The following is a 112478-nucleotide window of genomic DNA, read 5'->3' on the forward strand; positions in this document are numbered from 1 at the left end:
AACTGTACCCCACGCATCTTCATATTTTAAAGACCATAATTCTTCTATATCTCGTATTTTTACTTTCTCTATTTCCGCTTTCAGTTTTTTCTTACTTACAACAGATCCGTCCTTTCTCTGGATCGTCCAATTATCAAAGTCGTAATAAATTTTATTCAATTCAAGATTATCAGAAACAACTACCTCTCCATAATGAACTTCTAAATCTTCGAGGCACGCAAAAATTTTATCTGCATCTTCTTTGGTTACGATGGGCATCCCAGCTACAATCGAATGATAGTTTGTTATTCCTGCTATTTTATCTTTATTTCGCTCAACTACACTTTCCTTGTTCTCAAGAAAACGTATATATAAAGTACCATTCCCGTGTTCCCATGCAGATAGGTATGTTCTTGGAATCAAATGATGATACTTTGCTTTTGTCTCACCCATTTAATCTCCTCTATTTTAAGTGTTTATTGAATAATTCTAATTTCTCAATCAATTCCATATCGGCTGGCAACCAGTCAACGCTGTATAATTCATCTTTACTAAGCCAGCGCGCGTCCTCTGCTTCTTTGAGTTTTATTTCACCCTCGGTAACATTACACCAGAAGCAATCCATACTTAAATGAAATGATGAGTAATCATATTCAATAGTGTCTATCAAATCGCCAACTTCGGTTTTTACATCAAGCTCCTCTTGAATTTCCCTTACTAAGGCTTCTTGTGGTGTTTCCCCAGGTTCGATCTTTCCTCCAGGAAACTCCCATTGGCCCTTAAATTCACCGTATCCTCTCGCTGTGGCAAAAATCTTATCTTCGCTACGAATCACTGCAGCGACAACTCTAATCGTTTTCATATCTTCCTTATATAAACTCCAGCAACTTCTTTTCCATGCAGAATTCATACCCCATCTTTTTTAATCCAACCTTATCAAACTGAACGACTATCGTTGTTCCTTCAATCGCTGTAATCTTGCCAAGGCCAAATGCTTTATGTTTCACCTGTCTTCCGACAATATCGATTGGTATTTCCATCTGCGGTTTTGGCTCTGGTTTCGGAACAATCGGTGCAACAAATACAGGCTTCTTTGTTCCTTTTTTCTTGGCAGCAGCCATCATTTTTGTATACTCAGCATCAACATTCTTACCACGATTTTCGTAGTCATCCATATCCTTAAACACGAACATTTGCGGCTTCTTTACATCATTATCTGGTACAGGCCTTATCGGGAACATCCATACTTTTCGATCATTACCATCTTCACCGGGCTGCACATCTGTGTATGGCTTGCTCACAAGTTCTATTCTTCCGCAGTAAATATATTCTCCAGCATCTATAACTTCAAACAGATGAACATCAACTCCATTATAATTAGACTCAGCCAATGTGGCATTCTGCGCCCAATGAATGTCTTGGTCGCCTGATTTGCCCATGCCCGTATAATGTAAAACCCCGCCAATCCACTTATCATGATAAAGACCTTTTGTATAATCCGATACAATAACAAGTGTATTTGTTGTTCTTGACCGGCGCATACCTCCCATATTTCCACATTTGAATATTCCAACAATATCTGCGTTCTTAATAATTTGTCCTATTTTTAGTCCAGGATTAAACATAGATACGCCTCCAATTCTTAATATCTATTCCACTGTCAAGTCTGTCTCTTAGTATCGAGTGGCTTGAACTGCGGTCAGCCTTGTTATCCATATCACTGCCACAACCCCTGACATCTAATCCACAGCCTAAACCTACCACTCAATTTCCGCTGCCTGGAAAATTCGCTTAGTAGATATGTTTCCATATAAGAAAACCGATCTTTTCGCAAGGACGCTCTGATGGCACTCACCTCGCAAAAAGCCCGGAAATACGCCGCTTTCTGGCACTTGATTTTATTTTCTTGACATCAAAACAACCGTCTCTACATGATTTGTATGAGGGAACTGGTCTACAGGCTGCACCTCGCGTGTATGGTAGCCGCCAGCCGCAAGCACAGCCAAATCCCGTGCGAGTGTCGCAGGGTTACAGGAAACATACACGACCTTTTCGGGTGCAATTTGGAGAATCGTTTCCAGCAGGCGTGCATCACAGCCCTTTCTGGGCGGGTCAACCACAACCACATCTGCCGCAATGCCCTCCTCCCGATACAGCTCTGGGATGACCTCCTCCGCCGCGCCGACGGCAAAGGCTGCGTTCGTGATACCGTTTCGCTCCGCGTTTTTCCTCGCGTCCGCAATGGCTTCGGGCACAATCTCCACGCCGAATACCTGCCTTGCCTTCCTTGCGAAGAAAAGAGAAATCGTCCCGATGCCGCAGTATAAATCCAGCACCGTTTCGTCCCCCTTTAAATCCGCCAGCTCCACAGCCTTTTTATACAGCACCTCTGTCTGCACGGGGTTCACCTGATAGAACGAAAGCGGCGAAATCTCAAATTCGATGCCGTCAAGCGAATCGGTAATCGTATCCTTCCCCCAAAGGGTGATGATTTTTCTGCCGAGGATGACGTTTGTTTTCTCCCGATTCACGTTCAGCACAATGGAGACCATGCCCTCTATCCTTTGCAGGCGTTCCACCAGCACCTCGCTGTGCGGCAGTCTTTTCCCGTTGAGTACGATGCAGACCATCACCTCACCGCTGCTTCTGCCGATGCGTGTCAGAATATGGCGGACAAGCCCTGTGTGTGTTTCCTCATCATACAGAGGAATCTGAAATTCATTCAGAAAATCGCGCACAAGGGCAACAATGGCATCGTTCCGTTCATTTTGCAGGAAGCACTGCTTGGTATCCACAATGCGGTGGCTGCGTTTGGCATAAAAGCCGACAGAGCAGCCGTCCTTGCCCTGCCCCACGGGGAACTGTGCCTTATTGCGGTAGCGCCAAGGCGCATCCATGCCGATGGCAGGTCTTACGGTCACGCCCGTAATGCCGCCGATGCGTTCGAGGTCGTCCTGCACCTCCTTTGTTTTATACGCAAGCTGCGCCGCATAGGAAAGGTGCTGCAGCTGGCATCCGCCGCACTGCTTCGCAACAGGACAGCAGGGCTCTCTGCGGTCGGGCGAGGGGGTCAGGATTTCCAGCAGCTTGCCATAGCCGAAATGCTTTCTTGTCTTTACAATCAGCACAAGGCAGGTCTCTCTGGGCAATGCCCCCTCTACAAAGACGGTATAGCCCTCTATCCGCCCGATGCCCTCGCCATTACTGCCCAGTGCAGCTATTTTGATTTCATACGTTTTATTCTTCTCTACAGGAATCATCATTTACTCCTTCTATTTCTGTTTCCGAAAACTGACAGACCGTTCCGTTGCAGACGCAGGGGCGGCAATGGGCAAAGCTCGGCTTCGGCTCTGCAATTCCATCCCGAAGCATCTGCCGCATTTCCTGCACTGCTTTCAGCACCTCCCTGCGGACGCGCGCCGTATTCTTGATTTCAAACATATAATCCCGATACACCAGCCGCCCGTATGCAGGTCTTTTGCCATAGACATCCTCCAAGATCAGGAAATACGCCGCAAGCTGCAAAAAATCGCCGTGGTGTGGCTCCTCCGCCTCACCGATGCAGCCGCTTTTCAGCTCCACGGGAACGATACGCCCCAGAAGCCGACTGCAAAAGACATAATCGGGTCTGCCCTGCAAATCGTATTTCGCGGAATACAGCAGTCTGCCGAAATCCTTGTTTTTATCCTGCTTTCGGTCGGCATACAGAAGCGCATAGCCGGGGATATCATCCCTTGCGGTCAGCTTTTTTAACGCAGGTCTGCCATGCCTGATGCACAAAAGCACCACCAGCAGCACTGCCACGCAGAGCAGCACCAAATCCGCCGTGCCGAAGCCATTTCCGATTGTTTTAACCCATTCCACTGTATTTCACCCATACATATCCGCCGAAGGCCGCCGCCGCAAACAGCAGAACGGCAATCTTCCAAGCCATCCGCCGCAGACGCAGCAGAAAATAGCTCCTCTGATGATAGCCCTCACCCTTACGGAAGTTGGCACTCATGCTATCCTCTAAATGCAGGCGTGCGTTTCTCTGTGCATAAAGCCGCCGCAGCTCCGCCCTGCCGTAGAGCCGTTCATAATACCACTGATACGGGCAGTAGTCATATTTATTGATTTCGTGCGCGGATATGGTTTCTCTTTCTATCATTTGTAATCACTCTTACGAATATTTCTGGCAAGCATACGGTGATACCCTGCCCAGCTGCCCTGTGTGTTGTCTGCGGCAAGCATTTCCTCAAACATCTTCGTTTTTGCGTCCATGTTGTCGGCGCAGTGCAAAATAAAGGCCTCGATGGTTTCGGGCACCTTGGGAGAGCCATATTCCAGCTCGCCGTGGTGGGAAAGGATGCAGTGCATCAGCAGCGTCACCAGCTTCTGCGGAAAGCCCTCGATTTTCGCCGCGGTATCCCGAATCAGCTCTGCCCCGATGAAGATATGTCCCAAAAGCTGCCCCTCATCGGTATAATCGTTTTCGGGGAAATCGGAAAGCTCCATAATCTTCCCGACATCATGCAGCATGGCGCAGGCAACGAGAATATCTCTATCCACAAATTCATAGCGTGGTGCCATAAAATCGCAGATTTGCGTGACGGAAAGCGTATGCTCCACCAGACCGCCGCGGAAGCTGTGGTGCATGGTTTTTGCCGCGGAATGATATTTGAAATCCTTGCTGATGACAGGGTGTCTGAGGAAAATTTCCTCCAGCAGCTTCTTGATATAGGGGCTTTGAATGGTCTTGATATACGCCAGCAGCTGTGTATACATTTCGTCAATATTTTTATCCGTACTGGGGATAAAATCCGCAGGGTCATATTCGCCCTCGCGGCTGCGGCGAATCCGCTTGACGTTTAACTGCAATTCGTTATTAAATGTCGTTACAAACGCATCCACCTTGATAAAATCATTCTCCTGAAAGCTCTGGATATCCTTATTCATATCCCAGACCTTCGCATCCACAATGCCTGTTTTATCCTGCAATTTTAAGGAAAGATAGGTCTTTCCGTTGCGGGATTTCATGCTTGCTCTGGATTTGCAAAGGTAATGCTCAATGACATTTTCGCCCTCTCTCAGTTCCTTGATATATTTCATGCCAATCCTCCGTTTCTATCCTTGCGGCACGCAAATTTACATAAATCACCCATTTTAGATTACCCTTCATTATACTATACTTTTACCGAATGTACCATTTGTTTTTTTCAACTTTTCCGACAAAGCAGCATTTTTTGTCCCCCTGCGGAACAAATAAAACCGTTTGCGCGTCAAACATTTAGACAAATTTAAGCCTTGCCGTCTTGGTTTTTCCCGTCAGTCATGGTAAACTAGAAGAAATTAAGCAAAAAAAGGAGGAATCTCTATGACGAAGAAATATCTTTGCGGTGTGGTTTCCGCCGCAGTTCTGATGGGCGCATGCCCTACCGCCGTTTTCGCGGCAGATTTGGAAAAGCCCCTTGATTTCCGCAGCATGACAGAGGATGCAGCGGATACGGACGCAGGCTGGGCTTGGGATGCAAGCAGCCAGACGTTGACCGTTGAAAACCTTTCCCTCACCGTTCCGCAGGGGAAGCTGGAGGAGCGCGCGGCAATTTATCTGCCCGATGAAAGCACGGTGCGTGTCAATGGCAGCAATAACAGCCTGAACACCCTTTCCTATCATTGCGACGGGATTTACTGCGAGGGTGAGCTGACCTTCGAGGGCAAGGGAAAGCTGAAAATCATGACGGACAGCTATTCCGCCAGTGCGATTTATGCAAAGCAGGGTCCTGTTACCTTCTATGACAGCGTAGAAATTGCGGCAGACCCCGATGGGCATGTCATTTATATCGAAAAGGCGAAGGGCAAAAACCCCATCATCAGCGTACAGGATGATGCAAAGGTGACCTTCCCGAAGGACAACGCCAATAAAAACAGCATTCTCGTAACGAAAAGCCCCTCCACCAAGCAGGGGGAAAACTGGTTCGATTATGCCGAAGCCTATGACGAATTTGACGATACCATTGAGCTGGTCGCAAAAAATAAGGTAAAGAAGGACGATAAAACGGACGAGAAGAAGGACGAAACCAAGACAGACGAAACCAAAACCACAAATACCTATCAGCTGACCATCGGCAAGGCGGATATTCTGAAAAACGGCGCAGTATCCCATACCGCAGACGTTGCTCCCTATATCAAAAACGGCTACACCATGCTGCCCCTGCGCGCACTGCTTGCGGTTTCCAATCCTGCACAGGAGGTAAAATGGAGCGCAACGGAAAACGCAGCCTACACCTTCGTGAATGATAAGCTGACGATGCTTACCCCCAATGCAGCAACCTATAAAAAGGGCACCGAAACCATCAAGCTTTCCACCCCCGCGGAGCTGAAGGACGGCAGATTGTTCGTTTCCCTCAGAGATTGGATGAGCCTTATGGAAATCGAAGGCACACAGCTTGACTGGAACAGCGCAACAAAAACCGTTACATTAAAATATTAAGGAGATATCATGAAACAGGCAACCTTTACCCCCTTCCCTGCCGATTGGGCAAGGAGCAGTCATTTTCAATATTACACCAAGGGCTTTGTCAAATCCGTCAACAGTATGACGGTGCGGATAGATGTGACGCATTTTCTGGCAGAGGTGAAGCGGCGCAATCTGAAATTTTTCCCTGCCTTTGCCGCCCTGACGGGACAGGTCGTTGCGTCCATCCCCGAAATGTGTACCGCCGTGGACGAGAACGGCACCCCCGGCTATTATTCCTACCTCAACCCGAATTTCACCATCTTCCACGAGGATGACAAGACCTTTTCGGATGTTTGGAGCGAATATGATGCGGATTTTGACACCTTTTATCGAAATCTGGTCGCAGACGCGGAGCAGTATCATGATAAAAAGGGCATCAAGGTGAAGGAGGGACAGCCTGCGAATTTCTTCTGCATCTCCTGCGTGCCATGGCTCGATTATACGGCGTATTGCCCCGTTAATTACGGCGGCGCGCCCAATCTTTTCCCGCTTCTCACCTTCGGGAAATATACCGAGGCGGACGGCGCATTTACCCTCCCCCTCACGCTTACCATCAGCCACGCCTGCATGGACGGCTACCATCTTTCCCTATTCTTCCACACATTGCAGCAGCAGCTGAATTGCTTTTAAGAGGGGGGAATATTTATGAAAATCGCAGTCAGTGCCTGTCTTTTGGGGCGAAATTGCAAATATAACGGCGGCAACAACCGCAGTCAGGCGGTTCTGGATTTCCTCAAGGGGCATGTGGTTATCCCCGTCTGTCCGGAGGTGACGGGCGGTCTGCCTGTGCCCCGTGTGCCTGTGGAGCTTAAGGGCGGACGTGCCATCAACAAAAACGGCGAGGATGTGACCGCATATTTCCGCCGCGGCGTAGAGCAGACCATGGCGCGCCTTTCGGCAGAGGAAATCGACCTTGCCATCTTGCAGCCGCGCAGTCCCTCCTGCGGATGCAGAGAGATTTACGACGGCTCCTTTTCCGGAAAAAAGATTTCCGGCAAGGGGCTGTTTGCCCAAGCCCTTGCGGATGCAGGGATTCCGCTGCAATCCGCAGAGGAACTCGAAAACATATAAAAAGAAGCGAAGGAAGCTCCCTTTTTGGGGAATACTCCTTCGCTTTTTTGTTTCTTTTTTATGCTTACAGCACCTTTGCCAAGAACTGCTGCAGTCGCTCACTTTTGGGATTTTCAAAAATATCCTTGGGGCTGCCCTCCTCGACCTGCTTGCCGTCCGCCATGAACATCACACGGGTTGCAACTTCTTTTGCAAAGCCCATTTCATGCGTTACCACAACCATCGTCATGCTATCATTCGCCAGCTGCTTCATAACATCCAGCACCTCGCCGACCATTTCAGGGTCAAGCGCGGAGGTGGGCTCGTCAAACAGCATCACCTCAGGCTCCATGCAAAGCGCACGCACAATGGCGATACGCTGCTTCTGTCCGCCCGAAAGCTGAGAGGGGTACGCATTCGCTCTGTCCTCCAGGCCGACACGCTTGAGCAGCTCCATAGCCTTTTCCGTTGCCTCGGCTTCGCTCTTTTTCAGAAGCTTCATGGGTGCAATCGTCATGTTTTTCAAAATCGTCATGTGGGGGAAAAGGTTAAAATGCTGGAACACCATCCCCATTTTCTGCCTGTGGACATTGATGTTTGTTTTTTCATCCGTAATATCCGTCCCCTCAAAGAGGATATGTCCGCCTGTCGGCACCTCCAGAAGGTTCAGACAGCGCAGGAAGGTGGATTTGCCGGAGCCGGAAGGTCCGATGACAACAACAACCTCGCCCTTTTTGATTTCCGTATTGATGCCGTCCAGTGCCTTAATCGCACCGCCCTTATAATATTTCTGTAAATTTTCAACCTTAATCAGTGTTTCCTTAGCGCTCACTGTCTCTCAGCCTCCTTTCCAGAATCCCAACCAGCCATGTGAAGAACATTACCATCACCAGATAAATCACCGCAACGCCAATCAGCGGCATGAATGCCTGGAAGGTACGGCTGCGGATGATATCGCCGCCCTTTGTCAGGTCTGCCAGACCAACGTAGCCGGCAACAGAGGTTTCCTTCAGCAGCACAATAAATTCATTTGCCAGTGCAGGCAGTACGTTTTTGAACGCCTGCGGAATGATGATATAGCGCATGGTCTGCACATAGTTAAAGCCAAGACTGCGCCCTGCCTCAAACTGCCCCTCATCAATGGACATAATGCCGCTGCGGAAGATTTCCGCAACATACGCCGCGGAGTTGAAGCCGAACGCCAGCACCGCAACCAGCACCTTATTCGTGGAGGATACCAGAACGATGAAGTACATAATCATCAGCTGTACCACCACAGGTGTCCCACGGATGACGGTCAGATAAATCTTACAGATAAAATTCAGCAGAACCACAATAAATTTACTGAAGCCGCGCATCGAGCTTTTGTTTTTATCGTATGTAGAGCGAATGATTGCGATAATCACGCCAAGCGCAATGCCCAGAAGCACCGCAAAAAAGGTTACCTCAAGCGTAACCTTGAGCCCGTCCACAATGTAGTGCCAACGCCCGTCATCAATAAAGTTGAATATGAATTTCTCTTTCAGGCTCATTCCAAAAATTCCTCCCTTGCTTTTCCTGTAACCATAAAACAGGGGTGACGTTTTTTGTCACCCCTGAAAGCATTTCGCCTTGAAATTATTCAGCGCTGATGTATTTATCAATAATTTTCTGAATCGTGCCGTCTGCTGTCAGCTCAGCCAGTGCTGTGTTGATTTTTTCTGTCAGAGGGCTGTTCTTCGGCAGGCAGATTGCATAATCCTCTACTGCATATTCTGTATCCAGAATTTTCAGACCTTCATTTGCCGCAACGAAGGATTTTGCAGGGTTGTTATCGATAACAACGCAGTCGATTTTGCCCTGTGTCAGCGCAAGAACTGCGTCTGCGCCCTTCTGGAAGCGTTCTACCGTACCCAGACCTGCGCCTTCGATGTCATCTGTTGTATACAGGTCACCGGTAGTACCTGTCTGTACGCCGATTTTATGATTTGCGCCTTCTGCGAACAAATCATCCACAGATTTGATATCGGAGCCTTCCTTTACGATGATTGCCTGCACGCCTGTTGCGTAGGTATCGGAGAAGTCTACGCTTTTCAGACGATCCGGTGTTACTGTCATGCCTGCCATACCCATGCTTGCCTTACCGCTTGTTACCGCAGGAATGATGGAATCAAATTCCATATCCTCGATTTTGAAATCCATGCCCAGCTTATCTGCCAGTGCCTGACCGATTTCCGCATCAATACCGACAATATCCTGACCTTCGTAATATTCATACGGAGGGAATGTTGCGTTTGTTGCCATAGTGAGTGTTTCCTTTTTTGCATCTGCGCTGTCATCTGTTGCCGCATCGCCGCCGCAGCCTGCCAGAGAAGTCATCATTGCAAATACCATTGTTGTAGCCAGAAGGCCCTTCATAAATTTCTTCATTGTCCTCTTCCTCCTAAAAATGATTTTCTTCTGTAATATTTGATATTGGAATTATACTATTTAAGTGCATAAAATACAATAATCATTTTTCACAATAAATTATTTTTTTCTCTTCCCTTTTTATAAAATATATACAGAACCGCAATATTTTCAAGGGAAACAACCGTTTCTGTCTGCGGCTTTTGCAGGATGCAGCACAAAATGCAATATAAAAAAATGTATAAAATACTGCATAAAATTATTTTATTCATTTTTATTCAATGCACCCTTTTAATGCACATTCTTATTGATAAACTCCGGCTCTACCTTGGAATACATAATCTTCTGCTCGGTATACAGCCCGTAATAGCCGGAAAGCATGTAGCTGACCGCACAGCAGAGTGCATAATATGCCATTCCATGAAAGCCGAACACCTCAATGCAGAGCATGATGGACGCAAGCGGGCAATTCGTTACGCCGCAAAATACCGCCGCCATGCCGAGCGAAGCCGCAAACGGCGCGGAAAGCCCAAGCAATGGCCCTGCCACACAGCCGAAGGTTGCCCCGATGAAGAAGGAGGGCACAATTTCGCCGCCCTTAAAGCCTGCGCCTAAGGTCAGCGCGGTAAAAAGAATCTTGAGCAGGAATGCCTCCGCCTTCGCATCCCCCTGCAATGCCTGCGTGATGATATTCATGCCTGCGCCGTTGTAATCCCTGCACCCGACAAGATAGGTTGCCGCAATGACGATGCAGCCGCCGCAAAACACACGCACAAAGGGATTTTTGAATATCCTGCGATATGCACCCCCGATATGCTCCATCACAATGCAGAACAGCACACTCAGTATCGCGCAGAGCACGCCAAGCACCGCCGCCCGAAAGCAGTTTTCCAAGCCGACCGCTGCCGGAATATGTGCGATGGAAAAGGTAGTCGGCGCAATCCCGACAGCCTGCGAAAGCCCTGCCGCAACGAGTGCCGAAATGATGCACGGCACAATGGCGGAATAGTGCATGACCCCAACGGTGATAACCTCCATCGCGAAGATGACAGAGGTCAGCGGTGTGCCGAAAAGCGCCGCAAAGCCTGCCGCCATGCCGCACATCGTCATGATGCGCCCCTCCCGCTCATTCAGCTGAAACATTCGCCCGAAGCTGGAGGCAATGCTGCCGCCCAGCTGGAGTGCCGCGCCCTCTCTGCCTGCCGAGCCGCCTAAAAGATGCGTCACAACGGTGCTGAAAAAAATCAGCGGTGCAGTTCTTAGCGTCACAGCTTCATTTGCACGCACCGCAACCAGAATAAAATTCGTTCCTCTGTCCTTCTCCTGTCCTGCCAGACGGTAGGCAAGCACAATCGCCAGACCGCCGAAGGGCAGCAGCCAGAGCAGCATTGGGTGCGCAGTGCGAAATTCCGTTGCCCATTCCAGTGCAAGGTGGAACGCAATCCCCACCAGCCCAATCACAAAGCCGATGCAGATGCCGCCGCAGCTCCACATCACGAAATGCGCAAAATTGTTTTCGCTCACATCAAAATGCTTCTGGTATTTTTTATAAAACGCGTTAATCACAGCGTATCCACCTCATTTTCCTCCTCCTCATCCTCCTCCCACAGAGGAATACTTACGATTGCCTTGAATAAATCGCCATCCACCTGAATCCCGAAGGTGCCGCCCTGTATTTCCGCAAGGCTCTGCGTGATGGAAAGCCCCAGACCGCTCCCCTCCGTGGTGCGGGAGGCATCGCCGCGCACAAAGCGCTCCGTCAGTCTGGTTTCGTCAAAATCAATCGGCGTTGCGGAAATGTTTTTCATAACCAGCACGCCGTAGCCGTCCATTTTGAAAATATCCACATAGATACGGGAATTGCGCATGGCGTATTTTATCACATTGGACAGCAGATTTTCCAGTATCCGCCACATGTGTCCGCCGTCCGCATCAATAAAGACAGGCTCGTCACAGCTGAGCTTAAACGTCAGCCCTGCCGCATTTGTTTTATCCTCCAGCTCGCCCATCGCCTGTAGGGTCAGCTGCTTATAATCCACGCGCATTTTTGCAACGGTCAGATTGCCACTGGAAGCCTTGCTCGCCTCAATCAAATCCTCAATCAGGTGCTTTAATCGGTAGGATTTTTCATACAGCACGGCAATAAAGCCCTTCGCGCGCTCGTTTTTCAGGTCTTCGTGCTTCAAAAGCTCCACATAGGAAATGATGGAGGTCAGCGGCGTTTTCAAATCATGCGAAACATTCGTAATCAGCTCCGCCTTCATCCGCTCGCCCTTCACGGCATCATCCACGGCATTTTTGAAGCCCTCCTGAATATTCGCCACATCCTCCGCAAAATTCAGGAACGAGGGCGAAATCCTATTCAAATCTAATTGATAAGAAAAGTTCCCCTTTGCGCTTTCCTTTACGGAAATCATAATCTCCTTCAAGGAACGCAGCGCGCGCACAAACCAGTACATGCAAAGCCCATTGAAGCACACAAGCCCCACGCCTGCCAGAACCGCCAGCTCCGCGTAGCCGTAATACGGTGCCATCACCATTACGCCCATGATGACGCAGTTGCCCAGCGCATAGCAGAGCATGACAATCACCATCCAGCCGCGGAAGGTGCTGCCTGTGAAAAGCTCGCTCATCCTGCGGATGGAAACGGAAATCCATGTATTGCGGAAAAAGCTTTTATTTTTCAGCTGCCTTGCAACAGAAAGCAGATAATTCAGCAGAATTGCCGCCGTCACCAGATAGAGCACGCCCAGAATGGTCGCGAAAACGTAATTCCAGAACAGCACCGCTCCCTGCCTTATGGTATCCACAAGGGTATGCGCCGTAAAGCCCGCAATGCAGCCAAAAAGTGCCACCAGCAGGAAATGCACCTCGTTATACAGCCGGTCTACTATGCCAAGCTGAATTTTGCCGTGCCGCTCCGTCTGCCCTGTCACCCGCACCAGATAGATGACGGAAAGCAGCATCCCCAGAAGGGAAACCGCCGAAACACAGGAAAGAATCGGGATGCTCTTTTTTGCGAAGCCGAAGCCCTGCCACAGGTCGTAAAATTCATCCCCCGGCAGCAGAGGGTCGCGAATCGCGCCGTAAAATTTGAAATTGCTCTTTTCCAGAACAGGATTCTCGTAGGTATCAAAATAATACGGATTTTCGCCCAGATGGTCGCTGCTAAAGCCTGAGGAAAGCACAAGCGTGCGCGCCTCCTGACTGATTTCGCCCTTCGTGGCATTGCCGCCGACAACATTGCCGTTTTCATCCTCTACATAATATAGGAAGTTTCTGACCCCCTCCAGATAGCGGATGCAGTTTTTATATTCATCCAGCTGTCTTTGGATATACATTTTATAATAGGCAGGCAGACGGCTTTCCACCAGATTCCGATATTCCTCCAGATTTCTTTGCAGGCTTGCGGGAATCTCTCCATGCAGAATCAGCCCGTCATAGGCGGCATTGATTTCCGTATTGGCTGTAATCATGCCGTCGATAATGCCGTAATAGCGCTTGAAGCTGTTCAGCAGGTCATTGCGGTCAACCGCTGCGCCCTTGGAAACGCGGTCTTCATTCTGATAATAAATATCCGCCTGCACCGCTCGGTCAAGCGTGCGGCTGAAAGCCTCGCGGAATTCCTCCGTATCATAGACCGTATCCGCATTGATGACATTCCAGCTCCAGTTTCTGGAAATATTCACGCCCACAATGCCGCAGAAGAAAATCGACACCGCAAAGGTGAAAAACAGAACCACCGCAACTCCCTTATATCTCAGTCGATACAGCTTAGATTTTTTCGATTTTGTAGCCAATCCCCCACACCACCTTCAGATATCTCGGTTCCTTCGGGTTAATTTCGATTTTCTCCCGAATCCGCCGAATATGTACGGAAACGGTATTTTCCGGCGAAAAGGAGGATTCATTCCAGACCCTTTCGTAAATCTCATCAATCGAAAATACCTTCCCTGCGTTTTCCATCAGCAGCTGCAAAATGCCATATTCCGTCGCCGTCATCTTCACCAGCTTGCCATTTACGCGCACCTCCTTCGCGTCCTTATCCAGCTCCACATCCCCGATACGAATCACGTTATTCTTCTCGGCAATGCTGCCCAAGGAGGTATAGCGGCGCATCATGCTTTTCACGCGCGCCAGAAGCTCCAACGGGTTGAACGGCTTGGTAATATAATCATCCGCGCCGAAATTCAGCCCCAGCACCTTATCCGTATCCTCGGATTTCGCGGAAAGCATCAAAATGGGAATATTGCAGATTTCCCTGATTTTCACCGTTGCTTGCAGCCCATCCAGCTGCGGCATCATAATATCCAGTATAATCAGATGAATTTCGTTTTCCTCCAACGCCTTCAGTGCCTCCAAGCCGTTATACGCCTTAATGACACGATAGCCGTCCTGCTTCAGATATATTTCTATCGCATCCACAATGCTGTGGTCATCATCACAAACCAGAATGTTAAATTCTTCCATTTCCTATGCCTCCTTTACACATTTTTTATAGCATATCATGTTTTTCCGACAAAAAAAACTGCTTTCTCTTACGATTTCTTTAAGGTTCGGAAAAAATACGCCCCAAAGCCGCGCAGAATTTGCACAAATAAAAAAACTTCCGCTTTTCCCAAAAAAGCTGTTGACAAAACCCGTCTCCTGCGATATACTAATTTCTGTTGCGGGTCATTAGCTCAGTTGGTAGAGCACTGGACTTTTAATCCAGGTGTCCCGGGTTCGAGTCCCGGATGACTCATTTCAGACCGAGGTTTTCGCTTCGGTCTTTTTTATTTTCCTTTTATGCAAAAAATCCCCGAACCCAAGCGTTCTGCTTGAAATTCGGGGTTATTTTTATGCTGTATACAAAGGGGTTATTCCATCTCGCCCTTCGCAATCGCTTCCTTTTTCGCTTTTGCGGTCGCCTGCTTCTTGGCTTTTTTCTCGCCTGCGGTAACCTCCTTCATTTTTTCCAACTCAGGAAATTCACGTTCCATATTCACGCCTGCCATATCATAGCCGCGAATCCCTTCCATTGGGTTATCCGTCAGCGCAAGGCGGCTGAAATCATTCACTCGCTGAATCCCTCTCTGGTCATGAAAGATGGACGCTGCGCCGTTTGTGCAGCCACCCTTGCACGCCATGCCTTCAATGAGGTTTTCCTCCAATCTGCCGAAGGATGCCAGCTTCATGGTTTTGATACATTCCTCAATGCCGCTGCAGCGGATGGGGTTGATTTCCGTTTCAATGCCCTCCAGCTTTGCCACACGGCGCACGCTTTCCGCCACGCCGCCCGTTCTTGCAAAAATCCGTCCGTAGGAGGAGGGCTCCCCTGCGGTAATCTCCGGCATTTCCGCCAGCTCCAATCCTCTTGCGTCAAGGATGGCACGCAGCTCCTCAAACGTCAGCACATAATCCACTGCGCCCTTTACGTCATCCTGCTTGATTTCGACCTTTTTCGCCGTGCAGGGCCCGATAAAGACGATACGCGCCTTTCTATCCTTCGCGCGGATGGCTCTTGCCATGGCAATCATGGGAGAAACCACGGTGGACACATGATCCATATATTCGGGGTGATTTTTTCTCACATATTCCACAAAGGCAGGACAGCAGGAGGTTGTTTTCCATTTCTTTTCCTCAATGGTTTCCACAAATTCCTTTGCTTCCTCAACGGAAACCATATCACCGGCAATCGCCGCCTCAACCACATCATAGAAGCCAAGCTCCTTAATGCCGGCAAACACCTGCCCAACCTTGATGCCTGTATACTGGCTGGCAACCGCAGGCGCAACCACCGCATAAACGTGATAGCTTGTGTTGTTCCAGGAATCGCGCAGAAGATTCAGCACGTTCATAACAAAGGATTTATCCACAATCGCACCGAAGGGGCACTGCTGCACGCAGGCACCGCAGGAAATACATTTATCATGGTCAATCATCGCTTTTCTGTTTTCATCCATCTTGACCGCATTGACGGAGCAGGCACGCATGCACGGACGCATGACCTCACTGATGGCACCAAAGGGACAGACCTGCTTGCAGCGTCCACATTCGATACACATTTCCTGATTGATGTATGCTCTGTGGTTTACAATGGAAATGGCGTGCCTCGGACAATTCTCCTGACATTTATGCCCCAGACAGCCGCGGCAGGAATCGCTGACCACGAAACGGTCAATCGGACATTCATCACAGGCGGAATCCAGCACGTTGATTACACGGTCGCCCTCTGTCGGCTCCAGAACCAGACGCACACGGTCCTCAATAATATGGCGCTCCTTATAAATACAGCAGCGGAAGGATGCCTTTGGCCCCGGAATGATCGCTTCCGCAATCTCCTTTTCCATATTGATTTCCTTATCCAGCTCCCCATTGAAGAAGCGGCTCGCGCATTCCCTGTTTACCAGATATTTGATGTACTGTACATTACTTTCAAACTTGCTCATAACCTTCACCTTTTTTTCTAATATACTACCCAACAAAAGCGCACGTCCAAAAGGTGTACCCTGATATGCGGAACCATACGCTCATTTCCCCTAAAATTGCTCCTCATATTCTCACTCTCGCTATCATTCTAGCACAACCTTATTTCGCATGCAAGATAATGTATACAGAAAACCAACCAAAGATTTCCACCTCCTTTCCCCTGTTTTTTATGCTTTTCCGATGGGTCGGCACGCCGGTTACTTTGTCTAATTCGCCCATTTTTTCACCGGAGACAGAACCCCCTCCCCATGCGTTTTCACTCCACGAAAAAAACCCCTCTCCTGAGGAAAACAGAGAAGGGGTTTTCAGTATGTTTTTCGTATATTCAATTTATTGAATATGGCAGGGAAATCTCAATGCTTGTCCCATTTCCGATTTCACTCTCGATAAAAATTTTTCCGTTATGCAGTGCCGCACCATGTTTGACAATAGAAAGCCCTAAGCCTGTGCCGCCGTTTTCCGCAGAGCGGCTTGCGTCCACACGGTAGAATCTCTCGAAAATCCGCCCCTGCTCCTCCTTCGCAATGCCGATGCCCGTATCCCTTACGGTAAGGGAAATCCTGTCCGCCTTCTGCTTCAGGGTGACAAAAACCGCGCCGCCCTCCTTGTTATAGCGAATGGCATTATCGCAGAGATTGTATATCATTTCGGAAAGCACCTGTTTCACGCCGCGAAACAGAATCGGTTCGGTCTCCGCCGAAAGGGTTACGCGCTTCCTTTCCGCCGCAGGCTGTAAGCGTTCGCATGCCTCCTGCACCAGTGCATCCAGTTCGACCTCCTCCTCGCAGAGGCTCGTGTCCTTTTCGTCCAGCTTGGAAAGCTTGATGATATCCTGCACAAGCGCAATCAGCCGCTGCGCCTCGTCATAAATCTTTTCTGCGAATTTTCCCATATCCGCAGGCGGCACCATGCCGTTTTTCATAATCTCCGCAAAGCCGGAAATCGAGGTCAGCGGTGTTTTCAGCTCATGGGAAACATTGGCGGTAAATTCGCGCCGCAGCTGCTCGCGCTCCTCCTTTTCCGTTGCATCCAGAAGCACCAGAATCATGCCGGCAACCTCCTCCTCCCGAAAAACGGGGTTTGCGAAAATCTGGCAGATTCTGCCGTTTGCCTCCAGCCGCTCCTCTCGATGCGCCCCTGCCAGCGCGCCCTCCACACTGCGGCGCACAGCAGCACTGCGGTTCAGAGAAAAAATATTTTCGCCCTCCGTTACGGCATCCACGCCCAAAAGCGTTTTCGCCGCGGCGTTATAGGAAAGAATATCCCCCTCGCCATCCATCACAAGCAGACCCTCCTGCATATTCGAGGTAATCGTATCGAATTCCTCTTTTCTGCGCTTCAGCTCTGCCATCTGGCGGTGAATTTCCCGATTCTGCACGGCAATTCGCCGCAAAAGCGGGGTCAGCTCCTCATAAACCTCCGCCTGCTCGGGATGCTCCAAATCAATCTCATTGATGGGGCTTGTGATATTTTTTGCCGTGCGGAAGGCAAGAAAAACGGAAACCGCCATCATCATTGCCAGAATCAGCACCAACGGAAATGCCATCGTCAGAAATACCGCAACCACGCTCATCGTTTCCACGGAAAGCCGCAGAATCGTCCCATCTGTCAGCCGTTCCGCATGGTAAAGCGTCTGTCCGGAAAGCGTTGCGGAAATGCGCTTGCTGTTGCCCTCGCCGCTTTGCATGGCCTCCTTTATTTCCTCACGGTCGCCGTGATTCTCCATTTCGGATGCATCCGCGGAGGAATCATACAGCACTGTCCCATCTGCATCAACCCAAGTGATTCTCGTTTCTGCGTCCTTGATTTTCTCCAGATACCGCACGCCGTCCGTTTCAATGCCACAGGCAATATATTCTGTCTCTCTTTGCAGCTTTTCCGTCGTTTCCTCCGCGGAAAACTGATACATCATCCCCATAGTCAGCAGGGAAACGGCAAGCATAACTGCCGCCGCCACCAGAAAAATTGCCCGAAAAATGCGATTCGTCATATATTTCCACCTACTTTATAGCCTACACCGCGCACCGTTTCGATATATTCGCCGCATTCCCCCAGCTTCTGCCGCAGAGTACGAATATGCACATCCACAGTACGGCTTTCTCCATCAAAGCCATAGCCCCAGATGCGGTTTAAGAGCTGGTCTCTCGTCAGCACGCGTCCCTTGTTTTCCAGAAGCAGACAAAGCAAATCGAATTCCTTGAGCGTCAGCGTGACCTCCTGCCCTGCCGCATATACCTCGTGCCTTGTTTTATTCACAGAAAGCGTGCCAAGGCGGTAGACCTCCTCGCTCTCTGCCTGCTCCGTGCGGCGCAGCAGTGCCTTCACCCTTGCCAGAAGCTCCATCATGCCGAAGGGCTTCGCCACATAATCATCCGCGCCGCTGTCCAGTCCCAGCACCTTATCATATTCACTGCTTTTTGCCGTCAGAAGCAAAATCGGCAGCCTTGCGGTCTGCGGTGCCTGTCTCAATTTCTTCAAGATACTGATGCCGTCCTCCTCCGGCAGCATCAGGTCAAGCAAAACCAAATCCGGTCGTCTTTCGGCACAGGCGCGCCAAAAAGCAGAAGGTCTCTCAAAGCCTTCCGCCTCAAATCCCGCGCTGTGCAGCGTATACGCCACCAACTCGCGGATACTGTTGTCATCTTCTACCAAATAAATCAGCATGGGATCTCCTCCACCTCAAATCAAAGATTGTTCGTTAATCATCAGCTTAAATTGCAGTCCCAGCTTTTCCGCCGCCTTACGGCACAGCACCATTCGTTCCAGAAAGATTTCAAAATAATCCATCACAGAGCCATAATGCGTATCAACCGATAATTTCAGCTTAATCAGGCTATGCTCACGGTTGATTTTCAAAAGGGACTTTTCTACAGAGTAATTGACTCTGTCATGGATGTCAAAGGTTTTTTTCTCAGGATTGCGCACACGGCTGCGGCGCACGTCGCTTTTATCCGCCAGAATCAGCGCTGCCGCAATGGCATTGACGGGTACGCCCGTCCCTTCATCATGGTTGCCGATGGCGGCTACAATCGTCGCAATATCCGCCGCAGGCATATCCATCCTGTCCAGAATACGGAACGCCATCACTGCGCCGCTCTGCGAATGCTCCGCGCGGTTGACCAGATTGCCGATATCGTGCAGATATGCCGCAATCATGCCCAGCTCCACCGCATGTGCGGAAAACCCAAGCGTTTCCAGAATATATTTCACCGATTCCGCTACCTTCGTCACATGCGCAAAGGAATGTTCCGTAAAGCCAAGCGCCGCAAGGGCTTCATCCGCACTTTGGATATAGGTGCGGATGTCCTCATTTTTTCGTATTTCCTCATAGGTAATCATGCACGTTCCTCCTCCGCGATAACATGCTGCCCCGTGATGGAGAATTCTACCCACTCTGCAATATTTGTTGCATGGTCACCGATTCTTTCCAGATATTTTGCAATCATCAGAAGGTCAATGCAGAATTCGCCGTTTTCCCGATTTTCGAGAATCAGCCGAATCAGCTCCTCCTTCACCTTATCAAACAGACCATCCACCACATCATCATACTGCATAACAGAACGCGCCAGTGTCAAGTCCTTTTTCACAAAGGATTCCACTGCATCCGTTACCATCTTTACCGTTGCGCGTGCCATTTCCTGAATATGCAGCTTGCTCTGCGTATCCTGTGCGCCGAGCGTTAGCATGATTTCCGCAATATCCCCTGCCTGATCACCGATACGCTCCATATCGGAAATCATTTTCAAGGCGGAGGAAATCGTCCGCAAATCCCTTGCTACCGGCTGCTGCTGCAAAAGCAGACGCATGCAGAAGGTTTCAATATCACGCTCCATGTGGTCAATCTCGTTATCCTTTTCAAAGACCATCTGCACCACCGTGCGGTCATATTTCATCAGGGCAGAAACAGAAGCCGTAATTGCTTCCTCGCATAATGCCCCCATTTTAATCAGCTCTACATTTAATTGCTCCAGCTGAGCATCAAAACGACTGCGTACCATAGCTTAACCAAACCTCCCCGTAATGTAATCCTCTGTTCTCTTGTCTCTCGGGATGGAGAACAGCTGCTCCGTATTGTCATACTCCACAACCTCGCCCAGCAGGAAGAAAGCGGTGTTATCCGAAATACGGGTTGCCTGCTGCATATTATGCGTTACCATAATAATGGTATAATCCTCCTTCAGCTTCAATGCCAGCTCCTCAATACGAGAGGTGGAAATAGGGTCAAGGGCGGAGGTCGGCTCATCCATCAGAAGCACCTCCGGCTGCACCGCCAAGGCTCTGGCAATGCAAAGCCGCTGCTGCTGCCCGCCGCTCATGCCGAGGGCGTTCTTTTTCAGTCTGTCCTTCACTTCATCCCAGATGGCGGCATCGCGCAGTGCCTTTTCCACAATCTCATCCAGCTTTACCTTGGAACGGATGCCATGCGTTCTCGGCCCATAGGCAATGTTATCATAAATGCTCATCGGAAACGGGTTCGGCTTCTGGAACACCATGCCGACTCTGCGCCGCAGCAAATTCACATCCATGCCCTTATAGATATCCTCGCCGTCCAGAAGCACCTGCCCTGTGATGCGGCAGCCCTCAATCAAATCATTCATACGGTTCAGGCTCTTGAGCAGAGTGGATTTGCCGCAGCCGGAGGGCCCGATGAATGCCGTAATTTCCTTTTCCGGCAGCTCCAGATTGATGTTTTTCAGCGCATGAAAATTACCATAATATAAATCCAGATTGGATACAGATAGCTTTGTCTGATTCATACTTTTTTCCTTTTCTTTCATTTCTCTTTTCACTTCCGTCATTTCTCTTTCACACCGGCTTTCTTTGCAACAAAGGAGGACAATGCGTTGATGCAGACCACCAGAACCAGCAGCACAACTGCTGTGGCATACGCCTGCTCCGTATAAAGCCCTTCATTCAGGAGGGCATACATGTGTACCGCCAGCGTGCGCCCCGAGGAAAACAGCCCATCTGCCACCTGCGGTGCTGTGCCTGCGGGATAGAGCAAGGCCGCCGTTTCTCCGACGATACGCCCGATGGCAAGAATGACCCCTGCCAGAATCCCCGGCACTGCGGAGGGCAGCACAATACGAAATACGGTTCTCAGCTTTCCTGCGCCAAGCCCGAAGCTGCCCTCGCGGTAGGTATCCGAAACGGAACGGAGTGCCTCCTCCGTTGTTCTTAAAATCAGCGGCAGCACCATGATGGAAAGCGTCAGCGCGCCGCCCAGAATGGAGTAGCCCCATTTCAGATAAATATTAAAAAACAGATACCCGAACAGACCAAACACGATAGAGGGAATCCCTGCAAGCGTTTCTGTTGTCATGCGGACAACGGAAACAAATTTATTGCCGCGCTTTGCATATTCCACCAGATAAATCGCGGCGAAGATACCGGCAGGCACCGAGAACAGCAGCGTCATTGCCGTAATGCTCAGGGTATTGATAATCGCGGGCATCATGGAAACATTTTCGGTATTATACTTCCATGCAAACAGGGATGGCTTTAAATTCGGAATCCCCTTATATAAAATATAGATAATCAGAGAAACCAGCACTGCCAGTGTAATCACCGCAGAAAGCGTTACCAGCGCCGCCAGAAAAAGCGAAAACGGATTTCTGCGATAGGCAGCCAGCCTTTCTCTCCTGCTTTGTTGATTGATTGCCTGCATCAGTCAGCCCTCCTTTTCAAGAACGAGAAGCTCAGATTGATAATCAGGATGAATACGAACAGCACCACTGCCGTACCAAGCAGAGCTTCTCTGTGCAAATCCGTTGCATAGCCCATTTCCATAACGATATTCGCCGTCATGGTGCGGACACCGCTGAAAATGCTGTCGGGCAGAATAGGCTGGTTCCCTGCAATCATGACAACCGCCATGGTTTCCCCGACGGCACGCCCGATGCCAAGTACAACCCCTGCCAGAATCCCCTGCTTTGCCGCAGGCAGCACAGCGAAGAATACGCTTCTTTCATGCGTTGCCCCCAGCCCCAAGGAGCCTTCGTAATAGCTCATGGGAACGGCGCGGATATTGCTTTCCGAAACACCGATGATGGTCGGCAGAATCATAATCCCCAGCAGAATGGATGCGGTCAGAATCCCCTTGCCGCCCCCGCCAAAGAGGCTCTGCATGATGGGCACAAGCACCATCAGACCAAAAAAGCCATAGACGATGGAGGGAATCCCTGCCAGAAGCTCTACCGCAGGCTTGATGATTTTATACAGCCGCTTCGGGCAGAACCACACCAGAAAAACCGCACAGAGAATGCCAAGCGGCACACCCACGATAATTGCCCCTGCGGTGACATACACACTGCCGACAATCATTGGGAAGATGCCATATATATTATTTCCGGGCTTCCATGTTTTCCCCAGAAGAAAATCCGCTACACCAATTTTGCCAATGGCAGGCACGCCATTGGCAAACAGGAATATACAAATCAATCCAACTGCGAGAATGGATACTGCCGCAGCAGCCATGAACACCCATTTCATTACAGCTTCCTTCATTTCATTTCCCCCTTCATATCCGGGAACCTTGTTACTGTGCAGCGGACCAATCTGTCAGCTTGCCTGTGAAGATTTCCTTCACCTGTTCGCTTGTCAGATTATCAACTGTGTTATTGTGGTTTACCACAACTGCGATACCATCCATCGCAATCACTGTCGGGGTCAGTCCTGCCGCCAGTTCACTGTCCTTTAGCTCTCTGGATGCCATGCCGATGTCGCACATGCCCTCCATTGCAGAGGTCATGCCTGTTGTGGAATCGGACTGCTGTACCTCAATCGTTGCATTGGGGTTGATGGCAAGATATGCCTCCTTCAGCTTTTCCATCACAGGGGTTACGGAAGAAGAACCTGCCACAACGATTTTGCCTTCTGCTTCGGTGCTTTTAAATGCACCCGTATTGCCCTGACTGATGTATCCGTTTTCCTCAACAACTGCCTGCCCATCCTCGCTCAGAATGAAGTTGATAAAGTCTTTGGTCACCTCGCTGACCTCCTTGCCTGTTGCAATATTGAAGGGTCTTGCGACTGCGTAGGTGCCGTTTTTAATATTTTCAGCAGATGCTTCGACCCCATCAATGGAAAGTGCCTTTACGGAATCATTCAAGGAGCCGAGGGAAACATAGCCGATGGCGTTATCATTGCCTGCTACGGTTGTCATCATAACGGCTGTGCTGTTTGTGATTTCCGCTGTGTCTGTGGTGTTGTCGATTTTTTCACCTGCGTCGTTTTTTTCTTCAATGCCGAACAGCTCGATAAATGCGCCTCTTGTGCCGGAGCCATCCTCACGGGAAACAACCGTAATCGCGCCGTCTGCCGCGCCGCCCTGTGCGCTGTCGTTGCTGCCGCAGCCTGCTAACATTCCGACTGCTACTGTCATTGCCAAAGCAACTGCAAATACCTTTTTCATATTCATTTCTCTCCTTTTTTTCTGTTTTCCTTTCGTTTACAGTTAAGAGTATAGAGGAGAAAGGTTAAATGAAAAATCATACTTTTGTTAAATCTATGCAAAATCTGCAATCAATTTTTTCAATCGGAATCTTTTCTTATTTGCAATTTTAGGAACATTGACTTTTAAAAATGAACATGATAGTATGAAATCAGTTTCCGAAAAAATACAATTCCAAGCGGAAATTTCCGGTAAATATAATGTAGTAATTTTTTTATAGGGTGATTGCATGAGAATCAAAAGCAAAGTATGGATTGGGTCTGTTTTCTGTATTCTGAGTGCCTGTCTTTGGGGCGTTTCGGGTGCCGTTGGGCAATATCTTTTCAATCAGGCAGGCATTTCGCCGGAATGGCTCGTTTCTGCGCGCTGTCTGTTGACAGGGCTGCTGCTTCTGGTGTTTTATCAGGTGAAGCACGGCGGTGTTTTTTCCATCTGGATGGATAAGCAGGATAGAATCGGCATCATCATCTTTGCGCTGGGCGGCATGCTTTTCATGCAGTATGGCTATTTTGCCGCCATTGCCCATTCCAATGCCGCAACCGCAACCGTTCTGCAATATACCGCGCCGATTCTGATTGTGGTCTATCTGGCATTTCGGGAGAAAAAACTGCCGACAAAGCTGGAATGTATCGCCGTTTTCGGCTGTCTGGTCGGGACAATCCTTCTGGCAACGCATGGCAATCTGAAAAGCCTGAGCCTTTCGCCGCAGGCATTATTCTGGGGGGCGCTTTCCTCCCTTGCGCTTGCGTTTTATACGGTTTATCCTGTGCGCCTTCTGGCAAAATATGATGCAATGCTTCTGATTGGGTGGTCGATGCTGGTTCTGAGCTTTGTGATGCACTTCGTACACCCCTCTTGGGACTTCGCAGGCAGCTGGAACACCTCCACCTTGCTGGCAATGGTTTTCATCGTCATCTTCGGCACAACCGTCCCCTATCTGATGTTCCTCAATGGCGTAAAATACATCGGACCCACCAAAAGCAGCCTTTATGCCTCCGCAGAGCCGCTGGCATCCACGGTTGTTTCCGTTGTGTGGCTCAAGGTTCATCTGGAATTTATTGATTATATCGGTTTTGTTTTCATCGTTGCGGCGGTGCTGCTGCTTTCCTTCGTGAATCCACCGCAGGAAGAAAAGCCGAAAGAAACTTCATAAACGCACACAAAAAAGCCTCTGTTGCAGAGGCTTTTATTTATGCTGTTTCTGTTGTTTCTGCTGTTTCTGTCTGCTTTTTCTCCTGCTTCTGCACCTCCTCCTTCAAAAAGGAGAGATACACGATGCACGCAAGATAGAACACCACATAGCCGCCAAAGAGCAGAATTCCCCAGCCGCCGATGCGCTCCGCCCCCTGCACCGCGGCGTAAAGATAGAGCGTCAGCTCTGCCAGAAGCACAAGGCTTCGGCTGCGGCAAATGCCCTGTATCGTCTTTTCCTCGCCGCCCTCAACCATGCCAATCTCCGCCGCCGCAGTCAGTATGATATACATAAAATACATGCGGATGCAGAGAATGAAAATCCCGACATAGCCCATGATGAGGTCATAAAACGGCAGCATGCCGCCGATGTAATTCATCACAACCATTGCAACCTCATACCCAAGCATGATCTGCCCGAAGGTGCGGATACGTTCTATACCTTTCACTTTTCCCGTGAGCATTGCCACCGCGCCAAGCATGCTCATCCAGCCGACAAAATCGGGGGCAATATCGAAGCCAAAGATATAAATATCAATCAGAAACAGCAGCATTGCCGTACGGATATTGCCGAGGGCTTCACTTGTTTTCCGCTCCTGCGTTGTTGTTTCCTGTACTTCTTTTTCCTGTGTTATTTCCTTTTGTAGGATTGTTTCCTGCATCCAATGCACCCCCCTTCAACGGAATCGTTTCCAGTAATTCCTTATGATTCGTATACAGCCGCACCTCGTAGGGCGTTTCCAGACGGGCAAAGGCATCCGCCAGATTGTCGCTGTCCTCTCCTTCCGCAAAGGAAATTCTGCCGTCCCAATCCTCGTCTGTGCTGATAATCTCCCATGCCACGCCCGCGGAGCTGCTGCCGCCGCTACCAACCACAAAGCTGTCGATGCTCTCCCAATACTCGTCCTCTTTCATCTCCTGCGGACAAGCAATCGCAACCAATACGTTCTGCTTTTCTCTTAACGCCGTGCCCGTGTATTCCAGATAGGCGGCGTGGGTCGCAAACGGCGCAAGCGTATCATTGAACTGCATCTCCTGATTTATGCCAAGCAGACTATTCATCACATCGTTGCTGCCGAAAAGGAAGCCCCACTGCCGACAATACGCCGCATCCGCGACCCTCCAGTCGCCGACCTGCCGATAGCTGCCCTGCGCCATTTCCTCCTCCAGCTTATATATCCCATAGTTCACAGTGCCGTAGATATCAAAAGCCCTGCTTTCGTCCTCCAGAAGCGCAATCGACCAGTTCCCCTTCGTCTCCTCAAAAATACGGAAGTGCAGGAAATGCTGGGTGACCGATTTCTCCGCCGAAAGCTCATTGACCTGCATAATCCCGTCCATCGAGCCGTCCGCCTGCTCATCCAGCAGATAAAAATCCTCCATCTCCATGGAATCATAGAAGCGATATGTATAGTCCGCCTTTGTCCCGGAATCCAGACGGGCATGATAGGTGTCCTCCGCCGCTTTGTATTCCGCAAGCGCCCAATCCCGATAGGTGTCAAATTCCTCCTGCGGCACGGTCAGCGCAAGCTTCGCCAGATCTCGTTCCTCAAATGCTTCATAAAGAATCGAAATTGCCATTTCCGCCGAGGGAATCTCGAAATAGCGCGCATCCTCCAGTGTCAGCCGCAAGTCCTCCGCCGTTTCCACCTTGGAGGTATCGAAATATTGGGGCTGATAGGCAAAGCTGACCGAAGCAAGGCAAAGCACCACCGTAATACACGCCGTTGCAAAGGCTGCCCCCTTTGGCACACGCCCGAAATCCGCAATTCGCCCGATGCGCGTTTTGATATTCCTCGCGCCGTTCGCCATAGAGGTTGTCCCGATGCGGCTCGCACAGCGGCTGTCCGCCATATCAAGCAGGAGCATCCCGTATTCCCGTTTTTCCTCACCGCACAGCTTTTCCAATGCACGCTGGTCGCAAAGAGCCTCGCTGTCGTTGCGGATGATGCGGCACAGCCAATAAACAAACGGATTGAACCAGTTGAGCGCCTGCAACAGATGCAGCAGGAAATTCACCAATACATCATGATGCTTCAAATGCAGCATTTCATGCAGCAGCACCTTTTCATCAATCGTTTCTGCCATGCTTTCCGGCACAACCAGAATCGGGCGCACCATGCCGCAGAGAAACGGCGTTTCGATTCCCTTGCAGATACGCACGCTTTTCTGTGCGGGAAGGTCATATTTTTCCGCCGTTTTTCTGATTTTCTCCCGTAAGGAGGGCGTTGCCGCCGCCCCCTTGCGAATTTCGAGCCGTAGCCTTGCATACAGCAGTGCATCATACAGCAAAACTGCCGCCACCCCTGCCAGATAGACCGCAAATAGCCTATCCGTCAGCGACCATGCGGAAAACGGCATTTTTTTCAGCAGAGAAACCTCGCCGCCGCCCATCCCAAAGGGCGTGGATAACAGCGAATTCCGCCCCAGCTCCACCGCCGCACGCAGACGCTTCATCCATGAGACCCAAAGCGTATTCAGCGCAAAGCCTGTCGAAAAAAGCCGCAGATTTTCGGGCAGAATGGCGCGCACCAGAAGCACCAGCCACACCAGATAATGCCATCTTGCGGAAAGCTTATCCCGAAACAGCCGCTTGAAAAGCACAAGCATCAGTCCCGTCAGCGTAATGCCGAGGGTAAAATACAGAACTGTCCATAGATTCGTCATACGTCCATCCCCTCCAGAAGCTGCTTCAGCATTGCCTTCTCCTTCTCCGTCAGCCTGCCCTCCTCCACGAACGCCGCCACCAGTTTTCCTGCCGAGCCATGATAGACCTTGTTCAGAAAGCTTTCCTCCTCCTGTCTCACACATTCCTCGCGCCCGATGACTGCCGCATACCGCTTCGGGCTGCCCTCTGCCGCCACCAGTCCCTTATGCTCCAGACGGCTCAGAAAGGTATACACCGTGTTTTTGTTCCACCCCTCCGTCAGGGCATCCATCACCTCGCTTTGCGTGGCTGTGCCCTTCTCCCAGAGAATTTCCATCACCTTCCATTCGCTGTCGGAAATTTTGTAATCCATATCCAGTCCCCCCTTCTAGCCTACAGCTGTAGTCCTTTTCTTTTATACTACAAGTGTAGTCCGATTCTGTCAAGCAAATTTTTGTAATAAAAAAAGACCGTCGAAACGGTCTTACTCTCATCCTGCTGTGATATGTCCCTTCATCAGAAGGAAAATCAGAAACAGACAGCAGACAAACACAAGGCACCAGCCGAGGATGCCCCGCGCCCTTTTCCGAAGCTGTATGCCGTAAACGAAGGCAATGCCCGAAAACAACGCCGCAATCCACGCAAGCAACAGTAAAATGATATATAGCACCTTTGGCAGGATAATTTCCATACGAACTCCCTTCGTCTTTTCTCTGATGGTTTCCAAGAGATATTTTACCATGTTTGCAGGGGAAGAAAGCAGCTGCGAAGCAGATATTTTCTTCCGCAAGGCATGGTATGAGCAGGCTATGCCTGCGAATCGTAGAATTTGCTGTGAAAACAGCAGATAGACGCTGTAAGCGGCTAACCCACGGATAGGTCCGTGGGTATTTTACCATGTTTGCAGGGGAAGAAAGCAGCTGCGAGCAGATATTTTCTTCCGCAAGGCATGGTATGAGCAGGCTATGCCTGCGAATCGTAGAATTTGCTGTGAAAACAGCAGATAGACGCTGTAAGCGGCTAACCCACGGATAGGTCCGTGGGTATTTTACCATGTTTGCAGGGGAAGAAAGCAACTGCGAAGCAGATATTTTCTTCCGCAAGGCATGGTATGAGCAGGCTATGCCTGCGAATCGTAGAATTTGCTGTGAAAACAGCAGATAGACGCTGTAAGCGGCTAACCCACGGATAGGTCCGTGGGTATTTTACCATAAAAACGAAAAGAAATAAATAACCTCCACCATAAAAAATATGTAAATAAGGCAGAGTGATTGCTCACCCTGCCCTTTTGCCAAATTTATTTATTCTGATATGCGCGGTAAAGGAACGCCACAATCTGACCGCGTGCGCAGTCCTGATCGGGGGCAAAGAGACCGCCGCCAATGCCGCTTGCAACGCCATTTTCCACAGCCCACGCAACCGCATCCGCATAATACGCATCCGCGGAAACATCGCTGAAGCCTGCCGCTTTATTCACCTTTTCGCCAAAGGCGCGATAGAGGAAGGCAACGCTCTGCGCTCTGGTGCAGACTGCATCGGGGCTAAAGGTTGTTGCGGAGGTGCCGCTGGCAATCCCCTGCTCAACCGCCCACGCAACCGCCTTCGCGTAGTACGCATCTGCGGAAACATCAACAAAGCCGCTCATGCCCTTCGGTTCGGGAGAGCCTGCCGCACGCCACAGGAAGGTGACAATCTGCGCTCTGGTGCAGGGCAGCTTTGCGCCGAAAAGGTTCTCGCCAATGCCGCCTGTCACGCCATTTTCGCTTGCCCATTTCACCGCTTCGTAATAATAATCATCCGCGGAAACATCCGCAAAAAGCTTTTCGGGTGCAACAGGTTCGTCTGCCTGCTTCTCCGCGAAAGTTGCTTCAATCGTAACCTTGGAGGCAGGCATGGTGAAGGTATATGTGCCATCGCCGTTGTCCTTGAGGGTCAATTTGTTGCCGTTTACATCCTTCGCAACGATGTCGCCTACCTCGTAGCCCTTGTCGGGGGTAGCGGTGATGGTTACGTCACTGCCCCTTTTCGCATTTTGGGGCGTTACGCTCAAAGAACCGTTTTCTGTCTTGTCGGGCACTGTGACAGCATATCTGGGGGTGCTGCTGCCGCCACCGCCGGAGGAGGAGGAATTGGAAGGATTGGTAACGGTTACTGCGCAAATTGCTGTTTTGCCACCTGCTGTAGCGGTAATCGTAGCATTGCCTGCCGCAACCGCCGTTACAACGCCGTTTTCTACCGTTGCAACCGCTGTATCACTGCTTTTCCAAGTCACTGCTTTGTCTGTTGCCGTTGTGGGCAATACGGTTGCCGCGAGCGTTTCCGTTGCGCCCTTTACCATAGAAAGCTGTGTTTTATTTAATGTGATGCTCTCTACAGAAATAGTTCTCGGTGTAACGGTTACTGTGCAGCTTGCAGTCTGTCCACCTACCGTAACAGTAATTTGGGTCTGTCCTTCTTTTAATGCTGTTACCGTTTTTGTTTCGGAGGTATGTCCATATACAGATGCAATTTCTGTATCTTCGACATCCCAGCTAAACTGCTGGTCGCTTGCATTTGCAGGAGAAATTGTTGCGGTAAGCTCCGCCGTTTTCCCTGCTTCAATAGAAAGAGTTTCCGGTGTCAGAGTTACGCTTGTTACAGGGATAAAGGCATAGATATATGTTCCGTTATATTCTGTTTGTTTTTTCAGCTGATAAGGACTCGAAACCGTAAAATTGTTTGCATCTGCTGTTGTTTCAATCAGTTTTCTTTCCTGATATGGCGTTGTTGCATCAGGCGCGGAAAGCTGAATTTCAACAGCGTTTGCAATCGTTGCTGTTCCTTCGATTCTGCTTACCTTAGAGCGATTATCTTCTGGTACATAAATATTTTTCCCTTTTGCCACAAAATCTTTTGTAGAGAAAGAACCGTTGATTGTCGCATTTTTCAGCGTCAGTATTCCCTGTGCGCCGAATCTTCCGCCAAGCTGAGAATTTTCCAAAGTAACATTGCTGATTACATTGTCTGCAATCTCAATGCCGCTGCCTGTGCAGTTTTTGAACTCTACATTCCCACTGCCGACAGAACTACTATAATATTTAGTAAAATTAAAATCCTTCACATTAACGGAATCAAAAGTTACAGTCATATCATCCTTTACAGCAACTTCTCTCGTTACCTGTACTGTATATTTTCCACCATCGTCACTTTTTATTGTAACATTCTTATCAAACGAAAGCGCAGTGCTCGTATAATCACTCAAAAGAATAATCGTTCCGCCATCCGCTACTTCATCGACTGCCTTACTGATGGCTTTCAGCGGTGCAGCTTTTGTATTCCCGATATTATTATTATTGCCGCTGTTTGCATTCACAAATACCGTATCCAAGAGTACTTCTTTCACTGTACCACTTACATCAGAGATGCCATATGAACCGGAAGAAGAACGCATCACATATGGTTTTTTCACAGAAACTGTAAGTTTTAATGTACCTTTTTTTGTAAGTGTAGGGCTTACCGCACCATTATAAACAGTGTTACCATTATTTTCCCATTTGAATTTAAACGCATTCTCCAAATCTACTCCATTAACTATATTCGTAAAGGTCGGCGTAATTGTATCCCCTACGGTCATCGTCTCCGGAAGGATTACGGTCGGTTCTTTGTCGATATCTTTTACAATATTGATTCGACAGTTTGTAAGGTTTTCCTCAGGAACACAGCCATAATCCACATATGTCTGATATTCCCCCCATTTTTGGTTCTTTGCAACGATTTTCCCTGAACCTGTGGTCTGCGCTTTCCAGATACATTCGTAACTGGAAGTGATTGTAATCGTACCATTATTTTCAAATTTACCCGTAATCTTTGTTTTAGATCCGCCGATTGTAAGCGTAACGCCCTCATTCACTACGATTTTCTTATCCCCTGTAGCAATGGAACCATTGTAAGTAAAATCCGCAGTGATATCTATTTCTGTTATGCTATTATCATTATTATTGAGAGCATTTTTAAGTTCGTCGCTATTGCTAACTTTACACACAACCGTAGTAGTCTCATTCTCGCCTGTATATACAACCGTATTCTTAGTTGTATCAACAGCTTCATTCGAGCCTGTAACAGTAGCCGCACCGTTACCCGTGCTTGACTGGCTGTCAAATGCCCCCCCCTCAGATACATCCTCAGCATACGCCGCTGTCGGCAGCAATGTCAGGCACATTGCGAGCGAAAGCGTGATGCTTGCAATTCGTTTTTTCATAGAGATACCTCCTTTGTTTCTTTACGTTCTTCCTTTTCCCGTTTTTCGGCATTCTTCTTGCCGTTTTTTATTATAGACTTTTTATTTTTTCCTGTAAATCCTACCAAAGTATGAAAAAAGAGGATTTTTTTCAAATCCTCCTCATACTTTTTTACTTTTATTGCCCGATTTCGGCTTATTTCCTCGTAAACCCTGCCAAGCCAAACGCCGCCGGACCGCCATGCGTCGTAATCACACCGCCCGCCTGAATCCATCTGGTTTTCTTGAAGCCAAGTGCCTTCGCCGCTTCCTCCACTGCCTGCCGCACCGCATCCGGAAAGCCGACCACCCAGACAAACCACAGGCAGTCCCGTTCCAGATTATATTTCTCCGCGTATTCCGTCAGCATCTGCACGGCAACCTTCTTCATTTTTCCGCGGTATTTTTTCGTTGCGACCAGCTTGCCATCCAGAATTTCAATCACAGGATGCAGATTTAAAAGCTTTGCCCCCAGAAATGCCACATTGCTGACACGACCGCCGGCACGCAGAAATTCCAGATTTTCCGGCATGAAGCACATCTTCGCCCTTGCAATCAAATCCTCCGCCGCGCTGACTGCTTCTTCCATCGTCCAATCGGGGTGCTGCCGCAAAAACTCCGCCACCGCAATCACCACATTGCACTGCCCTGCGGAAACCTGCTTCGTATCCAGAATCGTGACATAGTCCCGTTCCTCTGCCGCCAGAACCGCACTCTGCATGGAGCAGGTTGTCACCGCAGAATATGCCAGATACAGCAGCTGTGCATCGGGGTATTCCGCATGGATGCGGTCAAAGGCAGTCTCAAAGTCACCGGGCGTACTGCCGCTGGTTTTCGGCAGTTTGCCCGTTTCCTCATAGTAATCTACAATTTTCTCGACGGGAAATGCGCCGTCCTCCATGGTTTCATGGTCAAATGAAACATGCATGGGTACGATTTTTATGTTATATTCCGCCGCTAAGACGGGATTGATATCAGAGCCGGTTTCTGCAACAAGAACAATCTGCTTCATCTTTTTTTCCTTTCCATTGCCACTCATTCGGTTATCACGAATAATATTACATGGTTTTCCAAACTATGTCAATGGTTTCCACAAACTTCCATATTTCCACAAAAAAGAACGCATACTTTTTATATGCGTTCTCGTTTTTTTATTCAGCTGTCTTTGCCGCTTCTGCCTGTCGATAGGATTCGCTTCTTCTCTCCGCGCGCTTTTCGGCTCTCTGCTCCTGCCGCAGCTGTGCCAGCTTTTCGGGGTCATCCGCCGCATCTAAGAGCAGCTTTTCCTCCTTCAGCTCATCCGTATACGGCACAACGCGCCCCTCCAGATAAACATACTCAGGCGATGTGCGGAATATCGTATTGCTTGAGCCAACCTGACCGATGGTAATGACATCCCAATCCTTGAGCGTACTCTTTTTCAGCTTGAGAATATTATCATTGATAAACTTCCGCGACTGTTTTTCTCCGTTGACATAAACCTGACTCCACTTCGTGAAGTTTTCGCCCACAAGGGTATAATGCCCGTCCACCGTTTCACTCGAATACAGAATCTCGGCATCGCGTATGCCCATTGTCATGTGTCCCTCCGTAATGACGGGATTGCCGTTATAGACATACTGCTCGCCGTAAAGCAAATCATACTGTAGCAGCTCCAGATCCATCAGGTATTCCGCCTGATCTGCGGAATTCATTCTTTCCTGATGATAATTGAACACCGTGCCCGTATGCAGACCGATACGATCCATCACGACAGACATCATCTGATAGCTTGGAATCGTGCCATCCTCTTTTTTCAGCCCGATGTTGTCCCAGATAACATAATTCGTATTAAACAGGCTGCCGCTCTTCATATCCGCTTCGGTCAGCCCCATGGTCGGCAGATGGTCACCATAGAATACGACTACCGCAGGCTCGCCGCGCTTGTCCATCATGTCCACCAAGTCCGCCGCAAACTGATCCATTTCGTATACCTGATTGACATAGTATTCCCACTGGCAGTTCTTTTCCTCCGATTCCAGACCGCCTGCCATCAGGTGCGGATGCTCAATGATGCGCTCCTCAGGATAGCTGCCGTGCCCCTGATCGCTGACGGTAAATACAAAGTCCTGCTGCTCCGTGGAATCCAGACAATCCTTGATATGCTCCAAAAGCACCTCGTCCTTTGCCCAGCCGGTTTCTGTCGTGTCAAAATTCATAAATTCCTTACTGGTGAAGGTATCAAAGCCAATGTTATTGTATACCTTCGCTCTGCTGTAGAAATTCCCGCTGTGGTTATGCACCGCATGCGTGCCGTAATCAAATGCCGCCAACGCCGTTGCCGCGCTTTCCGCAGTCTTTTCCTTCAGATAACTCTTATAAGGATATTCGCCGGGGCCGAAATAACGCATGCTCATGCCTGTCAGCATTTCAAATTCCGTATTTGCCGTGCCTGCGCCGATGGAAGGCACCTGACAATAGCCGGAGGAATATTCCGAAGCCATTTTTCTCAGATTCGGCAGGGCATCCTTCGAGGTCTGCAATGCCGTAAATTCGGAAACATCAAAGAAGGACTCCAGCTGCACGAAAATCACATTCGGCAGCACCTTTGCATCGGAGGTGCTTTTTGTAATCTCACCATTGTTGCTGATTTCCATCATTTTTTCCTTCGTGTAGCCGTTTGGCTCGGAAATGCCCGTATTAAAAATACTTGCCGCAAAGCAATAGGGCAGACCGTAGTCCTGATATGCAAACGCGATATTCGCGAAATAGGTCGAAACGATACGGTTCTGAATGACATAATCCGTCAGTACACCATAGCCTGCGAAGGAAGCCCCCACAAGCACAATGGATATCACATAATTGATTTTTCCCTTAAATCTCCCTGCCGTGCGGAACAGATGAATCAGCCCCAGCACCAGAAGAATCAGGATAATCGCAATCCCTGCCAGCTCCAGCACGTTAAAATAATTCGTGAAAAGGGAAACCCCCTCCGAGACCGTTTTCAAATCCTGTGCATTAAACGGCGTAACCCTTCTGGAAAGCATCAGCCCATTGGTCAGCCCCAGAAGCAGCCAGAGAAAGCTGAGGATGAAGCGGGCAAACACACGCCGCTTGCATAGATATACAATCGAAAAGGTAACAAAAATCATAAACGCATTATACAGAAATGCCTTCGTGGAAACACGCGAATACGAAATTGCCGCCACCACAGAATGACGGGACATTGCCTCTATCAGAAAGTTGATGGCGATTGCCCAAATGCCGTGCAAAATCAGTGAATAGCGGTTCATATAGGGATAAAGCTTCTGCATTTTCTGTGCAAAGCGGCTGTTGCGGTATGCCGCTTCCTTTTCCGCCTGCCGCTTTTTCATCGCACGAATACCGTTCTTCATATCTGCCCATTTCAGAGATTTCAGCTTGCCGAAACAGCCCTTGATATCAGGCTTTTTGAACTTTATTTTTCCCATTTGTATCAAACTCCTTGTTAGATTGCCTTTCCTTCTTCAAAGCCTCAAGCTTAGAACAAAAAACGCCCTTTGCAGCAATCTACAAAGGACATAAAGTTACACAAGACTACTTTTCGATAATAGCGTTCAAAAATGCTTTTGTCAAGCGTTTAAACAAATTTTAAGAAATATAAAAAGGAAGGTATTGAAAAAAATACCTTATATACCAACAAAGGACAGGCACGCTCCTCCTGTCCTTCATCGGTATTTCGTTTCTTTAAAAGGTACCCTTTCGTCAATTTTCTGATGAAACGATACCCTCTCACAAATGCTTATATATATTTCTGCAAGGTCGGAATCAGCTTATTCATATCAATCGGCTTTGCAACATGGTCATTCATGCCTGCCGCCAGCGCACGCTGTTTGTCCTCCGCAAAGGCATTTGCCGTCATGGCGATAATCGGAATAGCTGCCTTTTCGGCATCCGCCATTCTGCGGATTTTCCTTGTGGTATCATAGCCACCCAGAATCGGCATCTGAATATCCATCAGAATCAGATCATAAAAATGCGCCGGTGCCTTTTCCAGCATTTCCATACATTTCACGCCGTCCGCCGCGCGCTCCACCAGAAGTCCTTCCTCCTCCAGAAGCGCAATCGCGATTTCCGCATTCAAATCGTTATCCTCTGCAAGCAGAATCCGCTTACCCGCAAGCGGCTTGCCATTCGGATGGACTTGTGCGCGCTTGGTTTGTGTGTCCTCAAAAGCCGCAATACGGCAGGGAATCCGAATCGTAAAGGTCGAGCCTTCCCCCACTCTGCTGTGTATTTTAATCTCGCCATGCATCATCTCCACCAGCTTTTTCACGATACCCATGCCGAGCCCCGTACCTTCCACACCGCTGACCGTAGAGGAGCGTTCTCTGGTGAAGGATTCAAAAATATGCTTCTGGAATTCCTCTGACATGCCAATCCCGTTGTCGCTGACGGAAAGCTCCTGTATACATCTGCCATCCTTCTGTGCAGGAAGCTGGCGCACAGAGCAGCGAATTGTACCGCCCTCGCCTGTATATTTAATCGCATTGCTGATTAAATTCAGAATGATTTCCGTAAAACGGGAGATATCCATATAAATATACGGATAGATGATATCCTTGGAAATGGTCAAGGTCTGGTGCTTCTTTTCAATCTCCGCGCTGACCATGTGCAGGCAGTCATCCAGAACCGATTCTGCTTCAGCCGCGCTTTCCTCCAGCACCACATTGCCCGTTTCAATCCTCGATAATTCCAGTACGTTATCCAGTATGGACAGCATTTTCTGTCCGCAGATGCCGATTTTTTCCAAATAGCTTCGCAGCAGCTCCTTTTTGTCCAGATTCCTGTCCGCCAGCTCGGCATAGCCAATAATCGCATTCATGGGCGTGCGGATATCGTGGCTCACATTGAACAGAAACACCGATTTTGCTTCATTGGCTGCATCCGCCGCCTCAACCGCCTTTTGCAGCTGCTCCTGCTGCTCCTCGCTTTTCGTTCTACTTTTTTGTATCAGGCAATACGCACCTAAGGCAAACAGCACCAAAACAATAGCCGCAAACATAGCCATCTTCACCGCCGCACGATTGCTTTGCTCCAGCAGCTTATAGGTATGCTCCATATCCATTTCCATGCAAATCGCACCGATCACCTCGCCGGTATCCTCGCGCACCGGATAGCAGGCTGTGAAAATATCCCCCCATGCGGTGTCCACGATTTCCTGCGAATAAACGGTTTCTCCTGCAAGTGCCGCTTCGATATACGGAACCATTTCTTTTTCTATGTACGTTCCGGGATAGGCAAAATCCTTTGCATCCAAATCCAGCCCATCAATCAGATAAATCGGTCTGCCGTCCGCCCCCATCTTCGCTGTATAAAGATAGCGGGTGGGATTCAGCTTTCGCAGCTCGCTCAGCTCCTTTTGCAGCCTCTGATAGCGTTCTGACTGCATATCCGCAATCGTAGAAATATTTTTGTAATCCTCTCCGGTTAATTTTTGCAGCACCAGCTTATGAATGGCATCAGCGCACTGAGTATTCCATTCTACAGCCGATTCCAGTGTATTTTCGCTGTAATTTCTCTGCAAAATAAAGGTATATACAGAAACGAGAAATACCGTAAGCAGGAATAAAAATACAATAACAACCCTTAGCCTGTGTGTTTTGCTTCCGTTTATCTCTGCCGTTTCTTTTTCCAAAGGCTGCGGCTGTTCTTCCATCCTCATTCCCCCCCTATCATGTTTTCAATCCATCAAAATACTGAATATTTTCTTCATTTTAGCACGCATGATTTCAGAAAACAAGAGAAGTCTCTGCTGATTTCGACAAAATATTACAATCCCTTCTGCTGCAAATATAAAAAAGTCCCGTACCCTTTCGGATACAGGACGAATTTTACTGTATAAGATTACAGATTTTTTGCATATTCATAGCCCAACTCAAATGCTTTTTTGTTGTTGGGGATGAATTTTGCTTTGCCGCCTTCAAAAACATGTGCGAATGTTTCATCCAGACCTGCAATATCAATTGCGCCTGTTGCGTAAACAACTGCACCCAGCATAACCAGGTTAGCCAGCTTGGAGCCGCCGAAGTTGTCTGTTGCAATTTTGTTTGCGGGAACAGCGTATACCTTAACGCCATCCTTTACAGCGCCAACGGTGCAAAGGTCAGCATTCACAACCAGAGCGCCGCCTTCCTTTACAACGCCTACAAATTTATCCAGAGAAGGCTGGTTCAGTGCTACGATACAGTCTGCATCCTTTGTAACAACGGGAGAACCAACATTTTCGTCGGAAATGATTACGTTTACGTTTGCAGTACCGCCACGCATTTCGGGACCATAGGAAGGACACCAGGAAACTTCTTTGCCTTCCAGCATGCCAGCATAAGCCATAATTTTACCCATCAGCAGAGAGCCCTGGCCGCCGAAACCTGCGATGATAGAAGAAAATGTACTCATAATTATTTGCCCTCCTCTACTGTGATATCTTTATATACGCCCAGAGGATAGTAAGGAATCATTTTTTCTCTTACAAATTCCATAGCTTTTACGGGTGTCAGACCCCAGTTTGTAGGGCAGGAAGCTACAACCTCGATGAAGGTGAAGCCCAGACCCTGTTTCTGGATTTCAAATGCTTTTCTGATTGCTTTCTTCGCAGCTGCTACCTGTGCAGGTGTGGAAATGGATACTCTTTCGATGTATGCGGGACCTGTCAGGGATGCCAGCATTTCGGAAACGCGCAGAGGGTTACCGTTTACCTTGGGGTCACGGCCGTTCTGAGCTGTTGTTGCCTTCATGCCGGGCAGAGTTGTGGGAGCCATCTGACCACCTGTCATGCCGTAGATACCGTTGTTGATGAAGATTGTTGTAATCTTTTCACCACGCGCTGCTGCATGAACGATTTCACATGTACCGATGGAAGCAAGGTCACCATCGCCCTGATATGTAAATACTGTCTGTTCGGGATGTACTCTCTTGATACCTGTTGCTGTTGCGGGAGCACGACCATGCGCACACTGGATTGCGTCAATGTTGAAGTAGTTGTTTGCAAATACTGCACAACCTACGGGAACTGCAACGATGGAGTTGCCCAGCTCGCCCATTTCTTCCAGAACTTCTGCTACCAGTCTGTGTACAATACCGTGTGCACAACCGGGACAATAATGCAATTTCGCGTCTGTTAAACCTTTTGTTTTTTCAAATACAACTGCCATTATTTGTCACCTCCCATAACTTCTTTACCAAATTCAACAATTTCATCTACAGTAGGTACGTTACCGCCTGTTCTGCCGTGGAATGCAACCTTGTTTCTATCGTTACAAGCGTATGCAACGTCGGGAACCATCTGGCCCATGGACATTTCCACATCCAGGAACTTTTTGATTTTATCATTGAATTTATCGAATGCCTTCTGAGGGAAGGGCCACAGTGTTTTAGGTCTGATCATACCTACTTTGTAGCCTTCTGCTCTCAGATAGCCGATTGCTGTTCTAACAACTCTGGAAGCTGTACCGTAGGAAACGAATGCATATTCCGCATCATCCATCTTGTATTCTTCCCAAGCCTGTTCGTTCTTCACAACCTCATCATATACCTTGAAGTGATCATGGTTCCATGCTTCACATTCATCGGGTTCGATAACCAGGTTTTTGATGTTGCTTCTTTCTGCGCCGTAGTGACCTACCAGAGCCCATGTTTTTTCGGGCAGGTTGGGTCTGGGAACGTAGTTGAATTCAACGGGTTCCATCATCTGACCAATCAGACCGTCAGCCAGAATGATAACGGGCAGAAGATACTGGTCAGCGATATCGAATGCTTCCATAACCATGTTAACAGCTTCCTGTACGGATGCGGGAGCCAGAACTACGTTGTGGTAGTCGCCGTTTGCGCCACCCTTTACTGTCATGTTATAGTCAGCCTGACCGGGCTGAATGGTACCAAGGCCCGGGCCACCACGCATCATGTTGATGATAACTGCGGGCAGGCCTGCGTTACTGATGTAACCGATACCTTCCTGCTTCAGTGCAATACCGGGGGAAGAAGAGCTTGTCAGCACTCTTGCGCCTGCTGCTGCTGCACCGTAAACCATGTTAATTGCTGCCACCTCGGATTCAGCCTGCACGAATGTGCCGCCTACCTTGGGTAATTCAACAGATAAATATTCAGGTACTTCGGACTGAGGAGTGATGGGGTAGCCAAAGAAATATCTGCAACCCGCCTCAATAGCCGCTTTACCAACTGCTTCGTTGCCTTTCATCAAAACTTTTGCCATTGAAAATTCCTCCTCTCTTAGTCCAGTCTTTCTACTACAATCGCACAATCAGGGCACATCTTTGCGCAGCTTGTGCAAGCGATACAATCTTCGTTGATCATTTCTGCGGGATTGTAACCTGCGGGATTGATTTTTGTTGTAGAAAGAGCAAGTACGCTCTTAGGACAAACAGATACACAAAGGCCGCAACCCTTACAAATCACTTCATTGATCGTTACTTTACCTTTTGCCATTCAAAATACACCTCCATAAATATTTGAATTTACATCCAGGTCTTTCTCATATTAAACTCCATAGGGAAAAGCTCCCCAGAAAGTCCTTCTGGTATTTCCTCTGTCATTACATCCTTGACATAGGAAACATACTTCACAGGAACCCCTGTGCGTTTTGTTACCTCCTTCAATACTTCGTCCCCATGGAGCAAACATTCCGCCGTTGTCTCTCTAACAAGGTTCGTGTTATTGATGAAGCCTGTCACCTTCAGCCCAGCCGCATATTCCAGATTTTCCATCTGCTCGATAATACCCTCAGGTGTAGAGGTATTCGGGCGGTAGGCATTGACTACCATAAAAAAGTCTGCTTCCGCATGATCCAAAAGAGGTTTGATTCTGCCCAGCACCAGTGTGCCGACATCGTTGCCGCCAAGGTCTACCACATACTGATATTCCTTATTGATGACAGGCATCGTCATCGCGCCGGAAACCGCAGGAACATCCGCAACTGCCGTATCCAAGTTGGATGCAATTACCTGAATTCCCTTTTCTTCCAGCTCTTCTTTTTTCTCTCTGGAGCGGAAATAAACATTTACAATATCCAAATCGGCAATGGCTACCCTTCCGTCTACGCTTTCGCGCAACTTCTTGACATAATTGACTGCAAATTCAGTCTTGCCGCTGCCGTAGTGACCTGTGATAATTCTGATTCTTCTGTCGTCAGCTACCATCGTTTTCGCCTCCAAACCATTTCGGGTTTCTCTCACAATACCTTTATGCAAAATTTCCAATAAATGTATTTCAAAAGTGCCATTCTATGAAAATTTAATAAATTATGCTTTTATCAAGAAAATATTTTAGATATTTTTTTGTTGTTTTTCTCTTACCTCGGCCTCATTATAACGCAACTTTTTCTCAGTTGCAAGAAAATTCACAGATTTTTTGCTTCGTATTTAAAAAAATACATAATTTTTGACATATAAACCGTCAAAAATATATTGTATCCAAACTATCATTTGTAAAAAAGTTATACTTTTCAATGATTTTATCTATAATTTTTGCATTTATTCGATACTTGTCATACAAATAATATTGTTCTTTGTCTGTCAAAAAAGTGTCGATAAGCGCGAAAAAACCACGTTTCTTCAAAAATACATTTAAAAAAACGTGGTTTCTTTTTTATTTTGCTCTTAACTTGTCATACAATAAGCTTATATGTTGAAAAGCAGCTCCCCATAGGTCGGGAGAGGCCAGCTGTTTTCATCCACCAGCAGCTCCAGTCGGTCGGCAGGCTCCCGCAGCTCCTTCATTGCTTTGAATACATGGTCACGATAGAAGAATGCCTGTGTTTTATTATCCTCCTGCAATGCCCCTGCGCGCTCGGTTTCTTCTTCAAGAACCTTCAGCTTTTCGTGGAGCAGCTTCAGATTTTCATTGATATCCTGCAAAATTTCTTCCTGTGCGGTGGTATCCATGCCGACAGCCTTCATGGCGATAATCGCCTGCGCAACCTCCCCTGCATATTTCACAACCGCAGGACGAATCTGCTTGGATGCCATGTCAAGCATGGTTTTTGCTTCAATGTTAATCTGCTTGATATAGGCCTCATAGCGGATTTCCGCTCTTGCCTGCAATTCGATACTGCTCAGAACGCCATGCTTGCCGAACAGCTCAACCACCTTATCATCCAGAAATGCCTGTACCGCATCCACGGAATTGGTAATATTGGGCAGCCCTCTGCGTGTCGCCTCCTCCAGCCATTCCTCAGAATAGCCATTGCCGTCAAAAATGACTCTTTTATGCTCCACATAGGTTCTGCGTACCAGCTCATGCACTGCCGCGTTGAAATCCTCTGCCTGCTCCAGCTCATCCGCAAATTTCTGCAGCTCCTCTGCCACAATCGTGTTCAGGGAGAAATTCGGACCGGAAATAGATGCAGAGGAAGGCGGCATACGGAATTCAAATTTATTCCCTGTAAAGGCGAAGGGAGAGGTTCTGTTTCTGTCCGTTGCGTCCTTTTTCAGTGCAGGCAGCGTGTTTACACCAACTCTCATTCTGCCGCCCTGCAGGCTGCTCGTTGCTTCGCCATGCTCAATCTGGTCGAAAATATCCTGCAGCTGATCGCCAAGAAAGATGGAAATGATTGCCGGCGGTGCCTCCTGCGAGCCGAGACGATGATCGTTGCCGGGGTTGGCTGCAGAAAGGCGCAGCAGCTCAGGGTATTCATCCACACCCTTGATAATCGCGCACAGAAATACAAGGAACTGTGCATTTTCATGCGGTGTTTTCCCAGGATCAAGCAGATTCTGCCCATCATCCGTGCTCAGAGACCAGTTTACATGCTTGCCGCTGCCGTTCACGCCTGCGAAGGGCTTTTCGTGCAGCAGGCAGGTCATATCATGGTGTCCGGAAATTCGCTTCATTGCCTCCATAATTAGCTGGTTATGGTCTGTTGCCTTGTTGCAGTCCTCAAAAATCGGTGCCAGCTCATGCTGTGCAGGTGCAACCTCGTTGTGCTGTGTCTTTGCAGGCACACCCAGCTTCCATAGCTCCACATTCAATTCGTGCATGAAGCAGGCAACTCTTTCCTTAATACTGCCGAAATAATGGTCGTCCATCTCCTGCCCCTTCGGGGGAGCCGCACCAAAAAGGGTACGCCCTGTAAAAATCAGGTCTTTTCTTTTCTGATAAAGATTTTTGTCAATCAGGAAATATTCCTGCTCTGCGCCGCAGCTGACCGTTACCTTTTCCGCAGTCCGGTTGCCGAACAGACGCACAATACGCATTGCCTGTCTGCTGACCGCTTCACAGGAACGCAGCAGAGGTGTTTTTTTATCCAGTGCTTCGCCTGTGTAGGAATAGAACGCCGTCGGGATATACAAGGTAACCCCTGCCGCATCCTCACGCAAAAATGCAGGAGAGGTACAGTCCCAAGCCGTATAGCCGCGCGCCTCGAAGGTCGCACGCAGACCGCCGGAGGGGAAGGAGGACGCATCGGATTCCCCCTTAATCAGCTCCTTGCCGGAAAATTCCATAATTGCTCTTCCGTTGGAGGGAGGCGCTAAAAAGGAATCATGCTTTTCCGCCGTAATCCCTGTCATTGGCTGAAACCAGTGCGTATAATGGGTTGCGCCGCGCTCAATCGCCCAATCCTTCATTGCATTGGCAATAATATCCGCAATCTCGGAATTAAGCATTTCCCCACGTTCAATGGTATTTTTCAATTCCTCGTAAACCTTTTTCGGCAGATGCTCACGCATCATTGCATCGTTGAATACATTCATCCCAAAAATTTCGGGTACAGAAACCTTTTCGCTCATATACTGTTCCTTTCTTTCGTAGAAAAACCGCCACTTTATTTTTTCATTATAACGGTCGCATTTCCCATTTGCAACGGTTTTACCCCTTGTATTTTGGAGAAATCTTTTTCATTCCGCCCCGATTTTTCACCAATTCCTACAAAAACCATCCATTTTGCCTCCCACGATATCCTACAAGCATGCTTTTTTGCAAAAAAAGAAAGCCTTAGCTTTTAAACCAAGGCTTTGTTTTCTCTTAGCAAGCGGCGTAAATTCCTCTGTCATCCTGCCATTCCTTTTCGCCGATATAATCATCATACAGTGCATTCAGCTCTGCCGGCATGGCAGCTCCGCACCAGAGTCTTTCCAGAAAATACTGTGTTTCCTTTTTTTCTTCGGAGATACCGGCAATCAGCGCCCGCTCCTGCCGTCCGTATTCGTTTGTTTTTTCTATTTCCACGCCATAAATTCGCCCGTGCTCTGCGACACGAATCACCAGAGAATACCACAGGATATATTCTCTGCCTGTTTCATCCTGTACTCTTTTTTTATAAATCAAGGTTTTTCTCATTCTGACCCACCCCTTTATGTCGCTTTTGCTTTACCTGTTTTTATTATAAAAAAGAATCTCTCCGAAAACTATAAAATTTCCGTTAAGATAGACGGATACGGATTTTCTTAACGCTCCTTTAACGGATTTCCAATTTTTGTTTTATGGTAACAATTTGTTCAGCGAAATTAAATTTTTTCATCAAAATTACGATTCCCCTCTTGAAAAACATCTGCCTTTCCTGTATGATAAGAATATAAAAACCGTTTTTCAAGCTGTAAAAACAGCTTATTTGTGCATGGAGGTACTCTATGGATCATTCAATTACAATTCTGAGCGAAAAAGAAAAAGCCATTTTGGAATCCTATATGCTGTCTGCGGACGGATTGGCAGAATTCTGGGGAGAAAACTGCGAGGTCATCATTCATGACCTGACACAGCTGGATGCTTCTGTTGTCAAAATTGTGAATGGGCATCTTTCCGGCAGACAGGTTGGTGCGCCCATTTCCGAGGTTACACTGAATTTTGTCAATAAAATGATGGCAACCCCCGGCATGAACCACGTCACCTACTTTGCCAAAAACAAACGCGGCGAAGCCTTTAAAGCGTCTATTTCCGCCATTCTTGGGGAGAAGCACCAGATTATCGGGCTGTTCTGCATCAATTATTATCTGAATACCCCCCTGCTTTCCTTCATGCAGACCTTCACGCCCATCACGAAAACAGAATCCGAAAATATCTCCGAAACCTTTGTAGAAAATACAGAGGAGCTGATGCTGAATGCACTGGAGGATGCCAAAAAAACCGTTTACAGCAACCTCACGATTTCTTCCTCCAATAAGAATAAGGAAATCATTTCCCTGCTGTATCAGAAGGGTATCTTCAATCTGAAGGATTCCGTTATCACCATCGCAAACCATCTGGGTATTTCCAAAAACACCGTTTATATGCACATCCGCAATATGAACAAATAAATATCAATCAAATAAATATCTATGTATACGAAAAAGGAACTGAATAACAGCTCCTTTTTTTATTCCGTTTCTTCTATTGTAATGCCCTGCTTCTGCAAAAATGCAATGTCCTGTTTCGTCAGCACCGCCTTTTTCAGCAAATCGGGGCGTTTTTTTGCAGTACGAATGAGTGCTTGCTCTCTCCGCCATTTCGCCACATTTCCATGATGTCCGCTTAGCAGCACCTCCGGCACCTCTCTGCCCATAAACACAGGCGGACGCGTATACTGCGGATATTCCAGAAGCCCTTCGGAAAAGCTTTCATCCTCAAAGGATTCCTCCTTTCCAAGCACCCCCGGCACCAGACGGGAAACCGCATCAATGATGGTGATTGCCGCAAGCTCGCCGCCCGTCAGCACAAAATCCCCCAGAGAGATTTCATCCGTCACAATTTCCTCAATCACGCGTTCATCAATGCCCTCATAATGTCCGCAAAGAAAAACCAAATTTTCCTCCTGCGCCAGCTCCTCTGCCACACGCTGCGTAAAGGGTCTGCCCTGCGGTGTCATGAAAACCACGCGCGCATGCTCCGCTTTCGGCAGAAGGCTTTGATAGGCATCATAAATCGGCTGTCCCTGCATCACAAGCCCTGCGCCGCCGCCATAGGGATAATCGTCCACATGCTTATGCTTATTCTGCGTAAAATCACGAATATTCACCGCCTCAACGGAAATATGCCCTTCCTTCTGCGCTCTGCCCATAATGCTGTGCGAAAGCGTCTGCTCTATCATTTCCGGAAACAGCGTCAACACGAAAAACTGCTTCATTTTATCTCAGTCCTTCCAAAAGATGTACCGTCATCACGCGCGCATCAATGTCTACCTTCAAAATGCAGTCCTTAATGGCAGGAATCAGCAGCTCCTTTGCGTCCCCATCCTTTTTCACCGCATACACATCATTCGCGCCCGTTTCGTAAATCTTCACAAGCTCGCCCAGCGCTTCCCCCTCATCCGTCACAACCTGCATCCCATAGAGGTCGCGGGTATAATATTCATCCTCCTCCAGAGGAATCGCAGCAGCATCGGGAATCAAAATCCGCCCATTTTTATACAGCTCCGCCACATTGATGTCATTGATTTCCTTTACCGTCAGCAGAATCATATTTTTCTGATATGCCACCTTCTGAATGTGAAAAAGCTCCTGCTTGCCGCGAATCTCCACGGTAATTTCCTTCAGCCGCTCAAAGCGAGTCGGGTCCTGCGTGGTCGGGAAAACGCGCATCGTGCCGCGAATCCCGTGTGTTCCGGTAATCTTACCGATTTCAAAATAATTTTCCATATATGAAACCCATTCCTTTTTATCTGATATGAAAAAGGCGGCAGGAAAAATCCCACCGCCGTCACCGTTTTCCTCTGCTTACTGCACAATTTCCACGATGATTTTTTTGTCTTCATGGATGCCGGCGGCTTTTACCACAGTGCGGATTGCCTTTGCAATTCTGCCCTGCTTGCCGATGACCTTACCCATATCCTCGGGAGCAACCTTCAGTTCCAGAATCAAAGCACGTTCGTTATTTGTTTCTGCAACCACAACCTGTTCGGGATGTTCCACAAGTCTTTTTGCAATGACTTCTAACAATTCTTTCATAAATCGGCCTCCCTTAAATAGGATTTATTCGCCGATTACGCCTGCTTTTTTCAGCAGAGCCTTTACTGTATCGGAAGGCTGTGCGCCGTTTGCCAGCCATTTGTTTGCTGCTTCTGCATCTACCTTCAGAACAACGGGTTCCTTTGTAGGATCATAGATACCGATTTCTTCGATAGATCTGCCGTTTCTGGATGTTCTGGAATCTGCTACAACGATTCTGTAAAAAGGTGCCTTCTTTGCGCCCAGTCTTTTCAGTCTGATTCTTACTGCCATGATTTTGTCCTCCTGCTTTTAAAAATTCTTATTTTTTCTTTGCCTTTTATTTCTTAATCCTGACGGAATAAGTGTCTTTGTTTAACGGAAGAAAGGAAATTTACCCTTTTTCCCTTTTTGCATATTGTTCATCTGCTTCATCATTTTTTTCATTTCCTCAAACTGCTTGATGAGGCGATTGACATCTGCAATGCTTCTGCCGCAGCCTGCGGCGATACGTTTCTTTCGAGGTCCATTCAGAATGGAAGGATTTGCTCTTTCCTCCTTCGTCATGGATTGGATAATGGCTTCGGTTCTTGCCATTTCCTTCTGGGGGTCTACCCCATTGAGCGCCGATTCCAGATCAAGCTTGCCCATTCCGGGAATGCCGGGCATCATGCCGAGCAAATCCTTCAAGGGCCCCATTTTCTTAATTTGCTGCATCTGCGCAAGAAAATCCTCAAGTGTGAAATCGTTGGCACGCATTTTCTTTGCCATATCGAGCGCTTCCTGCTCATCAATATTCGCCTGCACCTTATCAATCAGAGAAAGTACATCGCCCATCCCCAGAATACGGGATGCCATTCGGTCGGGATAAAACGGCTCCAAATCCTCCATCTTCTCGCCCATACCGATATATTTAATAGGCTTGTTGGTTACGCTTCTGACAGAAAGCGCCGCACCGCCTCGTGCGTCACCGTCCAGCTTTGTCAGAATAATACCATCTACGCCTAACTGACCGTCAAAGCTTTCCGCAACCGTAACTGCGTCCTGCCCTGTCATTGCATCGACCACAAGCAGAATTTCCTGCGGTCTGACTGCCGTTTTGATGTCCTGCAGCTCCTGCATCAGCTCCTCATTGATATGCAAACGACCTGCCGTATCGATTAAGATAACATCATGATGCTGCTGTGCCGCATATTCCAATGCTTTTTTTGAAATTTCAACAGGGCTGACCTCTGTACCCATTTCAAATACGGGAATGTTGTAATTTTTCCCAACCACCTGCAGCTGCTTGATTGCCGCAGGTCTGTAAACGTCACAAGCAACCAACAAAGGACTTCTGCCCTGCTTTCTGAGCTGTCCTGCCAGCTTGCCGCTTGTGGTTGTTTTACCTGCACCCTGCAAGCCAACCATCATGAAAACAGTGGGCGGCTTTCTGGAAAAGGTCAGCTGCGCCTGTGTGGAGCCCATCAGCGCAATCAGTTCCTCGTTTACGATTTTGATGACCTGCTGACCGGGATTCAGCCCCTGCAGTACCTCCGTACCGACAGCCCGCTCTGTTACCTTTTTAATAAATTCCTTAACAATCTTGAAGTTAACGTCTGCCTCCAGAAGGGCGATTTTTACTTCTCGCATGGCAGCCTTTACATCTGCCTCCGTCAGCACGCCTTTACTTCTCAGCTGCTTGAATACCTCCTGCAGCTTATTGGAAAGATTTTCAAATGCCATCAATCGCGACCTCCTTTCAGGACAAGATATCGTCAGCGATTTTTTTCATTTTTGCGATTGCCTTCACCACAGATGCGTCCGGATTTTTCTTTTCCAGTCCCTCCATGATGTGCTTCATTTCCTGCACGGCTTTTTTCTGTGCCTGAAAACGGGAAACCAGCTGTAGCTTTTCCTCATAATCCAGAAGGATTTTCTCCGTCCGCTTCAGCTGATCGCGGACAGCCTGTCGGCTGATGGATAATTCCTCGCCAATCTCCGTCAGGGAGAGGTCGTTCTGATAATGCAGTTCATATACCTGCTTCTGTTTTTCCGTCAGCAATTCGCCATAAAAATCATAAAGCAAAGTCAGCTGCAAAATATCATCCATGTTCTTCCTGCCTCCTGTAAAGGATAACTACTTTACAATCACCTTGTCTATCCTACCAGAGAAATCTCCCCTTGTCAAGTATTTTTCCTTTACAGAAAAAACTTTTTCCCGATTCCTGTTTTTTCGATAAAATCAACGCTTTCGCGCCAGTCTGTCCTTGTAAAGCGGACAGCTTATTTTCGATTTTCCTTCCATACCGCAGGGTAATTCATGCAATCATACGTCCGCTTTTCTCCCGAAACCCAGACCGCACTGTAATGCCCCTGCTTGGAATTGAACCGCCAGAACGCCTTGGGGCCTGCCCCCGTCAGATGGCAGTGCATGGCGCTCAAAGCCCCGTTGTGTGATACGATTAAAACATGCTTGCCCTTGTTTTCCTTGATAATCTGCTCCAATCCTCTTGTCACGCGGTCATAAAATTCCATAAAGGCTTCCCCGTTTGGCATCCTTCTGTCTACCCAATCGGTCAGCCAGCCATGCCATTCCTCTAAATCCGCTTCGGACATTTCCTCCCATGTGCGGTTTTCCCAATCACCGTAATATAACTCCCGAATTTCGGGAACGGGCTGAATTTCTCTGCCGTTCGCAATAATTTCCGCCGTATGATAGGCGCGCTTCAGATCACTGGAATAAATCGCATCAATATGTATCGTTTCAAATGCCGCTCTCAGCTCCTCCGCCTGCGCGATGCCCTTTTCATTGATATCCGCATCATACCAGCCGTAGAACATATTTCTGGCATTCATATCCGTTTCACCGTGACGTACAAAATAAATCTTCATGCTCCTACCTCCTGTTTTCTTCCCATTGTACGATAAAATACCGCCGCAATGCAACAGAAAAAGCGGATACCTTGTCTGTACAAAGCACCCGCTTCTTCCATTCATTTCCTTATTTTACAGCAAAGGACATACAGTCTGTGCACTGGTCTTTGGTCGGATTCATTTCATGTGTGCCTACCTGAATAGATTCCAGTGTACAGTAATTCTTTGTGTTGTGGTGATGTCTGCACTGCTCAACAGTACATTTGATACACTCATTGCAGCGTTCCATAAAAATCCCTCCTCAAATTTGGTACAAACCTAGTATGCACTGTTTTTTTGAAATCATAACAGAAGCCTTTTCTTTTTTTAAAATTTCGTTTCTAGCTTTGTAAAAAAATGTGAATTTTGTTGCAAAAGCTTTAAACTTTTTCAAATCTATTGCATTCTTTTTTCCCTCACACTATACTGATGAAAAGAAGAAAAATCATAGTTCTGATAAAGGAGGAAACAAAATGAATCGAAAACACCCCCTGCTCCTCGCCCTCAGTGCTGCTATGGTTATGGGTACATCCGCACCGGCTTTTGCTGCTGAAGCAACAGATGCCGCCACCAGAGAGGATGTCATCAGCCTGCTGTGGCAGCAGGAAGGCGCACCCGTCATCAATTATGCTCTGCCTTTTACGGACGTTGCCGATACTGCGGCAGATGCCGTTCGTTGGGCGGCGGAAGCCAAAATCGTCAGCGGCTACGGTAACGGAAAATTTGAGCCGAATCAGAAAATCACAAGAGAACAGCTTGCAGCCATTTTCTATCGCTATGCCGCTTATAAGGGCTATGATGTTTCCGTTGGAGAAAACACGAATATTCTCAGCTTTGCAGATGCTTCGGATATCACACCCTATGCCATTCCCGCAATTCAGTGGGCGTATGGCAGCGGTGTGTTCCTTGGTACGGAGGAATATGTTCTCCCTTCTGCCGCAGTTGCCGAGGCAGAGGTAACTACGATGCTGAAAAAAGTAACCGTACCCCCAGCTGCAACGGTTGTTGCGGAAATTCCGGAGGAATCCATCTCTTTGGTGTATAAGGGAAACGAAAATTTCGTATTAACCTCAAAGGATGTGCAGGAGCAATTTCAGTTAAATTGTCTGGTGGACGGCAGCTATGCACCGACACTTACACTTGCAGACTTAAATAACGATGGCAAGGATGAAATTTATGTGATTTTCACAGTTGGCGCAGGCAGCGGCTTCCATGTGGAAGGCATTGTCGCTTACGATAAAGAAACCTTAGAGGAATATTTCGTACCCGATCCCCGTGAAATCGCAGAACCGCTGATTACCGAAAAGGACGGAACCTATCAGCTTTCCACGAAGGAAGGCGTACATACCTTTACCGATTTAGGCAGCTATGGCAAGCTGGTTTTCAGTGATATGGTAACCTATCGCATTGTGGAAAACACGCTGACCGCAACCCTTTTGCTGCAAACCGCACCGGATACCGCCTGCGGCGAGCTGCAGCTGACCTATCAGCCTGTGGAGGGCGGCTTTATCCTGAAGGAAGCATCCTATCTTCCGAGCAAATAAATGAACCAAAAAGGAGTGTGTGCATGGCAGAAAAGAAAGCCACAACCAAAGCAACAGCAAAAAAAGCAACGGCGAAAAAACCGACAACCAAAAAGCTTTCCGTCACCTTGGATGCGGAAACCTATGCTTTATTGGAGGAATATATTGCCGAATTTGGCTTTACGAAGGATGGCTTTGTGAAAAAAGCCATTCTCGAAAAAATCAGCCGTGATAAAATCAGCAATATGATTGACGATATGATTCAGCTATAATTTTTCGGACATAAAAACCCCTGCACCTTCTTTTCAAGGTACAGGGGCTTTTGTTTGGCTATTTCAGAATTTTCTTATCGAATTTTTTTTGAATCTTTTTTTGATTATTTCTTTGTCTGCATGATTTCGATTACCTTCATATCGAGGGTATCCAGTGCTTCATGGCTCAGCTTTGCAAGGTTCTTTGCGGTATCCTCTGCCTTTGTGCTGTTGATACCATCGGAAACGCCGATGACACTGCCGTCCATTGCATACATTGCCGCATAAACCGCTTCACTCGCGCAGGCTGCAACCTTCACCGCACAGCCGCCCTTTGCGCCATCGCAGAAGATGCCGGCAACAGAGCCCATCATATTCTGTACTGCGCCGCTTACCTGTGCAGCCGTGCCGCCCATCATGTAAACCATGCCTGCCGCAGAGCCTGTCCCTGCCAACATTGCGCCGCAAACGGGGCTCAGACGACCAACGTATTTCTTCATATACATAATCATCAGCATACCCATGAATTCCGCTCTCAGCAGCTTTTCTTCGGGAATGTTCATTTTATCTGCGAATACCGCCATGGGCAGTGTGGTAGAAATGCCCTGGTTGCCGCTGCCGCAGAAGGTCATAACGGAACCGTTGCCGCCGCTCATACGGAAGTCCGCCGCTGCCGCAGGAATACTTCTGACTGCTGTCACAACGTCAGATTTCAGCAGACCCTTTTTCAGCAGATCCTGTACCGTAGGGCCAACGCCGAAGGCATATTTTTTCTCCATGCCCTTTTTCGCAATTTCCATATTGATGTCAATGGCTTCCTTAATGAACTGCAAATCCGCAACATCCACTTCGTTTGCCCAGTGATAAAATTCAGAGAAGGTGTGCTTTGTTACATCAAAGGTGCCTTCCTTTTCTTCGCTTTCGACTGCTTCCTTCTTCACTCTTTTATCCAACAGCACTTCGCCGTTCTTTTCGCAAAACACAAGGTTGTCATGCTCGTCCTCTGTGATGGTGTGTACGGTATCCTTGCCGTCTGTTGCAGTACATTCAATGTAGAACTGACTGCTTTTCAGAACCTTTACATGCACAAAGCCTTCCGCAACGAGCTTTTTCGCCTTTTCCACATGCTCAGGCTTGATGCCCGCGCAAATTTCCATGGTATTGCCGGGCTTGCTCAGCAGCATCCCCAGCACGCACGCCAGCTCAATGCCGTAAGTCCCTGCATTGGGAATCTGTACGCTGTACGCATTTTTAAAAATATTGGAGCTGATAAGCATTTCCAGCTTCTGTGTGGGCGCATCCAGATGCTCACAGGTTCTGGAAACCGCCAGTGCCAGTGCAACGGGCTCGGTACAGCCCATACTGGGTTTCATTTCTGCTTTGATTGCGTCAAATACTAAATTCATATCCATAATTCTTCCTCCTATATCTCCCAATCATTTTATTTTTTCCTTCTGCGGATATATAGAGCAAGAATCGTGCCAAAAAGAAAACCGCCTGTTTTCGGCGGTTTTTTTGTTCTGTTTTCTCATATATGAGAATCAAAATTCATCCTTATCGGTTTGTTCTTTTTCCTGTACGTCATTCAGGAACAGATTCCTTTTTCTGTCTGCATTACAACAAAAAATCTCCTATTTTCTGCCGAAAATACAGGTACAATTTTTATATACAAAAATTTCTCATTTCTGATAACAGTTCTCATTTTTAAGAATTATAATAAATCATATTTTTTCAGCTTACGGTACAGCGTTGCACGGCTGATTTTCAAATTTTCTGCCAGCTGATTTTTTTCCTCCAGCGTTGCGCCCTTCTTCACCATGCTGCTCAGCACGCGCTTTTCATAGTCCTCCACAATTTCATCCAGAGACCAATCCTCAAAGCCCTTGCCGGAGCGCATCACGATATGGTCGGGCAAATCCGAAAGCTGAATGATTTCTCCCTCTGCAATATTTTCCAGATATTCAATAATATTTTTCATTTCACGCACATTCCCCGGCCAGTCATAGCTTGTCAGCGTCTGCAGCGCCTCAGGAGAAACGCCGCGCATGCTCTTTCCCAGCTTCTGATTATAGTACGCAATGTAATACTCTATCAGCGCAGGCAAATCCTCCTTACGCTTGCGCAGGGGTGGTAGCTCAATGGGGATAATGTTTAGCCGATAATACAAATCCTCGCGGAACGCCCCCTCCTCCACCATCTGCTCGATGTTTTTATTCGTCGCACAAATCACGCGGATATCAATGGGAATCGGTTTCGTGCCGCCAATCCGTTCCACCACGCTTTCCTGCAGCACGCGCAGCAGCTTTGTCTGCACAGGCAGAGGCATGTCCCCGATTTCGTCCAGAAAAATCGTACTGCCATGCGCCAGCTCAAATTTTCCGATAGAGCCATGCTTTTTCGCCCCTGTGAACGCGCCCTCCTCGTAGCCGAATAATTCGCTTTCAACCAGATTTTCGGGAATCGCTGCACAGTTAATAGAAATCATCAGCTTATCACGGCGGTCACTCAGGGCATGAATCATCTTCGCCATAATCTCCTTCCCCGTACCGCTTTCACCGCGCAGAAAAACGGTCGAATTCGATTTTGCGACCTTCTTGCCAATCCGAATGGCTTCCTTCATTTTCTGGCTGTCCCCAACGAAGGACCATCCCTTTTCCGCATCATGCACTACCTGCAGCTGCTGCTCCAGACGCTCCTTCGCCTCGTCCGTATACAGCTTGCTTTCCAACAGGACAGACATATATTTCAGAAATTCCTCCATCTGCCCTCTGTTTTCCAGAAGGTTTTTTCGTTCCCCCTCGCTGAAGGCAATGATGGAAATGATACCGACCACAGCCCCCTCCTTGAAAATAGGATAGGCAACATTCGCAAGCTCTCTACAGGTTGTGCGCTTTTCGCAGCCCTTGCAATTCAAATCCGCCATGCTGTCCATAATACTGCCGCTCTCGCCGGAAACCAGAATATGATGAAAAAAATTCGCGTGAGTCACAGTTTCGCCAATCTCGTCCGCATAAATGCCTGTTCCAGCCACACGAACCAATTCATTATCCACAATCGTAACATCTACATCCAGAATGGACGCAATCGCCTTCACATACGCCTGAATAAAGGATTGTATCTTCATCAAAGCCGTCATATTGCTTCCCCCTTTCAAAAAAAGCCTTAGACCCAAAGGGGTCTGCAAGACTCCTGAAAATCTAAGGCTCCGTTCTCATTTTATATTGTCAATCATTCCACGTTTTTTTCTTCATGGAAATTCTTTTCCGCTCTATGCTCATTCAGCACAACCTGCGCAATATTCATTGCATGGTCGGAAACACGTTCCAGATTCCCCAGAAGGTCGATGAAGTGAATCCCGGCGTTAACACTGCATTCCGCATTGGACAGACGCTCGATATGCCCTGCGCGCAGCTTCTTTTCCATCGCATCAACCTGATCCTCTAAGAAGGAGGTCTTTACGGCATAGGTGATATCGTCCAGCTCCAACGCCTTCACCGCATTGTCGTATGCCCCCAGTGTTGTAGTGGACATTTCGTTCAGCTCCTCCAAAGCCGTATCGGAGAAGGAAATCCCCTCCTGCTTCATTTCTTCCGCCAATTCCACGATATTTTCCGCATGGTCGCCCACACGCTCCATGTCGCTGACTGTGTTGAGCAAGGAGGTTACCATTTCATTATCCTTATCGCTCAGATGCAGCATACACAAATCAATCAGATACTTGGAAATATTATCACAAAGCTTATCAATGACAAACTCTCTCTGCTTTACATCTGCCATCTTTTCCTCATCGTGGTCAGAAAGCGTAGAGAGTGCCAAGGAAAGGTTCTCTCTCGCAATACGCCCCATGCGGATGGTTTCCAGCTTTGCGCCCTCTACCGCAACAGAAGGAGTGGACATCATACGCTTGTCCAGATGCACCAGCTCTGCCTCGTCGCTCTTTGTTTCCACCGCCTTGAGGCCGTTTACCTTCATGGCAAATTTGATGATATAGCCGCTGAAGGGCATCAGGATAATCGTTGTACCCACGTTGAAAACCGTATGGATAAAGGAAATCTGCGTCATATTGATAATGCCCTCGCCATAGGAAGGGTCCAGTCTCGCAAACAGAAACATTGCAAGAATACTGAAAATAATCGTACCCGCAATATTGAAGGTCAGATGCATCGTACCAACGCATTTTGCATTTTTGCTTGCACCGACAGAGCTCAAAATTGCAGTCACGCAGGTACCGATATTCTGCCCCATGATAATGAATACTGCCGCATTCGTAGGAACCAGCCCTGCGGATGCCAGAGAGAGCAGGATACCCTGTGATGCAGAGGAGCTCTGGATAATCGCCGTTACGCCTGCGCCGACCAGAATCCCCAGAAAAGGATTAGAGCCCATAGAAATAAAGGCTGTCTTAAATACCTCGGATTCTCTCAGGGGATAAACCGCATCAGACATGGTATTCATACCGATAAAAAGGATACCAAACCCAATGATGATACCGGCTACATCCTTGCTTTGCTGCCTTTTCCCCACCAGCGTTATGATTACGCCGACCATAACTGCGATTGGTGCCAGTGTAGAGGGGCTGAACATTTTTGCCCATTCACCTGCGGAAACCAACCAACCCGTGATGGTTGTACCGATATTCGCACCCATGATAACGCTGATTGCCTGTGTCAGATTCATCAGCCCTGCGTTTACAAAGCCGACAACCATAACCGTTGTGGCAGAGGAGCTTTGGATAATCGCCGTAACCAATGCACCCAGCGCAATGCCCATCAGCTTATTCTGCGTCAGCACTTCAAGAATCTTCTTCATTTTGGAGCCGGCAGCGTGCTGTAAGCCATCCGCCATGATGTTCATGCCATAAATGAACATCGCCAGACCACCAATAAAGGGAATTACTATAGAACTCATTTTTTCCTCCGTTTTTTCTTCGATTCGATTGTAAATTTTTCCTAAAAACCATGTAAAATCTTTGTTTTACATCCTGAATAATGATATCATAAACAATAGACAGCCGCAATGAAAAATCATCGGTTTTTGGCAATTTCCACCGAATGAACAGAATCTTAACAAATTTTCTTTTCTGCACTTGTCATTTCGCATGAGTTTTGTAAAATCTTTGTTAAATTCAATTTCACTTTTCCCAATACCTTCCTGCTTTATGCAAAGAAAAACGTATACATAAAAAAGTCCCGGATAAAAAATCCGAGACTTTGTTTTTGTATGGATAGGATTGTATTTACAGAACCTTATTCAGGAAATCCTGCGTTCTCTTATTCTGCGGATTGCCAAACACCTCTGCCGGTGTCCCCTGCTCCACGATATAGCCGCCATCCATGAAAATCACACGGTCAGCAACCTCTCTGGCAAAGCCCATTTCATGCGTTACTACAATCATGGTCATGCCATCCCTTGCAAGCTGCTTCATAACCTCCAGAACCTCGCCGACCATTTCGGGGTCAAGCGCGGAGGTAGGCTCGTCAAACAGCATAATATCGGGACTCATTGCCAAAGCTCGTGCAATGGCAACACGCTGCTGCTGTCCGCCGGAAAGATTGGGGGGATATTCCCCTGCCTTTTCCGCAAGACCGACTGTCGCCAGCAGGCGTTCCGCTGTTTGCTTTGCCTCCGCCTTTGTCAGCTTCTTTCTGTCCACAGGCGCAAGCATAATATTTTCCAAAACACTCAGATGAGGGAACAGATTAAACTGCTGAAATACCATGCCGATATTCTCTCTCACCTTATTGATATTGCATTTGGGATCTGTAATATCATTATCGTCAACAATAACAGTACCTGCAGTCGTTTCTTCCAGACGATTCAGGCAACGCAGAAATGTAGATTTGCCGGAACCGGAAGGACCAATCAGACAAACGACTTCCCCTTCCTTGACTTCCAGATCAATCCCCTTCAAAACCTCAAGGCTGCCAAAGCTTTTTTGCAATTTTTCTACTTTTACCTTAATCATTTGTTTGACAACCTCCTTTCAACCAGCTGGAATGCTTTTGTCAGCACGATTACAACAACATAATACATAACCGCAACAATCGCATAGGTCTGGAAACTCTGATAGTTTCTTGCTACGATTAACTGACCTTGACGCATCAATTCGCCGCAGCCGATAACGGAAAGGATGGTGGTATCCTTCAATGTAATGATAAACTGGTTCAGTACGGATGGAATAACAATACGAATTGCCTGTGGCAGAATGATTTTTCTCATCGCAACGCCATAGGGCAATCCCAGACTTCTTGCCGCCTCCATCTGCCCTTTGTTGACTGCCGCAATACCGCTTCTGAAAATTTCAGACAGATATGCACCGGCATTCAGGCACAGAACCAAAATCGCCGCACTAAAGGGTGTAATCCGGATATGTAACGCACCTGTGATACCGAAATAGATGAAGAATGCCTGTACCATCAGGGGAGTCCCACGAATCAGGCTCAGATAAATACCCGAAATCCAGTTCAGAGGCTTCACCTTGGAAATGCTGAACATGCACATCACCATGCCGACAACCACAGCCAAAATCAATGAAAAGACTGTCATTTGCAGTGTAAGCTTCAGCCCTAATGTCAGCTGCGGCATACACTGTCCCACATACTCAAAAAAACTACTCATGAGGCACTACTCCTTAAGGAATTATTCCTGAATATATGTATCCAGAATTTCCTGATATTTGCCATTTTCTTTCAGGTTAGCAAGACCTGTGTTGAACATTTTCAGCAGCTCTGCATTTTCGCCCTTGCCAACTGCAAAGCCGTAGGAGCTGCCCTGTTCCTTATCTGTTACCATTTTCAGACCGTTGCCCTGTGTGATGCCATAGCCCAGTACAGGGTAGTCCTCGAAGCAGGCTACGCTGTTGCCAACCTTAACATCCATGCACATTGCATCGGAGGTATCGAATACAACTGTTTCAAAGCCATACTGATCCTTAATGGATTCAGCAAAATCAAAGCCCTCTGTACCTCTCTTAACGGCAACCTTTTTGCCCTTCAGGTCTTCATAGGATTTAATATCGTTATTGGATTCTGCGATACCCATAACAACGCCGCTGTCGAAATAAGGATCGGAGAAGTCGAATTTCTTCTGTCTTTCGGGTGTGATGGACATACCTGCGATAACACCGTCAGCCTGACCGGATTCCAATGCCTGTACAGCCGCATCAAAGCCCAGATACTGCAGGTCATATTTAAAGCCCTGGTCTTCTGCAATTGCAGCCAGCAGATCCATATCAACGCCTACATATTCGCCTGCGTCATTCTGGAATTCAAAGGGCGCAAAGGTTGTATCTGTTGCGATTACATATGTTTTTGTGTCCGCAGCATCATCACCGCCGCCGCATGCTGTCATGCCAACTGCCATTACTGCTACCATTGCCATAGCTGCAAATTTCTTTAATAAACTCATTATAAATTCCTCCCTTTTTCTTTTTCCCATTTTTACGAGCTGCCGAAGCTTCCCTCCGCAGCCTTACTGCTTGATTTCCTGCCGAAGCATGGCAAGAAGGGAACTGCTGCCCAGTCTGTCAGCCCCTGCCGCAAGAAAAGCCTCCGCATCGGCAACTGATTTGATGCCGCCTGCCGCTTTAATCTTCGTATCCCCTGTTACATATTTTTTAAACAGCCGAATATCCGCGAGCGTTGCCCCGCCGCCGGCAAAGCCTGTGCTGGTTTTGATGAATTCCGCCCGAGAGCGGCTCACCACATCACAAAGAGCAATTTTTTCTTCTTCTGTCAGCAAGCAGGTTTCAATGATGACCTTTAACCGCTTCTCATCACAGGCATCCTTCACCGCATTGATTTCCTGCAAAATCGCATCATAGCTTTTTGCCTTTGCCCAGCCGATATTGATGACCATATCAATCTCCGCTGCGCCGTTTTGTACCGCTTCTGCTGCTTCAAAGACCTTCACTGCCGTTGTCTGGTATCCGTTCGGAAACCCGATCACCGTGCAGATAGGAAGTCTTTCTCCCACAAATTCCGCGGCCTGCTTCACAAAAGAAGGTGGGATACATACCGAGGCCGTTCCAAAGTCCATTCCCTCCTGACAAATCTCACGGATTTGCTCCCAGACTGCGTTCTGTTTCAGCAGAGTATGGTCAATAAAACGGAAAATTTCATGCTTATTCATGCACTTTCCTCCTTTATCCCACGAAATTACCTAAAAAGTATACCATAAAAATGCAGACATAACAATGTCGGTTTTTTTATCATTTTTTAATGTTTTTTCTATCAATTACGCATTTTTATGAAATTTTTTAATATTATTCAAAATTTGCATATATAAAATTTCAATAAAAAATATCAACAAAAAACTCCCACCATGGTCACGCCACAATGGGAGCTTTTGCACACGGGATTATTCTGCTGCGGGAGCTTCTTCCACAGGAGCATCTGCCTGTCTCTTGGAAAGGCTGATTTTTTTCTGGTCGGAATTTACTTCCAGAACCTTCACGTTGATGATTTCGCCAACCTTCAGTTCATCTTCGGGTTTTACAACGTGCTTGTTCGCAATCTGGGAAATGTGTACCAGACCATCTACGCCGGGTTCCAGTTCAACGAATGCACCGAAGGGTACCATACGAACAACCTTACCCTCAACGATGGAGCCAACTGCATATTTGTCAGCTGCCAGCTTCCAAGGGTTCTTGTCTGCATCCTTCAGGGACAGGCTGATTTTGCCCTTTTCCTTATCTACATCCAGAACGAATACTTCAACTTCCTGACCTTCCTTCAGAACCTCTCTGGGGTTGGAAATTCTGCCCCAGCTCATTTCGGAAATGTGAATCAGGCCATCTACGCCGCCCAGATCAACGAATGCGCCGAAGTCTGTCAGTCTGGAAACAGTACCTGCAATCTTGGAGCCAACTGCGATTGTTTCAAACAGAGCTGCCTTCTTTGCTGCGATTTCCTTTTCAACCAGATCTTTTCTGCCGCCGATAATACGACGTTTTACTCTATCCATTTCAATGATATTGAATTCCAGCTCCTGACCCTTGAATACGCTCAGATCCTCGATGAATCTGTTGGAAACCTGAGAGGAAGGAATGAATACTCTTACGCCGTTTACAACTGCAATCAGACCGCCCTTTACAACGTCTGTTACAGTACCTGTAACAACTGTTTTTTCATTGAATGCCTTTTCGATATCTTCCATGCCCTTCTGTTCTTCGATACGCTTTCTGGACAGAAGTACATTGCCATCGCCGTCATTTACACGAACAACGAAAACTTCGATTTCATCACCGGGCTGTACAACCTGGCTGGGAACTACTGTTGTATCTCTGCTGAATTCGCCTCTGGGGATAACACCGTCAGATTTGAAACCCAGATTAACGGAAACCTCTTCGCCTACAACCTGAATAACGGTGCCTTTTACAACATCGCCTGTGTGCAGGGTAACAAGAGAATCTTCCAGCATCTGCTCAAAACTCACTTCTTCAACATTTACATTTTCAATTTCGCTCATAGTAACTACTACCTCCTTAATTATTGCAGGTGGTGTGGACGCACCCGCAGTTATCCCTATTCTATCATCCTTCTTGAAAGTTTTCAACACTAAATCGCAAATTGTTTCAATATGAACCGTATTCTCGCAATTTTTTTTACAAATCTCAACCAATTTTTGTGTATTAGAGCTTTTTTTGTCCCCGATGACAATCATTTTATCCACATTCTGGGAAAGCTCCATGGCTTCCTTCTGCCTCTTTTCCGTCGCAGAGCAAATTGTCTGGGAAATCTCCATTTTCAGACCCTTCTGCCGCAAAATGGCAAGCATATCGTCAAACTTGCTCTGGCGGAAGGTTGTCTGCACCACAACGGCGTAGTCCTTCTCCGTATCCAGCTCTGCCGCCCTTGCCTCCTCAGGGCTTTCCAGAATAACGGCTGTATTGCCGCACCAGCCGTTAATGCCCTGTACCTCCGGGTGCTTTCCGTCTCCGGCAATGATGATGCTTTTGCCCTGATTCCACGCTTCATTCACAATCGTGTGTATCTTCTTGACAAACGGACAGGTGCCGTCCACCATTCGCATGCCCTTTTCCTCCAGCGCATCATACAGAAACTTTCCTACACCGTGCGAACGAATCACAACCGTACCCTCGTCAATCCCGTCCAGGCTTTCAATGATATGCAGCCCCTTGGCATCCAGATCCTTCGTGACCTCCTTGTTATGAATCAGAGAACCATAGGAATACAGCGGTGCGCCGTCATTTTTTTCTATTTCCGCATACGCCATCTCAATCGCACGCTTCACGCCAAAACAAAACCCTGCGGATGCCGCCAGTGTTACGTTGCTCATTCCTTCACCTTCAATTCTTCCACCTTATCCATAATCACCTTCGTGATTTCTCCCATAAGCTCTGTTGTCAGCTTTTTATCCCGAAATTCATCCAACGTCAGCGGCTCGCCATAGCGAATCGTAAGCTTGCTGCGGAATTTATAGGTGCCGCTGATGGCGCAGGGAATGACAGGTGCATTTCCCTTCATCGCAAAAAGCGCCACGCCTGCCTTTGCCGCAACGTCCTCGCCTGCCTTTACCCGTCTGCCTTCCGCAAAAATGCCGACAATCTTGCCTTCCTTCAAAAGCTTGATTGCTGTCTTGACCGCCTTCATATCCATGGAAACCTTGCGGTCAATTGGGAATACGCCCAACTGGTCAAGCACCCATGAAAACAGCTTATTTTTAAATAATTCCTTCTTTGCAATATAATGCGGCAGCCTGTCCAGATAAATCGCCGTGGAAACAGGATCATAATTGCTGTAATGGTTGCTGCAAATCACACCGTTGCCGGTTTCTGGAATATTTTCCTTCCCGATGATTTCCACCTTGAACATAATGGCATACCAGATTTTCACCAGAAAAATCGCTACATAATAGACCCATGATTTCTTTTCTGTATCCTTCATTTTTCTTTCACCCTTTCCGCAACAATATCTAAAATAGCCTGCAGCACAGCATCAATGCCCATGCCTGTCGAATCCAGAGAAACCGCATCTGCCGCCCTTTTCAAGGGACTGTGCGCTCTGTGCATATCGTTGTAATCCCTCTCAAGAATCATTTTCTTGATTTCTTCAAAATCAGCCGTTTCGCCTTTTTCCTGCAATTCGCCCACACGACGGCGCGCACGCTCCTCCACGCCGGCATCCAGATAAATCTTCACCTCGGCATCGGGCAGAACAACCGTCCCGATATCTCTGCCATCCATAATCACAGAATGTTCCCGCGCCATTTCCTGCTGCAATTCCACCATCCGCGCACGCACCTGCCGATACGCCGCAACCGTGGATGCACCCTTTCCAATTTCCGCCGTGCGGATTTCCGCCGTAACATCCCTTCCGTTCAGGAAAATGCGCTGACCGCCCTCCTCCGGTACAATTTTCATCTGCAAATCTGCCAGCGCCGCAACCACAGCCGCTTCATCCGCAAGGGCAATGCCCTTCTCCGTGCAGAACAGCGCAACCGTACGGTACATCGCGCCCGTATCCACATAAATAATGCCCAGTCTCTTGGCAACCATCTTCGCAACGGTGCTTTTTCCTGAGCCGGCAGGCCCATCCACCGCAATGGCAAATCGTTTCATGCTTTTTTTCCTCCTTATTCCGCGCAAACCGCATTCCCTGCCGCAAAGCCTGTGGAAAATGCAATTTGCAGATTAAAGCCGCCCGTATATGCGTCCACATCCAGAACCTCGCCTGCAAAATGCAGCTGCTTCACAAATTTGCTCTCCATCGTCGCAGGGTCAATCTCATTCACCTGAATCCCACCACAGGTCACAACCGCTTCGTTATAGCCCGTTGTCCCCGTAATCGTGAGCGGCAGTGCCTTCAAAAGCCCAACCAGACGCTTTCTTTCTTCCTTCGTCACACTGTTTACCTTTTTGCGCGCATCAATCCCCGAAAGACGAATGATAACGGGAATGAGCTTCTGCGGCAGAAGCGCATCCAGTGCGTTTGCAAAATCCTTATTCGCAAATTTTTCAAAATCGCGCAGAATACGCGCATCCAGCTTTTTCTCATCCATCGCAGGCTTGAGGTCAATGTAAAGCCGATATCCTTCCTCTATCGTCAGAATGATATGCCTACTCGCGCTCAGAATCACAGGACCGGAAACGCCGAAATGCGTAAACAGCATTTCCCCGAAGTCACTGTAAACCTTCTTGCCCTTTTTATTTTTTATCGTAATTTCAATATTTTTCAGACTCAGCCCCATCAGCTCATGGCACCAGTCCTCCTCTGTTCTGAGCGGCACCAGAGAGGGGTACAGCTTCGTCACATGATGTCCTGCCGCCTTCGCAAAGCGGTAGCCATCCCCCGTAGAGCCTGTACCGGGATAGGAAAGACCGCCTGTGCAGACAATCACGCCGTCTGCTCTTTCTTCCTTTCCGTTTTTCAGCCGAATCCCTTCTGCCCTGCCGTCCGCAATCAGAATACCCTCCACAGGACTTTCCAGATGCAGCTTCACCCCATTTTTCTTGAGGTATTTTTCCAATGCCAGCACCACATCCAGAGAACGGTCAGACACAGGAAATACACGCTTGCCGCGCTCCACCTTCAGCTCCAACCCCTGCTCCTTAAAAAATTCCTGCAAGCCGAAGCTGTCCAGCTGGTAAAAGGCGCTGTATAAAAAATAGGGATTGCCGGGGATATTTTCCAGAAGCCCCTCCACATCGCTGTCATTCGTCACATTGCAGCGTCCCTTGCCCGTAATCAGGATTTTCTTCCCGATGCGGTTATTTTTTTCGTAGAGATGCACCTCATGTCCCCGTTCTGCCGCGCGTCCTGCCGCCATCAGTCCTGCCGCACCGCCGCCGACCACGATAATTTTCTTCTTCATTTTTCTTCACCCTTTTCAAACAGCTCTGCCATTTCCAGATGCGCCTTATCGTTTAAGGTCATGAGCAGCTTTCTGCCGTCCTCCATCACATCCACCATCGTCACAGAGGTATTTGTCATCCATGTCTTACGGTAAAATTCATCCCCCATGCCAAGCAGACCGACCAGCATCACGCGCAGCAGTCCGCCATGCGAAACAATCGCGACATTCTGCCCCTTATGGCGCTCTGCCAGTGCTTCAAAGCCTTCCAATGCACGATCCATCGCATTCTGAAAGGAGCCTTCTCCGGGCACAGGATGGTCAAAGGGATTTTCAAAAAAATCTATATATACCTTGCCATATTTTTCCTTCAGCTCCGCGATGGTATGTCCTTCCCATTCACCGAAGTTGATTTCTCTGAAATGTGCATCCTGAATGGGGGTCAGCCCATGCGCCGCCGCCAACGGTGCCGCAGTTGCCACCGCCCTGTCCAGAGGGGATACATAGACCACATCCAGCGGCAGGAATTTGAAGCGTTCCCCCAAAAGGCGCGCCTGCTCCCTGCCTGCATCATTCAGCTGTATATTCGTGCAGCCCTGATAACGACCGCCCTTGTTCCAATCCGTTTCCCCATGACGAATGAGGTAAAATCTTGTTTTGTTCTGTTCCACGAGGCTTTTCCTCCTTATTCTCAATAGTTTCCTAAGTATATATTATACGGCAAGCACTACCGCCTTTCAAGTAAAAAAGACCGCCTTGGAAAACTCCCAAAGCAGTCCCTTCTTTTTATAATCTCTTTAAATATCTGATTTCCTTCTCTGTCAGATGGCGATATTTCCCCTTCGGCAAATCCCCCAGCGTAAGCTCTCCCGTTGCTACCCTTTGCAGCTGTGCCACAGGATGCTTGATGGATTCGCACATTTTACGCACCTGTCGGTTTCTGCCCTCATGAATCACGATTTCCGCCGTGCAGAAGCGTCCGTCCTTCTCTCTTTCGAGAATCTGAATCTTTGCGGGCTTCGTTTTCCTTCCATCAATCACAACGCCCCTGCGGAATTTCTGCAATGCCCCCTCATCGGGCACACCGTATAGCTTCGCAATATAGGTTTTCTCTACATCATGCTTGGGGTGCGTCAGCTTATAGGTCAGGTCTCCGTCATTTGTCAGCAGCAGAAGCCCCGATGTATCATAATCCAAACGCCCGACAGGGAAAATGCGCGCGTTCACGCCCTTAATGAGGTCTACCACCGCAGGTCTGCCGAACTGCTCCTTCGCCGTTGTCACATAGCCGACCGGCTTATGCAGCATAAGATAGACAAGCTTGGTGTCCTTTTTGCTGATTTTCCTGTCCAGATAGGACACCTCATCCTTTTCGGGGTCAATCTTCAGCCCCATTTCGGTTACAACCTTCCCGTTGACCTTCACCTTTCCCTGTGCAATCAGCTCCTCTGCCCTTCTGCGGGATGCCACGCCTGCCTCAGCCAGAAATTTCTGCAATCGTTCCAATTTTTCTTCCATATATCTTAACTCCGTTCTCAACCTGTATTTTTCATTCGATTTTCCTCAGTATACATGAGCCTTCGCAGAAAGTCAAAAGTTTCTCTAATCTTTCCAATCTCGCCAGCTGAGCCACCCCTCCGCCAGGCGAAGCAGTCGCTGTGCAAGGGTAAACGGTTCTGCATCCTCTGCCGCAAGCAAATCCACCGCCGCAAGGCGTTCCTCACCAAGCCAAAGCACCGCCTGCCCCAGCCTTTCGCCCCGATGCACAGGCGCGGCAAGCTCCTTTGGCAAGTCTGCCGTCAGGTGCAGCTTTTCGATTTCCGCATCAGAAAATAACGCCGTATAGCCCTCTGCAAGAATTGTTTCCATCTGTGCTGTCGGGGAATCGGTAATGCGGATTTCCCCGAAACTCTCCCCTGCCTGCACTGCCTCGTAGGGATGAAAGACCGCGAAGCCATAGTCCATCAGGGCTTTCGTATCCGTCCACTTTTTCTGCTTACCTGCATCCCCCCAGCCACTGCCAAGCACCGCCGAAACCAGCCGCACGCCGTCCCGTTCTGCCGCACCGACAAAGCAATGCCCTGCCCGATTGGTGTAGCCTGTTTTAATGCCAAGCGCACCGCTGTATTCCCGCAAAAAGCGGTCTGCATTTGTCACACTGCAAGAGTGCCCTCCAGTCAAATCAGACACATAAATCTCCTGCTGCGCGATAATCTCCCGAAAGGTTTCGTTTTCCAGCGCATACGCCCCAATCAACGCCATATCGTAGGCGGTGGAGTGGTGCTGCTCCGCTGTCAGGTGGCTGTCCAGTCCGTTGGGCGAGCCAAAAACCGTATCCCTTGCGCCGATTTCCTTTGCCTTCTTCGTCATTTCCGCGCAGAACTTCGACACGTCCCCCGAAACCTGCTCCGCCAATGCCACCGCCGCATCATTATAGGAGCGCAGGAGCATGGCAGAAAGCAAAGCCCCTGCCTGCCACTGCTCTCCCTCCTGTAGGCTCATGTGTACCTTTGGCTGCTGTGCCGCGTTTTTGCTGACTGTGACAACCTCCGTCAGGCTTGCCTGCTCCAGAACCAGTATCGCCGTCATAATCTTCGTGGTGCTTGCCATCGCAAGGGGTGCGTCCGCGTTCTTCCCCCATAACAGCCGCCCTGTTTTTCCGTCAATCAACGCTGCGCCCTGCGCCGCAACGGTCGGCTCTGCAGCAAGGGTCGGCACACTTCCCATCTGCAATAAAAAAAGCAGGAAAAAAAGAATTGCTCTCCGTTTCATAGGCATCCCTCCTCCTGCTATCTTTATTCTGTTTTTCGCTTATGTATGAAACTCTGTTTCCGCATCCTTCTCCTTGGCTTCTTCCGGATTTTCTTCCTCCAAAGGCGGCAGCTCCCGAATACTCTTAAAGCCGAAATACCGCAGAAATTCCTTGCTTGTGCCAAAAAGAATCGGCTTGCCGGGGGTATCCGCCCGCCCGACCTCGCAGATGAGCCGCTTTTCCAGAAGCTTCGTCACCGCATGGTCGGAATTGACCCCACGGATTTCCTCCACCTGCGCGCGCGTCATCGGCTGCTTATAGGCGATAATCGCCAGCGTTTCCAGCAGGGACTGCGTCAGTCCCTGCCGCTGTGGGCTTTTATACATATTTCGAATATATTCAAAGCATTCTGCCGCCGTACACATCTGATACGCGTCCGCAATCTCCACAATCCGCAGTCCCCGTTTTTCCTTCTCATATTTATCCGCAAGGGAAAGCACGACTGCCCGCGTCGTTGCCTGATCCAGCTCAATCGTCTGCGCGATGGATGCCAAGGGCACCGCGTCACCGGCAATAAACAGCAGGGACTCCACAACCGCTTCCAGCTCCGATAATCTCATTCTGCCCCTCCTTCATCATATCTGCTGATGAAAATTTCACCAAAGTTTTTCTCCTGCGTAATCTGCACTTCCTTCTGCTTAATCAGCTCCAATAGTGCCAGAAAGGTCACAACCCTTTCCATCTTCCCTGCATTTCTGCGGAAAATGGTATGGAAGGCTGTTTTTTCATGCGGATGCAGAATCAGCATATCGCGGATGTATTCCATCTTTTCCCCAACGGTAAATAAATCCTTCTGCACCGAACGGAAGGAGCTGCGCACCTTATCCTCCTTGGTTTCCTTTCTCGCCATCACCTGCCGGAACGCCCGATAAAGGTCATCCATGGTGATGCCCTGCAATAAATCCTCCAATTCCTGCGGCGGCTGTTCCTTCAGCCTTGCCACAGAGGCATCCGCTTCCTTATAGTACACAAGTGCCGCTTCCTCCTCGCGCTCCTTGAGGGTCTCTGTTGCGTCCTTAATCCGCTTATATTCCAGCAGGCGCTGTACCAGCTCCTCTCTGGGGTCGGGGCCTTCCTCCTCCTCTGCCTTCGGCTTGGGCAGGAGCAGCTTGCTTTTGATTTCAAGCAGCGTTGCCGCCATCAGCAAAAATTCGCTCATGCCGTCCATATCCCTGTCCTCCGCCGCATCCAGATAGGCGAGGTATTGCTCCGTCAGTGCCGCAATGGGAATATCATAAATATCAATTTCGTTTTTTTCAATCAGGTGATACAGCAAATCCAAAGGGCCCTCAAACGCTGCCAGTCTGATATTGATTGTCTCCATAGAATTTCCCTTCCCCGCGCTTACATCAAACCAATCATGCCGCCGAACAGGGAAAGCACCGCATAAATGATTTTATCCATGAAGCCTGTAATCATCCCGAAGAACAGCAGGAATAGGAACAGCATCTGAATCAGCTTTTCATTCTGCATATATTTGAAATACTGATTTGCCGGCAGCAGCACCGCAAGCACCTTTGTGCAATCCATAGGCGCAACAGGCAGTATATTATACACCGCCAGCGCAATATTATAATACGCCAGATAATGAAGCAGCGTACCGATATAATACCCCTTGCTCCGGAATGTGCCGTAAGCAAAAAGGAACACCAGACCCAGAATGAGATTGACTACGGTCGGCAGAATCGCAACCAGAAGCGTATCTCTTTTTCTGTTCTTATAATATAACGCACTCGTTTCCACAGGCTTGCCCCAGCCGAAGCCGCCGCTGTAGAGCATCATCAGGAAGCCGATGGGCTCGAAATGCTTGACGGGGTTCAGCGTCACCTGCCCCTGACTTTTGGGATAATTATCCCCCAAAACCGTCGAGGCAAGCGCTCTGACAAATTCGTGGACGGTTGTCGCCACCAGAATCCCCGGAATCCCCAGAAGTATTACCAAAAAAGAACCATTCATAGTTTCAAATCCTCTCTGCGATAGTTTTTGGCAAAATGCCGTATTGTTATATTTTACCCGAAGGGCAGAAATTAGTCAAATCCAACAAAAAAGCCTGTACGAAAGCAACTTCCTACAGGCTGTTCTTTTTTTAATACCGCAGAGGAATATCCGAAAGCAAAACGGGAATATCCAGTCCCTGTGTTTTCAGAAAATATTTCATGCCACGCACGGCAATGTCGCTGTTGTTTTTTGCGCCAACCATGACACTCTGCAAGGGAATCTCCTGCTGCTCCGCCTCCAGCTCCACCATGATATAGGGAAGAAAAATCTGATCCAGCAGGCGAAACTGCGGCCTATCCTGCCCCTTCTCATAATGCAGCGGCGGAAAAATGAACCGATATTCCTCCTCCCCTGCAAAATAACTTTTTTTGAAAAACATCGTATACACAGAGCAGACCACCGCCATTGCATCGACCAGCTGATTCAGCGATTCCTCCGAAGGAATTGCGTCCTCCTCGAAAAAGCCCTGCAAATCCTTCGCTCCCTTTTCCACAAGGCTATGGATGCAGGAAAGCAGGCTTTCCAGAAGCCCGTTCATCTGCTCCTCCTCATCATAAATCACCGTTCCATGCAGGAATACACGATGCCGAAAGCCCTCTACAATCTTTTCATAATCAAATTCCAGACAATAGCCGCGAAAATCCGTAAATTCTGCCCAGAGCAGAGAATTATTATTCTGCTTGGAAAATGCCACCACATAAAAGCTCATTTCATCCTCATCCAAAGCGGCATGGGCAGAAGAAATAATGCCGATACGGTCAATTTCCGCCTTCAGCTTTGCGGAAAACTGCATACGCAAATCCGTATTCACAATATATCGTTCAATCAGCCGCTCCATCACCTCAACGGCATATTGAAATTCCATCTTATCATTCAGAAAATCGCTTTTCGTTGCCACAAATTCCCGATTCTCCACAATTCCGCGGATGCCTTCCGCCGTTGTGTAATGATACAGCTTATCCCCCTTCTGGCAAATGGGCACATGAATCCAGTCATCCAAATAATGTTTGTCCTGCATGGATTTTTCCTCCTGCTTATTCTCTGATCTGACCATTTCCGTAGATAATATACTTTGTCGTTGTCAGCTCCTTCAGCCCCATAGGGCCGCGCGCATGCAGCTTCTGCGTGCTGATGCCGATTTCCGCACCGAAGCCGAACTGACCGCCATCCGTAAACCGCGTAGACGCATTGACATACACCGCTGCCGCATCCACCTCATTCAGAAAACGCTGTGCATTGGTATAATTTTCCGTCACGATGGCTTCGGAATGACCGGTGCTGTATTTTCTGATATGGCGAATGGCTTCGTCAATATCCTTTACCACCCTTGCGGAAATGATATAATCCTCATATTCGGTTGCCCAGTCCGCCTCCGTTGCAGGCACTGCGCCCGAAACCAAGCCCTGTGTGGCTTCGTCTCCACGGATTTCGACCTTCCTTTCCTGTAATGCCTTCCCGATTTCCGGCATGAATTTCTCCGCAATGGCTTCATGCACAAGCAGGCTTTCGCAGGCATTGCAGACCCCTGGGCGCTGTGTTTTCGCATTGATGACGATGCGTGCCGCCTTTTCCAAATCCGCGCTTTCATCCACAAACACATGGCAGTTGCCAACGCCCGTCTGGATGACGGGAACGGTGCTGTTCTGCACCACACTGTTGATTAAGCCTGCGCCGCCGCGCGGAATCAGCACATCCAAATAGCCATTCAGCCGCATCATTTCATTTGCCGTTTCACGGGAGGTATCGGGAACCATCTGCACACAGTCCTCCGGCAGACCCTCTGCCGCCAATGCGCCGCGCAGAGCGCAAATCACCGCCTGATTCGTCTGAAAGGCTTCCTTGCCGCCGCGCAGAATAACCGCACTGCCGGCTTTCAGGCAAAGTCCGAAGGCATCCGCCGCCACATTCGGGCGTGCTTCAAAAATAATCCCGATGACACCCATGGGGACACGCTTCTGTCCAATCACCAGTCCATTGTCCAGTGTTTTCATGGACAGCACCTCGCCCACAGGGTCATCCAGCTTTGCCACCTGCCGCAGCCCCTCTGCCATATCCGCAAGGCGCGCCTCGGTCAGCGTCAGTCTGTCGATAAATGCACCCTTGATGCCCGCTTCCACTGCCGCATCCACATCTGCCTTATTTTTCGCCAGAATCTCTGCCTTTGCCGCAAGCAGGGCATCCGCAGAGGCAAGCAACGCCTTATTTTTCGCAGGGGTGGACAGGGTTGCCAAAACCACCGCCGCGTCCTTCGCTCTTTGTCCCATTTCAATCAAGCTGCTCATCTTCATTCCTCCCATCCGTTTTCCGTTATGACTGCATCTAACGGCACGTCCGTTTCCTCCGTCGGCAATTCCTCCGCGAAACGCTGCGCCGCAAACGCAAGCCCGATTCTCTTTCCTTCCTTATGCTTTGCAAAATAGGTATCATAATAACCGCCGCCATAGCCAAGGCGGTTCTTTTTTCCATCAAACAATAAGCCGGGAACAAGCAGCAAATCTCCCTCCTTCGGGACGCAGACTGCGCCGCCCTTCGGCTCTCTTACGCCGAAACGCCCCTCCGAAAGCTCCGCAAGGGATCGGATTTCATAAAAGTGCATTTCTCTTTGCTTCTCCGTTTTCGGCACGGCAACAGCTTTCCCATCCTGCCACGCCTGTCGGATGATTTCCTCCGTTTCCACCTCAGAGCCCATGCTCACAAAGGTAAAAATCCGCTCTGTATTCTGATATGCCGCACTTTCCAGAATATGCGCCGCAATCTGTCTGCTTTTTTCCTCCCGTTTTTCTAAAGCATTGCGTGTCGCAAGTGCCCTTTGCCGTAATTCCTTTTTCACTGCATCAAGCCTCCTATCACATACAGACCCAGAAACGCCGCCGCCAAAGAGATTTGCCAGAACGGAAGCCGTTTCCTGCCACAGAGATTTTTCAGAAGCAGCCAGACAAAGCCGCCCCAGAGAAAAATTTCCCCCAGAACAGAAGCAACCGCAAGCACGCCTGCAAGCGGCAGACCAAGCCACAGACCAAAGCCAAGCCCTGCGGAAAGCAGCAAAAGCAGAAGCAGCTCCGTTGTATGCTCATAAATCGGCTGTTTGTTGCCCTGTGCAGGGTCAAAATTGACCGCCAGCAGCAGAAAACCGGGGACAACCGCCCCCACCAGACTGCCCGAAAGCACGCGCATCAGCTGATTGCTTTCCCAAAAGCCGAAATAGCTGCCCAGTCCGTCTATCCCAATCGGCAAAATCATCAGCGCCGTCAGCATTGCCTGTCCCTTGGAAAAGGGTCTTCCTGCGTCCATCCGCCTTTTCAGAAGCAGAAAGCAAAACGCCAGAAGCACCCCGACATAAATTCCCGTACAGCGGGCACAAAGTGGCATTGTTCCCTGCCCCCAGAGAAAGCTACGCTCTGCCATCCTGTGACAGACAGCAGAGCCCATTCTTGTCAGAAACATAGCCTATCAAAAGGTTTCGTACATGATGTTGGAGAACGCACCTGCCGCTGTGCCGAGCACACAGCAGATAAAGGAAAGCACCAGCATCACAATGCTGACCGTCATCATGGTTTTGCCGAAGTGGCGGTAATCCTCAGAGGGGCTTTTGCTCAGCGCAACGCCTGCCACGCAGCCTGCAATCGCGCCCAGACCGCCAACCGCAACAATCAGCACGATAACCAGAACTTTGATTGCAGTCGGGATTTTTGCATCCGCATCCACGGTATTTTTCTTTTTATATTCGGCATCACCGGTTTCCTCGTTGGTCTCAAAGTGGTGTGTTTTGCCGTCGGCTTCCTCTACGGTAAAGGAATCCACGGTTTCCGCCTGCTCTGCTTTTGCTTCCTCCCGAAAGCTGTCGCCTTCCTTATATTCATCCGTCTGTTCCGTGGGTACGGGCTTTTTGGTCGGGTCAATATTATTTCTTACATTACATACAGGGCAGCCCAGACTTTCATCCAGAATCTGTCTGCCGCAATTCGGGCAATAACTCATTGTGTGAACCTCCAATTTTTCTCAAGCTTTTCTTTTTTAATCATTTCCTGTATCAGCCAAACAGCGTACCGATGTCCTCTCCATCGATGATGCGGTGGATGACCTTCGGGTCTTCGCCGTTAGCGATTGCCATTTTTACATTTGCCGCAAGGCAGATGCCTGCCGCCTGCAGCTTTGTTTTCATGCCGCCTACGCTGAATTCCGAGCCTTTTTTCTCCCCCGCCATGGCTCTGATTTCATCCGTCACCGCTGCCACATGTGCCACGCGCCTTGCATCGGGATTGTTGCGCGGATCCTTATCATAAAGCGCATCAATATCCGTCAGCAGCAGCAGCAAATCCGCATGAATGATTTCCGCTACCATGGCAGAAAGGCGGTCATTATCGGAAATTTCAATTTCGTAGGTGGAAATGGTATCGTTTGCATTGACGATAGGAATAATGCCCATTTCCAGAAGGGTTTCCAGTGTATTTTTTGTATTTTCATAGCGGCTGTCGCTGCTCAGCTCCTCCTTTGTCAGAAGCACCTGTGCCACCGTCTGATTATACCTGTCGAAAAAATTATGATAAATCTGCATCAGCATTGCCTGTCCCACAGCTGCCGCCGCCTGCTTTTCGCGCACAGCAGTCGGGCGTGTTTTCATTGCCATACGCACTGCGCCGACCCCAATCGCGCCGCTCGAAACCAGAATAACATCCTTGCCGCGGTTGCGTAAATCCGTCAGCACCCAAGCCAGCTCCTCCACCCGTTTCAGGTTCAGCCTGCCGTTTGGATAAGTAATCGTGGAGGTGCCTACCTTCACAACAATGCGCCTGCAATCCTTCAAATGCTCTCTCACAAACCTCATCTCCGTTTCTTTTGTAAATATTCCGCCTTATTGTATAGTATACAACAAAATTCCTGCATAAAAAAGAAATTTTCCATTAAGATATGATTGATTTTTTCTAAATAAAAAAACACCTCACCGAAAACAGCTTCCTGCTCCCGAAATGAAGTGTTTGGCTTTCCTGCTTTATGCGTTTCTTTCGTCCGCTTTCATGCCGTCCAGTGTTTTCTGAATCAGCTCATCCAGTTCCCAACCCAGACGTTCTGCGCCTGTTTTGATGATTTCTCTGTCACAGCCTGCGGCAAAATGCTTATCCTTGAATTTTTTCTTTACGGATTTCAGCTCCATATCCTTTACGCTCTTGGAGGGACGCATCAGCGCCGCCGCACCAATCAGCCCTGTCAGCTCATCCACAGCGAAAAGCACCTTTTCCATTTCATGCTCCGGCGCAATATCGCAGCAGATGCCATAGCCATGGCTTGCCACCGCATGAATCATTCTTTCGTCAATATCTTTTTCCCGCATCAGCTCCTGCACCTTGGCGCAGTGCTCCTCAGGCCACTGTTCAAAATCCAAATCGTGCAGCAGACCGACATTGCCCCAGAAATCCACCTCGTCGCCATAGCCCAGCTCCTGTGCCAGATAGCGCATCACGCCCTCAACTGTTTCGCCGTGGCGCAGATGGAATGGCTCCTTATTATATTCGTTCAGTAATTCCCAAGCTTCCTCTCTTGTCAAAACCTTGCCCATATTGCATGCCTTCTTTCTCTCTCTTTTATCTTTTGTTTCCGAAAAAATGTTGCTTTTTCACATTATAGCGAACTTTTTTCTATTATGCAACGCAATTCCTATAGGTATACAGTATTATTGGAAGCCCTTGCAATCCGAACAGAAAATAGGTACAATGAAAAGCAATGAAACACAAATTGGAAAGGATGAAAAAAATGGACGTAACAAGCTTTGGCATTGACCACAATCGACTGCTCCGCGGAATTTATGTTTCCAGAAAGGATACCGTCGGTGACGGCATTCTGACAACCTTTGATGTTCGCATGAAGGAGCCGAATCGCGAAATGGTGATGGATACCTCCGTGATGCACACCATCGAGCATCTGATGGCAACCTTCTTCCGCGCGCACCCCGTCTGGGCGGATCAGACCATCTATGTCGGCCCCATGGGCTGCCGCACAGGGATGTATGTCATCTTCAAGGGAGATCTGGAATCTGCGGATGTGGCGGAAATTATGAAGGACTGCTATCAGTATATGGCGGACTTTGACGAGGAAATCCCTGCCGCAAAGCCCGAAATGTGCGGCAATTACCTTGACCACAACCTCGGCATCACCAGAATCGAATGTCAGAAATTCGTGGATGAGGTGCTCTCCTGCATCAAAGAGGAAAATATGGTCTACCCCAGACAAAACGGCTGATATTTTTCGCACATAAAAAATCCTCCGTAGATTTCTCATACGGAGGATTCCTTTTTCTGCTTTATCTGTTTGATTGATTATTTTTCTGTCACTTCCAAAAAAACGTATGAAATTGTAATGTTCTGTCTGCATACGTCCCGTCAAGGATTAAGAAACAAAGCCTCTTCTGAATCTCCGTACGACTTTCTTTGCTGCCTCTGCGTAGCTGCGTTCTGCAAATTCGCAGACAGCACAAATCTTATCAACGAAGGTAACAACATAGGATTCGATATAACGGGGCGGAATCAATGTACAAGGCCACATATGCTTACGAATCGCGTCCATTTCGACCTTATTCAGCTTTGTGATTTTCTGTGCATTCAGAAGCGCAATGCGCGGATGCCAAGAGGAATGGCTGGAACGAATATATTTCTTTACCCGCCAATCATAAAAGTACAAATCATGCAGTAACCCTGCTCTGGCTGCGGAATGATAATCCCACCCCATCTTGTAGCAAATCAGAAAGCTGTAATAGGATACATTTATACTATGCTGAAGTCTGCTTGTATTGCAATGCTGTGTATGCAAGTCCAGCTTGAGAACCTGCTCGTGTTCCAGAAGTCCTTCCAGACACACCTTATACTCCGCCAACAACTGATCTTCATCCAAGTTATTGAAATCCTTGCGGGACCCAATAGCGCTGTGCATGGGCTCCACTTCCTTTTTATTTTTTTGTTATCCTTATTATAGCACGTTCGCCGCAAAATGTATATTGAATAATACATAAACTTACATAGAATTTTTTGGCAATAATTCAGAGAGGATTGCTCATCCTTTCGATTTTTGCAGGTCTTTCTGCAAAAACCAAAAATTTTGCATTAGGTGTGTCCAATAAGAAAACAGGAAGAAACTGACGCAGTAGCCGCAGCTTTCAGCATTTCAGAATGTAGGGTTTTTTATTTGGGCGCACCTTTTATTTTACTTTTCTTTTGGATTTGCAAAAAGCGCAGAAAAAAATGCAAAGAAAACAGCCGCCGTAATCCCTGCCGCGGCGGACTTGATGCCGCCCGTAAAAATGCCGAGAATCCCTGCGTGCTCAACCTCCTTCATAACCCCCTCCGCAAGGCGAAAGCCAAAGCCCGTAAGCGGAACGGTTGCCCCTGCGCCGCCGAAGCCTTCGATTTTCTGATAAATTCCCAAGCCGCCAAGGATACACCCGATGCAGACATACAGCACCAGAATCCGCCCCGACATCAGCTTTGTCTTATCAATCAGAAGCTGTCCGATGACGCAAAGCAAGCCTCCCACTAAAAAAGCCTTCAAAAGCTCCGTCATTTCTTCGCCCCCTTTTTGCAGCCCTCTATCACAAGTCCATGCGCAATGCCGGGGATAGACTGCCCCTGCTGAGAAGAAGTAGGGCTCATCAATGCCCCTGTCGGGATGAACAGCATTCGCCCGATTTCCCCGGAAAGCAGCCTTGGATAAAAATAGGCGCAGAATGTTACCGCAGAGCAGGCACAGCCACTGCCGCCTGCATGGGTATCCTGCGTTTCGTTATCGAAAATTTCAATGCCGCAGTCCGTATAGCGGCTGTCCATTTCATAGCCTGCCTTCGCCAGAAGCTCGACCACCAGCTCTCTGCCGACCGTTCCCAAATCTCCCGTTGCAATCACATCATAATCCTGCGGCGTTCTGCCCGTATCCGCAAAATGTGTCTGCAATAAATCTGCCGCGGCAGGAGCCATTGCCGCTCCCATATTATTCGCATCCGTTACGCCCATATCCACAATTTTCCCCGTAGTGATTTCTACAATTTTCGGTCCGTTCCCCTTTCGCGCCAGAACCACCGCGCCATCCCCCGTCACCGTCCATGTCGCGGTTGGCGGACGCTGTGTCCCTAATGGCAGAGGAAAGCGAAACTGCTTTTCCGCCGCGCAGAAATGACTGGATGCTCCTGCCAGAACGTGGTTCGCAAAGCCGCCGTCAATCAGCATTGCCCCAAGGCTCATGGCTTCGCCCATCGTGGAGCAGGCACCGAATAAGCCGAAAAACGGAATTTCAAATTGCCGTACACCAAAGGTTGAGCCGGTGCATTGGTTCAGCAAATCGCCGCAGAGAATATAATCGACCTCCTTCGCTTTGAGGTTTGCCTTCTGTAGGGTCAGCGCCATGTTTTTCTCCACAAATTTGCTTTCTGCCAGCTCCCATGTAGCCTCCCCAAAAAGCGCATCCTCTGCCCTTTGGTCAAAATATTTCCCCAGAGGGCCTTCTGCCTCCTTCGGGCCTACGGTGGATGCCGCGGAAAGAATCACAGCCCCTTCCGCAAGACGCACCGTCTGCCTGCCTATCCTCTTGCTCATCCTCACACCACCCTTACCAGATAATAAATCAGTCCGACCGCCATAGAGGTCAGCGTGCCGTAAACAATGACAGGGCCTGCGACAATAAACATTTTCGCCGCCATGCCGAATACCATCCCCTCCTTTTTGAACTCAATCGCAGGGGAAACCACGGAATTGGCAAAGCCCGTAATCGGCACAATCGTGCCTGCGCCGCAGAATTTTCCCAGCTTTTCATACAAACCGAAGGCAGTCAGCACCGCAGAAATTCCAATCAGCGTGATGGAAACCCAGAGTGCCGCATCCGTTTCGGAAATCCCCTTTTTCGTATAAAGCATCAGCAACGCCTGCCCCAGAACACAAATCAGACCGCCCGAAACAAACGCCTTGATGCAGTTGCTCAGAATCGGACTGTTGGGCGAAGCCTTTTTTACCATTGCATCATAGCTTTGCTGTGCCTGCTTGGATGTATCCAATCAAATCACCCCTTTTCAATAGCTTTAAAGCACATAAAATCCGTCCACCAGAAAATACACCAGAGAGCCGCACACCTTCCCCAGCGCAAACGCAAGAATGAGCCACGGCAGACCCTTTGTCAGCCTTGTGCGCCGCAGCAGAATCGGAATGACATTCAGCACCTCTGTCAGTGCCATTGCAAGCACCCCCACGAAAATCCCCGTGCAGAGCGCATAGCAGCCCGGAAGCAGCGGCACGGAGGGCAGACGATACCTGATAAACATTGCCGTTGTCCCCCAGATTCCCCCAAGCACAATGGCATCCTCATAGACGCGGATGAACCGCTGTGTTTCCGTCCGCTTTGCCATGCGCGGCACAATGCCGATGGCAGCGATAAAGGCAAATGTGCCTGCCGCTACCATGCAGCCGGAGGTCAGCCCCAAAAATATCAGATAAATCGTTTTCAGCATCATGCGCCCCCCTTGCGGCGGTTCAGATGGTCAATCACGCTGGCGTTGGTTTCCTTCTCATAGGTCGTCATTTCAATTTCAATGGGGGTCGGGTCCTGCGTGAGCGTGATTTTTGAAAAATGGTTGAAGAAAACGATAATGCCAAGCCCCAGACCAATGCTGTAGGGAATGGAAAGCAGCTTTGGCACCTCTTTGCTTTCCTCAAAAAGAGATAATACATATTTTCAAAAATCAACGGCAGCTGTGTATCCGAATGAAAGCACATAATCGTTGTGGAGGCTCCCACGAACAGCACCAGAGAAACAAACGCCACCTTCGCCCAGACCCATAAGGGATTGCGTCCCTCCGCCTGCGGCAGATATTCAATCAGGATATCCGTTTCCCCGACATTATTCACCGCTGCGTTGGGGTATTTTCGATGAAGCACCTGTATCAAATCCACCACAGAGAGGAGATACGTCTTTTTTCGCTCCTCCGGAATCCGAAAGACCACAAGCCGCTCTGCCTCGCCTGCCGTCTGTCCGCTCAGAAAAACCTCCGCAACGTCGCGCAGAAGCACCTCTCGCTTCCCCACAAGCTGCACCTTTTCCGCAGGCTTAATATAAATATCCATTTCACCCCACCTTTCCCATCTGTTTTGGTTAGTATGGCAGGGTTTTGGGAAAGTATACAGGCTTTCGGGCAATAAAAAAACCGAATGCTCCTAAAGGTGCGCCCAAATAAGAAACCTTGAATTCTGAAATGCTGAAAGCTGCGGCTATTGCGTCAGTTCCCCTTGACAGCCTAAGTCAAAGGATGTCTGCGGGAAACTTCCTTGTATCCGCAAACTTTCAGCTATTTCATTTTCTTCACGTTTTCTTATTGGAACACACCTAAACACTCGGTTCTCTTTCTCATTATAAGCGGAACGCCTTAATTTTTTCATCCTCCGCGAAGATATCTGCCAAATCCGTACAGGTGATGGCATGCTCACGGCTGACATCCAGTATCACCTTTACCGTCCCATCCGGATTCTTTTCCATCTCGATATGATGAATAAAAATATTGCGGTTTTTCAGCTGCGCCTTCAACGCCTCCAAGCCATTCGGCATATTTTCGTAGGTAATGCTGAAGGTATCACGAACAGGACCGTCCAGCTTGCGCAGCTTTCCGCGTGCAAACACCTGAATCAGCATAATCAGCGCGGTGGAGAAAATCCCGATTGCATACATCCCTGCGCCAATCGCAAGCCCAACCCCTGCCATCGACCATAGACCTGCCGCCGTTGTCAGCCCCTTAATGGAAACATCGCGCACGAAGATAACCCCAGCCCCAAGGAAGGAAATCCCCGTAATGACATTTGCTGCCACGCGCGAGCCATCCACCCGTATTCCGGGCGTATCCAAAATATCCATAAAGCCGTATTTGGAAACAATCATCAGAAGTGCAGCGCCAACTGCAACAATGATATGCGTCCGCAAACCTGCCTCCTTGCGCATACGGCTGCGCTCAAAGCCGATGATGCCGCCGCACAGTGCCGCAATCGCGATACGAAGCATATACTCCAGCTCGTCTATATGTGCATGAAAAAATACTGTCATCCTCATCCCCCCTATCGCTATTTTATTATTGTACCATAAATTCCGCGTATAAAAAAGCCGAAACCCCGCAGAATCCCTTGATAAATCAAGAAAAATCGCTTGCAATCCCTGCATTTTCCTGTTATTATAAAAATCTATGGCTTTAATTTGAGAAAGGAAGAAAACATGGAACACTTAAGATTTGAAGATATGAATATTTCCAACGAAATCTGCCGCGCAGTGTTGGATATGGGCTTTGAAGAAGCAACCCCCATCCAGAGCCAGGCGATTCCCGTTATTTTAGAAGGCAAGGACATCATCGGACAGTCTCAGACAGGGACAGGCAAAACCGCCGCTTTCGGGATTCCCCTTCTGGAACGCATTAACCCCGAGGACAGACGCTTGCAGGCGCTCATTCTCTGCCCCACCAGAGAGCTGGCGATTCAGGTAAGCGAGGAATTCCGCAAGCTGCTGAAATATAAGGACAACATCCGTGTTCTGCCCATTTATGGCGGACAGCCTATCGACAGACAGATTGCCGCACTGAGGAAAGGCACACAGGTTGTCATCGGTACACCCGGGCGCGTGATGGATCACATGAGAAGAAGAACCATCAAGGCAGAAACCGTACAGATGATGGTTCTGGATGAAGCGGACGAAATGCTGGATATGGGCTTCCGCGAAGATATCGAAACCATTCTGGTGAAAATTCCGGAGGAGCATCAGACACTGCTCTTCTCCGCAACACTTTCCCCCGAAATTCTGGATATCACAAAGCGGTTCCAGAAGAACCCCGAATTTATCAAAATCGTACGCAAGGAGCTGACCGTTCCTAATATCGAGCAATATTATTTTGACGTAAAGGAAAAAACAAAGCTGGATGCCCTCTGCCGCATCATTGATGTGTATGACCCCAAGCTGGCAATGGTATTCTGCAATACGAAAAAACGCGTGGATGATTTAGTGGAAATGCTGCAGGGACGCGGCTATTTCGCAGAAGGGCTGCACGGCGACCTCAAGCAGGCACAGCGTGATAAGGTCATGCAGAAATTCCGCAACGGCACGATTGAAATTCTGGTTGCAACAGATGTTGCCGCAAGAGGGATTGACGTTGACGATATTGATGTGGTATTCAACTATGATGTACCGCAGGATGAGGAATATTATGTACACCGCATTGGGCGTACGGGACGTGCAGGCAAGGCAGGCAAGGCATTTACCTTCTGCGTCGGCAAGGAAATCTATAAGCTGCGCGACATCATGCGCTACACCAAAACAAAGATTCAGCAGCAAAAGCTGCCTACCCTCAGCGATGTAGAGGAAATGAAAACCAATATTTATCTTGAAAAAATCAAGGGTATCATCGAGGAAGGACATCTGACGAAATATATCCACCTCGTTGACCGCCTGATGGAGGAGGATTACACCAGCATTGACATTGCGGCGGCGTTATTGAAGGATCATCTTTCTGATGTCAATGCAGATGATATTGATGCACTGGATGATATCAATCTGGGCGGCACGGAGCTTTACGGCGGCGAAGGCGAAAAAATGGTACGCCTGTTCATCAATGCCGGCAAAAAAAGCAAAATCCGCGCGAAGGATATCGTGGGTGCGATTGCGAATGAGGCAGGTATTCCGGGGAAAACACTGGGTGAAATTGCCATTTTTGATGAATACACCTTTGTGGATGTGCCAAACGAATTTGTCAGAGATATTTTGCATGGCATGAAGCACGCAAAAATCAAAGGCAAACGGGTGCATATCGAAATTGCAAAAAAAGAAAAAACCTACGGGAAAAAGAGAAAGAAATAAAATATATAAAATAAAAGGAGCTTTTCAGCTCCTTTTTTATTTTATCTCCTGTTCCAGATTATCAAATAAATCCGTATCAAAAAATTCTCGGATGCTGATGCCTAAGCCGTCACAAATCTTCTTGATGGAAACCACCCCGGGATTCTGGCTTTTTTCATTCAGCATACTGTAAACGGTAGAAGGCGGTATACCCGATGCAGTCGCTAACGCATTAACAGCCATATCATATTCTGCGCATAATTCCTGGATGCGCTTTGCAACCGCCTCTTTTGTATTCAAGATAACCCCTCCTTACGATTTATCGTAATTTTAGTTTGCACAAATTTACGATAAATCGTATAGGATATATCCCAAATCAAATATTTATGTTATAATTGCGATATATCCCATATTTCAGAGGTGAATTTATGTCTGTCTGTACATTCTTTGGGCATCGCGACTGTCCATCTTCCATAAAGCCAAATCTGAAGCAAGCCCTCATCCATCTGATTGATGCGCAGTCCGTTGATACCTTCTATGTCGGCAATCATGGCGCATTTGATGCAATGGTGCGTTCCACTCTGGCGGAACTCATGCAGGACTACCCCCACATTCGCTGTGCGGTGGTGCTTGCCTATCTCCCCACAAAAAAGCTTGCGTATCCCTTTCCTTCCCTTCTGCCCGATGGCATTGAAGCCGCCCCGAAACGTTTCGCCATTTCCTACCGCAACAAATGGATGCTGAAACAATCGCATTTCGTTGTGACCTATATCACGCATGATTGGGGCGGCGCAGCGCAATTCGCAAGCCTTGCCAAAAAGCAGAAGAAAACAGTCCTCAATCTCACCAAATAAAAAAGAACGGTGTCCTTCCCCACGGGAAAAGCATCGTTCTCTTTTTTATTCCTGTAAGCCTGTTTTCTCGGCGTATTCCTTGAAATCCGCGTTCCATTCCGCGCTGATTGCGGCATCCTCTCTATGGTCAGGCAAAGCATACTGCGCATCGAGCCAAGCACCAAGCCAACGGGAAAGCTTGATTGTCCCCGTGAGGTTCATGTGTCCCTGATCATAATAATCAACCTGCGGGTCTAAGCCAAGCTGTTCTCTGTATTCCGCTCTGTCCAGATCCAGATAGGTTACACCCTGCGCCGCAGCAAAACCCTCCAGTGCCTCGCTCTGCGCATACGTCCAGCTCATTTTCGGCAGATGCAGCAGCAGAACGGGAATATTCTTTTCCTTGCAAAGCGCGATGGATTTTTCAATATAGCCCTTTGCGCTCTCGTCAAAGGAGGCGGTTTCTCCTGTCGGCTCCATGAAATTTTCGGGGTAGGTCTGCGGCTCAATCTCTCTGAGGTAAACATTTCCCTTCTTAAAGGAATGCTCCAGCAGGGGCTCCGGCTTATCCTCCGCCAGATTGATTTCCTTCCAGCGGTCATGGTAGCGCATCAGCGGAAAGGCATAGGACAGCATGGACTGTGATTCATCCGCAGCTGTCACCTCTTTGATAATATCCAGCTTATATTTCGACATCTTCATGCCGTCCAGTCCACGGCGTAAATCCCCTTCCCGCTCTGCATAATCGTAATCCGAAAAGATATTATCGCAGAGCAGAACCACCAATTCGGGATTCTGATATTTCAGCGACTCCGCCAGAAGTCCATAGCTAACAGAAGGTGCCTGCAATGCCGACGCGCGGACATAGCCCGTAAAGCCATGCTCCTGCCACATCACCATCGGAGATACCCCACGCAGAAGCGGACTGCTCCCGACATACAGCACATCTATCGTATCCTCCGGTTCACTGTAAAAGGCATGAATTTCATTGGATTCATCATCATGCCGCATCAGCAAATCCGTCGCATTGCCAAAGAGCATGGAGAAAACCACCACAAATGCAACACATCTTACCATAATTTTCAAACACTCTTTCCTATTCATACTCAGAACCCCCTGTAAATAAAGTCAGCGGCGTTATAATTCAAGCCATACACGCCAAAAAGAATCAGGGAGAACAAGGCACCCAGATAAATCACCCAACGGAAGTAGAGGTTCTGCTTCGCGAGGGTCTCTCTTACCCTGATACCGCTTTCCTGCATCAGGCTGACAGAAAGCAGCACCAGACAGGACAGGAACAGCACCCATAAATCCTTCACATCCAGCCCCATCGTCAAAAGTCCGCCCTCAAGCAGGACATCCGTATTCCAGTTCTTTATCATGGAGGTAATCATATATTTCGCTGCGGAAACGCCGGGTGCGCGCGTGATAATCTTGCCGATTGCAACCAGAATCAGCGTGCGAAGCACCTGAAAAATCCGCCAGCTGATACAGTCCGTGCGAATCGCCAGCCTTTTCACCAGCTTTTGCAAGGGCTGTTCAAAGAGAATACCAAGCACGATCAGCGTACCGTTATAGCAGCCGAAGGCGATATATTTCCATTCTGCCCCATGCCAGATACCGATGAGGAAGAATATGATAAACTGCGGAATCAGCACGGGAATCAGCTTACCGATATAATTCCCGAAAATCCCTCTGCATTTCTTCCCCAGACGGGAAAAGAATTTCGACAGGGACAAGGGATAGAACACATAATCCCGAAACCATGCGCCGAGCGTCATGTGCCATCTGCGCCAATAATCGGGAATTGAGGTTGCCAGATAGGGACGTTCAAAGTTTTTATCCAGCGTTACGCCGAAAATTTGCGCCGCGCCTGTTGCAATATCAATCCCACCGGAAAAATCGCCGTAAATCTGGATGGCATACGCCAACGCCGCTGCCGCAACATAGGTGCCGCCGAAGGTTTCGGGGAAGCCAAACGCATTATCCACCAGAACCGCCGCTCTATCCGCGATGACCATTTTCTTAAACGCGCCCCAGAGCATCAGCTGTACGCCGAACTTGATGCGTGTATAGGAAAATTCATTCGCGCGGAACAGCTGCTCCGCCAATGTGCCGAAGCGAGAAATAGGCCCCTGCACAATCTGGGGGAAAAAGGAAATAAACAGCGCCAGCTTGCAAAAGTTCCGCTCCGGCTCCTGCTTTTCTCTGTAAACATCAATCAGATATCCCATGGATTGGAAGGTATAGAAGGAAATGCCCAAGGGCAGAAGAAACCGAAAAACAGGCAGCTCCGTCCCAATGCCGATTTTTGCAAACAGCAGATTCAGGTTTTCTGTCACGAAGCCGGAATATTTCAGCACTGCCAGAATCCCAAAGTTGAACAACAGGGTCGGGATGAGAATCCGCTTCTTTTTCTTTGCAAAGGCGGCCTTCCATGCCTTTTTGCCCTCTTTATCCAATTCCGCCTTTGCCTCGTTAAAGGCAATCTTGTTTTTCGCCGCCATATCCCCGATTTTCACCGTTGCCAGATATGTAGTCACCGTGGTTGCCAGCAGATAAATAAAAATCCGCCCACCGGAAATAAAATAAAATACATAGTTAGCAACAAAAAGCGTTACCCATCGGCAACGCTTCGGTGTCAGGAAATATGCTGCGGCAGCCAGTACAAGAAAAACGATAAATCGAAATGATGTAAATGCCATACCGCTTTACTCCTCCATAATTCTTATTGATTAGTCCTCCTGCAATCTCTGCACCAATGCCCAGATTGCTTCTACAGAGTTAAAGTTTTCGGGAACAATTTCATCTGCGCCGATTTCGATATCGTATTCATCGCACAGCTCGCCTACCAGAGAAACAATATCGAAGGAATCCAGCTCGCCGCTGTCAACCAATTCCTTGTTCTCCTCAAAATCTACGTCAGGTCTCAGTTCTGCCAGAATTTTCAGTAATGTTTCCATGTTTCATTTCCTTTCTTTCTCTTACTTTTTCATCATCACCGGCGCGATTCTGCCGTCCGGCAAAAAGCCCGATGCTTCATACATCCTTAACGCAGAAGGGTTATCCTCCCGCACCCAAAGCTGAAATTTTGCAGCCTCATCTCTCTCTATGACAAGCCAATCCTGCACCAGACCGCTTCCAATGCCCTTTCCTCTGCCGTCCGGCGCAACCGCAATCTGCCAGAGGACGGATACCTTCTTTTCTCTGCCGAAGCGCAGAAAACCAAGAAGCTTCTCCCCCTCCCTTGCCGCAAGCACACGGTTTTCGCGGATATCCTGCCGCAGGGTGTCCAAATCGGGCAAAGCCGAGGTATACGGCTCAAAGGACTGCTGCATCAACGCGAGAATTGTTTCCGCTTCTTCTTCTTTTGCAAAGGAAGGTACGCGTTCTGTTTTTTCCACATTCCTTGCGGAAAGAAAGAGCCGCTTTCGCTGCAAATAGCGCACAAAGCCGATTTCCTCCCATTCCGCCAAATCAGGCGGTGCTTTCGTCACGCCAACCTGCTCCAGAAGTACAGGCTTGTCAAACACAGGAATTTGCTCCGCCTTTCTCCCCTGCTCCAGAAAGAAATACAGGTCAATCTGTTTTTCCTTTTCATGGAACAGATAACAGCCGCCGTCAAATTTCAGTTCGGAAAGCCACTGCAACTGCGGAAGGAATTCCTCCGCCGCAGCGTAAAAATTTGTCCGCATTCCTTTGGAACGATACTGAGCAATTGCATCTGCCCAGTTTTTTCCATCAGGTATTTTGCTTATCGTTATCATAATACTCCTTTAAAGCCAATCTGTCTATCTTTCCATTCAAAGTCTGGGGAATTTTTTCCAATTTTAACATCAGATTCGGGAACATATATTTCGGCACCTTATCGCGCAGGCATTTCAGAATATATGCCTGTGTCGTTTCCTCCGTGCCGCAGTAGAACAGCAGAATCCGCTGTGTTCCTTCGTCATAAAGGCAAACGCCCGTTTCAATCCCCTCAATGGAATTGACAGCCGTTTCAATCTCGCCCAGCTCAATACGGTGTCCCATGTGCTTAATCTGATGATCCTTCCTTGCCAGAAAGACAATTTCGCCCCGTTCATTATATTTCGCAATATCTCCCGTTTTATAAATTTTTTCGGGATAATACGGATTCAAAGGGTTCTGGATAAAGGCTTCTGCCGTTTTTTCGGGGTTATTATAATAGCCAAGCGCAAGGCATCTGCCACGCACGCAAAGCTCACCGCTTTCCCCCTCTGCCACAAGCCTGTCCCCATTCAAAATGAATACATCCGTATTGCGGCAGCCATAGCCGATTGGCAGAGGCTCATCATCCGCAAATTCCCTGTCTACAATATAGTAGGTACAGTCCACCGTTGTTTCCGTCGGACCATAGATATTCGCAAACATGGCATCGGGATATTTTTCTCTCCACTGATTGAACTGCTTGGTCGGCATTGCCTCGCCGCAGAACATAATCTTCTTCAGATAGGAGGGTTGGAAATTCTCCAGCGCCCCTGTATTCACCACAATACACAGTGCAGAAGGCACCCAGTCGATATAGTTAATCTGCTTTTCCTCCAGATATTCCAGAAGCTTTTTCGGGAAGGAAAAAAGCATCTTCGGGATAATTTCCATTTGTGCGCCCGTTTTCAGCACCGCATACAAATCCTTTACAGAGGAATCAAAATAAAACGGTGCCTGATTGCCGATGATTTCCGCATCGGAAATGGAAAACGCTTCTGTGTACCATTCCGTCAGATTCACAACAGCTTGGTGGCTGATGACAACACCCTTGGGTACCCCTGTTGAGCCGCTGGTAAAAAGCGCATACAGAGGGTCTGTATCAATCACAGAGCGGCGGATTTTCCGCAAAAGTGCATCGTCAATTTCCGTTTCCAGAAGCTCCTCCAGAACGATGATTTCCCCCTCATAGCCAAGGTTATTTGCCGCCTTTCGGCTTTTTTCATCAATCAGAAGCACCTGCGGCCGAAGCGTATGCAGAATAGAAAGCACACGCTCCTTCGGCATGGTCACATCAATGGGCGTATAGAAATTGCCGCTGTAGACCGCACCCAGAAACGCCGCCACAGAAACGGGCGTTTTCTGCATCATCACCGCGATTGGGCAGCTTCTGCCGCCGAAGCGTGTCAGGTATGTGCCGATGCGCTTTGCCGTCTCCTCCAGCTCTGCAAAGGTAATCGTCCCCTCCGCACCGGAAAAAGCGATTTTATCAGGCAGGCGTTTCGCCGTCTTCTCCAGATATTCCAGTATATTCCGAATCATATTCATTCCTCGATTCTTCTTCCATATTAAATCAAGTTTGAGTATAGCATCTGAAAATTCCTTCGTCAAGAATGAGAACACAAAATCCGTCTTCTGTTTCCCCGAAAGAAAATTATGCCTTTTCTCGCAATAAAAAGCCCTCCCAAAAATAAAAAGCCCTCTTATACGGGGATATAAAAGGGCCTTTCCTTGTATCATCATTGCTTCGTCTTTCGCATGGTTAGGAATTCTTAAAGACTTTGCATAACAATACCGATGCAATCGCTTTGCTTTGCAATCACGCCATAAGCAAAGTTTGAAAATATTTTACCATAGGTTTCTTAAAAAAACAACCACTTTTTCTTTTCCTTGTTTTCCTAGTATTTTGCTTGCATAAAGGCTGCTTTTCTGCTATGCTGAGTATAAACAGAAACCATTCGGAGAAATTTCCCCGATAAAATAGCAAAAAGAAACAAAATGAAACAAAAGGAAACAAAAGGAGAGGTACCATGTCTATCGAAAAAGTAAGAGCATATCTGAAAAATATGAACTGCCCCAAGGAGGTTATTGAATTTGAGCAATCCAGCGCAACCGTTGAGCTGGCGGCACAGGCAGCAGGCGTTATCCCTGCACGCATCACAAAAACGCTTTGTCTGATGAGCAAGGAGGGCCCCATCGTCATCTGTGTTGCAGGCGATACCAAGATTGATAACCGCAAATTCAAGGATACCTTTGGTCTAAAGGCAAAAATGCTCTCTCCTGAAGAAACCTTAGAAGCAACCGGTCATGCTGTCGGCGGTGTCTGTCCCTTCGCATTGCCCGAAGGCACAAAGGCTTATGCCGATATCTCTATGAAGCGCTTTGATACCGTATTCCCTGCGGCAGGCAGCAGCAATTCCGCAATCGAGCTGACCTGCGACGAGCTTTATCATTACGGCAACTGCGTAGAATGGGTCGATATCTGCAAGGGCTGGCAGGAAGAAGCGTAACATCATACCCACCGAAATCACACGAAAGACGAGCGAGGTGACCTTATGAAGATTTCAACAAGAGGCCGTTACGGCATCCGTCTGATGCTTGCACTGGCTTTGAACTACAACAATGGAACGATTCCCTTGAAGACAATCGCCAAGGATCAGGGTATTTCCGAAAAATATCTGGAGCAGATTATCAACCCACTGACCAAGTCCGGTCTGGTAAAAAGCTTTCGCGGCGCGCAGGGCGGCTATATGCTGACCAATCCCCCCGAAGCAACCACCGTCGGCGAGATACTGCGTGTGCTGGAAGGCTCTCTGTCCCCTGTGGACTGTGTTGACCATCCCAACTGCGCCAATTCCGACCACTGCGTTTCCCTTTCCATCTGGAAGAAAATGAAGGTGGCTCTGGATGAGGTTGTAGATAACATCACTTTGGCAGATATGGCGGCAGAATATGCCGAAAAAAATCCCGATGTGGCGGCAAAGTTCCGCTGTAACGGCTGAAAACATCAAAGCTTCATCAAAAATAAAATGCTGTTTGCAGATTTTCCTTTGCAGACAGCATTTTTTAATTCTTCTTTTATGATAATTTAAACTCCTATAATAATTTAAACTCCTCCCAGCCGTCCTTTTTCAGCACCAGAACGGAGCCAAAGCCTATCTCCTTCGCCGCCTGCACAACCTCGGCAAAACGGAAGCCAAAAGAAGCCCCATCATGGCTGTCACTGGAAAGCAGTATTTTCCCCCTTCGCTCCTTCAAATCACGCAGAAGCTGCAAGGAGGGATACGGCTCCGTCCGCAGACCGCGATACATACCGCCTGTATTGATTTCAAACGGCCTTCCCGTTTCCAGAAGGGCATCCATTGCGGAAAGTGCCGCCATTCTGTAGCGTTTATCCATGGGGTCAAAGTAACGGCTGCCCTCGTTGAATTTCGTCACAAGGTCAAAATGTCCGATAAAGGTCGCATTTGTTCTGGAGACCACCTCCGCCTCTATCTCAAAGAACCGCTTCGTCAGCGCATATACATCACCGCCGAAGCCCTCGCGAATGCCCTGCTCCAGCACCTTAGGGCTTTCATCCACGCAGTAATACATCCCGTTCTTCTCCACATAATGCACAGAACCAATCACATAATCAAAGCCCTCTGTCGGCGCAGTCGAACAGGCATCCTGCTCCACGCCGCAGAGAATTTCAATTTTATCCTTATACTTTTCCGCAAGGGCGCGCACCTCCGCCTGATATTTCGGCACATCCTCCGGACGCATGCACCAGACCTCCTGATCCTCCGGACGGAAATCATTGAACCCGTGCCCCGAAAAGCCAAGGCGCGTAAAGCCCTTCGCAATCGCCGCCTGCACCATCTGCTCCGCCGTTTCCTTCCCGTCGCAGTAGGTGGTGTGGGTATGAAAATTCATGTTCGGAAATCTCATTTTGTCATCTTCTCCTGCTTTACCTTATGGTCAATGATGTGTCTCTTTGCCAGCTCCTTGCGGATATCCTCAAGGGAAATGCCCTGCTCCGTCATCAGCACCATCACATGATACGTCAAATCCGCAATTTCATAGATCGTTTCGGCTCTGTCCTCCGCCTTTGCCGCAATGATAACCTCGGTACATTCCTCGCCAACCTTTTTCAGTATCTTATCCAAGCCCTTTTCAAAAAGGTAGGTCGTATAAGAGCCTTCGGGCTTTTCCTTTTTTCTGCCCTCCAGCATTTCCATCAAGCCATCCACAGAGAAGGACTGATACGCAGGATTCAGATACACGAAATCGGAGAAGCAGGATTCTGTCCCCAGATGGCAGGCAGGGCCTTCCTTCACAACCTCAACCGTCAGTGCGTCCCTGTCGCAGTCTGCCGTAATGGAGACGATATGCTGCACATTGCCGCTCGTTTCGCCCTTGCGCCAAAGCTCCTGACGAGAGCGCGACCAGAAGCAGGTTCTGCCCTCCTTCATGCTGATGGCAAGGCTTTCCTTGTTCATATATGCCACGGTCAAAACCTTTTTGCTGTAGGTATCCACTACAACCGCAGGAATCAACCCTTTTTCATCAAAACGCAATTCATCTATGTTTACCACGGTTTTCTCTCCCTTCCTTCTCTTATCTGCGGACGATAATGCCCTCCGCCGCAAGCCGTTCCTTCAATGCGGAAATTTCCACCTCACCGAAATGGAAGATGGATGCCGCAAGCCCTGCATCAATATCGGGAATTTCTCTGAACAGCGTCACAAAATCCTCGATACTGCCTGCACCGCCCGATGCAATCACAGGCACATTCACCAAAGCGCAGACCTCCTGCAGCAGCTCTAAATCAAATCCCTGCTTCACGCCGTCCGTATCAATACTATTCACAACCACCTCGCCTGCGCCCATCCGGACACAGCGCGCAATCCAAGGCAAAGCCTCCATGCCGGTGTTTTCTCTGCCGCCCTTGGCAAACACCATAAATTTCCCATCCACGCGCTTCACATCCACAGAAAGCACCACACACTGATTGCCGTATTTCTGCGCCGCCTCGCGAATCAGCTCAGGGTTTCTGATTGCGCCGCTGTTCACGCTCACCTTATCCGCGCCGCATTTCAGCACGCGGTCAAAATCCGCAAGGGTATTGATGCCGCCGCCGACCGTCAGCGGAATGAAGATATTCTGTGCCACCTCTGTCAGGATATCGGTGAACAGCGCCCTGCCCTCCGCCGATGCCGTAATATCATAAAAAACCAATTCATCCGCGCCGCAGTCGCTGTAGTATTTCCCTAACTCCACAGGAGAGGAAACATCCGAAAGTCCTTCAAATTTGACCCCCTTGACCACTCTGCCATCCTTGACATCCAGACAGGGGATGATTCTTTTTGTAATCATTCGTTTCCCTCCTTTGTGAGTGCCACGGCAGCCGCGAGGTCAATATTGCCCGTATAAAGTGCCTTTCCGAGAATCGCACCGTAAAGCTTCATCTCCGCAAGCCTTTTCACATCATCCAGAGTGGTTACACCGCCGCTTGCAACGATATCCACCTTGCATTTTTCGGAAAGCTGTCGGTACAATTCCAGATTCGTGCCCGAAAGCAGACCATCCTTGGAAATATCCGTGCAGATAATCGTTTTTACGCCGATTTTCTGCAGCTTTTCGCAGAAGGAAAAGCAGCTTTCCTCGGAAACCTCTGTCCAGCCCTTGATGGCAACCCTTCCATCCTTGATATCTACGCCGACCGCGATTTTCTCACCGTATTTCCGCACCATTTCCTCCAGAAAGGCAGGGTTCTGCACCGCCGCTGTCCCCAGAATCACACGGAATACGCCTGCATCCAGATAGGTCTTGATGACTTCCTCGGAACGGATGCCGCCGCCGACCTCAACCAGAAGCCCGCTTTTGGCTACAATCGTGCGGATGGTTTCCAGATTGGGCGTACCGCCGTCCTTCGCGCCCTCCAAATCAACCACATGGAGATATTTCGCCCCCGCCGCCGCAAAGGAGCGCGCCACTGCCGCAGGATTCTCGCTGTATATCGTTTTCTGTGCATAATCGCCCTTCACCAGACGTACCGCACAGCCGTCAATCAAATCAATCGCAGGAAATAATTCCATCGAATCCTTCCCCCTTTCTTACAATTCGCAAAATGCCTTCAGAATCTTCAAGCCGACCTCGCCGCTTTTTTCGGGATGAAACTGCGTGCCGTATACATTGCCGCGCTCCACCGCCGCTGTCAGCTCTGCGCCGTATTCCGTTCTCGCAGAAACAAAGGCATCACAATCCACTCCTGCGTAGGAATGTACGAAATAGACACAGTCGCCCTCGTTGATGTATTGGAACAGCTTGGATTTTTCTCTGTCCTTCGGGAAAATCAGCCGATTCCACCCAATATGCGGCACCTTCAGCCCCTCCCCAATCATGGGCGCAATGGGTTTCACACTGCCGCCAATCAAGCCTAAGCCTGCATGCTCGCCATATTCGTAGCTTTTTTCCAGAAGCATCTGCATCCCTAAGCAAATGCCAAGCAAGGGCTTGCCGTTTGCCGCTTCCTCCAGAACAACCTGCTCCATGCCGCTTTCGCGCAGCTTTGCAATCGCATCCGCAAACGCACCCACGCCGGGCAGGATGATTCTATCAGCCGCCTTGATTTTTGCAATATCGTTCGTGACCTCCGCGTCTGCCCCGATGAATTTCAGAGAGCTTTGCAGGGAAAACAGATTCCCCACGCCGTAATCAATAATCGCAATCATCAAAGCACCCCCTTTGTGGATGGAATTTCATCCGCATAATCCTTCTGCACCGCGACTGCCTTCGCTAAGGCGCGCGCCGTTGCCTTGAAGGCTCCTTCTATAATATGATGGGAATTTTTTCCTCTGAATTGTAAGAGATGCAGATTCAGCTTTGCATTTCGCACAAAGGCAATGAAAAATTCCTCCACCAGTTCTGTATCAAACGTGCCAACCTTTTCCGTCGGAATTTCCAAACCGTATTCCAGATGGCTTCTGCCTCCAAGGTCAACCGCCGCCAGAAGCAGTGCTTCATCCATCGGCAGGGTAATATCCCCATAACGGGCAATTCCTCTGCCCTCGTCCAAAGCCTTGGCAAACGCCTGTCCCAGACAAATCCCGATATCCTCTACAGAATGATGGTCATCCACCTCAATATCGCCCTTGCAGACCACATCCAAATCAAATCTGCCATGCTTTGCGAAAAGCGTCAGCATGTGGTCAAGAAAGCCAACGCCTGTGTTCACACTGCTCCTTCCCGTCCCATCCAGCAAAAGGGAAAGGCAAATATCCGTTTCCGCGGTTTTTCTGATAATCTCGCTTTGTCTCATGTCAATCCCCTTTCTGCTCCTGCAAAATCTCCGCTGCTTTCGCAAATAAAATCTCCATCTGTTCGGGCGTGCCGATGGTAATGCGCAGGAAGTCCTCAATTTTTCCCTTGCCCCAGAAGCGCACCAGAACGCCTTTTTTCTTCAATTCCTCATAAAGCACCCTGCCGCTGACGGCGTTGCTTTTTGCAAAAATAAAATTCGCCTTGGAATCCAGAACGGTAAAGCCCATCTGCCGCAGTCTTTCCGTTGCGTTTTCTCTGGTTTTTGCAATTTTCCTTGCATTTTCCATGTAATAGGTATTGCTTTCCACCGCCGCTTCGCCTGCCAGCAGCGTCAGACGGTTGATATTATAGGGATTCGTGGAATACTTGATTTTTTCCAAATCCGCAATGATGCCTGCATCTGCAATGGCAAAGCCCAGTCTTGCCCCTGCCATGGAGCGCGATTTGCTATAGGTCTGTACCACAAGCAGGTTATCGTATTTCCGAATCAAATCCACACAGCTGGTGCCGCCGAAATCAATATACGCCTCATCAATCAGCACAATCCGGTTCGGGTTCGTTTTCAGAATTTCCTCAATCTCCGCAAGGGATATTTCCATCCCTGTGGGCGCATTGGGGTTCGCAATCACAACCATTCTGTCGATATTGCAGTAATCCCGATAATCCACGCCAAAATCCTCTTTCAGAGGAATTTTCACGCAGTCCACATGATAAAGGTCGGCATAAACAGGATAAAACCCATAGCTGATTTCGGGGAATGCCGCCCCTCTTTCGCTGTCGCAAAACGCCATAAAGGCGAAATTCAGAATATCATCCGAGCCGTTGGAAAGGAAGATATTTTCTGCTTTCACGCCATAAAGCGCCGCCAGCTTTTCCTTCAGCACCCTGCCTGTCGGGTCGGGGTAAAGGTTCAGCCTGCTGACCTCCTCGGCAGAAATCGCCGCCACCACCGCAGGCGAGGGCGGATAGGGTGATTCATTCGTATTCAGCTTTACATACTGCTGATCCTGTGGCTGTTCGCCGGGTGTATATGCCTCCAAGCCCGTAAAACAGGGACTCATAAATCTGCTCATTGGATAACCCCCTTATCTTTTCGCACCAGAGCGGAACGGGCATGTGCCTCCAAGCCCTCTCTTCTGGCAAAGAAACCGATTTTCTCCGCCTCCGCCGTCAGTGCCTCTTTTGTATAGTAAGTAAAGGAAGAACGCTTCACAAAATCATCCACGCCCAAGGGAGAGGAAAACCGCGCCGTACCGCTTGTCGGCAGGGTATGGTTCGGCCCTGCGAAATAATCTCCCAAGGCTTCGGGTGCGTTTCTTCCAAGGAAAATCGAGCCGGCATGGCGGATATCCGCCAGATAGCGAAACGGCTCATCCACCGAAACCTCCAGATGCTCCGGTGCAATTTCATTGGAAACCGCGATGGCTTCCGCGATATCCTTTACCAGAATAATCTTTCCGTTATTGTCAATGGATGCTCTTGCAATTTCCGCTCTGGGGAGCAGTGCAATCTGCCGTTCCAGTTCGGCTGTTACCGCCTGTGCCAAGGCTTCACTTTCCGTCACCAGAACCGCCGAAGCCATTTTGTCATGCTCCGCCTGCGAAAGCAAATCCGCCGCAATGATTTCCGCATCGGAATTGCCATCCGCAATGACAAGAATTTCGCTCGGCCCTGCAATCATATCAATCGAAACCTGCCCGAACACCTGCTTTTTCGCTTCTGCAACAAAGGCATTGCCGGGGCCTACGATTTTATCCACACGAGGGATGCTTTCCGTGCCACACGCAAGCGCCGCAACCGCCTGTGCGCCGCCGATTCTGAAAATACGGTCAACCCCTGCGATTTCCGCCGCCGCAATGATATCGGGGTTTAATTTCCCATCCTTCGCCGGCGTTACCATGCAAACCTCCTTGACCCCTGCTATCTTTGCAGGAATACAATCCATCAGCACCGTAGAGGGATAGCTTGCCGTCCCCCCGGGGACATAGAGCCCCACTCTGTCCAGAGGAATAATTTTCTGCCCAAGCACAACACCCTCGCGCTCCGTCAGCACAAAATCCGTCCGTTTCTGCTTTTCATGGAAGGCACGAATATGCGCCGCCGCTTCTTTTAAAATCTCCAGAAACGCCGCGTCCGCCTGTGCATACGCCGCCGCCCGTTCCTCCTTGGAAACCTCAAACACCGCAGGTGCCGCGCCATCGAATTGCTCTGCATAGCGTTTCAGTGCCGCATCGCCGCCTTTGCGTACCTCTGCGATAATCTCCGAAACCACGTCCGCCACATTCGTTTTTTCTTCCTCTCTTGCAAAAATTTCTTCTATTTTAATGTCTTTGTAAGCATAGGTTCGAATCATGCCTTCACCTCATTTCTTCTCATCAGTCCTTTTTTTCCAGATTCTCCGCAATCCGATCGCACAATTCGCGGATGCTTGCATTATTGAATTTATAGCTGACCTTATTCGCAATCAGCCTTGCGCTGATTGGCACAACCGTTTCAATGACCTCAAGATTATTTTCTCGGAGGGTTGTTCCCGTTTCCACAATATCTACAATGACATCGCTCATTTTCAGAATCGGGGCAATCTCAATCGAGCCATGTAATTCGATAATATCAATTTCTCTGCTCTGCTTTCTGTAAAATTCTCTTGCGATATTGGGGAATTTTGTTGCCACGCGCAGGGTATGTCCCCCATCGGGACGTTCTCCCTTCACGCCTGCCACCGCCATGCGGCATTTGCCCATGCCTAAATCCAAGAGCTCATACACATCCGAGGACTGCTCCAGAAGAATATCCTTCCCGACTACACCGATATCCGCCGCGCCGCGTTCCACATAAACCGCCACATCCGAGGGCTTTACCCAGAAATACCGCACGCCGTTTTCCTCGTTTTCAAAAATCAGCTTTCTGCCGCCCTCATGAATGGAAGGACAGCCATAGCCGATTGCCTCAAAAATATCATACGCCTTTTCGCCCAATCTGCCCTTCGGCAGTGCGATGTTAATCCAGTTCCGCAACGATTTCAAGCCCCCTATCCTTCATACAAAGCAGCTGCTTATATTTCACGTTTCCCGTATTTTTTCTCTGCACCAGAACACTCTGCCCGTTATCGGTCAGCATCTGCGCCGCCTGCGCCAGAGCCGCCACATCCGCGCCCTCCTCATAAAGCAGGAGTGTATCCACATCGTATTCCTTTTCCTTGGAATCAAAGCGTTCCAACAAATCCAGATAAACCGCAAAGCCGATGGCATCCGCATCCTTACCCAATTTCCGCAGCAGGTTGTCATATCTGCCGCCGCTGAGAATGCTGCTGGGCACACCGTTGATAAAGCCCTGAAAAATGATGCCCGTATAGTAATCCATATCGTTCACGATAGAAAAATCGAGGTTCACCTTTTCCTCATTGCCGCCGATTTTCAGACACCGCAGGATATTTTCCAGCTCCTGCACCGCCTGCTCCATTTTTTCATTACAGCAAAGCGCCTTCGCCTGCGGCAGGGTTTCCTCCAGACTGCCATACAGACTCGCCAGTCCCTCCAATCTCTCAGTCAAATCCGCCGCAACGCCGTTTTCCTTACAAACTGCGCGAATCCCATGGATATTCTTCTCGCTGATGCAATCGAGGATTCTATCCTGCTGTGCATAAGGCAAAGCAACCTCCTCCATCAGCCCTGCCACAAAGCCCATGTGAGAAACATCCAGTATATAAGCGTCGCTGATGACTTTCAGGCTTTTCTGCGCCAGTAAAAGCACCTCAAGCGTGGCGTATGCATCCACCTCGCCGATATATTCCAAGCCAACCTGCATGATTTCCTTGTATTCACCTGCGCCCTTTCTGGCACGATATACATTTTCGTTATAATACACGCGTTCTGCCGTATCTCGGCTTCCCTTCGTATTCTTCACGATAGAAAGGGTCACATCCGGCTTGAGCGCCAAAAGCTTGCCGTCCAGTCCCGTAAAGGTCAGGATGGCTTCGCTGTGCAGAAAGCTTCTGTTCTCCGCATAAAAATCGTACTCCTCAAATTTGCTCATCTTAAATTTTCGATAGCCATATTGTTCAAACAAGGCACGCAGGCTGAAGCTGACCCGCTCCTCTTTTTTCAAAAGCATTTCTTCCGGTTTCATTCAAATTCCACACCCTTTCTGTTCTGAAAATAGTGTATCGCATTTTAACGCTTTAGTCAAGTAGAACGCTAAAGCATATCCCTCAAATTTTACAATATAGTCTACACGTTTTTGTGCATTCTGTCCAGTGGACATTTGTCTTTTTCTGTTTTTTCTGCAATAAAATAGGCTGTTTCTACCTATTTAATAGCAGAAACAGCCTATTTGCCGAATCTATATCCAAAAAGCCCTTTTATTTCTCCAGTTCCCGAATCAGGTTTACCATCTCAATCGCGCTGACCGCACAATCGTAGCCCTTGTTACCTGCTTTTGTGCCGGCACGTTCAATCGCCTGTTCGATGTTTTCCGTTGTCAGCACACCAAACATCACAGGAATGCCTGTTTCCAGAGAAACCGCCGCAATCCCCTTGGAAACCTCGTTGCAGACAAAATCATAATGGCTGGTGGAGCCACGGATGACTGCGCCCAAGCAAATCACAGCATCATATTTGCCGCTTTTCGCCATTTTGGATGCAATCAGGGGAATTTCAAATGCGCCGGGCACCCATGCCACGTTGACATCCTCTTCCGCTACATCATGCCGCACCAGACCGTCCATCGCACCGCTCAACAGCTTTGCTGTGATAAATTCGTTGAATCTTGCCGCTACAATACCGATTTTAATCTGCTTCGATACCAGTTTACCTTCAAATGTTTTCATTTTTATTCCCTCTTTTCTTTCATTTTTTCCTTCATATTTCAGATTCTTTAATATTTCAGATAATGTCCCATGCGTTCCTGTTTTGTTTTCAGATAGAATAAATCATGTGTTGTTGCATCCATCTGGATCGGCACGCGCTCCGTAATTTCAATCCCAAATTCCTCCAGCTGATATACCTTATCGGGATTGTTAGTCAAAAGACGCATGCTTTTTACGCCCAATTCGCGCAGAATCTGTGCGCCGATATAGTATTCTCTCTGGTCGCCCTTGAAGCCAAGGGAAAGATTTGCTTCCAAGGTATCCATACCCTGCTCCTGCAATTCATAGGCGCGCAGCTTATTGATTAAGCCGATACCACGCCCCTCCTGCCGCATATAAAGCAGGATGCCGCGTCCTTCCTTTTCAATCTGCGTCATAGCAGCGGCAAACTGCTGTCCGCAGTCGCACCGCAGGGAGCCGAAGGTATCCCCTGTCAGGCACTCGGAATGAACTCTGCAAAGCACATCCTTGCCATCACCGATATCGCCCTTTACCAGTGCTACATGATGCTCGCCATTCAGCAGATTGACGAAGCCATACGCCATAAAATCGCCGTATTTTGTGGGCATTTTAACAGCTGCCTTCTGTTCTACCAGCTTTTCATGGCATTTGCGGTAATTCTGCAAATCCCGAATGGTAATGAATTTGATATCCCATTGCTTTGCCAGCTTCATCAGCTCAGGCGTACGCATCATGGTACCATCCTCACGCATGATTTCGCAGCACAGCCCACACTCCTTCAAGCCTGCCAGTCTGCATAAATCAACGGTTGCTTCGGTATGCCCTTCCCGTTCCAGAACGCCGTTTTTCTTTGCCAGGAGAGGGAACATGTGACCCGGTCTGCGGAAATCCTCAGGCTTTGCATCATCCGAAACGCATGCAAGCGCTGTGATAGAGCGTTCTGCCGCAGAAATGCCTGTTGTGGTTGCCACATGGTCGATGGAAACCGTAAATGCTGTTTCGTGATTATCCGTATTCTGCTGTACCATCTGCGGAATCCGCAATTTCCGCACATATTCCTCAGACATAGGCATACAAATCAAGCCCTTGCCATAGCATGCCATGAAGTTGATGTTTTCTGTGGTTGCAAATTCTGCCGCGCAGATGAAATCCCCTTCGTTTTCTCTATCGGGATCATCTGTTACCAAAATGATTTTGCCGTTGCGCAATTCCTCCAACGCTTCCTCTACTGTGTTAAACTGCATGATGTATTCTCCTCCTTAAAATCCGTATTTCGATAAAAAATCCATTGTAATTGTATTTTTCGGCTGCTGCTCTGCTTTCGGGCAAACCAGCTTTTCTACATATTTTCCAATGATATCCGTTTCCAGATTTACCAAATCGCCTTCTCTGCGGTTCTTCAAAATGGTTTGGCTGACCGTATGCGGAATGGCAGAAATGGAAAACTCGCTTTCTCCGACCTCCGCCACTGTCAGGCTAATGCCATCAATGGTTATGGAGCCCTTTTCAACGATATATCGCATCAGCTCCGCCTTCGCCTGTATGGTATACCAAATGGCTGTATCATCCCGACGCACGCGGATCACCTTTCCCACACCGTCTACATGGCCTGCAACAATATGCCCGCCAAAGCGTCCGTCTGCCGCCATGGCTCTTTCCAGATTCACAGGCGTTCCCATTGTCAGCCCTGCCAGAGAGGAACGGTTCAGCGTTTCGTGCATCACATCTGCGGAAAAGCCATGCGAAAACAGCTCCGTTACTGTCAGGCAAATGCCGTTGACCGCAATGCTGTCACCGATTTTGGTTCCCTCCAAAACCGTATCCGCATGAATGGTCAAGACCGCAGAATGCTGTCCGTGCTTGATTCTCTCAACCCTTCCGATTTCCTCAACAATTCCCGTGAACATCTCTGCTCACCTCGCTCTCTATCAGAAAATCCTCTCCCAGAGGAATGATTTTGCTGTTCTTTAAATAAAATGCCTCTGCTGGCGTTGCAACGCCCTGCCCCTCGATAGGGGTTTTTGCCGTCCGTCCGCCGAATAATTTCGGTGCGATATATGCCTGTACCTTTTGCACAATGCCTTCCTCCAATGCTGTCCAATGGAGTGTACCGCCGCCCTCTATCAGAATGCTGTCAATTTCCTGCTCCCCTAATTTTTGCATCAATTCCTGCAAATCAACATGCCCGTTTTTTTCGTTCACCTGTAGGATTTGACAGCCTGCCGCCAGATATGCCTCCTGTTTTTCCCTATCCGCACAGCAGGTTGCAAGGATGGTCGGTATTTCCTTCGCCGTTGCAACAATTTGCGTATCCAACGGTGTGCGAAGGTGTGTATCGCAAATAATGCGAATCGGGTTTTTTCCGCCCTCCATCCTGCAATTTAACATAGGGTTATCTGCCAATACCGTTCCCACACCCACCATAATTGCAGTATATTTATGCCTTTGCTCTTGCACATGTGCTCTTGCCGTTTCCGATGTAATCCATTTAGATGCACCTGTGTAGGTTGCAATTTTTCCGTCCATCGTCATCGCATATTTCATTACCACAAAGGGACGCTTTGTTTGAATATAGTGGAAAAACACCTCATTCAAGCGATCACATTCCTCCTCCAGCATGTGCTCCGTTACCTCTATGCCATGCTCTCGTAAAATCCGAATTCCCTTTCCTGCCACAAGCGGATTGGGGTCTGCCGAACCGACCACCACGCGCCGAATGCCTGCCTCCAGAATGGCATCTACACAGGGCGGCTGTCTGCCCTGATGGCAGCAAGGCTCTAATGTGACATAAAGCGTCGCTCCCTGCGGCGATTTTTTGCAATTTGCCAATGCGTTTCGCTCTGCATGCGGCTCACCGCATTTTTCATGCCACCCCTGACCGATGATTTCACCATCCTTCACAAGCACTGCCCCTACCATCGGGTTCGGTGCCGTCCATCCGAGCCCATTTTTCGCAAGCATGAGTGCAAGCTCCATATATTCTGAATCCTTCATAGAATCCCTCCAGACAGATTTCAAAAATACAAAATAAGAAATGCTCCGAACAGAATCGCTCAGAGCATCAGAAACACACACACCAAAAGACTCCCTGTGCCAAAATAAGAAAAGCTCCGGAATGTTCAAAAACAATCCAGAGCAGATATCTCAAAAAGACACAGAAAAGAAACACTTTTCCTGCATTCATCCATCTTCTTTCATCCAGACTATACTGTCGGCTTCGGAGTTTCACCGAATCATGCCTTGCGGCTCGTGGGCTGTACCACCGGTAGGGACTTTCACCCTGCCCTGAAGATTCTATTTATTTACGAGACCAGTATATGCGTTTGTCAGAGATTTGTCAAGCTATTTTTTGCAAAACATATCAAAATTCTCTGTCCCCAAGAAAATTTCAGCAAAAAAAGAACACGGCTTTTCTCGTAAAAATCCACCGTGTCCCTTTTTATTTTTCCGTTACCGAAATGCTGATTGTGTGCGATGCACCGTCCGCCTCGCCTTGGAAAAGCGCCTGTATTTCGCCCAGCTTGCCGACCTGCTCCAGAAAATCTGCATAATTTGCCACAGGAATCACCGCCTGAATCACATCATCCACACTGCTTCCCTCATAACCGCCGGCTTCCTCTATGCTCTTGCGAATTGCCTGCAAGGCTGTCTCCTTTTCTGCCACCTGAAGTGTCATGCTGTCCGCCGCATTGCTGTCCGCAGCGCGTGTGCCGCTCACCAATGTCTCGCTGTCCATCGCATTTTCCGCTTCACTTGCATATAAAGCTGCTTTCGGCATGGTTGCCGCTCCCTCCGACCGAAAAGACTTTGCCGTTTCCTTCGGAGTTGTTTCCTTCGGAGTTGCTTCTTTGGGTGTAGTTTCTTTTGGTGCCGTTTTCTGCGAAACAGGTTTTTTTACTTTCTTTGTTTCCTGCTCAGAAAAATCCTCCTTGGTATCGGATTTTTCCGCCGCATTGTTCTCTGTCGCGCTGTCCGCCGCAATCTGTTCTGCCGCTTCCTCGCCCGTATCCGCCGTCAGCGCAGTATTCTCAAACAGAATCTGCTCTATCTCCTCGTTCTGGTTCTGCCGCATTTCCAGCATCCCCCTCGTGCCGCCTGCTACCACAACCACAAGCACCGCCGCCGCGATCATGCTCATCTGCTTCCAGCCATGCTTCTTCTTTGCAGGGAAAGGCACAATCTTGCGTTCCGCCTGCAGCTTCTGCATCAGCTCTGTATGATAGCCTTCAGGGAGTTCCTCGTCAGGAAGGCTTGCCAAAGCGTTTTTCATTTCCTTCTGCTGCGCCAGCTCTTCTCTGCAAGCCGCACAGCCTTCCAAATGCGTTTCGATTTCTGCTGTTTCCTCTGCCGTGGTTTTGTTTTCCAAATACGCCCAGAGCAGCTTTTTCACTTTATCACAATTCATTGCCTTCCCTCCTTTCCTCTCTTATGACGAATAAAATGTGCATCTTGTTCCCGTAATTTTAAAATTTCCTGCTTTAATTGATTTCGCCCACGGGAAATACGGCTCTTCACTGTCCCTAGCGTAAGCTCCAGAATCTCCGCGATTTCCTCGTAGGAAAGCCCCTTGATATCCCGCAGGATAACCGCCACCTTATGCTCCGGTGAAAGGCTCTCCAATGCCTGTAAAATCTCGCTTTTCTGCTCCTCTCGAAGCATGCTTTCCTCCGGTGTTTCGCCCGCATCCGCAACCTGCCGCTGCATGCTGCCTTCCTCGCTTTCCAGCTCTTCCTCTAACGAAAAGCTCTGCCTGCCCTTCCGCTTTCGCATTTCATCAATGCAGGTGTTCGCCGTAATGCGGTAAATCCAGGTAGAAAACTGCGACCGCTCGTCAAAATTCCCGATATTCCGATACGCCTTCAGAAACACCTCCTGCGAAATATCCTTCGCATCCTCGCTGTGGTTCATCATGCGCAGTGCCACGTTATAAACGATCTTTTCATGCTGTAAAATGAGTTCCTCAAAGGCGTGCATGTCCCCCTGCTTCGCCCTCTTGACCAATCGTACCTCGTTCTGGTCGGTCATAAACGGTTCACCTCCGTAGGCCGTGCCGATTCTCTCTTTTTTCCAATTTTTTTCAAATCACTGCCGAATATGAAAAAAGAGACGAATCATATTCGTCTCTTAAACTGCCCTCGAGGCGACAGGATTTGAACCTGCGACCTCTACATCCCTAATGTAGCGCTCTACCAAGCTGAGCCACGCCTCGATATTCCTACCGCTTATTCAGCGGCTTAATTATGATACCACAGGATTATATTCCTGTCAATTCTTTTTTCTTCTTTCAAAAGCTTCCGAAAGAATTTTTTATAAATCTTTTATAAAAATCGAGGCGACAGGATTTGAACCTGCGACCTCTACATCCCTAATGTAGCGCTCTACCAAGCTGAGCCACGCCTCGATATTTTTTACCGCTTTTGTTCAGCGACTTTTACATATTACCACAGGATATTCTTTCTGTCAACAACAGATTTTATATTTTTTCAAAATGTATCCGAAAAAATCCCTTTTATAGAAAAATCCACCGAACCTTCCGCAAAATCATTCGGTGGATTTCTGTTTTTATAACAAATGCAGCCGTCTGCAAACGCGAATCAGCTTGCCGCCGCCGGGTACTGTCTGCAAGTCCTCCTCCACGATGCCCTTGATGAGCAGCATCACCAGACCATACACCGCAACCGCAATGCAGATTGCAAGCAGTGTCGCGATGGTGTTGCTCTGCAAAAGCTGATAGAACACATGATAGCTGCCAAGTGTTGCCGCCGCCATGGCAGCAGAGCCGATAATCGGCTTGAGAAAGCTGCCCATGATATCGAATTTCGTTCCCGTCAGTCTGCTCAGCATGATTACATCAAAAACGCCTGCAACCAGATAGCAGCCCGTTGTGGAAAGCACTGCCCCCAGAACGTTAATAGAAGGAATCCGAATCAGAACCACGTTCAGAATCACCTTTGTAATGGCACCCAGAATCGCACCGACCACGGGCACCTTAATATGTCCAATCCCCTGCAAAATCCCCGTAGAGGTCTGGCAAAGCGCAAGGAAGATAATCGAAACGCCACCAACCGTCAGCAGTGTACCGCCGTCGCTTGCACTGGGGAACAGCATGTGGATAATCTGCGGCCCAAGCGCACTGATACCAACCGCCGCAGGCACAGAAATAATCATGGAAATGCGATAGGTCAGCGTCATTTTTCTGCGTACCTGCTTCCGCTCCTTCAATTTTACCGATGTGGCAATGCTTGGCAAAGCCGCTGTTGCAACCGCCGTAGAAATCGTAACAGGCAATGTGGTCAGCGTAACATATTTCCCCGAAAGCTGTCCATACAACGCTCTTGCATTCTCTTCGGAAAATCCAATCTGCTGCAAAATTCTTACCACCATCCCCATATCAATCAGGTTGGTAATGCTGAATACCGCCGTACCTGCGATGATGGGCCATGCCGTCTGCAAAACTCTGCCTATCAGCTCACGCTTCGATTCCTCGTAGGGCTGCTTGCATCGCTCTGCTCTCCAAAGCAGATACGGGCGAATCAGACAGTAGGCAAAGACCACCACAACCAGGCCTGCCAAAGCGCCAATGCCCGTCCCCATCGTACCACCGGCAGATGCCAGAGGAATGTTCTTCGTCATCCCTTCCGGAATATTGATGCTCATAAACACCCATGCCAGATACACACTGAAAAAGGCGTTGAACACCTGCTCTACAATCTGAGAAATCGCGGTCGGCACCATGGTACGCATCCCTTGGAAATATCCGCGGAATACGGACATGATAGCAACAATCACCAAGGTCGGGCAAAGCGTCAGCAGGGAATAATAGCTGTCCGCAATGTCAATCATATCTGCCAGTCGGTGTGCGCCAAGTCCCATCACAATCGCAAAGAACGTGCCAAAGCAGGTGGAAATCACCAATGCCGCCTGAAAGACACGATGCGCATTTCGGTATTGCTTCAGTGCGATTCTCTCGGAAACCAGCTTAGAAATTGCCGCAGGCAGCCCCGCCGAGGATAAAATCAGCAGGAAGGTATAAATATAATAGCCGCCGCTGTAAATCGCATTCCCCTCGTCCCCAATCATGTTGGTTAAGGGCCAACGGTATATAAAGCCCAAAAAACGTACCAGCAGGCTGGCTGCTGCCAGAATTGCCGCCTGTTTTACGAAGCCGCCGCCCTTTTTCTTCGCTTTTGCCGCCATGGTGCACCTCTTTCCAAAAAATCCTAATCAGAACCGCTTCTTAGCTGTTTGCGCGGTTTTTCGCCTTTCTGCGCTGGGTATTATCCAGAATCTTTTTCCGCATACGCAGATTCTGGGGGGTTACCTCCAGCAGCTCATCATCACTGATAAATTCCATGCACTGCTCCAGAGACATCGTGATATGCGGTGTCAGCTTCAGCGCATCATCGGAGCCGCTCGCACGGGTATTTGTCAGCTGCTTTTTCTTACATACGTTGATATCCATATCATCCGCACGGGCATTTCTGCCGACAACCATGCCCTCGTAAACCTTTGTGCCTGCGCCGATGAACAGATCCCCACGTTCCTGCGCGTTATACAGACCATAGGTGATGGCTTCGCCGCTTTCAAACGCAACCAGAGAGCCCTGCGAACGGGTCACGATATCCCCCTTATAGGGTTCGTAGCCGTCAAACAGGGAGTTCATAATACCATTGCCCTTGGTATCTGTCATAAATTCACTGCGGTAGCCAATCAGACCTCTTGCAGGAATAGAAAATTCCAGTCTGGTATAGCCGCCCTTTGCAGGATACATATTTGTCATTTCGCCCTTTCTGCTGCCCAGCTTTTCGATAACATTGCCGACAAATTCCTCAGGAACGTCAATCGTTACCGCCTCCATAGGCTCGCATTTCTTGCCGTTAATCTCTCTGAACAGCACCTCCGGCTTGGACACCTGAAATTCGTAGCCCTCTCTGCGGAGTGTTTCGATCAGAATGGAAAGATGCAGTTCCCCTCTGCCGGAAACCTTCACGCTATCCAGATTATCCGTATCCTCTACACGCAGGCTGACATCTGTATTCAGCTCCTTGAACAGTCTGTCACGAATCTGTCTGGAGGTAACATATTTCCCCTCCTGCCCTGCGAAGGGGCTGTCGTTTACAGAAAAATTCATTGCCAGTGTGGGTTCGGAAATCTTCACGAAGGGCAGAGGCTCCGGCTTTTCGGGGGAACAGATGGTATCCCCGATCATAATATTTTCAATGCCGCTAAGCGCAACAATATTGCCGACGCTCGCTTCCTTTACCTCTACTCTCTGCAAGCCCTGAAATTCATACAGCTTTGTGATACGAACCTTTTTCTGTGTTTCCGCATTGTGCATATTCAGAACGACAACCTCGTCATTGACGCGCAGTACGCCGTTTTCAATCTTACCGATGCCGATACGACCCAGATATTCGCTGTAGTCAATCGTGGAAATCAAAGCCTGTGCAGGTGCATGCACGTCCCCTGTGGGAGCGGGAATATGGTTGATGATTGCTTCAAACAGAGGCTTCATATCGCCCTCTCTTGCATTGGCATCCTCGGACGCATAGCCGCCTCTTGCAGATGCGAATACAAAGGGAGAATCCAGCTGGTCTTCGTTTGCATCCAGCTCCATAAACAGCTCCAGCACCTCATCCACAACCTCATCAGGACGAGCCTCAGGTCTGTCCACCTTATTCACGCAGACAACAACAGGGTGATTCAGCTCCAATGCCTTGCGCAGAACGAATTTTGTCTGGGGCATAGGGCCTTCAAACGCATCCACCACCAGCACAACGCCGTCCACCATTTTCAGCACACGCTCTACCTCGCCGCCGAAATCGGCATGTCCGGGGGTATCAATGATGTTGATTTTGGTATCACCATAGTTTACGGCTGTGTTTTTGGAAAGAATGGTAATCCCTCTTTCCCGTTCAATATCGCCGCTGTCCATGACTCTTTCCTGTACCTCCTGGTTGGAACGGAAGATACCGCTCTGTCTGAGCAGCTGATCCACCAATGTGGTTTTGCCGTGGTCAACGTGGGCAATAATCGCTACGTTTCTGATATTTTCAATATTCTGACTCATTTAGAATTACTCCAATCGTTTCAAGTTTTCCTTTTACATTATCTTCTGTGTGACACTTAATTGTAGCACACCATTTTCTCGGATGCAACGATTCCAAAGAAAAAAACGCCCCCATCTGCCGATAATTCCCAAAAAAATACACTTTTTCGGCATAAAGAAAGACTCTCCTAACGGAGAGCCTCTTTGTTGCATAACCAAGCTCAAATATATGTCTGAATGCTTTCGCACTTAGGTCAAATAAATAGAATCGATTAAGCACGTGTTACGTTTGCAGCCTGAGGGCCTTTTGCACCCTGTACTACTTCAAATTCAACTTCCTGGCCTTCTTCCAGTGTTTTGTAGCCTTCAGCCTGAATTGCGGAGAAATGTACGAATACATCGTCTTCACCAGGTACGGAGATGAAACCAAAACCTTTTTCTGCGTTAAACCATTTTACTGTACCTTTTTTCATTCTTTAAAATCCTCCTACTTGAGATAGATAAAAATTTGTTACAGTTTGATATTAGCATAAATTTCCGTCAGTGTCAATCCGATTTCCAGTGAATCACTTGGGATTCGCTCGACATTCCCTTACATTTTTCCGTAATTTTCATCCTCCAGAAGCTCCCCCTGCCCGATGGCCATCCGCGCCAGCTCGTCGCATCTTTCGTTGCCGGGGTTATCCGCATGTCCCTTCACCCAAAGGAAGGTCACCTGATGCTTTTCCAGCAGCAAAAGCAGCCGCTCCCAAAGGTCAACATTTGAAGCCTTCTCCTTTTTGTTCCGCATCCAGCCGTTCTGCCGCCATTTCACAACCCAGCCCTTTTCTATCGCATCCACCACATACTTCGAGTCGCTGTAGAGGTTCACCCTGCAAGGCTCCTTCAATGCTTCCAGTCCTTTGATAACCGCAAGCACCTCCATGCGGTTGTTCGTTGTCAGACGATAGCCTGCGGAAAGCTCCTTTTTTGCACTGCCATACAGCAGCACAACGCCATAGCCGCCGGGGCCTGGGTTGCCCGAACATGCGCCGTCCGTATAAATCGTCACTGTTTTCATTCGGTTTCCTCCTTCAAAAATGCCGCGCCAATCAGCAAATCCTCTTTTGTCGTGATTTTGATGTTGCGGTAGCTGCCCATGATAACCCGCACAGGAAAGCCGCTGTGCTCCGCAACAGAGGCATCATCCGTTCCAAGAAAGCCGTCCGCCTTCGCCTTTTCGTATGCCGCAAGGATTTCCTTTCGGCGGAAGGTCTGCGGAGTCTGTATCTGCCGGAGGGTGCTTCTGTCCGGCGTGGCAATCGCAAAGCCCTCCGCATCGCATACCTTAATCGTATCCTTCGCAGGCACGCCCGCCACACAGCCGCCTGTCTCCTTTGCCGCCGCAATGGAGCGTTCCAAAATTTCCTCCGTCACAAACGGACGCACCCCATCATGAATCAGCACAATTTCCGTATCCTGCGGCACCTGCTGCAAGCCAAGGAACACAGAATCCTGCCTCTCCTTGCCGCCCTCCGTTACGGAAATAATTTTCTTCCAGCCGTATTCCTGCACCATCTGCCGCACATCCTGCAGGGCATCTCCTCCTGTCACCAGAATGATATCCCGAATACACGCCGCTTTTTCAAATTTTTCAACCGTATGTGCAAGAATTTCCTTTCCGCAAAGGGGCAGAAACTGCTTGCTGATTTCCGTTCCCATGCGCTTGCCCTTTCCTGCCGCTACAATCACAGCCGTACTGATGCTCATCTTTTTTTCCTCCCGATTCAGCAAAAATGCGAAATCAAACAGGCTGATTTCGCACTTTTGCTCTCTTTATTTATGCCGCAGCAATCATTTTTGTAAAAATCATACGACCTGCCGCTGTCTGCAATACGCTCGTCACAATCACCGTAATCGTCTCACCGATGTGCTTACTGCCGCCGTCCACCACAATCATCGTGCCGTCGTTCAGATACGCAACGCCCTGTCCTGCTTCCTTGCCGGCCTTGATGATGGTAACCACCATTTCCTCTCCCGGCAAAACCACAGGCTTCACCGCGTTGGAAAGCTCATTGATATTCAGCACACGCACGCCCTGAAATTCCGCAACCTTATTCAGGTTAAAGTCATTCGTCACCACGAAGGCATCCATGCTGTCCGCCATTTTCAGCAGCATGGAATCCACCTCCATCTGCTGACCGGGATGAAAGCTCTGAATTTCTACAGGAACTGCCAGCTGCTTCTGAATTTCGTTCAGAATATCCAGACCTCTGCGCCCTCTTTGACGCTTCAGGCTGTCCGCAGAATCCGCAATATGGCGCAGCTCCTCCAGAACAAAATCAGGGATGATGATTTTCCCTTCGATAAAGCCTGTTTGCAGCAAATCCAGAATTCTTCCGTCAATGATAACACTGGTATCCAGAATTTTCGGTCTGCCGTAAATGGAATCCTCCGCCGTGCTGGGAGGGGTTGTCATCAGCACCTCCTTCAGCGTGCGCACGTTCACATCATCCTTCTTTCTTCTGGCAACGCGAATCCCCAGAATCCCGAACAGGATGTTCAACAGCACCACGATAAACGTGCCAAGTGCGCCAAAGCCATTGAATGCCATGCCGATGAGGTTCGCCAGAACCAGCCCGACAATACAGCCGATAACGGAAAGCGAAAGCTCCTTCAAATTCATTTTGGAAAGGCGTTCCTCTGTCTGATTCAGCCGTTTCAGGAGCAGACCTGCCAATGGCGTAGCAAATAGAAAATAAAATATAAATCCGACAATTACCGCTATCACCGTAGGTACATATACCGGCAATTTATGTTGAAATTTGAATAAGTCCATAAAAAGCACTACATGCATTAACGCATAGGTCGCCGCTGTTGCAATCAAGCTTATAATCAGCTCTAATACTCGTTTCATGTTTTCACCTCCTTTTCTTTTTGGGGGTACTTCCCCTTATTTTAGTCTAACTTATTTTTTCTTGTTTGGCAAGGAGTTCTTTCCCTTCTCTCCCGTTAAATTCCCGTACAGAAAATCCTGTCATTTTTTCTGCAAAAAAGCAGCAGAAACGCAGTGCTTTCATGCACAAACAATATTTTGTGGTTTTTTATACTACATAATGTGTTTCTGATGTTGAAATTTCCGTTCTGATTTGTTATAGTATAGCAAGACCACCGCGGAAGACCATTTCCGCAGAATCATTTGAACGTCTGAAGGTAAGGAGAGAATAGTATGGCAGAGTATCAAATTTTCAGCGATGGTGCCTGTGATATCGGCTTTGCAAAGGCAAAGGAATTAGGAATCGGGTTGATTCCCTTTTATATTTCGATAGACCATGAAACTTATTATAAGGAAATTCAGGAAATCTCTTTAGAGGAATATTTCCGCTATATGACAGAGGAAAAGGGCTACCCCAAAACCTCCCTGCCCTCCATTCAGGATTATATGGATGCATTCCGCCCTGCCCTCGAAGCAGGCAAGGACATCATCTGCATCACCATGACGCGCACGCTGACCGCCTCTCTGGAATCTGCGGTAACGGCAAAATCCATGCTGGAGGAGGAATTTCCTCATGCGCAGATTCACGTCATCAATTCCTGGGTAGCAACAGGCGCGCAGGCCCTGCTTCTGATGGAAATGGCGCGGATGCAGAAGAACGGAAAATCTCTGAATGAGGTGATTACATACGCGGAAAAAGCAAGAGAGGATGCCCGCATTCATTTCATGGTCGGGGATTTAAGCTATCTTGAGATTGGCGGACGCATCGGCAAGGTTGCTACCATTTCCGCAGGACTTTTGAAAATCAAGCCCATCATCATTTTAAAGGGCGGCGAAATCAGCGCAGGCGGTATCTGCCGTGCCAGAAAAAAAGGACTTACACAGATTGCATCCATCACCGCAAAGCATTTCAAGGAAACCGGCGAAAATCCCGCACATTATATCGCAATGCCCGGCACAAATACCATCTGGGACGATATGGACAGCTTTTATGCTCTGCTGCAGGAAACGGTTCCCGGCATGGAATTCCTGCCTCCCTTCCAGATTGGCGCGACCATCTCCACCCACACCGGTCCGGGGACAACAGGCTTCTGCTTCGTCAAGAAATACGAATACTATCATATATAAGGCAAAAACAGATAAAAACAGACATCCCGTCAGGAAGGTGCGCCCACCTGTGACAGGATGTCTGTTTCTTTTGTTTATTTGAAGTCCGCAAGAGAAATGCCGATTTCCCGCAAAATCCCCTTCAGATGCTCCATTTTTTCTTTTGTGGGAGTTCCAAATGCGGCATCGGGCAAGTCCATCCCCAGTGCCTCATATTTCCCAAAGCCAAATTTATGATACGGCAGAAGCTCCATTTCGGCGCGCGGCAGATATTTCTTCACAAATTCGCCGCTTTTGCGGATATTTTCCTCATCCGCATTCACGCCCTCAATCGTCGGAATCCGAATGACCACTCTTGCCGAAAGCTCCGCCAGCCGCTTGATATTTTCCAGAATCCGTTCATTGGGAACGCCCGTAAATTTTTCATGCAGGGCAGAATCCATGTGCTTCAAATCCATAAAAATCAAATCCATCCGTTCCAGAGAGCTGCGTACCCGTTCAAATTCAAAATAACCGCAGGATTCTATATCCAGACTGAAGCCCATATCATACAGACGGGAGGAAAGATACTCCAGAAGCTCGGGCTGCGCCGTTGCTTCGCCGCCGGAAAAGGTAATGCCACCGCCGGAATTGCGGTAAAAAAGCTGATGCTTTGCCGCTTCCGCAATGATTTCATCCGCATCCGCCAGAGAAACAAGCGCTTTTCTTGCACCCTTGGGACAAGCCGCCACAC

General features: G+C 48.6%; 118 protein-coding genes, 3 tRNA genes and 1 riboswitch (2 of these 122 cut by a window edge). Of the genes, 14 read left to right on the forward strand and 107 right to left on the reverse strand.

The features are described from left to right. From EJE48_RS06030 to EJE48_RS06060, 7 genes are all read right to left on the reverse strand, one after another. Positions 1–432 carry the 5' portion of a DUF4238 domain-containing protein gene (locus tag EJE48_RS06030; RefSeq protein ID WP_118578978.1) on the reverse strand. The gene continues 579 nt to the left of window position 1, outside the view, so only the first 432 of its 1011 coding nucleotides appear in the window; it begins with the start codon at positions 430–432; its stop codon lies off the left edge, out of view. 10 nt (positions 433–442) lie between these two features. After that, entirely contained in the window at positions 443–841 is a 399-nt protein-coding gene (gene mutT, locus EJE48_RS06035; RefSeq protein ID WP_118578981.1) for an 8-oxo-dGTP diphosphatase MutT, read from the reverse strand. 7 nt (positions 842–848) lie between these two features. Further along, positions 849–1604, reverse strand: a complete 756-nt coding sequence (locus EJE48_RS06040; RefSeq protein WP_118578984.1) for an HNH endonuclease — start codon at positions 1602–1604, stop codon at positions 849–851. A gap of 273 nt (positions 1605–1877) precedes the next feature. Then, positions 1878–3242 carry a 23S rRNA (uracil(1939)-C(5))-methyltransferase RlmD gene (gene rlmD, locus EJE48_RS06045; RefSeq protein ID WP_124984394.1) on the reverse strand — a complete coding sequence of 455 codons (1365 nt, stop codon included), beginning with the start codon at positions 3240–3242 and terminating at the stop codon, positions 1878–1880. Continuing rightward, positions 3217–3843 carry a CRISPR-associated protein Cas4 gene (locus EJE48_RS06050; RefSeq protein WP_124984395.1) on the reverse strand — a complete coding sequence of 209 codons (627 nt, stop codon included), beginning with the start codon at positions 3841–3843 and terminating at the stop codon, positions 3217–3219. The genes rlmD and EJE48_RS06050 overlap by 26 nt, the downstream gene beginning before the upstream one ends. Continuing rightward, positions 3830–4129 (reverse strand): hypothetical protein, encoded by a 300-nt coding sequence (locus tag EJE48_RS06055; protein ID WP_124984396.1) that lies wholly within the window; start codon positions 4127–4129, stop codon positions 3830–3832. Before EJE48_RS06055 ends, EJE48_RS06050 begins: the two co-directional genes overlap by 14 nt. Next, the gene (locus EJE48_RS06060; RefSeq protein ID WP_124984397.1) at positions 4126–5070 is read right to left on the reverse strand and encodes a 3'-5' exoribonuclease YhaM family protein; all 945 of its coding nucleotides are present in this window, start codon (positions 5068–5070) and stop codon (positions 4126–4128) included. The genes EJE48_RS06055 and EJE48_RS06060 overlap by 4 nt, the downstream gene beginning before the upstream one ends. A gap of 265 nt (positions 5071–5335) precedes the next feature. On the opposite strand from EJE48_RS06060, the gene EJE48_RS06065 reads away from it, so the two are divergent. From EJE48_RS06065 to EJE48_RS06075, 3 genes are read left to right on the forward strand one after another with little or no spacing between them, the layout of a single operon-like run. After that, positions 5336–6451 carry a stalk domain-containing protein gene (locus EJE48_RS06065; protein WP_124984398.1) on the forward strand — a complete coding sequence of 372 codons (1116 nt, stop codon included), beginning with the start codon at positions 5336–5338 and terminating at the stop codon, positions 6449–6451. Between the two features lie 9 nt (positions 6452–6460). Beyond that, positions 6461–7108 (forward strand): CatA-like O-acetyltransferase, encoded by a 648-nt coding sequence (locus EJE48_RS06070; protein ID WP_124984399.1) that lies wholly within the window; start codon positions 6461–6463, stop codon positions 7106–7108. A 15-nt stretch (positions 7109–7123) separates the two neighbouring features. After that, on the forward strand, positions 7124–7549 hold the full coding sequence (locus EJE48_RS06075; RefSeq protein WP_124984400.1) for a DUF523 domain-containing protein: 426 nt from the start codon (positions 7124–7126) through the stop codon (positions 7547–7549). A gap of 64 nt (positions 7550–7613) precedes the next feature. On the opposite strand, the gene EJE48_RS06080 is transcribed toward EJE48_RS06075, so the two are convergent. From EJE48_RS06080 to EJE48_RS06105, 6 genes are all read right to left on the reverse strand, one after another. After that, positions 7614–8360, reverse strand: coding sequence for an amino acid ABC transporter ATP-binding protein (locus EJE48_RS06080; RefSeq protein ID WP_124984401.1), 747 nt, complete (start codon positions 8358–8360; stop codon positions 7614–7616). After that, the gene (locus EJE48_RS06085; RefSeq protein WP_124984402.1) at positions 8350–9060 is read right to left on the reverse strand and encodes an amino acid ABC transporter permease; all 711 of its coding nucleotides are present in this window, start codon (positions 9058–9060) and stop codon (positions 8350–8352) included. Before EJE48_RS06085 ends, EJE48_RS06080 begins: the two co-directional genes overlap by 11 nt. Positions 9061–9145: 85 nt before the next feature. Further along, entirely contained in the window at positions 9146–9937 is a 792-nt protein-coding gene (locus EJE48_RS06090) for a transporter substrate-binding domain-containing protein (RefSeq protein WP_124984403.1), read from the reverse strand. A gap of 270 nt (positions 9938–10207) precedes the next feature. Then, positions 10208–11482 (reverse strand): chloride channel protein, encoded by a 1275-nt coding sequence (locus tag EJE48_RS06095; protein WP_243107973.1) that lies wholly within the window; start codon positions 11480–11482, stop codon positions 10208–10210. Next, complete coding sequence (locus EJE48_RS06100; protein ID WP_124984404.1) at positions 11479–13716, reverse strand: sensor histidine kinase; 2238 nt, start codon at positions 13714–13716, stop codon at positions 11479–11481. The genes EJE48_RS06095 and EJE48_RS06100 overlap by 4 nt, the downstream gene beginning before the upstream one ends. Further along, positions 13691–14386: a response regulator transcription factor gene (locus EJE48_RS06105; protein WP_118579071.1), complete on the reverse strand. Its 696-nt coding sequence runs from the start codon at positions 14384–14386 to the stop codon at positions 13691–13693. The genes EJE48_RS06100 and EJE48_RS06105 overlap by 26 nt, the downstream gene beginning before the upstream one ends. 201 nt (positions 14387–14587) lie before the next feature. Here EJE48_RS06105 and EJE48_RS06110 point away from each other — a divergent pair. After that, positions 14588–14660 (forward strand) — tRNA-Lys (locus EJE48_RS06110). 115 nt (positions 14661–14775) lie between these two features. Here EJE48_RS06110 and EJE48_RS06115 read toward each other — a convergent pair. The 9 genes from EJE48_RS06115 to EJE48_RS06155 all read right to left on the reverse strand — a co-directional run bounded on the left by EJE48_RS06115 (position 14776) and on the right by EJE48_RS06155 (position 23807). Beyond that, entirely contained in the window at positions 14776–16347 is a 1572-nt protein-coding gene (locus EJE48_RS06115; protein WP_118579074.1) for a 4Fe-4S dicluster domain-containing protein, read from the reverse strand. A 365-nt stretch (positions 16348–16712) separates the two neighbouring features. After that, a complete protein-coding gene (locus EJE48_RS06120) occupies positions 16713–18377 on the reverse strand; it encodes a sensor histidine kinase (RefSeq protein WP_118579077.1) in 1665 nt (554 codons plus the stop codon). After that, a complete protein-coding gene (locus EJE48_RS06125) occupies positions 18374–19048 on the reverse strand; it encodes a response regulator transcription factor (RefSeq protein WP_118580377.1) in 675 nt (224 codons plus the stop codon). Before EJE48_RS06125 ends, EJE48_RS06120 begins: the two co-directional genes overlap by 4 nt. Before the next feature lie 18 nt (positions 19049–19066). Next, complete coding sequence (locus EJE48_RS06130) at positions 19067–19726, reverse strand: HD domain-containing protein (protein ID WP_016407925.1); 660 nt, start codon at positions 19724–19726, stop codon at positions 19067–19069. After that, positions 19723–20385 (reverse strand): phosphate signaling complex protein PhoU, encoded by a 663-nt coding sequence (phoU, locus tag EJE48_RS06135; RefSeq protein WP_118579080.1) that lies wholly within the window; start codon positions 20383–20385, stop codon positions 19723–19725. Before phoU ends, EJE48_RS06130 begins: the two co-directional genes overlap by 4 nt. 3 nt (positions 20386–20388) lie before the next feature. Beyond that, the gene (gene pstB / locus EJE48_RS06140; protein ID WP_243107983.1) at positions 20389–21144 is read right to left on the reverse strand and encodes a phosphate ABC transporter ATP-binding protein PstB; all 756 of its coding nucleotides are present in this window, start codon (positions 21142–21144) and stop codon (positions 20389–20391) included. Positions 21145–21182: 38 nt separating this feature from the next. After that, a complete protein-coding gene (gene pstA, locus EJE48_RS06145; RefSeq protein ID WP_118579086.1) occupies positions 21183–22055 on the reverse strand; it encodes a phosphate ABC transporter permease PstA in 873 nt (290 codons plus the stop codon). Beyond that, a complete protein-coding gene (pstC, locus tag EJE48_RS06150) occupies positions 22055–22894 on the reverse strand; it encodes a phosphate ABC transporter permease subunit PstC (protein WP_118579089.1) in 840 nt (279 codons plus the stop codon). The genes pstA and pstC overlap by 1 nt, the downstream gene beginning before the upstream one ends. Before the next feature lie 31 nt (positions 22895–22925). Further along, entirely contained in the window at positions 22926–23807 is an 882-nt protein-coding gene (locus EJE48_RS06155; protein WP_334295394.1) for a substrate-binding domain-containing protein, read from the reverse strand. Positions 23808–24069: 262 nt separating this feature from the next. Between EJE48_RS06155 and EJE48_RS06160 the strand changes: the two genes are divergently transcribed. Further along, entirely contained in the window at positions 24070–24993 is a 924-nt protein-coding gene (locus tag EJE48_RS06160) for a DMT family transporter (RefSeq protein ID WP_124984406.1), read from the forward strand. A gap of 37 nt (positions 24994–25030) precedes the next feature. Here the strand turns inward: EJE48_RS06160 and EJE48_RS06165 are convergent, their stop codons facing one another. The 15 genes from EJE48_RS06165 to EJE48_RS06235 form a co-directional block, all read right to left on the reverse strand. Further along, entirely contained in the window at positions 25031–25693 is a 663-nt protein-coding gene (locus EJE48_RS06165) for a hypothetical protein (protein WP_124984407.1), read from the reverse strand. Continuing rightward, on the reverse strand, positions 25611–27698 hold the full coding sequence (locus tag EJE48_RS06170) for a M56 family metallopeptidase (RefSeq protein WP_124984408.1): 2088 nt from the start codon (positions 27696–27698) through the stop codon (positions 25611–25613). The genes EJE48_RS06165 and EJE48_RS06170 overlap by 83 nt, the downstream gene beginning before the upstream one ends. Then, the gene (locus tag EJE48_RS06175) at positions 27695–28051 is read right to left on the reverse strand and encodes a BlaI/MecI/CopY family transcriptional regulator (protein ID WP_118579104.1); all 357 of its coding nucleotides are present in this window, start codon (positions 28049–28051) and stop codon (positions 27695–27697) included. The genes EJE48_RS06170 and EJE48_RS06175 overlap by 4 nt, the downstream gene beginning before the upstream one ends. 117 nt (positions 28052–28168) lie before the next feature. Then, on the reverse strand, positions 28169–28369 hold the full coding sequence (locus EJE48_RS06180; protein WP_016407935.1) for a hypothetical protein: 201 nt from the start codon (positions 28367–28369) through the stop codon (positions 28169–28171). Positions 28370–28975: 606 nt separating this feature from the next. After that, positions 28976–31915 carry an Ig-like domain-containing protein gene (locus tag EJE48_RS06185; protein WP_118579107.1) on the reverse strand — a complete coding sequence of 980 codons (2940 nt, stop codon included), beginning with the start codon at positions 31913–31915 and terminating at the stop codon, positions 28976–28978. A gap of 175 nt (positions 31916–32090) precedes the next feature. Next, positions 32091–32945, reverse strand: coding sequence for a DegV family protein (locus EJE48_RS06190; protein WP_118580380.1), 855 nt, complete (start codon positions 32943–32945; stop codon positions 32091–32093). A gap of 139 nt (positions 32946–33084) precedes the next feature. Next, positions 33085–35382: an LTA synthase family protein gene (locus EJE48_RS06195; RefSeq protein WP_118579110.1), complete on the reverse strand. Its 2298-nt coding sequence runs from the start codon at positions 35380–35382 to the stop codon at positions 33085–33087. Positions 35383–35693: 311 nt separating this feature from the next. Further along, positions 35694–37610, reverse strand: coding sequence for a hybrid sensor histidine kinase/response regulator (locus tag EJE48_RS06200; RefSeq protein ID WP_160117322.1), 1917 nt, complete (start codon positions 37608–37610; stop codon positions 35694–35696). Between the two features lie 188 nt (positions 37611–37798). Beyond that, complete coding sequence (locus tag EJE48_RS06205) at positions 37799–38350, reverse strand: 2-oxoacid:acceptor oxidoreductase family protein (protein WP_016407940.1); 552 nt, start codon at positions 38348–38350, stop codon at positions 37799–37801. A gap of 2 nt (positions 38351–38352) precedes the next feature. After that, a complete protein-coding gene (locus EJE48_RS06210; RefSeq protein WP_016407941.1) occupies positions 38353–39105 on the reverse strand; it encodes a thiamine pyrophosphate-dependent enzyme in 753 nt (250 codons plus the stop codon). Then, positions 39105–40163 (reverse strand): 3-methyl-2-oxobutanoate dehydrogenase subunit VorB, encoded by a 1059-nt coding sequence (gene vorB, locus EJE48_RS06215; RefSeq protein ID WP_016407942.1) that lies wholly within the window; start codon positions 40161–40163, stop codon positions 39105–39107. The genes EJE48_RS06210 and vorB overlap by 1 nt, the downstream gene beginning before the upstream one ends. Positions 40164–40180: 17 nt before the next feature. After that, positions 40181–40396: a 4Fe-4S dicluster domain-containing protein gene (locus EJE48_RS06220; RefSeq protein WP_016407943.1), complete on the reverse strand. Its 216-nt coding sequence runs from the start codon at positions 40394–40396 to the stop codon at positions 40181–40183. A gap of 29 nt (positions 40397–40425) precedes the next feature. Beyond that, positions 40426–41106, reverse strand: coding sequence for a hypothetical protein (locus tag EJE48_RS06225; RefSeq protein ID WP_016407944.1), 681 nt, complete (start codon positions 41104–41106; stop codon positions 40426–40428). A gap of 480 nt (positions 41107–41586) precedes the next feature. Beyond that, the gene (locus EJE48_RS06230) at positions 41587–43695 is read right to left on the reverse strand and encodes a glutamine synthetase III family protein (protein ID WP_118579119.1); all 2109 of its coding nucleotides are present in this window, start codon (positions 43693–43695) and stop codon (positions 41587–41589) included. Between the two features lie 235 nt (positions 43696–43930). Next, positions 43931–44245: a DUF6514 family protein gene (locus EJE48_RS06235; protein WP_016407946.1), complete on the reverse strand. Its 315-nt coding sequence runs from the start codon at positions 44243–44245 to the stop codon at positions 43931–43933. A gap of 290 nt (positions 44246–44535) precedes the next feature. Between EJE48_RS06235 and EJE48_RS06240 the strand changes: the two genes are divergently transcribed. Further along, the gene (locus EJE48_RS06240) at positions 44536–45198 is read left to right on the forward strand and encodes a helix-turn-helix transcriptional regulator (RefSeq protein WP_118579122.1); all 663 of its coding nucleotides are present in this window, start codon (positions 44536–44538) and stop codon (positions 45196–45198) included. Between the two features lie 59 nt (positions 45199–45257). Here the strand turns inward: EJE48_RS06240 and trmD are convergent, their stop codons facing one another. The 8 genes from trmD to EJE48_RS06280 all read right to left on the reverse strand — a co-directional run bounded on the left by trmD (position 45258) and on the right by EJE48_RS06280 (position 49948). Beyond that, positions 45258–46004, reverse strand: coding sequence for a tRNA (guanosine(37)-N1)-methyltransferase TrmD (gene trmD, locus EJE48_RS06245; RefSeq protein WP_016407948.1), 747 nt, complete (start codon positions 46002–46004; stop codon positions 45258–45260). Between the two features lies 1 nt (position 46005). After that, positions 46006–46515, reverse strand: coding sequence for a ribosome maturation factor RimM (gene rimM / locus EJE48_RS06250; protein WP_118579125.1), 510 nt, complete (start codon positions 46513–46515; stop codon positions 46006–46008). Positions 46516–46593: 78 nt separating this feature from the next. Next, entirely contained in the window at positions 46594–46824 is a 231-nt protein-coding gene (locus EJE48_RS06255; RefSeq protein WP_016407950.1) for a KH domain-containing protein, read from the reverse strand. Positions 46825–46848: 24 nt separating this feature from the next. Then, positions 46849–47097, reverse strand: a complete 249-nt coding sequence (gene rpsP, locus EJE48_RS06260; RefSeq protein ID WP_016407951.1) for a 30S ribosomal protein S16 — start codon at positions 47095–47097, stop codon at positions 46849–46851. Positions 47098–47178: 81 nt separating this feature from the next. Then, entirely contained in the window at positions 47179–48528 is a 1350-nt protein-coding gene (ffh, locus tag EJE48_RS06265; protein WP_016407952.1) for a signal recognition particle protein, read from the reverse strand. A gap of 16 nt (positions 48529–48544) precedes the next feature. Beyond that, positions 48545–48895 (reverse strand): YlxM family DNA-binding protein, encoded by a 351-nt coding sequence (gene ylxM, locus EJE48_RS06270; RefSeq protein WP_016407953.1) that lies wholly within the window; start codon positions 48893–48895, stop codon positions 48545–48547. A 173-nt stretch (positions 48896–49068) separates the two neighbouring features. Beyond that, positions 49069–49677 carry an alpha-ribazole phosphatase gene (cobC, locus tag EJE48_RS06275; protein ID WP_160117323.1) on the reverse strand — a complete coding sequence of 203 codons (609 nt, stop codon included), beginning with the start codon at positions 49675–49677 and terminating at the stop codon, positions 49069–49071. Positions 49678–49786: 109 nt separating this feature from the next. Beyond that, positions 49787–49948, reverse strand: a complete 162-nt coding sequence (locus tag EJE48_RS06280; protein ID WP_016407955.1) for a DUF1540 domain-containing protein — start codon at positions 49946–49948, stop codon at positions 49787–49789. A gap of 223 nt (positions 49949–50171) precedes the next feature. On the opposite strand from EJE48_RS06280, the gene EJE48_RS06285 reads away from it, so the two are divergent. Both EJE48_RS06285 and EJE48_RS06290 read left to right on the forward strand, forming a co-directional pair. Next, on the forward strand, positions 50172–51242 hold the full coding sequence (locus EJE48_RS06285; protein ID WP_118579131.1) for an S-layer homology domain-containing protein: 1071 nt from the start codon (positions 50172–50174) through the stop codon (positions 51240–51242). Positions 51243–51265: 23 nt separating this feature from the next. Beyond that, the gene (locus EJE48_RS06290; protein ID WP_016407957.1) at positions 51266–51493 is read left to right on the forward strand and encodes a hypothetical protein; all 228 of its coding nucleotides are present in this window, start codon (positions 51266–51268) and stop codon (positions 51491–51493) included. A 104-nt stretch (positions 51494–51597) separates the two neighbouring features. Here EJE48_RS06290 and EJE48_RS06295 read toward each other — a convergent pair whose 3' ends face one another. The 24 genes from EJE48_RS06295 to EJE48_RS06405 all read right to left on the reverse strand — a co-directional run bounded on the left by EJE48_RS06295 (position 51598) and on the right by EJE48_RS06405 (position 74649). Beyond that, positions 51598–52884 carry an L-cysteine desulfidase family protein gene (locus EJE48_RS06295; RefSeq protein WP_118579134.1) on the reverse strand — a complete coding sequence of 429 codons (1287 nt, stop codon included), beginning with the start codon at positions 52882–52884 and terminating at the stop codon, positions 51598–51600. Positions 52885–53183: 299 nt separating this feature from the next. Beyond that, the gene (locus EJE48_RS06300) at positions 53184–54608 is read right to left on the reverse strand and encodes a sigma-54 interaction domain-containing protein (protein ID WP_118579137.1); all 1425 of its coding nucleotides are present in this window, start codon (positions 54606–54608) and stop codon (positions 53184–53186) included. A 92-nt stretch (positions 54609–54700) separates the two neighbouring features. Then, positions 54701–56380, reverse strand: a complete 1680-nt coding sequence (locus EJE48_RS06305) for a Na/Pi cotransporter family protein (protein WP_118579140.1) — start codon at positions 56378–56380, stop codon at positions 54701–54703. A gap of 328 nt (positions 56381–56708) precedes the next feature. Beyond that, complete coding sequence (locus EJE48_RS06310; RefSeq protein ID WP_016407961.1) at positions 56709–57437, reverse strand: amino acid ABC transporter ATP-binding protein; 729 nt, start codon at positions 57435–57437, stop codon at positions 56709–56711. Beyond that, positions 57434–58090, reverse strand: coding sequence for an amino acid ABC transporter permease (locus EJE48_RS12420; RefSeq protein ID WP_016407962.1), 657 nt, complete (start codon positions 58088–58090; stop codon positions 57434–57436). The genes EJE48_RS06310 and EJE48_RS12420 overlap by 4 nt, the downstream gene beginning before the upstream one ends. A gap of 21 nt (positions 58091–58111) precedes the next feature. Then, entirely contained in the window at positions 58112–58879 is a 768-nt protein-coding gene (locus EJE48_RS12425; protein ID WP_207667372.1) for a transporter substrate-binding domain-containing protein, read from the reverse strand. Positions 58880–58942: 63 nt separating this feature from the next. Then, on the reverse strand, positions 58943–59602 hold the full coding sequence (gene deoC / locus EJE48_RS06320) for a deoxyribose-phosphate aldolase (RefSeq protein ID WP_118579143.1): 660 nt from the start codon (positions 59600–59602) through the stop codon (positions 58943–58945). Between the two features lie 228 nt (positions 59603–59830). Next, positions 59831–61771, reverse strand: coding sequence for a bifunctional 4-hydroxy-3-methylbut-2-enyl diphosphate reductase/30S ribosomal protein S1 (locus tag EJE48_RS06325; RefSeq protein ID WP_118579146.1), 1941 nt, complete (start codon positions 61769–61771; stop codon positions 59831–59833). Further along, the gene (locus EJE48_RS06330) at positions 61768–62379 is read right to left on the reverse strand and encodes a lysophospholipid acyltransferase family protein (RefSeq protein ID WP_016407966.1); all 612 of its coding nucleotides are present in this window, start codon (positions 62377–62379) and stop codon (positions 61768–61770) included. The genes EJE48_RS06325 and EJE48_RS06330 overlap by 4 nt, the downstream gene beginning before the upstream one ends. Then, on the reverse strand, positions 62376–63053 hold the full coding sequence (gene cmk, locus EJE48_RS06335; RefSeq protein ID WP_118579149.1) for a (d)CMP kinase: 678 nt from the start codon (positions 63051–63053) through the stop codon (positions 62376–62378). Before cmk ends, EJE48_RS06330 begins: the two co-directional genes overlap by 4 nt. A gap of 14 nt (positions 63054–63067) precedes the next feature. After that, entirely contained in the window at positions 63068–64306 is a 1239-nt protein-coding gene (locus EJE48_RS06340) for a BaiN/RdsA family NAD(P)/FAD-dependent oxidoreductase (protein WP_118579152.1), read from the reverse strand. Further along, complete coding sequence (locus EJE48_RS06345; RefSeq protein WP_160117324.1) at positions 64303–64956, reverse strand: histidine phosphatase family protein; 654 nt, start codon at positions 64954–64956, stop codon at positions 64303–64305. Before EJE48_RS06345 ends, EJE48_RS06340 begins: the two co-directional genes overlap by 4 nt. A gap of 115 nt (positions 64957–65071) precedes the next feature. Next, the gene (locus EJE48_RS06350) at positions 65072–65803 is read right to left on the reverse strand and encodes a pseudouridine synthase (protein WP_016407970.1); all 732 of its coding nucleotides are present in this window, start codon (positions 65801–65803) and stop codon (positions 65072–65074) included. Between the two features lie 84 nt (positions 65804–65887). Further along, complete coding sequence (locus tag EJE48_RS06355; RefSeq protein ID WP_160117325.1) at positions 65888–67057, reverse strand: D-alanyl-D-alanine carboxypeptidase family protein; 1170 nt, start codon at positions 67055–67057, stop codon at positions 65888–65890. A gap of 39 nt (positions 67058–67096) precedes the next feature. Beyond that, positions 67097–67657 carry an SMC-Scp complex subunit ScpB gene (gene scpB / locus EJE48_RS06360; protein ID WP_016407972.1) on the reverse strand — a complete coding sequence of 187 codons (561 nt, stop codon included), beginning with the start codon at positions 67655–67657 and terminating at the stop codon, positions 67097–67099. Next, on the reverse strand, positions 67654–68421 hold the full coding sequence (locus EJE48_RS06365) for a segregation and condensation protein A (RefSeq protein WP_124984412.1): 768 nt from the start codon (positions 68419–68421) through the stop codon (positions 67654–67656). The genes scpB and EJE48_RS06365 overlap by 4 nt, the downstream gene beginning before the upstream one ends. 20 nt (positions 68422–68441) lie before the next feature. Further along, entirely contained in the window at positions 68442–69053 is a 612-nt protein-coding gene (locus tag EJE48_RS06370) for a site-2 protease family protein (protein ID WP_124984413.1), read from the reverse strand. Between the two features lie 130 nt (positions 69054–69183). Then, entirely contained in the window at positions 69184–70113 is a 930-nt protein-coding gene (locus tag EJE48_RS06375) for a DUF2971 domain-containing protein (protein ID WP_160117326.1), read from the reverse strand. Positions 70114–70129: 16 nt separating this feature from the next. Beyond that, the gene (locus tag EJE48_RS06380) at positions 70130–71377 is read right to left on the reverse strand and encodes a glutamate-5-semialdehyde dehydrogenase (RefSeq protein WP_124984415.1); all 1248 of its coding nucleotides are present in this window, start codon (positions 71375–71377) and stop codon (positions 70130–70132) included. 2 nt (positions 71378–71379) lie between these two features. After that, entirely contained in the window at positions 71380–71925 is a 546-nt protein-coding gene (locus tag EJE48_RS06385) for a 5-formyltetrahydrofolate cyclo-ligase (RefSeq protein ID WP_160117327.1), read from the reverse strand. Continuing rightward, positions 71922–72539 carry a DUF2085 domain-containing protein gene (locus tag EJE48_RS06390; RefSeq protein ID WP_124984417.1) on the reverse strand — a complete coding sequence of 206 codons (618 nt, stop codon included), beginning with the start codon at positions 72537–72539 and terminating at the stop codon, positions 71922–71924. The genes EJE48_RS06385 and EJE48_RS06390 overlap by 4 nt, the downstream gene beginning before the upstream one ends. A 6-nt stretch (positions 72540–72545) precedes the next feature. Beyond that, on the reverse strand, positions 72546–73073 hold the full coding sequence (locus EJE48_RS06395; RefSeq protein ID WP_124984418.1) for a hypothetical protein: 528 nt from the start codon (positions 73071–73073) through the stop codon (positions 72546–72548). A 52-nt stretch (positions 73074–73125) separates the two neighbouring features. Then, positions 73126–73911, reverse strand: a complete 786-nt coding sequence (proB, locus tag EJE48_RS06400) for a glutamate 5-kinase (RefSeq protein WP_016407980.1) — start codon at positions 73909–73911, stop codon at positions 73126–73128. Between the two features lie 174 nt (positions 73912–74085). Further along, positions 74086–74649: a metal-dependent phosphohydrolase gene (locus EJE48_RS06405; protein ID WP_016407981.1), complete on the reverse strand. Its 564-nt coding sequence runs from the start codon at positions 74647–74649 to the stop codon at positions 74086–74088. 194 nt (positions 74650–74843) lie between these two features. On the opposite strand from EJE48_RS06405, the gene EJE48_RS06410 reads away from it, so the two are divergent. Next, positions 74844–75329: an S-ribosylhomocysteine lyase gene (locus tag EJE48_RS06410; RefSeq protein ID WP_330548481.1), complete on the forward strand. Its 486-nt coding sequence runs from the start codon at positions 74844–74846 to the stop codon at positions 75327–75329. Positions 75330–75476: 147 nt separating this feature from the next. Here EJE48_RS06410 and EJE48_RS06415 read toward each other — a convergent pair whose 3' ends face one another. The 7 genes from EJE48_RS06415 to EJE48_RS06445 all read right to left on the reverse strand — a co-directional run bounded on the left by EJE48_RS06415 (position 75477) and on the right by EJE48_RS06445 (position 80153). Beyond that, positions 75477–76016 carry an HD domain-containing protein gene (locus EJE48_RS06415; RefSeq protein WP_016407983.1) on the reverse strand — a complete coding sequence of 180 codons (540 nt, stop codon included), beginning with the start codon at positions 76014–76016 and terminating at the stop codon, positions 75477–75479. Between the two features lie 270 nt (positions 76017–76286). After that, positions 76287–76643 (reverse strand): stage V sporulation protein AE, encoded by a 357-nt coding sequence (gene spoVAE / locus EJE48_RS06420; protein WP_016407984.1) that lies wholly within the window; start codon positions 76641–76643, stop codon positions 76287–76289. Next, entirely contained in the window at positions 76640–77668 is a 1029-nt protein-coding gene (gene spoVAD, locus EJE48_RS06425) for a stage V sporulation protein AD (RefSeq protein WP_118579185.1), read from the reverse strand. Before spoVAD ends, spoVAE begins: the two co-directional genes overlap by 4 nt. 2 nt (positions 77669–77670) lie before the next feature. Next, entirely contained in the window at positions 77671–78123 is a 453-nt protein-coding gene (gene spoVAC, locus EJE48_RS06430; protein WP_243107975.1) for a stage V sporulation protein AC, read from the reverse strand. A gap of 24 nt (positions 78124–78147) precedes the next feature. Next, on the reverse strand, positions 78148–78573 hold the full coding sequence (locus EJE48_RS06435) for a stage V sporulation protein AB (RefSeq protein WP_016407987.1): 426 nt from the start codon (positions 78571–78573) through the stop codon (positions 78148–78150). A 67-nt stretch (positions 78574–78640) separates the two neighbouring features. After that, a complete protein-coding gene (locus EJE48_RS06440) occupies positions 78641–79186 on the reverse strand; it encodes a stage V sporulation protein AA (RefSeq protein ID WP_124984419.1) in 546 nt (181 codons plus the stop codon). A gap of 283 nt (positions 79187–79469) precedes the next feature. After that, on the reverse strand, positions 79470–80153 hold the full coding sequence (locus EJE48_RS06445; protein WP_160117328.1) for an MgtC/SapB family protein: 684 nt from the start codon (positions 80151–80153) through the stop codon (positions 79470–79472). A gap of 165 nt (positions 80154–80318) precedes the next feature. Here EJE48_RS06445 and EJE48_RS06450 point away from each other — a divergent pair, with 165 nt between their 5' ends. Then, a complete protein-coding gene (locus EJE48_RS06450) occupies positions 80319–81947 on the forward strand; it encodes a DEAD/DEAH box helicase (protein WP_118579197.1) in 1629 nt (542 codons plus the stop codon). 36 nt (positions 81948–81983) lie between these two features. Here the strand turns inward: EJE48_RS06450 and EJE48_RS06455 are convergent, their stop codons facing one another. Continuing rightward, entirely contained in the window at positions 81984–82226 is a 243-nt protein-coding gene (locus EJE48_RS06455) for a helix-turn-helix domain-containing protein (RefSeq protein WP_118579200.1), read from the reverse strand. A 128-nt stretch (positions 82227–82354) separates the two neighbouring features. Here EJE48_RS06455 and EJE48_RS06460 point away from each other — a divergent pair, with 128 nt between their 5' ends. Further along, on the forward strand, positions 82355–82780 hold the full coding sequence (locus tag EJE48_RS06460; protein ID WP_118579203.1) for a hypothetical protein: 426 nt from the start codon (positions 82355–82357) through the stop codon (positions 82778–82780). Between the two features lie 45 nt (positions 82781–82825). On the opposite strand, the gene EJE48_RS06465 is transcribed toward EJE48_RS06460, so the two are convergent. The 5 genes from EJE48_RS06465 to EJE48_RS06485 are packed head-to-tail and all read right to left on the reverse strand — an operon-like array spanning position 82826 to position 88033. Continuing rightward, positions 82826–83863 carry a hypothetical protein gene (locus EJE48_RS06465; RefSeq protein ID WP_118579206.1) on the reverse strand — a complete coding sequence of 346 codons (1038 nt, stop codon included), beginning with the start codon at positions 83861–83863 and terminating at the stop codon, positions 82826–82828. 2 nt (positions 83864–83865) lie between these two features. Next, positions 83866–85464: an MBOAT family O-acyltransferase gene (locus tag EJE48_RS06470; RefSeq protein WP_118579209.1), complete on the reverse strand. Its 1599-nt coding sequence runs from the start codon at positions 85462–85464 to the stop codon at positions 83866–83868. Between the two features lie 30 nt (positions 85465–85494). Continuing rightward, positions 85495–85722 carry an acyl carrier protein gene (locus EJE48_RS06475; RefSeq protein WP_016407996.1) on the reverse strand — a complete coding sequence of 76 codons (228 nt, stop codon included), beginning with the start codon at positions 85720–85722 and terminating at the stop codon, positions 85495–85497. Positions 85723–85743: 21 nt separating this feature from the next. After that, complete coding sequence (locus tag EJE48_RS06480; RefSeq protein WP_118579212.1) at positions 85744–86526, reverse strand: GNAT family N-acetyltransferase; 783 nt, start codon at positions 86524–86526, stop codon at positions 85744–85746. After that, positions 86501–88033, reverse strand: coding sequence for an amino acid adenylation domain-containing protein (locus EJE48_RS06485; RefSeq protein ID WP_243107976.1), 1533 nt, complete (start codon positions 88031–88033; stop codon positions 86501–86503). The genes EJE48_RS06480 and EJE48_RS06485 overlap by 26 nt, the downstream gene beginning before the upstream one ends. A gap of 482 nt (positions 88034–88515) precedes the next feature. Here EJE48_RS06485 and EJE48_RS06490 point away from each other — a divergent pair, with 482 nt between their 5' ends. Both EJE48_RS06490 and EJE48_RS06495 read left to right on the forward strand, forming a co-directional pair. After that, the gene (locus EJE48_RS06490; protein WP_118579215.1) at positions 88516–88995 is read left to right on the forward strand and encodes a YbaK/EbsC family protein; all 480 of its coding nucleotides are present in this window, start codon (positions 88516–88518) and stop codon (positions 88993–88995) included. Positions 88996–89040: 45 nt separating this feature from the next. After that, positions 89041–89487, forward strand: coding sequence for an RrF2 family transcriptional regulator (locus EJE48_RS06495; RefSeq protein ID WP_016408000.1), 447 nt, complete (start codon positions 89041–89043; stop codon positions 89485–89487). 94 nt (positions 89488–89581) lie between these two features. Here EJE48_RS06495 and EJE48_RS06500 read toward each other — a convergent pair whose 3' ends face one another. From EJE48_RS06500 to EJE48_RS06615, 24 genes are all read right to left on the reverse strand, one after another. After that, positions 89582–90415 carry a histidinol-phosphatase gene (locus EJE48_RS06500; RefSeq protein WP_124984420.1) on the reverse strand — a complete coding sequence of 278 codons (834 nt, stop codon included), beginning with the start codon at positions 90413–90415 and terminating at the stop codon, positions 89582–89584. Continuing rightward, a complete protein-coding gene (gene hisIE, locus EJE48_RS06505) occupies positions 90412–91062 on the reverse strand; it encodes a bifunctional phosphoribosyl-AMP cyclohydrolase/phosphoribosyl-ATP diphosphatase HisIE (RefSeq protein WP_124984421.1) in 651 nt (216 codons plus the stop codon). Before hisIE ends, EJE48_RS06500 begins: the two co-directional genes overlap by 4 nt. Positions 91063–91084: 22 nt before the next feature. Continuing rightward, a complete protein-coding gene (gene hisF, locus EJE48_RS06510) occupies positions 91085–91843 on the reverse strand; it encodes an imidazole glycerol phosphate synthase subunit HisF (RefSeq protein ID WP_124984422.1) in 759 nt (252 codons plus the stop codon). Beyond that, on the reverse strand, positions 91840–92565 hold the full coding sequence (gene hisA, locus EJE48_RS06515; protein ID WP_124984423.1) for a 1-(5-phosphoribosyl)-5-[(5-phosphoribosylamino)methylideneamino]imidazole-4-carboxamide isomerase: 726 nt from the start codon (positions 92563–92565) through the stop codon (positions 91840–91842). The genes hisF and hisA overlap by 4 nt, the downstream gene beginning before the upstream one ends. Before the next feature lie 18 nt (positions 92566–92583). Continuing rightward, positions 92584–93201 carry an imidazole glycerol phosphate synthase subunit HisH gene (hisH, locus tag EJE48_RS06520; protein ID WP_124984424.1) on the reverse strand — a complete coding sequence of 206 codons (618 nt, stop codon included), beginning with the start codon at positions 93199–93201 and terminating at the stop codon, positions 92584–92586. Beyond that, positions 93201–93788, reverse strand: coding sequence for an imidazoleglycerol-phosphate dehydratase HisB (hisB, locus tag EJE48_RS06525; protein WP_118579233.1), 588 nt, complete (start codon positions 93786–93788; stop codon positions 93201–93203). The genes hisH and hisB overlap by 1 nt, the downstream gene beginning before the upstream one ends. Position 93789: 1 nt before the next feature. Continuing rightward, positions 93790–94863: a histidinol-phosphate transaminase gene (hisC, locus tag EJE48_RS06530; protein WP_118579236.1), complete on the reverse strand. Its 1074-nt coding sequence runs from the start codon at positions 94861–94863 to the stop codon at positions 93790–93792. After that, complete coding sequence (gene hisD / locus EJE48_RS06535) at positions 94860–96143, reverse strand: histidinol dehydrogenase (protein WP_118579239.1); 1284 nt, start codon at positions 96141–96143, stop codon at positions 94860–94862. The genes hisC and hisD overlap by 4 nt, the downstream gene beginning before the upstream one ends. A gap of 22 nt (positions 96144–96165) precedes the next feature. Further along, the gene (hisG, locus tag EJE48_RS06540; protein ID WP_016408009.1) at positions 96166–96804 is read right to left on the reverse strand and encodes an ATP phosphoribosyltransferase; all 639 of its coding nucleotides are present in this window, start codon (positions 96802–96804) and stop codon (positions 96166–96168) included. Next, positions 96788–97915, reverse strand: a complete 1128-nt coding sequence (locus tag EJE48_RS06545) for an ATP phosphoribosyltransferase regulatory subunit (RefSeq protein WP_118579242.1) — start codon at positions 97913–97915, stop codon at positions 96788–96790. Before EJE48_RS06545 ends, hisG begins: the two co-directional genes overlap by 17 nt. A gap of 232 nt (positions 97916–98147) precedes the next feature. Beyond that, positions 98148–98615: a 6,7-dimethyl-8-ribityllumazine synthase gene (gene ribH, locus EJE48_RS06550; protein ID WP_016408011.1), complete on the reverse strand. Its 468-nt coding sequence runs from the start codon at positions 98613–98615 to the stop codon at positions 98148–98150. A gap of 47 nt (positions 98616–98662) precedes the next feature. Beyond that, positions 98663–99859, reverse strand: coding sequence for a bifunctional 3,4-dihydroxy-2-butanone-4-phosphate synthase/GTP cyclohydrolase II (locus EJE48_RS06555; protein WP_016408012.1), 1197 nt, complete (start codon positions 99857–99859; stop codon positions 98663–98665). 15 nt (positions 99860–99874) lie between these two features. After that, on the reverse strand, positions 99875–100522 hold the full coding sequence (locus EJE48_RS06560) for a riboflavin synthase (protein WP_016408013.1): 648 nt from the start codon (positions 100520–100522) through the stop codon (positions 99875–99877). Next, positions 100503–101609, reverse strand: coding sequence for a bifunctional diaminohydroxyphosphoribosylaminopyrimidine deaminase/5-amino-6-(5-phosphoribosylamino)uracil reductase RibD (gene ribD, locus EJE48_RS06565; RefSeq protein ID WP_118579245.1), 1107 nt, complete (start codon positions 101607–101609; stop codon positions 100503–100505). The genes EJE48_RS06560 and ribD overlap by 20 nt, the downstream gene beginning before the upstream one ends. A gap of 188 nt (positions 101610–101797) precedes the next feature. Then, positions 101798–101912: riboswitch (FMN riboswitch) on the reverse strand. Positions 101913–102054: 142 nt separating this feature from the next. Beyond that, positions 102055–103020, reverse strand: coding sequence for a zf-HC2 domain-containing protein (locus tag EJE48_RS06570; RefSeq protein ID WP_118579248.1), 966 nt, complete (start codon positions 103018–103020; stop codon positions 102055–102057). After that, complete coding sequence (locus tag EJE48_RS06575) at positions 103017–103640, reverse strand: RNA polymerase sigma factor (RefSeq protein ID WP_124984425.1); 624 nt, start codon at positions 103638–103640, stop codon at positions 103017–103019. Before EJE48_RS06575 ends, EJE48_RS06570 begins: the two co-directional genes overlap by 4 nt. Positions 103641–103750: 110 nt before the next feature. Beyond that, positions 103751–103824, reverse strand: a tRNA-Pro gene (locus EJE48_RS06580). Positions 103825–103942: 118 nt separating this feature from the next. Further along, positions 103943–104016, reverse strand: a tRNA-Pro gene (locus EJE48_RS06585). Positions 104017–104177: 161 nt separating this feature from the next. Then, positions 104178–105812 (reverse strand): putative polysaccharide biosynthesis protein, encoded by a 1635-nt coding sequence (locus EJE48_RS06590; RefSeq protein WP_124984426.1) that lies wholly within the window; start codon positions 105810–105812, stop codon positions 104178–104180. A gap of 40 nt (positions 105813–105852) precedes the next feature. Continuing rightward, positions 105853–107685, reverse strand: a complete 1833-nt coding sequence (gene typA, locus EJE48_RS06595) for a translational GTPase TypA (RefSeq protein WP_124984427.1) — start codon at positions 107683–107685, stop codon at positions 105853–105855. Positions 107686–107936: 251 nt separating this feature from the next. Next, entirely contained in the window at positions 107937–108137 is a 201-nt protein-coding gene (locus EJE48_RS06600; protein WP_004036546.1) for a cold-shock protein, read from the reverse strand. Positions 108138–108256: 119 nt separating this feature from the next. After that, a complete protein-coding gene (rnhA, locus tag EJE48_RS06605; protein WP_124984428.1) occupies positions 108257–108724 on the reverse strand; it encodes a ribonuclease HI in 468 nt (155 codons plus the stop codon). After that, positions 108721–109413 carry a 2-C-methyl-D-erythritol 4-phosphate cytidylyltransferase gene (gene ispD / locus EJE48_RS06610; protein ID WP_118579254.1) on the reverse strand — a complete coding sequence of 231 codons (693 nt, stop codon included), beginning with the start codon at positions 109411–109413 and terminating at the stop codon, positions 108721–108723. Before ispD ends, rnhA begins: the two co-directional genes overlap by 4 nt. Positions 109414–109483: 70 nt before the next feature. After that, complete coding sequence (locus tag EJE48_RS06615) at positions 109484–110560, reverse strand: PIN/TRAM domain-containing protein (protein ID WP_118579257.1); 1077 nt, start codon at positions 110558–110560, stop codon at positions 109484–109486. A gap of 312 nt (positions 110561–110872) precedes the next feature. Here EJE48_RS06615 and EJE48_RS06620 point away from each other — a divergent pair, with 312 nt between their 5' ends. After that, the gene (locus EJE48_RS06620) at positions 110873–111766 is read left to right on the forward strand and encodes a DegV family protein (RefSeq protein WP_118579260.1); all 894 of its coding nucleotides are present in this window, start codon (positions 110873–110875) and stop codon (positions 111764–111766) included. Between the two features lie 74 nt (positions 111767–111840). Here EJE48_RS06620 and EJE48_RS06625 read toward each other — a convergent pair whose 3' ends face one another. Next, positions 111841–112478, reverse strand: partial view of a glycyl-radical enzyme activating protein gene (locus EJE48_RS06625; RefSeq protein WP_243107977.1) — the 3' portion only. The gene runs 259 nt beyond the window's last position; only the last 638 of its 897 coding nucleotides appear in the window; its start codon lies off the right edge, out of view — the gene reads right to left on this strand; its stop codon occupies positions 111841–111843.

It is taken from the genome of Anaerotignum faecicola, from assembly GCF_003865035.1.
GTDB classification, from domain to species: domain Bacteria; phylum Bacillota; class Clostridia; order Lachnospirales; family Anaerotignaceae; genus Anaerotignum_A; species Anaerotignum_A faecicola.

What these genes read in the sequence shown, in the direction of transcription:
- EJE48_RS06130 (WP_016407925.1), bottom strand. Translation starts at nt 19,726, where the DNA reads ATGATTACCTATGAGGAAATACGAAAAAATGAGGACATCCGCACCTAT.
- EJE48_RS06060 (WP_124984397.1), bottom strand. Translation starts at nt 5,070, where the DNA reads ATGAAATATATCAAGGAACTGAGAGAGGGCGAAAATGTCATTGAGCAT.
- EJE48_RS06070 (WP_124984399.1), top strand. Translation starts at nt 6,461, where the DNA reads ATGAAACAGGCAACCTTTACCCCCTTCCCTGCCGATTGGGCAAGGAGC.
- EJE48_RS06450 (WP_118579197.1), top strand. Translation starts at nt 80,319, where the DNA reads ATGGAACACTTAAGATTTGAAGATATGAATATTTCCAACGAAATCTGC.
- EJE48_RS06235 (WP_016407946.1), bottom strand. Translation starts at nt 44,245, where the DNA reads ATGAGAAAAACCTTGATTTATAAAAAAAGAGTACAGGATGAAACAGGC.
- EJE48_RS06180 (WP_016407935.1), bottom strand. Translation starts at nt 28,369, where the DNA reads ATGGAAATTATCCTGCCAAAGGTGCTATATATCATTTTACTGTTGCTT.
- EJE48_RS06155 (WP_334295394.1), bottom strand. Translation starts at nt 23,807, where the DNA reads ATGAATATGAAAAAGGTATTTGCAGTTGCTTTGGCAATGACAGTAGCA.
- EJE48_RS06085 (WP_124984402.1), bottom strand. Translation starts at nt 9,060, where the DNA reads ATGAGCCTGAAAGAGAAATTCATATTCAACTTTATTGATGACGGGCGT.
- EJE48_RS06285 (WP_118579131.1), top strand. Translation starts at nt 50,172, where the DNA reads ATGAATCGAAAACACCCCCTGCTCCTCGCCCTCAGTGCTGCTATGGTT.
- EJE48_RS06120 (WP_118579077.1), bottom strand. Translation starts at nt 18,377, where the DNA reads ATGACGAATCGCATTTTTCGGGCAATTTTTCTGGTGGCGGCGGCAGTT.
- EJE48_RS06160 (WP_124984406.1), top strand. Translation starts at nt 24,070, where the DNA reads ATGAGAATCAAAAGCAAAGTATGGATTGGGTCTGTTTTCTGTATTCTG.
- EJE48_RS06090 (WP_124984403.1), bottom strand. Translation starts at nt 9,937, where the DNA reads ATGAAGAAATTTATGAAGGGCCTTCTGGCTACAACAATGGTATTTGCA.
- EJE48_RS06475 (WP_016407996.1), bottom strand. Translation starts at nt 85,722, where the DNA reads ATGGAAACATTACTGAAAATTCTGGCAGAACTGAGACCTGACGTAGAT.
- EJE48_RS06365 (WP_124984412.1), bottom strand. Translation starts at nt 68,421, where the DNA reads ATGGAGACAATCAATATCAGACTGGCAGCGTTTGAGGGCCCTTTGGAT.
- rpsP (WP_016407951.1), bottom strand. Translation starts at nt 47,097, where the DNA reads ATGGCAGTAAGAATCAGACTGAAAAGACTGGGCGCAAAGAAGGCACCT.
- hisC (WP_118579236.1), bottom strand. Translation starts at nt 94,863, where the DNA reads ATGAGCAGATTTATGAGTCCCTGTTTTACGGGCTTGGAGGCATATACA.
- EJE48_RS06545 (WP_118579242.1), bottom strand. Translation starts at nt 97,915, where the DNA reads ATGAAACCGGAAGAAATGCTTTTGAAAAAAGAGGAGCGGGTCAGCTTC.
- pstA (WP_118579086.1), bottom strand. Translation starts at nt 22,055, where the DNA reads ATGCAGGCAATCAATCAACAAAGCAGGAGAGAAAGGCTGGCTGCCTAT.
- phoU (WP_118579080.1), bottom strand. Translation starts at nt 20,385, where the DNA reads ATGGTACGCAGTCGTTTTGATGCTCAGCTGGAGCAATTAAATGTAGAG.
- EJE48_RS06305 (WP_118579140.1), bottom strand. Translation starts at nt 56,380, where the DNA reads ATGAGTTCTATAGTAATTCCCTTTATTGGTGGTCTGGCGATGTTCATT.
- EJE48_RS06330 (WP_016407966.1), bottom strand. Translation starts at nt 62,379, where the DNA reads ATGAAGGATACAGAAAAGAAATCATGGGTCTATTATGTAGCGATTTTT.
- hisF (WP_124984422.1), bottom strand. Translation starts at nt 91,843, where the DNA reads ATGATTACAAAAAGAATCATCCCCTGTCTGGATGTCAAGGATGGCAGA.
- EJE48_RS06290 (WP_016407957.1), top strand. Translation starts at nt 51,266, where the DNA reads ATGGCAGAAAAGAAAGCCACAACCAAAGCAACAGCAAAAAAAGCAACG.
- EJE48_RS06495 (WP_016408000.1), top strand. Translation starts at nt 89,041, where the DNA reads ATGAAGATTTCAACAAGAGGCCGTTACGGCATCCGTCTGATGCTTGCA.
- EJE48_RS06230 (WP_118579119.1), bottom strand. Translation starts at nt 43,695, where the DNA reads ATGAGCGAAAAGGTTTCTGTACCCGAAATTTTTGGGATGAATGTATTC.
- ribH (WP_016408011.1), bottom strand. Translation starts at nt 98,615, where the DNA reads ATGAAAACATTTGAAGGTAAACTGGTATCGAAGCAGATTAAAATCGGT.
- scpB (WP_016407972.1), bottom strand. Translation starts at nt 67,657, where the DNA reads ATGAGATTATCGGAGCTGGAAGCGGTTGTGGAGTCCCTGCTGTTTATT.
- EJE48_RS06480 (WP_118579212.1), bottom strand. Translation starts at nt 86,526, where the DNA reads ATGATAACGATAAGCAAAATACCTGATGGAAAAAACTGGGCAGATGCA.
- EJE48_RS06405 (WP_016407981.1), bottom strand. Translation starts at nt 74,649, where the DNA reads ATGGGCAAGGTTTTGACAAGAGAGGAAGCTTGGGAATTACTGAACGAA.
- EJE48_RS06225 (WP_016407944.1), bottom strand. Translation starts at nt 41,106, where the DNA reads ATGGTAGCTGACGACAGAAGAATCAGAATTATCACAGGTCACTACGGC.
- ribD (WP_118579245.1), bottom strand. Translation starts at nt 101,609, where the DNA reads ATGAAGGATTCAGAATATATGGAGCTTGCACTCATGCTTGCGAAAAAT.
- EJE48_RS06435 (WP_016407987.1), bottom strand. Translation starts at nt 78,573, where the DNA reads ATGCTGAAAACGATTTATCTGATATTTTTGGGGCTGACCTCCGGCTGC.
- EJE48_RS06310 (WP_016407961.1), bottom strand. Translation starts at nt 57,437, where the DNA reads ATGATTAAGGTAAAAGTAGAAAAATTGCAAAAAAGCTTTGGCAGCCTT.
- EJE48_RS06410 (WP_330548481.1), top strand. Translation starts at nt 74,844, where the DNA reads ATGGACGTAACAAGCTTTGGCATTGACCACAATCGACTGCTCCGCGGA.
- EJE48_RS06485 (WP_243107976.1), bottom strand. Translation starts at nt 88,033, where the DNA reads ATGAATATGATTCGGAATATACTGGAATATCTGGAGAAGACGGCGAAA.
- EJE48_RS06300 (WP_118579137.1), bottom strand. Translation starts at nt 54,608, where the DNA reads ATGACGGCTTTGATGAAGATACAATCCTTTATTCAGGCGTATGTGAAG.
- rnhA (WP_124984428.1), bottom strand. Translation starts at nt 108,724, where the DNA reads ATGAAAACAGTGACGATTTATACGGACGGCGCATGTTCGGGCAACCCA.
- EJE48_RS06390 (WP_124984417.1), bottom strand. Translation starts at nt 72,539, where the DNA reads ATGTTTCTGACAAGAATGGGCTCTGCTGTCTGTCACAGGATGGCAGAG.
- EJE48_RS06560 (WP_016408013.1), bottom strand. Translation starts at nt 100,522, where the DNA reads ATGTTCACGGGAATTGTTGAGGAAATCGGAAGGGTTGAGAGAATCAAG.
- EJE48_RS06415 (WP_016407983.1), bottom strand. Translation starts at nt 76,016, where the DNA reads ATGCACAGCGCTATTGGGTCCCGCAAGGATTTCAATAACTTGGATGAA.
- EJE48_RS06170 (WP_124984408.1), bottom strand. Translation starts at nt 27,698, where the DNA reads ATGACGAATCTATGGACAGTTCTGTATTTTACCCTCGGCATTACGCTG.
- EJE48_RS06380 (WP_124984415.1), bottom strand. Translation starts at nt 71,377, where the DNA reads ATGAGCAGCTTGATTGAAATGGGACAAAGAGCGAAGGACGCGGCGGTG.
- ffh (WP_016407952.1), bottom strand. Translation starts at nt 48,528, where the DNA reads ATGGCATTTGAAAATCTTTCCAATAAGCTGCAGGAGGTATTCAAGCAG.
- EJE48_RS06040 (WP_118578984.1), bottom strand. Translation starts at nt 1,604, where the DNA reads ATGTTTAATCCTGGACTAAAAATAGGACAAATTATTAAGAACGCAGAT.
- EJE48_RS12420 (WP_016407962.1), bottom strand. Translation starts at nt 58,090, where the DNA reads ATGAGTAGTTTTTTTGAGTATGTGGGACAGTGTATGCCGCAGCTGACA.
- EJE48_RS06220 (WP_016407943.1), bottom strand. Translation starts at nt 40,396, where the DNA reads ATGGCAAAAGGTAAAGTAACGATCAATGAAGTGATTTGTAAGGGTTGC.
- EJE48_RS06200 (WP_160117322.1), bottom strand. Translation starts at nt 37,610, where the DNA reads ATGGAAGAACAGCCGCAGCCTTTGGAAAAAGAAACGGCAGAGATAAAC.
- EJE48_RS06280 (WP_016407955.1), bottom strand. Translation starts at nt 49,948, where the DNA reads ATGGAACGCTGCAATGAGTGTATCAAATGTACTGTTGAGCAGTGCAGA.
- EJE48_RS06620 (WP_118579260.1), top strand. Translation starts at nt 110,873, where the DNA reads ATGGCAGAGTATCAAATTTTCAGCGATGGTGCCTGTGATATCGGCTTT.
- EJE48_RS12425 (WP_207667372.1), bottom strand. Translation starts at nt 58,879, where the DNA reads ATGAGTTTATTAAAGAAATTTGCAGCTATGGCAATGGTAGCAGTAATG.
- EJE48_RS06460 (WP_118579203.1), top strand. Translation starts at nt 82,355, where the DNA reads ATGTCTGTCTGTACATTCTTTGGGCATCGCGACTGTCCATCTTCCATA.
- pstC (WP_118579089.1), bottom strand. Translation starts at nt 22,894, where the DNA reads ATGAAGGAAGCTGTAATGAAATGGGTGTTCATGGCTGCTGCGGCAGTA.
- spoVAD (WP_118579185.1), bottom strand. Translation starts at nt 77,668, where the DNA reads ATGAGCAAGAGGATAGGCAGGCAGACGGTGCGTCTTGCGGAAGGGGCT.
- EJE48_RS06210 (WP_016407941.1), bottom strand. Translation starts at nt 39,105, where the DNA reads ATGGCAGTTGTATTTGAAAAAACAAAAGGTTTAACAGACGCGAAATTG.
- EJE48_RS06350 (WP_016407970.1), bottom strand. Translation starts at nt 65,803, where the DNA reads ATGGAAGAAAAATTGGAACGATTGCAGAAATTTCTGGCTGAGGCAGGC.
- EJE48_RS06490 (WP_118579215.1), top strand. Translation starts at nt 88,516, where the DNA reads ATGTCTATCGAAAAAGTAAGAGCATATCTGAAAAATATGAACTGCCCC.
- EJE48_RS06500 (WP_124984420.1), bottom strand. Translation starts at nt 90,415, where the DNA reads ATGAGATTTCCGAACATGAATTTTCATACCCACACCACCTACTGCGAC.
- deoC (WP_118579143.1), bottom strand. Translation starts at nt 59,602, where the DNA reads ATGAATAAGCATGAAATTTTCCGTTTTATTGACCATACTCTGCTGAAA.
- hisD (WP_118579239.1), bottom strand. Translation starts at nt 96,143, where the DNA reads ATGATTCGAACCTATGCTTACAAAGACATTAAAATAGAAGAAATTTTT.
- ylxM (WP_016407953.1), bottom strand. Translation starts at nt 48,895, where the DNA reads ATGGATGATATTTTGCAGCTGACTTTGCTTTATGATTTTTATGGCGAA.
- rimM (WP_118579125.1), bottom strand. Translation starts at nt 46,515, where the DNA reads ATGGAAAATTATTTTGAAATCGGTAAGATTACCGGAACACACGGGATT.
- EJE48_RS06295 (WP_118579134.1), bottom strand. Translation starts at nt 52,884, where the DNA reads ATGGATATGAATTTAGTATTTGACGCAATCAAAGCAGAAATGAAACCC.
- EJE48_RS06465 (WP_118579206.1), bottom strand. Translation starts at nt 83,863, where the DNA reads ATGAATAGGAAAGAGTGTTTGAAAATTATGGTAAGATGTGTTGCATTT.
- EJE48_RS06255 (WP_016407950.1), bottom strand. Translation starts at nt 46,824, where the DNA reads ATGAAAGAATTGTTAGAAGTCATTGCAAAAAGACTTGTGGAACATCCC.
- EJE48_RS06615 (WP_118579257.1), bottom strand. Translation starts at nt 110,560, where the DNA reads ATGAAACGAGTATTAGAGCTGATTATAAGCTTGATTGCAACAGCGGCG.
- EJE48_RS06205 (WP_016407940.1), bottom strand. Translation starts at nt 38,350, where the DNA reads ATGAGTACATTTTCTTCTATCATCGCAGGTTTCGGCGGCCAGGGCTCT.
- trmD (WP_016407948.1), bottom strand. Translation starts at nt 46,004, where the DNA reads ATGAAGCAGTTTTTCGTGTTGACGCTGTTTCCGGAAATGATAGAGCAG.
- EJE48_RS06590 (WP_124984426.1), bottom strand. Translation starts at nt 105,812, where the DNA reads ATGGCGGCAAAAGCGAAGAAAAAGGGCGGCGGCTTCGTAAAACAGGCG.
- EJE48_RS06240 (WP_118579122.1), top strand. Translation starts at nt 44,536, where the DNA reads ATGGATCATTCAATTACAATTCTGAGCGAAAAAGAAAAAGCCATTTTG.
- hisH (WP_124984424.1), bottom strand. Translation starts at nt 93,201, where the DNA reads ATGATTGCGATTATTGATTACGGCGTGGGGAATCTGTTTTCCCTGCAA.
- spoVAE (WP_016407984.1), bottom strand. Translation starts at nt 76,643, where the DNA reads ATGACGGAGCTTTTGAAGGCTTTTTTAGTGGGAGGCTTGCTTTGCGTC.
- typA (WP_124984427.1), bottom strand. Translation starts at nt 107,685, where the DNA reads ATGAGTCAGAATATTGAAAATATCAGAAACGTAGCGATTATTGCCCAC.
- pstB (WP_243107983.1), bottom strand. Translation starts at nt 21,144, where the DNA reads ATGAATCAGACAAAGCTATCTGTATCCAATCTGGATTTATATTATGGT.
- EJE48_RS06340 (WP_118579152.1), bottom strand. Translation starts at nt 64,306, where the DNA reads ATGAAGAAGAAAATTATCGTGGTCGGCGGCGGTGCGGCAGGACTGATG.
- EJE48_RS06470 (WP_118579209.1), bottom strand. Translation starts at nt 85,464, where the DNA reads ATGGCATTTACATCATTTCGATTTATCGTTTTTCTTGTACTGGCTGCC.
- EJE48_RS06440 (WP_124984419.1), bottom strand. Translation starts at nt 79,186, where the DNA reads ATGGATATTTATATTAAGCCTGCGGAAAAGGTGCAGCTTGTGGGGAAG.
- EJE48_RS06395 (WP_124984418.1), bottom strand. Translation starts at nt 73,073, where the DNA reads ATGAGTTATTGCCCGAATTGCGGCAGACAGATTCTGGATGAAAGTCTG.
- EJE48_RS06325 (WP_118579146.1), bottom strand. Translation starts at nt 61,771, where the DNA reads ATGAGCAACGTAACACTGGCGGCATCCGCAGGGTTTTGTTTTGGCGTG.
- EJE48_RS06575 (WP_124984425.1), bottom strand. Translation starts at nt 103,640, where the DNA reads ATGACCGACCAGAACGAGGTACGATTGGTCAAGAGGGCGAAGCAGGGG.
- hisA (WP_124984423.1), bottom strand. Translation starts at nt 92,565, where the DNA reads ATGGAATTATTTCCTGCGATTGATTTGATTGACGGCTGTGCGGTACGT.
- vorB (WP_016407942.1), bottom strand. Translation starts at nt 40,163, where the DNA reads ATGGCAAAAGTTTTGATGAAAGGCAACGAAGCAGTTGGTAAAGCGGCT.
- hisB (WP_118579233.1), bottom strand. Translation starts at nt 93,788, where the DNA reads ATGAGACAAAGCGAGATTATCAGAAAAACCGCGGAAACGGATATTTGC.
- cmk (WP_118579149.1), bottom strand. Translation starts at nt 63,053, where the DNA reads ATGAAACGATTTGCCATTGCGGTGGATGGGCCTGCCGGCTCAGGAAAA.
- EJE48_RS06375 (WP_160117326.1), bottom strand. Translation starts at nt 70,113, where the DNA reads ATGCAGGACAAACATTATTTGGATGACTGGATTCATGTGCCCATTTGC.
- EJE48_RS06075 (WP_124984400.1), top strand. Translation starts at nt 7,124, where the DNA reads ATGAAAATCGCAGTCAGTGCCTGTCTTTTGGGGCGAAATTGCAAATAT.
- EJE48_RS06105 (WP_118579071.1), bottom strand. Translation starts at nt 14,386, where the DNA reads ATGGAAGAATTTAACATTCTGGTTTGTGATGATGACCACAGCATTGTG.
- EJE48_RS06065 (WP_124984398.1), top strand. Translation starts at nt 5,336, where the DNA reads ATGACGAAGAAATATCTTTGCGGTGTGGTTTCCGCCGCAGTTCTGATG.
- EJE48_RS06370 (WP_124984413.1), bottom strand. Translation starts at nt 69,053, where the DNA reads ATGAATGGTTCTTTTTTGGTAATACTTCTGGGGATTCCGGGGATTCTG.
- EJE48_RS06195 (WP_118579110.1), bottom strand. Translation starts at nt 35,382, where the DNA reads ATGGGAAAAATAAAGTTCAAAAAGCCTGATATCAAGGGCTGTTTCGGC.
- EJE48_RS06055 (WP_124984396.1), bottom strand. Translation starts at nt 4,129, where the DNA reads ATGATAGAAAGAGAAACCATATCCGCGCACGAAATCAATAAATATGAC.
- rlmD (WP_124984394.1), bottom strand. Translation starts at nt 3,242, where the DNA reads ATGATGATTCCTGTAGAGAAGAATAAAACGTATGAAATCAAAATAGCT.
- EJE48_RS06555 (WP_016408012.1), bottom strand. Translation starts at nt 99,859, where the DNA reads ATGCAGTTTAACACAGTAGAGGAAGCGTTGGAGGAATTGCGCAACGGC.
- EJE48_RS06190 (WP_118580380.1), bottom strand. Translation starts at nt 32,945, where the DNA reads ATGAAGCAGATTGTTCTTGTTGCAGAAACCGGCTCTGATATCAATCCC.
- EJE48_RS06445 (WP_160117328.1), bottom strand. Translation starts at nt 80,153, where the DNA reads ATGACAGTATTTTTTCATGCACATATAGACGAGCTGGAGTATATGCTT.
- EJE48_RS06600 (WP_004036546.1), bottom strand. Translation starts at nt 108,137, where the DNA reads ATGAAAAAAGGTACAGTAAAATGGTTTAACGCAGAAAAAGGTTTTGGT.
- EJE48_RS06115 (WP_118579074.1), bottom strand. Translation starts at nt 16,347, where the DNA reads ATGAGCAAGTTTGAAAGTAATGTACAGTACATCAAATATCTGGTAAAC.
- EJE48_RS06175 (WP_118579104.1), bottom strand. Translation starts at nt 28,051, where the DNA reads ATGGATTACAAAATTTCCGACAGCGAATGGAAGGTGATGGAAATTCTC.
- cobC (WP_160117323.1), bottom strand. Translation starts at nt 49,677, where the DNA reads ATGAAGATTTATTTTGTACGTCACGGTGAAACGGATATGAATGCCAGA.
- EJE48_RS06355 (WP_160117325.1), bottom strand. Translation starts at nt 67,057, where the DNA reads ATGAAACGGAGAGCAATTCTTTTTTTCCTGCTTTTTTTATTGCAGATG.
- EJE48_RS06570 (WP_118579248.1), bottom strand. Translation starts at nt 103,020, where the DNA reads ATGAATTGTGATAAAGTGAAAAAGCTGCTCTGGGCGTATTTGGAAAAC.
- mutT (WP_118578981.1), bottom strand. Translation starts at nt 841, where the DNA reads ATGAAAACGATTAGAGTTGTCGCTGCAGTGATTCGTAGCGAAGATAAG.
- EJE48_RS06165 (WP_124984407.1), bottom strand. Translation starts at nt 25,693, where the DNA reads ATGCAGGAAACAATCCTACAAAAGGAAATAACACAGGAAAAAGAAGTA.
- ispD (WP_118579254.1), bottom strand. Translation starts at nt 109,413, where the DNA reads ATGAGCATCAGTACGGCTGTGATTGTAGCGGCAGGAAAGGGCAAGCGC.
- EJE48_RS06185 (WP_118579107.1), bottom strand. Translation starts at nt 31,915, where the DNA reads ATGAAAAAACGAATTGCAAGCATCACGCTTTCGCTCGCAATGTGCCTG.